Here is a 115,343-nt window from a genome sequence, read left to right as displayed (position 1 = left end):
ACAGTACAGAGGATACAGACAGCGCAGACGGAGAATTTTCCGATGGTTCCGAGGATGCACAAATGGCAGGAACAACTGTGATCGATACCAGCCAGCAGCTGACAGGAACCCATCATGCTGCCATCACCGTAAAGGATTATGGCGAGATCGATGTAGAGCTGGATGCAGACACTGCACCCATCACAGTCACAAATTTTGTAAAGCTGGTACAGGACAATTTTTATGACGGTCTGACCTTCCACCGGATCATTGACGGATTTATGATCCAGGGCGGAGATCCAAACGGAGACGGAACCGGCGGAGCAGAGGATACCATCAAGGGCGAATTTTCCAGCAATGGAGTGAAGAACGATATTTCTCATGTAAGAGGAACCATTTCCATGGCCCGCAGCACAGATCCGGACAGCGCAAGCTCTCAGTTCTTTATCGTACAGTCCGATTCCACACATCTGGATGGCGACTATGCTGCATTCGGACACGTGACCTCCGGGATGGACATTGTAGATCAGATCTGCAAGGATGCCAAGCCGACAGACGGCAACGGAACCATTGCAAAGGATCAGCAGCCGGTGATCGAGAGTATCCGTATGGTTGACTGACAGGAGGGAGAAGGATGCTGAAAGGGAAAACAGTGCTTCTTGGCATCACAGGAAGTATTGCTGCATACAAGATCGCATATTTGGCAAGTGCATTACATAAGCTTCATGCAGATGTCCATGTACTGATGACAGAGAATGCAACGAACTTTATCAATCCGATCACATTTGAAACACTGACCGGAAATAAATGCCTGGTGGATACCTTTGACCGGAACTTTCAGTTCCAGGTAGAGCACGTATCCATTGCCAAGAAGGCAGATGTTGTGATGATCGCACCGGCCAGTGCAAACGTGATCGGAAAGCTGGCCAACGGCCTTGCGGACGATATGCTCACCACTACGGTAATGGCCTGCAGGTGTCAGAAGATCCTTGCACCGGCCATGAATACCGCCATGTATGAGAATCCCGTGGTGCAGGACAATATCCGGAAGCTGCAAACCTACGGATATGAGGTGATCACACCGGCCAGTGGCTACCTGGCATGCGGGGATACCGGAGCCGGAAAAATGCCGGAGCCGGAAACCCTTCTGGAATATATCCTGAAGGAAGCCGCCTTCCAGAAAGACCTTGCCGGCAAAAAGCTCCTGGTAACGGCAGGACCTACCCAGGAGGCCATCGACCCGGTCCGCTGTCTCACCAACCATTCATCCGGAAAGATGGGATACGCCATTGCAAAAATGGCCATGCTCAGAGGAGCGGAGGTTACGCTGGTAAGCGGACCTACTGCCATTGAGCCGCCCCTTTTTGTGAAGGTCGTACCTGTGACATCCGCCAGAGATATGTTCGAGGCAGTCACCGGTTTAAGTGATGAACAGGATATCATCATCAAGGCTGCCGCAGTGGCAGACTACCGTCCGAAGCAGGTCAGCGAAGACAAGGTTAAGAAAAAAGACGATCAGGCTTCCATAGAGCTTGAGAGGACAGACGACATTCTGAAATATCTGGGCCAGCACAAAAAGCAGGGCCAGTTCCTCTGCGGATTTTCCATGGAGACCAGAGACATGCTCCGTAATTCCAGAGCCAAGCTTGAGAAGAAAAACCTGGATATGGTGGCAGCCAACAACCTGAAGGTAGAAGGCGCCGGATTCCAGGGAGATACCAATGTCCTGACTCTTATCACACAGGACGAAGAAGTGTCACTCCCGCTTATGAGCAAGGAGGATGCGGCGTTAAAGATCCTGGATAAGATCCTTCTGCTTACCACAAAGGCAGAAGCATAGCTACAGAACCGGTCAGATAGCCGGTTTTAACAACGAAAAGCGGAACAAAAAGATCACCGCTTTCCATCACCGTATTGTATCCGCAGAAAACGCCGGGAAATGCTGTATTTCCGGAAATATTCACAGAGCGGAACGGTAACAAGGAGGAGAAGAAATGAAAAACAACAGATTTACAACAGCGCAGCTTACGTTACTGGGCCTGATGGCAGCAATCCTTCTGCTGATGGCCTACACACCACTGGGATATCTGAACATCGGGCCACTGGCCATTTCCTTTAATGTGATCCCGGTAGCCATCAGTGCAGTCGTCCTCGGGCCCGTAGGAGGAGCCGTGGCAGGTGCGATCTTCGGCCTGACCAGCTTTCTCCAGTGCATAGGAGTAGGCGGCTCCAGTGCAATGGGAGTTGTGCTTTTCGGTATCAATCCGGTATTTGCCTTTATCCAGCGCTTCATCCCACGTCTTCTGGACGGTATCTGCCTCGGATATATTTTTAAAGGCATGCGAAAGGTCAGCAATACCTATGTGGCATGTGCAGTAACCGGATTCTTTTCCGCATTCCTGAATACCCTGTTCTTCATGGCAGCGCTTGTAGGACTGTTCGGAAATACCGATTATGTAAAAAATCTGATGGGCGGTCATAACATCATCATCGGCTGCTGTCTCATGGTAGGGATCAACGCAGTATGCGAAATGATTTCCTCCACAGTGATCACAGGAGCAGTGGGAGCTGCACTTTCCAAGGCACATCTGATCCCATCCGCACAGATCAGCCGTGAGAAGACAAAAGCATAAAGACAGGGAAAATAAAATTATGATATTAGCAATTGATATTGGAAATACCAACATAGTCGTGGGCTGCATCGATGATCAAAAAACATACTTCATCGAGAGACTTGCTACCGTAAGAACAAAAACAGAACTGGAATATGCCGTAGACCTGAAAACCTTACTGGAAATCTACCACATCAAAAAGGCAGACATAGAAGGCTGTATTATTTCATCTGTAGTCCCGCAGATCACCAACATTGCCAAGCTGGCAGCAGAAAAGATCCTCAAAAAAGAAGTCATGGTCCTGGGACCAGGAGTAAAAACAGGTCTGAACATCATGATGGACAACCCCGGACAGCTGGGCGCGGATCTTGTGGCAGACGCTGTGGCTGGATTAAATGAATATCCGGTTCCGTTTATTGTGATCGATATGGGAACTGCCACTACAGTTTCGGTTGTCAACAGCAAAAAGCAATACATTGGCGGAATGATCCTTCCTGGCATCGGAATATCCCTGGATGCACTGACAGCCAGAGCATCCCAGCTCAGCGGGATCAGCATCGATGCCCCGAAGCATGTGATCGGGCGCAATACCATCGAATGCATGAAAAGCGGCGTGCTCTACAGCAACGCAGCAGCCATCGACGGGATCATTGACCGGGTGGAAGAAGAGCTTGGTGAGAAAACAACCGTGATCGCAACAGGCGGTCTTGCAAAAAAGATCATTTCTCACTGTAAGAAAGAAATCATTCTGGATGAGGACCTTCTGCTCAAGGGACTCCTTGTGATCTACAAAAAAAATAAATGAAAACAATAAAAAAATCAGCTGCCGGTGCAGGAAACACGTACCGGACAGCTGATTTTTTTACTGTAGAAATGCTCTGCGGAAATCCTCAGGCACAGGTGCAAGGAAACACATAGGCTCCCCGGTGATGGGGTGAGCAAATTCCAGCTGGAAGGAATGCAGGGCCTGGCGTCCGATCCGGTCAAAAACCGGATGATACAGAAAATCCCCCGGCAGCGGACAGCCGATATACTTCATATGCACCCGGATCTGATGAGTCCGCCCCGTATCCAGATGCAGCTCCACAAGAGCATATCCGTTGCTGACAGCAAGACGCTCATAATGAGTCACGGCAGCCTCCCCACGCTCAAAATTAACCTCCCTTGTGATCACAGAAGCATCCATTCTGGCAACAGGAGCGGAGATCGTCCCCCTTTCCGGCGGGATCCCGTCAGTAAGTGCAAGATAGGTACGTCGGATCTGGCGCTGCTTCATCTGGGCGGAGAGAAGAGCCCCGCTCAGAGGATTCTTGGCCAGCACCAGCACCCCGGTGGTATCCCTGTCCAGCCGGTTGATGCAGCGGTAGACAAAAGCCTTCCCCTGCTGCTTATAATACCAGGCAACACCGTTGGCAAGAGTATTCTCATAGTTCCCCGCAGACGGATGCACAGGCATATCAGCAGGCTTGTTCAGCACAAGGATATCCTCATCCTCATACAGGATATCCAGAGACAGCGGCACCGGAATAATGGAAGACTCCGATCCGTCCCCGGCCTCCTCCGGAACAAGGATCCGAAGAACATCCCCCTCCCTCAGGACCGTTCTGCCAAAAGCCGGCTGTCCGTTCAGCAGGATCGCATGTTCTGCACGCTTCATAGTAGTCAATATATGTTTGGAAAAACCCTTCTTCCGAAGAAATCCAAGAACATTTTCCCCGGACTCCCCGGTTGAGATCGTATAGGTAATAATTCTCTCCATAGAAAAAAATCCTTTTCTGAAATTTAGCAGGCCAAAAGCCAGATCAGGCGGCCTGCGGGTATAGTATAGCATTTGGGGAGGAAAATGTCGATTAGGCATAAAAAAAGAGCTGGTACAAGAGGAAACATCCTTGGACAGCTCGTGGATTATGGGAAATGTGTCGCTTATTATCTTCATTAGTCACAGACCAAAAAAGATATATTTTACAGCCATATGTAAGGATACCATTGATATTTTCCTTTGTCAAGGCGTGCCAAAGATATGAAACATGCTAATAATGTCGTTTTTTAAGCATCATATGCAGTCATTTTCTATCAAAAAGTGAATAAACAGTCTGATAATCATCGAAATCTAACATTAGTGGTCACAAAAAGTGGTCACTTTTTTCTTGCGTAAATCCGCGTAAAATCAATACTTTTCAAGCTTTTTTCTTTTTTCTTTTCAATTATTAGTGGTCAAAATCGTGGTCAACTGTGCCGAAAAAAGCAGCATTTAACAGTGTTTCAAGCTCTTTTTCGCTAATGAAGATATTAAGCGATACCTGACAGCAGAAAGAGATGCCATGAAAACAGGATACAGTATCAAAACATGGAAAATGCGGCTCTTTTGTCCGGAAAAGCAGATGATCGAAACAACAGAAGCCCTGTATCGGGAAGCCGTAGCCTTTTACTATGAACTCCTGAAAGAAAGAGAAGAGCTCTGGGCCGAAAATCTGCTGACCATCCAGGGACATCTGGAAAAACTCACTGTTCCCGGAAGAGACGGAAGAGAACCAAAGTACATCCCGCCAGGCGGAAAGCTCCCCGTTTACTTTCGGAGATCTGCCATGAACAAAGCTGCAATGGCAGTAAAGACCGCAGCAAGCGCAGAAAGCTTCCCCGAAAAGATCGATGCTAACATCACCTTTTTCAAGGGAATGTACAGAGACCTGACAGACACCTCCGTAGTGCTGAAGCTCTGGAACGGAAAGAAATGGATCTGGGTACCCTGCGGACTTACAGGACGCCCTTTCCCCAAGGAAGCAGCGATCCTTTCACCGACACTGGTCCATGAGGAAAAATGGCTCATGTTCCATGTCCCTGTCAAGCAGGAAAACTCCGATGCCCGGACAGCAAAGGAACGAATGCAGGAAGGCGCCAGAGTATGCAGCGTCCGCTTTACCAATACGGACAGCTTTGCAGTATGCACAGTTCTGGATGAAGGATCCAGGCAGCTGGCTGTAAAAAACTGCAGAGGCGGAAATGCATACCGACATCATTGCAGAGCTTTGTTGAAAAAAGTAGAAGCATCCAGGGCATTTACCGATAAAGACAACGTCAGTCAGCCAAACAGGAAATATTACATGCATCTCAAGCACCTGAATGAACATTATGCACATCAGGTCAGCAAGGAGATCATAGATTTCTGCAAAGAAAAACACACCGGGATACTGGTACTGCCGGAGTATGATGAAGATTTTTCCAGGATATCCATGTACAGGAGTGGCAACTATTCGCCCCTTCACTTAAGTATCCGCATCCGGAATTATCTGAAATACAAAGCCTGGGCAGAAGGAATCCTGGTACTTGAGCTGCGCGCCGACGGAACAGAAAAGCAATGTTCCATCTGCGGAGCCACCGGAAAAAAACAGGGCAGCATATTCATCTGCCAGAACGGCCATCAGGTCAACCGCTTCCTGAACGGCGCCCGAAATCTGGGCCGCAAATGCCAGGAAAGCTTCCGGAAAAACAACAAACCAAGTTAATAAGCGGCAGGAATGCCTCTTATATATAAATGCTGAGCAATCAGCAAGAGAGGAAGCGCCAGTGACGCCTCCTTTCCGGTTGAATACCGCCAGGCGGCCCAACGCAGGCGTCGCCGAAGAACCACCGGTTTGGAGTGATCCGAAGGATGGGGGTGTATTCGAAGTTATAAGAATTAAGAGTAGTTAAAAATATATTTATGCGTATAACATACGGGTTTGTTGAACTTATATATCTAAAAAGCCTGCAAATGAGAGAGATATTTCTTATATAAATGCTGAGAAGAGAGTTATGAAAAAGAGGTAATACTAAAAAATCTCATTCCGATGTATACATAAATATTTTGAGGGATAAAGGAGCTAGAGAACATGAAAGTATGTTTAGTAGGTTCATCAGGTGGTCATTTAACCCATCTTTATATGTTAAAACCTTTTTGGAAAGATAAAGAGCATTTTTGGGTAACATTTGATAAAGAAGATGCGAGAAGCCTCTTAGAAGGAGAAAAAATGTATCCTTGCTATTATCCAACCAATCGTAGTCTAAGAGCACTTATTAAAAATACAAAAATTGCATGGAAAGTACTTCATAAAGAAAAACCAGATCTAATCATTTCGTGTGGCGCAGCTGTGGCTGTTCCGTTCTTTTATCTTGGAAAGAAGATGGGCGCAAAACTGGTTTACATTGAGGTGTTTGATCGTATTGACAAGCCGACAATGACCGGTAAGATGGTCTATCCCATTGTAGATAAGTTTATTGTGCAGTGGGAAGAACAGAAAAAGGTTTATCCGAAAGCAATTAACCTGGGCAGCATATTTTAGGTAGGGGACGAAAACGATGATTTTTGTGACGGTAGGAACGCATGAACAACCATTTAATCGGTTGCTCCAAAAAATAGACGAATTAAAAAAAGATGGAACGATTCAGGATGATGTGATTATTCAAACGGGATTTAGTACATACAGGCCTCAATATTGCCAGTGGAGTAAATTACTCCCCTATCAGCAGATGGTCAAAAATGTGGCAGATGCTCGTATTGTGATTACCCACGGAGGACCAGCGAGTTTTATTATGCCACTGCAGATTGGCAAGACGCCGATTGTCGTGCCACGGCAGCATCAGTTTAACGAGCATGTCAATGATCACCAAATGGAGTTTGCGCGAAATGTGTCAAAACGTATGGGTACGATTATTGATGTAGAAGATATTGAAACGCTAGGGGATATTATAACAAACTACGACAAGATTGTTGCTGGGATGGGTCATGGCATGATCAGCAATAACGCGAAGTTCAACGAGGAACTGGAAAAGCTGGTAGGTGAAATGTATGGAAGATGAGATGATAGCTAAAGTATTAGTAATAATGGCAACATATAATGGAGAAAAGTATTTACAGGAGCAACTAGATAGCATTTTACGACAGAAAAATATTCAAGTCGATATTCTTGTAAGGGATGATGGTTCGAACGATAAAACAAAAGAAATTCTTGAGTGCTATTCAAAAAACAATAAGTTGAATTGGTATACAGGAGAGCATTTAAATGTTCAAAAAGGTTATTTTGATTTGATGAAAAAATCTGCAAAATTAGAGTGGGATTATATTGCTTTTTCTGATCAAGATGATGTTTGGGATACGGATAAATTATATATTGCAGTGCAATCGTTGAAACCAGTAAATAGAGGAATTCCGGCATTATATTATTGTGGACAACGATTGGTTGATAGAAACTTAAATTTCTTATCAAATCATGAATTGAATGATAAAAGAACATTGATAACCAGATTTATTTTATCTGATTTTGCAGGATGTACAGGTGTTTTTAATAGAGAATTATTGAATGCAGTAATTCAGTATGAGCCACAGTATATGCTAATGCATGATACATGGATTCTTAAAGTGTGTCTTTGCTTGAAAGGAAAAGTATTTGTTGATACGAAACCGCATATGAGCTACCGACAGCATGGAGGAAATACAGTTGGTTTGGGAAGAAGTTTACCTGCGTATTTTAAACAGGTGAATCAATATTTGAACGAATACAATGTTGAAGCGCAGATGCAAGAACTTCTAAAAGGCTATGGAAATATAATGGTACCTGAATATGCGACATTGGCAAAGCAAGTATGTGGATACAAAAAATCATTCAAAGCTAAGAAAAGTTTGTTGAATAAGAAATATATAAATTTTTATAATAAAGGGTTGAATCTGACATACGATATCAAGGTTCTTCTTAATAAATTGTGAGGGAAATTATGTTGTTTAGTATTGTTGTACCAGTATATAACGTTGAAAAATATATTGAAGATTGCCTGGAATCGATAATTTATCAAATCGATAATGAAAAAAACTATGAAATAATTTTAGTGGATGATGGGTCTACAGATAGAAGCGGATTGATTTGTGATGAATATCAGAGAAGACATCCAAACTTTATAATGGTATATCACAACACAAATCATGGCCTTTTATGGACACGACGTTTTGGATTTAAGCAGGCGAAAGGTGATTATGTTATAAATTGTGATTCAGATGATTTGCTTGAGGATGAAGCACTTGTAAAGTTGAAGAAGATTGTAAAAAAATATAAATATCCTGATATCGTCATTTATAATCACAATATTTATGATGGAAAAAATAAAACAATTGCATTTAAAGATATTTTTACTAGTAATAAGGATTGTATTGTAGAGAAAAAAGACGTTTTAAAAGAATTTCTCTGCTACCATAGTATTGTGAGTGTGTGTGGAAAAATGATTAAACGAGACTGCATAGATGCGGAGAAAAAATATCAGCAATTTGGACGAATCAGCACAGGAGAAGATACATTGCAGTCAATTGAATTTTTTAGTAATGCAAAGACTTTTGTATATCTAAATGAGACTATCTATAATTATCGATGTGGATCAGGAATGACGGGTAAGTTTGATGAAAATTATTATTTTACATTTAAGAAAATCTTTGAAGAAATTGAAAAACAGAGTGAAAAGTGGGAAGTTCCAAACTTTGATGAATTGTTTGCTATAAAAGTATTGCAAACGGCTGGGCGGGCAATTACACAGTCGCGCTATAATCACTGGAAATTTATGAGAGAACATATAGAATACTTGGGAAAAATTCGTGAAGATAGGATGCTGCAGGAAAATACAAAGTATTTAGATAAAGTGAAAGATAAATTACAGAAGGATCACTATATCTTGTTGAAACTATTGAAATATAATTTGAATGTGATAATTGTTTTGCTTTTAAATATGAAAAATATGACGGATAAAAGTCGCCAATAGATACAGGAGTTTACAACATGGAAAAAATATTATCTTTAAGTATTGCTGCATATAATGCAGAAAAAGATATTGTAAATTGTTTGGATTCGTTAATTCGCTCCAATGTACTTGAAAAATTGGATATTATTGTGGTAAATGATGGTTCAAAAGATCATACGGCAGAGGTTGTCCAAAAATACGTTGAAAGATACAGAGATTCCATTCGATTGGTAAATAAAAAAAATGGAGGACATGGTTCAACAATCAATACTAGTATTAAATATGCTTGCGGAAAGTATTATAAAATTTTAGATGCTGATGATTGGGTAAATAGTGAAAATTTGAATAGACTTGTAGCATTTTTAGAGAAAACAGATACAGACATGGTATTAAATCCTTATGATGAGATTGAATATAATACCAGAACAAAAAAAAGGCAGATGAATCCTTGGGATAATGAGGTTAGTTATGAAGAAGTTCATGGATTGGAGGAATTGGACAAAGTTATATTATACATGCATTCGCTTACATTTCGTAGAGAAGTAATCCAGAAAATGGGGGCAATTATTGATGAAAATTGTTTTTATGTAGATATGGAATATTGTATATTTCCACTTTTGTATATAAATTCTTTTGCATGTTTAGATTATCCTGTTTATCAGTATTTACTTGGTTCTCAGACACAGAGTATGAATATGGAAAATATGATTAAACGCCGAGATCAGCATCTAAAAGTAACTAAACGACTGGTTTCATTTTATAAAAAACATGAGGATGATTTGAATATCAAGGTGAGAGAAATTGTTATATTGAGAATTAAATATGCGATTTATAATCAGTATGTAATTTATCTACATATGTCTCCTAAAGAAGCTATAAATGAAATTAAAAGATTTGATGAATGGTTAAAAAAACGGAATAAAGAGTTGTATAACGGACCTAAAGGCAAAATTATGGAATTTATTAAAATTAACAGAAAAACTGGCTATAGTTTATTTGTACCAACTACAATTTTGTTTAAGAAGATTGGAATGCTTAAGTAGTCGATTCTTTTTAATCAGAGTTATTGGAAAAAGGTAAATCAGAGTAGGATGATATGAAGAAATTAATAAAGATTAATAAAGAAACTTTATATTTAGTAGGATATTTTCTCATGGGATTATCAGCAGTGGTAATTGGAAATTCATATCTGTTTGGAGTTAATAGATTTCAAATATGTGAAGTGGTACAGTACTTATCGGCTACTATATTTTTATGGTCTTTCTGCATCGATAAATATAAAATCTTTGATTTTGTGAGTGTTTTTTTATTTGGAATTGTAATACTTATATCAGCAATTATCATGCACGATATTACTTTTGCATTATATGGAATATCAATTGTTACATCTCTTCATATTGATGTACGTAAAATTATAAAGAGTAGTGTAATAAATAATGCTATCTTTTTATGCATAGTTATTGTACCAGCTTTGTTGGGATTCATACCGGATGATATTTATTATCATGAAAATATGAAAGCACATTGTTTGGGATTTGCATATTATTCAAATGTTCCATGTGTTATTTTAATGGAAACTTTTGCAATTTATTGGCTTATTCGGTCTAAAAAGATGGAACGATTGTTCTTGATTTTAAGTTTACCTGTACATATCTTGGTATATAAAGTATGCACAGTACGTCTGGAATTCTATGTATATATTATTTTCATGTTGGCTGTTTTGATATTAGGCAGCATAAACGTGAATAAGCAGCATAAGTTTATGACCTGTATTGCTACGTTTATGTATCCACTTGCGGCAGTATCAGTAATTTTAGCATCTTTAAAATATAAGAGTTCTGCAATTATATTTGCGTTCAATGAAATGATTAATTCTAGGTTGAAATTTAATCTGCAAGGTTTTGAGCAATATGGAGTAAATTTGATAGGACAGAGAATAAAGTCTAACCAAGAATATATAGATCAAAATTTTGTTAATCATTATTTTTATATAGATTGTGGATATGTTTATATGCTCATAGGATATGGATTGATTTTATTTGCAATAATAATGTTTTTGTATACTTATCTTTCTCATTATGCTATGAAAACGAATAATATTAAATTAATTAGTTGGTGTTTTGCTATATGTGTTTTTTCAATAATTAATAATATTATGTTTAATACAGCATTGAATCCATTATTAATTTTAGGAATAAAATTATTGTTGTCCAATAAGACTTCGGATGGAAAAAGAAGATGGATGCCAAATAGAGTGGTTACAAAACGAAGACGGATCAAGATAAAACTTTGATAACACTGAGAATATTTAGAAATTAGTTTTTATAAAACACAGATTGAAAGCTAAACTTTAATCTTTAAGAAATTGAAATTTATGAAGGAATCATAATATATGGCAAATCATAAGAAAATGGTGCAAACCAGCATTAAAAAAAATTATATATATAATACGATATATCAAGTGCTCTCTTTAATCACTCCATTGATTACTGCACCATATATTTCCAGAGTATTAGGTTCAAACGGAGTTGGAATTTATAGTTACACAAATTCAATTGTGACGTATTTTACACTATTTGCAGCTTTAGGAACAGCTTCTTATGGACAGCGAGAAATAGCGATGCATCGTGATGATCCAGAAACATCTTCTAAGTTGTTTTGGGAAATTGAAATTCTTTCACTTACGACTACAGCAGTATCATTAATAGTTTGGATAGCATGGATTTTTATTTCAACACAGTATACAGCAATTTATAGTGTACTGACTTTATCTGTTTTGGCGGTTGCGTTTGATATATCCTGGTATTTTGGAGGATTTGAAAAATTTAAATATATTGTTATTCGAAATACTTTGGTGAAAATCACAGGAATTATATTACTGTTTCTTTTTGTAAAAAAAGAAACCGATATATTCTTGTATGTAGGCATTATGGCTGCTACAGGATTGATCGGTAATATTTCTATGTGGACTTATCTTCCTAAATTATTAGCGAAAGTAGAGTTTAAAACGCTTCATCCATTCAAAATCCATTTAAAGCAGACGTTCGCATACTTTATACCTACAGTTGCTACATCTGTTTATACTGTGTTAGATAAAACAATGATTGGCGCAATTACTAAGTCTGAAGAATTAAACGGTTATTATGAGCAGGCGACAAAAATTATCCGTATGATAGAGAGTCTGCTTTTTTCTTTGAATACTGTAATGGTTTCCAGACAATCGTATCTTTTTGCCGAAGGTCGGACAGAAGAAATTAAGGATAAAATTAATAAAAGCTTCGAGTTTATTTTTGCGCTTGCGGTTCCAATTATGTTTGGAATTTGGGGAGCTGCAAGGAATTTTGTTCCATGGTTTTTTGGAAATGGTTATGAACCGGTAGTTACGCTTCTGTATTTAATGAGTCCATTACCGTTGGTGATCTGTATTAGCAATATTATGGGGTCACAATATTTAACCCCTTCAGGTCAGCGTGCCAGAAGCTCCAAAGGAATTATTGCGGGAGCAGTAACCAATTTTTTGCTGAATCTGGCATTGATTTATAAATATGGTGCAAATGGTGCTACGCTTGCAAGTGTTGTGGCAGAGTGTGTCATCAGTGCTATTTATGTTCACATGAGCAAGGGATTTATAAATTGGAAAAAAATCTTGAATGTTCTTTGGAAGAAACTGCTTGCTGGTTTTGTGATGTTTTGGGCAGTATTGTTTATAGGTGGAAATTATCAGGGAAGTATAAGCATTTCTGTATGTCAGGTCATATTTGGCATGGCATTATATGGAATTATGTTAATTGTGTTAAAAGATAATGTTATTTATGATGCTTTGAAAATCATAAGAAGAAGGAAATAATACTTGAAGAATATTTTTACAGCATATTTTATGTCCGGAAGAGTGGAGGAATAAATACTAAAATGGTTGATTTAAATATAGAGTTGCCAGATGGATTTTTAGATGAGGAAGTCAGATGTGGATATACGGTAACATCAAAGATGAAAGAGGTCTGGGCAGTTGAATTAGATATTACTGCGAAAATCATAGAAGTCTGTGAAAAATATAATATAAAGATTTTTAGTGATGGTGGAACAACCCTTGGAGCTGTCCGGCACAAAGGATTTATCCCATGGGATGATGATATTGATTTTGAAATGGACCGTGAAAATTATAATAAACTGTGCGAGGTTGGAATGAAAGAATTTAAATATCCGTATTTTTTTCAGACCGAATATACAGATCCAGGTTCTTTGCGCGGACATGTTCAGATCAGAAGAACTGATACGGCAGCTATATTGGCAAATGATACTAGAAAAAATATAAAGTTTAATCAAGGTATATTTGTAGATATATTTCCATTTGATAATATCCCGGATGATGCAGAAGAAGAAAAAACACTTCGGAAAAAAGTTGCCATGCTGAAGGAAAAAGCTTATAAAACCAGCCTAGTCTGGAGTGATTTTGCATCATCAGATAATAAAATAAAACAGTTGATAAAGACATTATATTATCCACTTTATAAACTAAAAAGCAAGAGTTCTCTGTATTATTATAAAAAAATGGAAGAAGCGGCAGTAAGCTATGATTCAATAATCTGTGAAAAAAAATGTCCCTTATCATTATCTCCATTGAATACAAAGTTTTACAGATATAAAGAGGATTTTGATAAATGTGAAATGATGGATTTTGAATTCTTAAAAATACCAGTACCAGTTAATTATCATGCTATTTTATCGCGGACATATGGTGATTATATGAAATTTGTTATAGGTACTTCGCTACATGGAAACGTTTTCTTTGATACAGATAAATCATATACAGAATATACAAATAGATAGAAAGAGAAAAGGTGAGATAGTGAACAGATATTTGTTTGAAGTTTTATGTTTCATTGAGAAAAATGGGAAAAAGGAATATGGAATCAGAGAAATATCAGATGCGATTCAGATTTCGGGGAATACTGTATCTAAAAGTTTGCAAGAAGCTAAAATTTCTGGGTATATTGAGGGAAAACAGATGCTTTCTATAACTTCAAAAGGTATAGAAGCACTTGAACCCTATAGAGTTAAAAAGGCGGTGATTATGGCAGCGGGGTTTGGAGCAAGAATGATGCCTGCTACAGCTGACAGACCGAAGCCCATGGTAACGGTTAATGGCAAACGAATTATAGACACGTTGCTAGATGCACTGGTGAATGTTGGTATTAAAGATATTGTAATAATAAGGGGATATAAAAAGGAACGGTTTAATGAAATTCTTGAGAAATATCCATTTGTGCGTTTTATAGATAATGACCGGTATGATAAAGAAAATAATATATCTTCAGTGATCTTAGCTTCGAAAGAGATTAATAACGGTTATCTTTGTGAAGCGGATCTATATATTACAAATCCAGAGGTGATTAGAAAATATCAATATGTATCTAATATTTTAGGTTCCTATTCACTGGAGACAGATGATTGGTCATTCAGGATTAAAGATGGCTATATTTCGGAATATCAAAAGGGTAATACCTATTGCTATAATTATTACGGTATTTCCTACTGGACAAAGGAAGATTGTCAGAAATTGAGATCAGACTGGGCTGAAATATATAAGGACAATAAAGGTGTTTTCTGGGAGGAAGTTCCATTAATTCTCAAAAAAGAAAATTATAAAGTAGAGATAAGACAATGCAATAAACAGGATATTATGGAGATAGATAATTATTATGAACTTGCTCAATTGGATGAAACATATAGATAAGGATGATTGATATGAATATAACGATAGTAGGAGCAGGGAATATAGGGACTCAATTTGCTGCTCATTGTGCAGAAAATGGGCACAAGGTTGTAGTTTACGGCTCAAAACCGGAGAAAATAAACAAACTTTTAACAGTTGTAAATGAAGAGAATGAAATTATTCATCGTGGAATCATTGAGAAAGCAACAGATGATGAGAAGGAAGCATTTTCCAATGCTGATCTGATCTTTGTGACCATGCCTGCTACACTAATGCGGCTGAATGCACAGAAAATAGAGCCTTTTGTTAAACCAGGGCTGAAAATATGTATTGTTCCGGGCACTGGTGGTGGAGAGTGTGCATTTTATGGATGTATTAAAAAAGGTGCTACAGTTTTCGGGGTACAAAGAGTGCCAAGTGTTGCCCGCCTTATTGAATATGGAAATACTGTAAAGGCAATTGGATATAGAGATGAAATGTTTGTAGCTGCGATACCACATAAAGAGACGGGAGAATGCTGTAAGATAATTGAAAGTATTATTGGTGTTAAAACAACGCCACTTCCTAATTATTTAAATATTACACTTACTCCTTCGAACCCTATTCTTCATACCACGCGGCTCAGAAATTTGTACGGAGATTGGAAAGAAGGGGTTGTCTACAAAAAAGTTCCCCTTTTTTATGAAAACTGGAATAACGAAACGTCAGAGCTTCTTATCGCCTGTGATACAGAGGTTCAGCAATTATGCAAGACGTTGCCGTTTAACTTATCCTATGTAAAATCATTGTGTGTTCATTATGAAAGCCCGACTGCAGAAGCGATGACAAAGAAGATATCGGGAATTACCGGATTTAAGGGACTGACAAGTCCAACGAAAAAAGTAGAAGGGGGATATATCCCTGATTTTAATTCAAGATATTTTACCGCTGATTTTTCATACGGGCTGGTGATTTTAATACAGATCGCAGAGTATGTAAATATTGATGTGCCAAATATGAGGGAAACCCTTCAATGGTATCATGATCTTGTAGGTGAGAGAAAGGAATATAATTTCAAAGATTACGGGATTAATACATATCAAGATTTTGTGGATTTTTATTCACTCTAATAGTTATGAAAATGTAAATAAAAGAGATGTTACAGTTTCTTACCTTGTTGAGAATAGTATATAACTGAGGAAATAATTAAATTGGGTGAAGATATATTACTTCTTGATTTTGTAAACATATCATCAGCAAATTATTTCTTTTCTGACTTTTATGTAAGACTTAACGTAACAAGTGAAGGCGGTAACGAAAAACTATATTTGAGCAAAGAGCATAAAAGCGGCAGAGAAAATATATTCAAATCAGTTATGCGATGGATATTTTGCGAAATAACGCATGAGAGGAAGAAGAGTTAATGAAAAAAGATGAATTCAATATATTAAATAGTTTTTATAATGGTAACGTTGGACGAATTAATTGTTCTTCTGATTTAGATGTTAAAAAGTCATTACAAAAACAAGAGGTTTTCAATTATTTGATACAGGCGGGACTGATAGCGAAAAATGGATCTAAAATCACTGATACTGGGCTTGAAGCTTTGGAACCATACCGTGTAAATAATGCGGTGATTTTAGCAGCCGGGGCATCTACCCGCTTTATTCCTTTATCGTTGGAACAACCTAAGGGTTTATTTGAAGTAAAAGGAGAGAAGCTGATTGAAAGACAGATTCAGCAACTTCAGGATGCTGGAATAAAGAACATCACGATTGTGCTTGGATACAAAAAAGAAATGTTTTATTATTTGGAAGACAAATATGGAGTAAATTTTATAATTAATGAGTCTTTTAATATAAAGAATAACATAGAGAGTTTGTACCTGGCAAAAGAAAAACTAAGAAACACGTATATATGTGTAAGTGATAGCTATTTTGTTGAAAATCCTTTTAATCAATATGAGTATCAGACATTTAACGCAGGGATAAGTATTAAGAAAAAAACGAATGAGATGTATGTTGATACTGATGAAAATGGAAAAATCATTATGATGGAAAAGTACAGGGATTCAGGAAAAGTATTATTTGGACATTCGTTTTGGAATGAGGATTTCTCGAACGCTTTTATTAAACTTATGGAAGCAGACAGGACTGTCGGAAAGTATAATCAGAGCTTTTGGGAATGGATGGTTAAAGATAATCTGAATAATCTGCCATCATTCTATTTTAAAGAATATGAAGAAGGAAATATTTATGAATTTGACTATTTCGAGGATTTGCGAAGGTTTGACAGCCAGTATCAGGGACATACACATAGTGAAATTATCCACAATATTAAACTTATTTTCAGATGCGATGAAGAAGATATCGTAAATTTTCGTAATGTAAATGAGGGAATGACAAATACATCATTTATTTTTGAAATTAATGGTATGGATTACATATATCGTCATCCCGGGGATGGGACAGACAGCATTATTAGTCGTAAAAATGAAAAAAACTCTCTGATTAAAGCAAAAGAAATAGGGATTGATCCTACTTACATTTATGCTGACATTAATGAAGGATGGAAGATATCAGTATTCATATCAGAATTCAGAGAACCGGATTACAATTCATTTAAAGATTCAAAAAAAATTATAAGTGTACTCAGAAAACTTCATGGTTCGGGTATTAAAGTTGATTATGGGATGGACCCTTGGAAAGATTCTTTGAAGATTGAAAAACTACTTCGAAAAAAAGCTCCGGAATGTTTTGAAAAAAATGAGAAATTAAAAAGAAAGATTGAATTACTTTATAAAAAGACTGCTGGTGATGGGGTCGAAAAATGTTTTTGTCATGGTGATACCTATAAATCTAACTGGATGATCAAGCCAGACGGTAATGTAATACTTATTGACTGGGAATATTCAGGGTATTCTGATCCAGGAATTGATGTTGGATATTATATTGTTGATGCAATGTATGATTTCGATGAAGCAGAACGTTTTATAAAAGAATATTTACAAGATAGTTATACTGAGAAGAGATATTATCATTTTTGGGCATATACGGCTATTATTGCTTATTATTGGTACGTATGGGCATTGTATCGGGAATCCTGTGGAGCAGTTATGGGAGACGCTCTTATTAATTGGCGGGATATGGCAGAAAAGTATGCAGATCATATTTTAGACTGTGAAGGAGAATGATATATGAAGGAGAATAAACTGGTTCGAGTACTTGGATTAAAAGAATCTATCAGCATGACGATAGGAACTGTAGTAGGGGTAGGATTGTTTACCTGTGGCTCAGCACAAATTGGCTTAGTGGGATCGTGGATTATAGGATTTACATTTATAGCATTGCTGATTTCAATTTGGCCATGTCTTATTTATGGAGAGATGTCCGCTGCGTTGCCCTGTGCAGGAGGAACATATAATTACGCGAAACGAGGATTAAACAGGGTTTGGGCCAATATGGCAGGATGGCATTATATCATTTCAGTTGTAGCAATTGGTGCAGGAGAGACACTTGCATTTGCTAATTATTTTAAAATTCTATTGGAACAATTTAATCTTAACATTGCATGGCTGGATTCCCGTGTAATTGCAATTGCTCTTGTAGCTGTTTTTTTAATATTAAATTATCGAGGAATTGAACAATCCGGGAAGGCGCAGATAGCATTTATGTTTTTTTTCTGGGGCTGTTCTGTTTGTTGGTTTTTGTATATGATTCCCAAAATACATATAGAATATTTTGGCGGTATTGCAATGAATAGTCTACCACCTTTTAATGAGATGATGTATATTTTTGGACTTGTATGGTGGTGCTATACAGGATTTGAAACTTGCGTATCTATGGGAGCAGAGACGAAATATCCGCAGTATACGTTACCCAGAGCTCTTAAGATCTCTGTGTTTTTAGTATTTGCGTTAAATGCATTATTCCAGTGGTTTCTTGTTGGACTTGTTCCTAAGAAATTTTATGGTGTTTTGGCAGTGGCAGATGCGCCTTACGCTGAAGGATTAAAGGCTGTTGGACTAGTCGGATTTCCAATTATACTTTTATGTATTGGTATCGCATTTGGCGGAGATTTATCTACAATTAATCCAGGTATCGCGGCACCAGCTAGATATATTTATACAATGGCAGAAGATGGAGCCCTTCCGTCGTTTCTTAGCAAGATTCACCCTAAGTTTAAAACGCCGTATGTGGCTATAACAGGCGTTGGGCTTATTAACTTTATTTTGATCGCAACAGGATCTATAAATTATATTGCTTCTGTTTCATTGATTTCATTAGCTATATGTTATATGATTGGCTGTTTATCTTATATAGGACTTCGTAGAAGTTATCCGGATATGAAAAGGCCATATAAAGCTCCTTTAGGCGTATTAGGTTGTTTGGTTACTATTGTAATATATTGCTTTATGTTACTCTTTGCTGATAAAGTTGCCTTACTTACAGCAGGAATTATTACAATAGTATGTATTGTATTTTATTATGCATATACACATAATAAGGGACATCAGATGCTTTCAATTGAGGAAGAAATTGGTGATATTGAAGAACCAGATGTTTTAACTAAAGAAAAAATGGATAGAGAATATAATATTTGGAAAATTATTACTATAATAGTAACGATAGTTGCCTTGGGAATATATATTATTCCGATGTTGTTTTGATTATTGTGATTTTCTCCAAGTTCTGTCTTTTTTAATTAATATGATTCCAAATGCTATTTTTAAGAAACAACAAAATTTCAGGTATTGAGAATCAAAAATGATTATTATTACAGTTGTCAATGGTGAGATCGTGATGATTTTAGCTTTAAAATTACAAAATATGAGGAGTGAATGATAATGTATGATTATTTGGTAGTGGGTTCCGGCTTATACGGTGCGATTTTCGCTCACGAAGCAAAAAGATCAGGAAAGACAGTTCTTGTAGTGGACAAACGGCCTAATATTGCAGGAAATGTCTATACAGAAAAAATCGAGGGAATCAATGTACATAAATACGGTGCACATATTTTCCATACAAATAATAAAAAAGTATGGAATTATGTCACACAGTTTGCGGAGTTCAACCGTTTTACAAACAGTCCGGTTGCAAACTATAAAGGAGAGTTATACAGTCTTCCTTTTAATATGTATACATTTAATAAAATGTGGGGTGTGGTAACACCGGAGGAAGCTGTAGCGAAGATTGAAGAACAGCGGAAAGAAGCTGGGATTATAGAACCTGAGAATCTGGAGGAGCAGGCAATCTCTCTGGTTGGACGTGATATTTATAAAAAGCTGATTAAAGGCTATACAGAGAAACAGTGGGGCCGTGACTGCAAGGATCTTCCTTCTTTCATTATCAAGCGTCTTCCGGTGCGTCTGACTTTTGATAACAATTATTTTAATGCACTGTATCAGGGAATCCCGGTAGGCGGATATACAAAACTGGTAGCAAATCTTCTGGAAGGAATTGAAGTTCGCCTGAATACAGATTATCTGGAGAACAAAAAAGAGCTGGATGCCATTGCAGATAAGGTGGTTTATACGGGCCCTATTGATGCGTATTTTGGTTATACACTGGGTACTCTGGAATATCGTTCTGTCCGTTTTGAAATAGAGACTTTGGACAAGCCGAATTTCCAGGGAAATGCAGCTGTGAATTATACAGACCGTGAAACTCCGTGGACCAGGATCATCGAACATAAATGGTTTGAGTTTGGAAAGGATGAGGAGGGTAATGACCTTCCGAAGACTGTGATCAGCCGTGAGTTCAGTTCTGAGTGGAAGCCAGGAGATGAACCTTATTATCCTGTAAATGATGAGAAGAATAGTGCTCTTTATGGAAAATATAAGGAACTGACAGAAAAGGAAGAGAAGGTGATCTTTGGCGGCCGTCTGGGTGAGTATAAGTATTATGATATGGATCAAGTGATTGCGGCGGCATTGCATTGCTGTGACCAGGAATTACATTAATTGATATTCCGTAAGTGCCTCAAAACATGGCGTAGTGACCATCGGAGATTTTCCTGATATATTTTATTCGTAAAAAGTATATCGAAGGAGACTGCACATATGGCAAGAACAAATCAGGAAGCTGTTATAGCTTTTGGTGAAATCCTGTGTTCAACGAATACTGCTTATTCTCATAATGCGCAGAACAGGATTATGTCCACAAATAACCGTCTGATGATCTATTTTCAGAGTATGAAATTTTATATTCCAGAGGGTTTTCAGCCTGATACACTTCTGAAGCTTCTACAGACAATGAAAAAGCTATGATGAAGCGTATTGCGGAAGGGGTATCCCGCATATTCCTTGCTTGTGGCTTATCCAAATATTCGGATAATGTGGCAGAACAGATATGCGCAAATCTATCGATGGATTATGTGCAAGTATACGTAAGTGCCTCAAAAAATGATGTAGATATCATAACAGAAAATCTGTTATTTTACACTACGCCATGTTTTGAGGCATTTACGTATATTAGACGAGAGATTTAAATAACGGGAGGGATAAACCTATGTGTGGAATCGTTGGTTTTACAGGAAAGCGTCCGGCAGCACCGATCCTGCTGGACGGTCTGTCGAAACTGGAATATAGAGGATATGACTCAGCTGGACTGGCTGTCCGTGATGGAGAGGCGCTGGCAGAGGTCGTGAAGGCAAAGGGCCGTCTGACGAATCTGGTCGAGAAAACAGATGCGGGCAAAGCGTTAAAAGGAGCCTGTGGTATTGGACATACCCGCTGGGCTACCCATGGTGAGCCCAGCCAGATCAATGCACATCCTCATGTTTCTGGTAACTGCAGTAAATCAGGTTCCGGTGCTGTGGAGTCTGAGGTCGTTGGTGTGCATAACGGTATCATTGAGAATTACACAGAATTGAAAGAGAAGCTGCTGAAGCACGGTTATACTTTTTACAGTCAGACAGATACAGAGGTGGTTGTTAAGCTGGTTGATTACTATTATAAAAAGTACAGCCTTGGTCCTATCGATGCCATTGCGAAGACAATGGTCCGTGTCCGCGGTTCTTATGCTCTTGAGCTGATGTTCCGTGATTATCCGGGCGAGATTTGGGTGGCTCGTAAGGACAGTCCGATGATCATTGGTATTGCAGATGGCGAGACTTATGTGGCTTCTGATGTCCCGGCAATCCTGAAATATACGAGAAATGTATATTATATCGGGAATCTTGAGTTTGCAAAGCTGACACCGGGCGAGGCTCATTTTTATGATCTGAACGGTGACGAGATCGAGAAGCAGACTACAGAAATCAAGTGGGATGCTGAGGCTGCTGAAAAGGGCGGCTTTGAACATTTCATGATGAAAGAAATCCACGAGCAGCCGAAGGCTGTCCAGGATACCCTTAATTCCGTGATCAGGAATGGTGCTATTGATCTGTCCAACGTGGAGATCAATGAGGACGAGATTAAAAACTTTGAGCAGATTTATATTGTTGCCTGCGGTTCTGCATGGCATGTTGGTATGGCTGCTCAATATGTACTGGAGGATATGGCAGATATCCCGGTACGTGTGGAACTTGCGTCAGAGTTCCGCTATCGTAAAATGCCAGTTAATCAGAAAGCCCTGGTGATCGTTGTCAGCCAGTCTGGTGAAACAGCGGATACACTGGCAGCGTTGCGGCTTGCTAAGGAAAAGGGTATCGCCACGATGGCGATTGTCAATGTGGTTGGCAGCAGTATTGCCCGTGAAGCAGATAAGGTGTTCTACACACTTGCTGGTCCGGAGATCTCTGTTGCTACGACCAAGGCATACAGCGCACAGCTTGTGGCTATGTACTGTCTGGCTGTTCAGTTTGCAAAAGTCAGAGGAAAGATCACAGACGAGCAGTATGGCTACTATATTTCTGAGCTGCAGACTATTCCGGAGAAGATGCAGAAGGTCCTGGAAGATAAAGAACGTATCCAGTGGTTTGCTGCTAAGTATGCCAATGCCCATGATGTATTCTTTGTGGGCCGTGGTATTGACTATGCAGTTTGTCTGGAGGGCAGTTTGAAGTTGAAGGAAATCAGCTATATCCATTCTGAAGCATATGCAGCAGGTGAGCTGAAACATGGCACGATCAGTCTGATCGAGCAGGGAACGTTGGTCATTGGTGTATTGACTCAGAGCGGACTGTATGAGAAGACTGTAAGCAATATGTTAGAGTGCAAGAGCCGCGGATCCTACCTGATGGGGCTGACTACATATGGCAAATACGAGATCGAGGATCAGGTGAACTTCACTGTGTATGTGCCGAAGGTAGATGAGCATTTCGTGGGCAGCCTGGCAGTGATTCCTCTGCAGCTTCTGGGCTATTATGTTTCTGTTGCAAAGGGTCTGGATGTCGATAAGCCGAGAAATCTTGCAAAGAGTGTTACAGTGGAGTAAAAAATACGTGTATAAGGCTGGTTTATTTGCAGATTTGTGATATACTAAAATGCAAGTGAAAGGCTGAAATAAAAATAATGCCGTGTGTGATACATGTGCTCCTTCAGAGCTAAAGCACACACGGTATATTTTAAAAACCGCTATATAGTTTATAACGAAAATAAGACAAACTAAAAAGGAGCACACCAAAATGAACCTATCAAAAATACACCACATCGCCATCATCGTATCCAACTACGAATCCGCAAAGGATTTCTACGTAAACAAGCTTGGCTTCTCCGTCATCAGAGAAAACTACCGTCCGGAGCGTAAGGACTGGAAGCTGGATCTGCGTGTGGATGAGCACACGGAGCTGGAGATTTTTGCAGAACCAAATCCACCGAAACGGGTGAGCCGTCCGGAGGCTTGTGGTTTGCGTCATCTTGCTTTCTGTGTGGAGAGTGTGGAGCAGACGGTGAAAGAGCTGGCGGAGGTTGGGATTGAATGTGAGCCGATCCGTGTGGATGATTTTACCGGCAAGAAGATGACATTTTTTCATGACCCGGACGGACTGCCGCTGGAGCTGCATGAGTAAGGGGATTGGAACAAATGATATTTCGTAAGGCAGTAAAAGATGATTTTGACAACATAAAATCTCTGTACTGGGAGCTGATCGATCAGGAGCAGGGTGATCCATTGTTTCCACATTGGAAGAAGGGTAGCCATCCTTCTGATGAAATGCTGCATAACAGTATTGATAAGAAGGAACTGTATATTCTGACAGATGGCGGCGAGATGACTTTCAAAATGTATGAGCTGGTTTTGTAATCTATGGGTGAGAAAAGAGCGTATAAACCAAGAAGGCCCGGAGGTGGCCGCAGGAAATCTAAGCCGGAGTATGATGCCGGGAAGATCCTTAAGGAGTTGATGGATTCGTCTGTTGTGCTTTATGATGCCGGGATGTCTTTGCAGGCCATTGCAGATGAGCTGGGGCTGAACCCGATCAAGGTTCGGAAGCTGCTTATCACGGCCGGTGTGTATGCATCGGATGTGGCGGAGAAGGTGCAGGTGACCTTTGATGATTTCAGAAAAACACAGGATCATAAAGCTGCTGTCCTTTCAACTGCAAATGCTCTTGGCCTGTCCAGGTCCTCTGTTACTTCATATCTTCCGTACAAAAAGGGTGTGTATTTTCCATGCACAGCACCGGCAGATAAGATCAGTGTTGGAGCTGAGCGGCAGCGGAGGTACAGAGCGATGAAGCGGTGTAGGGATGAATGGGATGCCATTACTTAAAGGCGGCTTGTTATGTCGAATTTTTCTTCTTTATAATTTATCTGTATTGTGCTATATTAAAAACATCTGTAGAGGAACGAAAAAAGAAAGCGACAGTGTAGCAAGCTGGCGAAAGGAATGAATATAAAAAATGATAAATAAATTTTCCTGCCATAATTTTAGAAATATTCAGGCAGAGGATCTTGAGTTTGAGAAAATAAATATTCTGATCGGACCTAATAATTCGGGAAAGAGTAACTTCATAAAGGCATTAACTTTTTTTTCTGAAATGTTAAGAACTGGAAAAGAGGATAATTTGAAATCAGCTTTTTTAAATACAATTTCCAGAAATGGCTGGGATCATATGCGGAATAAGCAGGTTTCAGATTCAGAAGCAATTAACTTTTCCTGGGAGATTAATTTAAATGGCCAGCCGGTCAGATATCAGTTTTCTTTTAATGTGGGTGATTCCATTGAGAAATGCAACATTGTTTTGGAAGAATTGAATGCAGCGGAAAGAACTTCTAAATATACAGATGAGTTCAATTATTTCAGGTGTCATGATGATAAAATCGGAAAAGGGCGTTTTTCTACGGCTATCAGAAAAGGCCAAAAGAATCGAAGACTGGCATTTGATGTAGATAGTAAAGAGACGATCATCATGCAGTTTAAAGATATTCTGTTGAATAATAAGAGTATTTATGGAAGTGAGCTGGTAAGAGTTAATATTGCTCAGCTGTTATATGATCTGCAGAAATACTTTGATGGATTCAGCGTATATACAAGTGCTCAGTTTAATACCCGCAAGATGCGTGAGCCTGTAACCATCAAAAATCTGGATGATTTTCTGAATTATGATGCCGGTAATTTTACAAATGTGTTTAATCGTTATACTTCAGAGGATATGTTATGGAGAAGTTTGTTTGAAGACCGAATGAAAGAACTTATTCCGAATTTGAAAATGATCGATGCGGCAACAGCATATGATAAGTTGATTTTCAGAATGCTCTATAGCAGTGGTGAACAGTATGATCTGTCCGATGTTTCGGAAGGAACATTAAAGGGACTCATTCTTAATATGCTGATCAATATGCCGATGAACAGAGAACGAGCATTGCTTGCGATTGATGAACCGGAAACGAATTTACATCCTGCCTGGCAGAAGGTGGTTGGAAACTGGATTCAGACGGCGGGTACTTTTAAGCAGTGTTTTATAAGTACGCATTCACCGGATTTTTTGGATGTATTTACAGAAGAATTCATACATGGAAATGTTGCAGTATTTGTATTTCGTGATAAAGAAAAAATAAAAAAAATAACATATGCTGATATAGCGGAGGACCTTGGTGACTGGGAACTGGGAGATCTATACAGGACGAATGATCCGGCACTTGGAGGATGGCCATGGTAGATGTAATAGTGTGTTTTCTGACATGTGGATATACAGAAGCGGGAGCTATGCAGTTTTTTTTGAAAAAAATTAATGATAGATATGAATATAGACAGTGCCTTCCTAATAAGACCATAAAGAAAAAGGGAATGCCAAAGAAAATAGACGATAAAATGAGTGGACGGACAGGTGAGGCATTGCTGGAAAAGGTTTATGAGCTTATAGAAAAACACAGAGATGAGTATTCTCAATGCAGAGCAATTTTGGTGGAAGATGATCTTGATGGTAGATTTGCCGGATATTCGCAGAAAGAGGTTGGAGAATATAACCGGAAGATCATAGAGAAGATTCAAGATAAACTGGGGAAGAAATTGCCTGTTTTTGTGTTGTATGCTTCACCGGAGGCGGAGAGCTGGTTTATTGCCGACTGGGAGAACGGATATAAATATTTGTATTGCGATAGAGGTATCGTAGATGATGTAGAAAATGATGCCAGACAGTTTTTTGTATATCATCTGAAAGAATATATAGATAATGAGATTCTAAAGGAATATAAAGATAACATTGAAGAGTATGGCTATTTTGATGGTAAATATATCAAAATCAGTGATGAAATCATTGATGCAGTTCAGAGTGGTGTAAAAGAAAAAATCGGACAGCTTCCCAGAGCAAATAAAAATTATGTGGATCAGATCCGGAATTCAAGAAAGCTTTATTATTCCAAGAAACTTCATGGTCAGCGGATGCTGAAAAATATTCATCCGGATATTGTTGCTGACAAATGCAAACGCTTTTTCGGTGATACATATAAAGATTTATCCGAATTCTAAGAAGTCTGGATGCTACATAAAAAACACAAAATACAAAGACTGCCGCAGGTTTCACGCCTGCGGCATTTTGCAGTTTGTACAAAAAACACAGAAAATATATTGGAAAAAGAGCGGGAAAAGGGTATAATGTCAGAGAAAGTGTGATTGATAAAATACAGACGTTTTTTTCTGCTTTGTCAGGTCATAAATAAGTGAGGCGGAGGATGTAACAATGGAACAGCAGCATATGTTTACCAACCGGATGATCCGTAATCTTCTGGTGCCGGTAGTGCTGGAACAGATTTTGAATTCGATAATGGGAACCGCAGATACCATGATGGTCAGCAATGTGGGATCTGCGGCTCTTTCTGCGGTATCGCTGGTGGATTCCATCAATGTGCTTCTAATCCAGGCTTTTTCGGCGCTGGCAGCGGGAGGCGCCATTGTCTGCGCCCAGTATATCGGACAGAGGAATTACGAGAAGGCGAATATGTCTGCCAGGCAGGTGCTTTTTATCATCACAGCGATCTCCGTAGTGGTATCTGCAGTCTGTCTAATCTTTCAGAAGCCGCTTTTGAGGCTGATCTTTGGTGCGGTGGATGCGGATGTTATGCGTGCATCGGAAACCTATTTCTTTTTCACGGCACTGTCATTCCCCTTTATTGCGGCTTATGATTCTGCGGCTTCGATCTTTCGTGCCCAGGAGAATACCAAGGGGCCTATGACCATCTCCATGATCTCCAATATCATGAACATTGGCGGAAATGCGGTTCTGATCTGGGTTTTCCACCTTGGTGTTGCAGGAGCGGCGATCTCCACACTGGTTTCCCGTATTTTTTGTGCAGTGGTTGTTCTCTGGCAGCTGCGTAAGGATCGTCAGCCTGTCGTTGTGAGGGATTACCTAAAGATCCGTCCGGACTGGAGCATGATCGGACGTATCCTGGGACTTGGGATCCCTTCGGGAATTGAGAACAGTATGTTTCAGCTTGGAAAGCTTGCCATCCAGTCTACGGTTTCCACACTGGGAACAGCAGCCATCGCAGCGCAGGCAATGACCAATATCCTTGAGAATCTGAATGGTATCGCGGCCATCGGAGTAGGTGTGGGCCTGATGACCATCGTAGGCCAGTGTCTTGGTGCCGGCCGCAAGGATGAGGCGGTCTATTACATAAAAAAACTCTGCGTCATTGCAGAGGCAGTTATTATCGTAAGCTGTCTGATCGTGTATATTTTGGTCAGACCGGTGACGATCCTTGGCGGAATGGAGAGTACCAGTGCGGAAATGTGCATCCACATGATCACATGGATCACCATCATAAAGCCTGTGGTATGGACAATGGCGTTCGTGCCGGGGTATGGTCTTCGTGCAGCCGGTGATGTGAAGTTTTCCATGATCACCTCCTGCTGTACCATGTGGGCATGCAGGTTCTGTCTCTGTGTTTTCCTGATCCGTGTCTTGGGCTTCGGGCCTATGGGTGTCTGGATCGGAATGTTTGCAGACTGGACTGTTCGTGGGATCATTTTTACTTGGCGTTTCCACAGCCGCAAATGGCTGGAGCACAAGGTAATCTGAAAAGGAGGGTATCGTATATATGAAGAATGGACTGGAAGACCAGTATGTCATAAAAAACAACAAGCGCCTCCGTTATGGCTACACAACAGGCTCCTGTGCAGCCGGGGCAGCCAGGGGTGCAGTACGGATGCTGCTTTCGGGAGAGACTCTTTCCGAGGTAGAGCTTGATACCCCAAAGGGGATCACCCTCACGTTACAGCTTCACGATATTACCCGGGGCGAAACTTATGTCTCCTGCGCGGTACAGAAGGATGCAGGGGATGATCCGGATACCACCAACGGGATCCTGGTCTATGTAAAAGCGGAGAAGTTTTCTATCTCAGCGGCAGAACAGACCGGGCAGCAGCAGAAAGTAGAGAAATCCCGGCCTCAGATCATCCTGGACGGAGGGATCGGGGTAGGTCGTGTCACCAAACCGGGACTTTCCCAGAACGTGGGGGAAGCGGCCATCAATCCGGTTCCCAGAGCCATGATCCTGCGGGAAGCCGAAGAGGCGGCCCAGGAATATGACTACGAGGGCGGTCTGAAGCTTACCGTATCCGTCCCTCAGGGGGAGGAGATCGCGAAGAAAACCTTTAATCCCCGTCTTGGCATTCTTGGCGGGATCTCCATACTTGGAACCAGCGGGATCGTGGAGCCCATGAGTGAGAAGGCTCTGATCGAAAGCATTCATGTGGAGATGAAGCAGCATTTCTGCCAGGGAGAAAACTATATCCTGGTGACACCGGGGAATTACGGTGCGGATTATCTCAGGGAGCATATGTCCATTCCCTTTGAGAACAATATCAAGTGCAGCAATTATGTAGGAGAGACCATTGACATGGCTATTGATATGGGCGTAAAGGGCATTCTTTTTGTGGCTCATATCGGTAAGTTTGTAAAGGTTGCCGCCGGGATCATGAATACCCATTCCCACTGTGCTGACGGAAGGATGGAGGTTCTCTGTGCAAGTGCCATCCGTGCAGGGGGCTCTCTGGAATGTGCCAGAGAGATCCTGGAGGCGGGGACTACGGATGAGGCGCTGGCTGTTCTTGACAGCTATGGTATCCTGAAAGAGACTATGGCTGTGGTCATGGAGAAGATCCAGTTTTATCTGGACCACAGATCCTATGAGCAGATCCTTCTGGGTGCTGTGGTGTTTTCCAATGTATACGGACTGCTGGGGCAGACCCGGGATGCAGAGGAGCTGATCCATAAGATACAGGAGCAGGCAGTCGGGGTGGATGATATTTCATGCGTGAAACCCTGATCCGGATGGAGATTTTTGATCCGGGGACAAAATTTGATATAAATAACAGACAGGCTTTATCCTGTCTGGAAAATATAGTTAGGAGGAAAGAAATATGGCAGGTAAATTATATGGTGTAGGTGTAGGACCGGGAGATCCGGAGCTTCTTACCTTAAAAGCACTTCGTCTTGTAAAGGAGGCAGAGGTGATCGCACTTCCGGGACAGGTTCCGGAGGATACGGTAGCGTTTAAGATCGTGGAGGGGGCTTATCCGGAGCTTGGAAAGAAGGAGCTTCTTGCAGTTCCTTTTCCGATGTCCAAGGATCCTGAGGTGCTGAAAAGCTATCACGATGCAGGAGCAGATAAAGTCAAGGCTGTCCTGGACCAGGGGAAAGACGTGGTATTTCTCACACTGGGAGATCCTACCGTGTATTCCACATATCTCTATATCCATCACAGACTTGTGGCTCAGGGCTATGAGACGGAGATTGTCTGTGGCATCACATCCTTCTGTGCAGTTTCCGCCCGTCTGAACACCGGACTTGTGGAGAAGGCAGAGCCTCTTCACGTGATCCCGGCTTCCTATCAGATCGAGGATGCGTTGAAGCTTTCCGGTACCAAGGTCCTTATGAAGGCCGGAAAGAAAATGAAGGATGTGAAGGCGGAGCTTCTTTCCCAGGGGGCAGAGGCCATGATGATCGAAAACTGCGGAATGCCGGATGAAAAGATCTACCGGACCGTGGAGGAGATCCCTGAGGATGCAGGATATTATTCCCTGATCATTATCAAAGAAAACAAAGACAGAAGAGAGGAATAGATTATGGTACATTTTGTAGGAGCAGGTCCGGGAGCACCGGATCTTATCACAGTAAGAGGTAAACAGTATCTGGAAGAGGCAGATGTGATCATCTATGCGGGATCTCTTGTAAATCCCCAGCTTCTGGAGTATTCCAAGGATGTGTGCACCATCCATAACAGTGCAAAGATGACCCTTGAGGAAGTGATCTCTGTTATGGAGAGAGCAGAGGCTGAAGGTAAGATGACCGTTCGTCTCCACACCGGCGATCCATGTATCTATGGTGCGATCCGTGAGCAGATGGATATCCTGGATGAAAAGGGAATCCCCTATGATTCCTGCCCGGGTGTCAGTGCCTTCTGCGGAGCTGCATCTGCACTGAACCTGGAGTATACACTTCCGGATATTTCCCAGAGTGTGATCATCACAAGAATGGAAGGAAGGACACCGGTGCCGGCAAAAGAGAGCATTCAGTCCTTTGCCGCTCATAATGCCACTATGGTTATTTTCCTCAGTACAGGTATGCTGGAGGAGCTGAGCCGCAGACTGGTGGAGGGCGGATACCGTGAGGATACACCGGCTGCCATCGTCTACAAGGCAACCTGGCCCGATGAGAAGAAGTTTATCTGTACAGTGGGTACTCTGGCGCAGACAGCAAAAGAGAACAAGATCACAAAAACAGCGCTTATGCTGGTAGGTGATGCGGTCAATGCTGCAAGCTATGACAGATCCAAGCTGTATGATCCGGGCTTTACCACAGAGTTCCGTGAGGCTACGAAATAAAATATGAACATTTCCATCATTTGCTTCAGTATGACAGGGCTGGAGACAGGGGAAAGGCTTCAGAGGGCTCTGGAAAAAGAGGGTGAGAGTGTCACCCTTGCAAAAAAGAGCCGGTACCTTCCGGATCCGATCTCTGTTTCCACCTCCCAGTGGGCAGGGGAACAGTTCCGGGCAGGAAAAGAGGGTGTGATCTTTATTGGCGCCTGCGGGATCGCAGTGCGCAGTATCGCACCTTACATTGCCGGAAAAAAGACGGATCCGGCTGTGCTGGTGATCGATGAATGCGGAAAATTTGTCATTGCTCTTCTTTCCGGACATCTGGGCGGAGCCAATGAGCTGGCTCTTCGCTGTGCCGGATATCTTAAGGCGGTGCCGGTTGTGACAACAGCCACAGATCTTCACAGCCGTTTTGCAGTGGATGTTTTTGCAAAAAAGAATGGCTGTGCTATTTTTCATATGAAGGCTGCAAAGGAGGCTTCTGCGGCCCTTCTTGCTGGAGAGAGCGTTGGCTTTTACAGTGAGTTTCCATGGGACGGAGAGCTGCCGGAGGGTCTGGTGCTTTGCGGAAAAGACGGAAGGCCCTCAGCTGCAGCGGATCCGGGGAATGGTGAGAAAGCCGGTGAGGCACCGGAAACAGGTATTGCGGTGACGATCCACAGAGGCTGCCTGCCCTTTAAAAATACAGTCCATGTGGTGCCGCCCGCTGCAGTTCTGGGAATGGGCTGCCGCAGGGGAAAGGATGCAGCCTCCATCCGGAAGGCGGCAGAGGAATGTCTGAGAGAATCGGATGTTTACAGAGAAGCGTTGAGCGCTATTGCCAGTATCGATCTGAAGAAGGAAGAGGTGGGACTTCTTTCTCTGGCAGAAGCCTGGCAGCTTCCGTTTCTGACCTTTACAGAGGAAGAGCTGAAGGCAGTGCAGGGGGAATTTACCCCGTCACAATTTGTAAAAAAGATAACAGGTGTAGAGAATGTCTGTGAGAGAAGCGCGGTTCTGGGTTGCGGACAGGGTACACTGATCAGAAAAAAAACAGGCCGGGACGGTGTGACCACCGCCCTTGCAGCCGGAAATCGGAGGATACGTTTTGAGTAAGATTTATGTTGTAGGAATTGGCCCGGGTGCGTATGACCAGATGACTGGAAGAGCAATCCGTGCATTAAATGAAAGTGATGTGATCATCGGTTACACGGTGTATGTGGATCTTGTAAAGGAGTATTTTGCAGGCAAAGAGTTCATGACCACACCGATGAAAAAAGAGGTAGACCGCTGTGTACTTGCTTTTGACGAGGCAAAAAAAGGAAAAACCGTTTCCATGATCTGCAGTGGTGACGCCGGTGTCTATGGTATGGCAGGTCTGATGTATGAGGTGGGAGAAAACTATCCGGATGTGGAGCTGACCATTATCCCGGGTGTGACAGCAGCCACAGGCGGCGCCGCAGTGCTGGGTGCACCGCTGATCCATGACTTCTGCCTGATCAGCTTAAGTGATCTTCTGACTCCGTGGGAGAAGATCGAGGCAAGGCTTCTGGCAGCAGCACAGGCGGATTTTGTGGTATGCCTTTACAATCCGTCCAGCAGAAAACGTAAGGATTATCTTCAGAAGGCCTGTGATCTGATGATGAAATACAAGTCTCCGGATACTGTCTGCGGCACGGTTGCCCAGATCGCACGTGACGGCGAGACTGCACAGGTTATGACACTGAAGGAGCTCCGTGATACAGAAGTGGATATGTTTACTACCGTATTTGTGGGAAATTCACAGACTAAGAATGTAAACGGCAAGATGGTAACACCAAGGGGATATAAGAATGTATAAAGCCATTGTTTTTGCAGGGACCACCGAGGGCTATGCGCTCTGTGAGTTCCTTGCGGAAAATCATGTTCCGGTCTATGCCTGTGCAGCCACGGAATATGGCGGCTCCCTTCTGAAGGAAAATGAATTTCTCCATGTCAGCGCCGGAAGGCTGAAAACCGAAGATATGGAGGAGCTTTTCCGGAGGGAAGCGCCGGAGATCGTTCTGGACGCCACTCATCCCTATGCAGCAGAGGTGACAAAAAATATCCGTACTGCCTGTGAGAACGGAAGCATCCGCTATCAGCGTGTCCTTCGCCCGGAGGGGGAGAAGAACAGGGAAGCCATCTATGTGGAAAGCACGGAGAAGGCGGCAGAGCTTCTTTCCGGTACAGAGGGGAACATTTTTCTTACCACAGGAAGCAAGGAGCTGTCTAAATTTACAGTGATCCCGGATTACCAGGAGAGGCTTTTTGCCCGGGTGCTGTCCATCCCTTCCGTGATCAGCTCCTGCGCGGAGCTGGGGATCGAGGGAAAGCATCTCATCGGTATGCAGGGGCCATTTTCTACAGAGATCAACGAAGCCATGCTTCGACAGTTTCAGTGCAGCTATCTGGTCACCAAGGATACCGGTCTGGCAGGTGGATTCCCGGAAAAGATGGAGGCCTGTCAGCGCTGCGGCGTCACACCTGTGATCATCGGAAGACCTTTGCAGGAGGAGGGGCTGTCCCTGCCGGAAGCAAGGGTATTTCTGGCAAAGCTGTTCGGCCTTACCCTGTCACAGAGGGTTTCTCTTGTAGGCATCGGCATGGGTGCGGAAAAAACACTGACCCTGGAAGGAAAGAAGGCCTTTGATGAGGCGGAGCTTCTGATCGGTGCAAAGCGTATGACAGATGCCGTACAGAGGCCGGGGCAGATGGTTCTCCATGAGTACCGCAGTGATAAGATCGTGGAGTATATCAAGACACATCCACAGTACCGTACCGTTGCCATTGCCCTTTCCGGCGATGTGGGCTTCTACAGCGGTGCAAGGAAGCTGATGGATCTTCTGGATGGCGATGTCCAGGTGATCTGCGGTATTTCTTCCGTTGTTTATTTTATGGCGAAGATCGGTCTTTCCTGGGATGATGCCAGAATCGTCAGCGCTCATGGAAGAGACTGCAATCTGATTGCCCTGATCCGGCATAACCCCAAGGTTTTTTCCATTCTGGGAACAGAGGATGGGGTAGCTCGTCTGGCTTCTCGTCTGGTTGCGTATGGAATGGGTGATGTGACCCTTTATGTGGGCGAAAATCTTTCCTACGAAAATGAAAAGATCTTTCATGCCAGTGCGGCAGAGCTTACAGAATACCGGGGAGATGCGTTAAGCGTGGTAACTGCGTGCAATGAAAAGGCAGTACCTTTGCCCGCAGTTCACGGGATCTGTGATGAGGAATTTCTCCGTGGGAAGGCGCCTATGACAAAGGAAGAGGTGCGTACGGTTTCTCTGTCCAAGCTTCGTCTTCAGGAAAATTCTGTCTGCTATGATGTGGGAGCGGGCACAGGCTCGGTTTCTGTTGAGATGGCGCTTCGTGCCTGGAAGGGGCAGGTCTATGCCATCGAGAAAAAGGAGGATGCCCTTGCTCTTCTGAAGGAGAACAGGCGGAAATTTGCCACAGACAATCTGGAGATCGTGCTGGGTACTGCACCGGAAGCGATGGTGGAACTGCCTGTTCCGACACATGCCTTTATCGGCGGGTCTTCCGGAAATATGAATGAGATCATCCGGCTTCTTCTGGACAAAAATCCGGGAGTACGGATCGTGATCAACTGCATCACCCTGGAGACTGTGACGGAAGCCATGAATGCCATACGAGATTTCAGCCTGACGGATGTGGATATCGTACAGCTGTCTGCGGCAAGATCCAAATCTATCGGAAGGTATCATATGATGATGGGTGAGAATCCGATCTATATCATTTCCTGCAGCGGAAGAGGGGAGGAGATTTAGGTGAAGATCCCGAGAATACTTCTTGCGGCAGGTGCCAGCGGAAGCGGAAAAACCCTGATCACCTGCGGGCTGCTTCAGGCGCTGGTGAACCGTGGCCTTAAGGTGGCTTCTTTTAAATGCGGCCCGGATTACATAGATCCTATGTTCCACAGCCGTGTGATCGGTACAAGATCCCGAAACCTGGATACGTTTTTTACAGATGGAGACAGAACCCGGTATCTTCTGGCAAAGAACGCATCGGACTGTGAGATCGCAGTGATGGAGGGAGTCATGGGGTATTATGATGGTGTAGGAGGGATCACCTCCAGAGCCAGCGCCTATGATCTGGCCTCCACCACAGATACACCGGCGATCCTGATCGTAAACAGCCGTGGCATGAGTGTTTCCCTGGCTGCCTATGTAAAGGGCTTTCTGGAATACAAAAAGGATAGTCATATCTGCGGCGTGATCTTTAACCAGATGTCTCCCATGCTGTATCCCAGGATGAAGAAGCTTCTGGAAGAGGAGCTTTCCGTAAAGGTGCTGGGATATGTTCCGAAGGTGGAGGACTGTGTGATCGAAAGCCGTCATCTGGGGCTGGTGCTTCCGGAGGAGATCCCGGAGCTGAAAAGCCGTCTGCAGAAGCTTTCCGAGGTACTGGAGAAAACCCTGGATATCGATGGGATCCTGGAGCTTGCAGGGGAAGCACCGGAGCTTGCGGCACCAGAGACGGAAATGCTGATACAGAAGGATACTGCCTTCGGATACCATACAGAGGAAAAGGTGCGGATCGGTGTGGCGGATGATGAAGCCTTCTGCTTTTTCTATGCGGATAATTTAAATCTTCTGGAGCAGATGGGAGCGGAGCTGGTACGTTTTTCCCCCATTCATGACAGAGAGCTTCCGGAGGATCTGGACGGGCTTCTTTTAAGCGGCGGTTACCCGGAATTAAACGGGGAGGCGCTGGAAGAAAATCAGGAAATGTGCACCCGGATCCGGGAAGTTATCCTGGACGGAATGCCTTGTCTGGCAGAATGTGGCGGATTCATGTATCTTCATCAGGAGATGGAGGATATGGAAGGAAAGCAGCGCAGAGTCTGCGGGGTGATCCCTGGAAGGGCTTACCGGACACCGAAGCTGAACCGGTTCGGCTATATCACCCTTACGGAAAAACAGGATACCGGACTTGGTGAGATCCCGGCTCATGAATTCCATTACTTTGATTCCACAGATTGCGGAGAGGATTTTCATGCGGCAAAGCCGGCATCTAAAAGAGGATGGGATTGTATCCATGACCGGGGCAGGCTGATGGCAGGATTTCCGCATCTTTATTATTACGGAAATCCCAGGGTTCCGGCACGCTTTCTGAAGAACGCACTGGAATATAAGAAGGAACGGAGGCAGAAAAAAGATGCTGAAATATAGTCTTCCTGCACTGGTCATAGGATTTGTGCTGGATCTTCTGATCGGAGATCCCAGATGGCTTTATCATCCGATCTGTGTCATCGGCAATCTGATCTCAGTGCTGGAAAAGGTGATCCGGAAGATTTTTCCGAAAAATCACGGCGGTGAGCTGACAGGAGGCTTTCTGATCGTAGTGCTTGTCTGTCTGTTCAGCGGCGGGGTGCCGCTTCTGGTGCTTTATTATCTTTACCGGTATCTGCCGGTGGCCGGATTTGTGCTGGAGGTTTTCTGGTGCTATCAGCTTCTTGCCACCCGTTCCCTGAAAGATGAGAGTATGAAGGTTTATGACCGGCTGAAAAACGGAACTCTGGACGAGGCACGCTATGCGGTGTCCATGATCGTAGGCCGTGATACCAGAGAGCTTACGGAAACTGGCGTGACAAAGGCTGCTGTGGAAACCGTTGCGGAAAATGCATCCGACGGCGTGATCGCCCCCATGCTTTATATGGCTATCGGCGGGGTGCCGCTGATGTTTTTGTACAAGGGTATCAATACCATGGATTCCATGCTTGGATATAAAAATGACAAATATCTTTATTTCGGCCGTATTGCGGCAAAGCTGGATGATGTGGCCAATTATATCCCTGCCAGGATTTCTGGATGGCTGATGGTGGCAGGAACTGTTTTTACAGGAATGGATACAAAAAATGCGGCAAAGATCTACAAACGTGACCGGAGAAATCATGCAAGCCCCAACTCTGCTCAGACAGAGGCTGCTATGGCCGGAGCGCTGGATGTACAGCTTGCGGGAAATGCATATTATTTCGGGAAATTATATGAAAAACCCACGATCGGGGATCCGATCCGCCCTGTGGAGCCGGAGGATATCAAAAGAGCTAACCGGCTGATGTATGCGGCATCCATACTGGGAGTGGTTGTATTTGGACTGCTCAGTGCGGGGATCCGGTTCGGGTTATTAAGGTAACAATAAATACAGACAGGAGAATGACCAATGACAAAACACATACATGGAGGAGACGTATATAAACATAAAGACTGCCTGGATTTTTCGGCAAATCTGAATCCTTTGGGAACACCGGAAAGTGTGAAGCAGGCCATTATCCACAGTCTGGATCATATTGCACAGTATCCCCAGGTGGGATGCGGCGTTCTCAGGGAAAGGATCGCAGAATCGGAAGGGGTAAAAGCGGAAGAGGTAATATGCGGTAACGGAGCGGCAGAAGTGATCTTTACGCTTTGTCATGCAGTAAAGCCAAAGCGGGCTCTGATCCCGGCGCCTACTTTTGCGGAATACGGACAGGCTCTGGCCAGCACTGGCTGTGAGCTGGAATATTACATGCTGACGGAAAATGACGGTTTTGTGCTCAGTGAAGCATATCTGGATATCCTCCATAAGGGACTGGATATGGCTTTCTTATGTAACCCCAACAATCCTACCGGCATGCTGATCCCCCATAGGCTTCTGAAAAGGATCCTGGAAAAATGCAGAAAGCTGGATATCCTGCTGGTGGTAGATGAATGTTTCCTTGATTTTGTAAAGGAACCGGAAGAGTATTCTCTGAAGCATTCTCTTTCCGGGTTCAATAATCTTTTTATCCTGAAGGCATTTACAAAAAGATATGCCATGGCCGGTGTGCGGCTGGGCTATGGCCTCTGTTCTGACAGAAAGCTGATGGAAAGGATGGAGCTCTGCGTTCAGCCATGGAATGTTTCCACCATGGCCCAGGCAGCCGGGCTCCAGGCACTTACAGAGACGGAATATGTAGAGGAGGGAAGACAGCTTGTTTTTCGGGAGGCACAGTGGCTGAAGGATGAGCTGGTCCGCATTGGGTATAAAGTATTTCCGTCGGAAGCAAATTATATTTTCTTTAAAGGACCGGAGGAGCTCTTTGACTTCTGTCTGCGCAAGCGGATCCTGATCCGTGACTGCAGCAATTATCCGGGTCTTACAAAGGGGTATTACCGGATCGCGGTAAAGCGCCATGAAGAAAATGTAAAACTGATCGAAGTACTTGAGGGAGGTATATTATGGCAAAAGCAATAATGGTACAGGGCACCATGTCCAATGCCGGAAAAAGCCTGCTGGCTGCGGGACTTTGCAGGATCTTTAAGCAGGATGGATATCGTGTGGCTCCTTTTAAATCACAAAATATGGCACTGAATTCCTTTATCACAGAGGATGGTCTTGAGATGGGACGGGCTCAGGTCATGCAGGCAGAGGCAGCCGGGATCCGGCCGTCTGTCCTGATGAATCCGATTCTTCTGAAGCCTACCAATGATGTAGGCTCCCAGGTGATCGTAAACGGAGAGGTTCTTGGAACCATGAGTGCCAGGGATTATTTCAAATATAAGAAGACCCTGGTCCCGGATGTGATGAAGGCGTACAACGCTCTTGCAGCGGAAAACGATATCATTGTCATCGAAGGTGCGGGAAGTCCTGCCGAGATCAATCTCAAGGATGAGGATATTGTAAATATGGGTATGGCAAAGATGGCCAAGGCACCGGTCCTTCTTGTGGGAGATATTGACCGTGGAGGTGTTTTTGCACAGCTGATCGGTACGGTGGAGCTTCTGGAGGACGATGAGAAGGCTATGGTAAAGGGGCTGATCATCAACAAATTCCGCGGAGATAAGACTATTCTGGACCCTGGTGTTGTCATGCTTGAGGAAAGAAGCGGGATCCCGGTGGTGGGTGTGGCGCCTTATCTGGATATCCAGGTGGAGGATGAGGACAGCCTGACGGAGCGTTTTGACCGGAAGCAGGAAGCCGGTGTCATTGATATCGCAGTGGTCCGTACACCAAGGATCTCCAACTTTACGGATTTTAATCCTTTTGAGAGCATTCCCGGAGTTTCTCTCCGCTATGTAAAACACCCGAGAGATCTTCACTCTCCGGACATGATCATCCTTCCTGGAACCAAGAACACCATGGGTGATCTGATCTGGATGCGGGAAAGCGGAATGGAGGCAGCGGTTCTTAAGGAAGCCTCCAGAGGCAAGCTGATCTTTGGTGTCTGCGGCGGCTATCAGATGCTGGGCGAGACCTTAAGCGATCCTCATGGCGTTGAAAATGGCGGTTCCATGAAAGGAATGGGACTTCTTCCTATGGAAACGGTATTTGCCGAAAAGAAAACCAGGACCAGGGTGCAGGGGCATTTCGGTCAGCTGTCCGGTGTGTTTGCTCCTCTTTCCGGTGCGGAGATCGAGGGCTACGAGATCCATATGGGCGAAAGTATCCTGAAGGACAATGCAGGAACAGCCACGAAGATCACAGACAGCGTCAGCGGTAAGAAAAAAGAAGAGGGTGCTTTTGCGGGAAATGTGTGCGGAACCTATATTCACGGCGTTTTCGATAAGGAAGCATCTGCAGAGGCGATCATCCGCGTGATCGGCGAGAAAAAAGGTATTGATGTGGAAAATATGACAGGCGTGGATTTTGCGGCATTTAAGGAACAGCAGTATGATATCCTGGCTGCAGAGCTGCGGAAGCATCTGGATATGAAAAAAATCTATGAGATACTGGAAAACGGGATTACGGAGGAAGAATAGAAATGAAAGTTGAGCTTGAAAATGTAAAACCCATGGAGATCGAAAAAAGAAGCTTTGAGATCATCACAGAAGAGCTGGGGGATACTCCCCTGATCCCGGGAACAGAGCTGATCGTAAAACGCTGCATCCACACAAGCGCAGATTTTGATTATGCAAAAAATCTCTGCTTCTCGGAGGGGGCAGTGGAGATGGCCATGGACGCCATCCGCAACGGTGCCTGTATCGTCACAGATACCCAGATGGCAAAGGCTGGGATCAACAAGCGTGCACTTGCCCGCTACGGCGGTGAGGCTTATTGCTTCATGTCCGATGAGGATGTGGCTGCCCTTGCAAAAAAGAACGGGACTACCAGAGCCACAGCCAGCATGGACAAGGCAGCAGAGATGGATAAAAAGCTGATCTTTGCCATTGGAAACGCACCTACCGCACTGGTACGTCTTTATGAGCTTATTGAGAACGGAAAGCTTTCTCCTGAGCTGATCATCGGTGTGCCGGTAGGCTTTGTGAATGTTGTGCAGTCCAAGGAGCTGATCATGCACGCAGATGTGCCTTATATTGTGGCAAAAGGACGCAAGGGTGGAAGCAACATCGCTGCGTGCATTGTAAATGCCCTGCTCTACATGATCGATAACCGGAGAGATTAGGAGCCGGTAACCTCCTTCAGAAGCTGACAGGCAGGCAGAAAATCCTTGGATGGAATGGAGGAGCAGGAGAGGACCAGGGTGACCTCGGCTCCGTTTTCTCTGAGAACCTCCAGTCCCAGACCACGGTTCCGGGCTCTGTCTGTCAGTTCACTGCCTGTGAGAGAACAGGGAAGAGTAAGGGCAAGGCTGGTTCCTGCGGCTCCTGTTTGGATCTGGCAGTCCTGGCCGAAGGTCTCCCGGACAGCCTGGGAAAGGGCCTTCAGTTTCTGGGAATAAAGGCGGCGGAGCTTTCTTGTCTGGGAAGCCAGATGCCCGTCGCGGATAAACTGGCAGAGCGCAATCTGTTCTGCCTTGGAAGCAGTCTGATTATAAAAGGCTGCTTTTTTTGTATATTTTTCCCGGAGAGAGCGCGGCAGTACCATGAAGCTGACACGGATGGAGGGCAGCAGCAGCCTGGAAAAGGAACCGATATAGACAACGTTTTCACCACCTGCAAGACCGAAAAGTGAAGGCGTCGGCTTCTGAAAATAAACAAATTCGTTTTCGAAATCATCCTCAATGATCAGATGGTCATCGATCTCCGCATGACGGATCAGCTCCAGGCGTCGTTTTACCGGCATGATCTCGCCCCATTTCGTCATGTGAGCAGGAGAAACATAGATCACATCGCAGCTTTTGTCCCGGTAATGGACATCAAAGCCGTAATCCTGAAAGATGGTGCTGCATGCGGTGAAGGCCGGTGTGGGGAACGAAACGGTTTTCCGTTCATGGATCAGAGGGCAGAGGATCTGGAGAAGGGGCTGGAGACCGGCCCCTACTACAATGTCATCCGGGGAGCAGATCACATTTCTGCGTTCCCGGATATAGTCTGCGAGAACCTCCCGGAAATCGCTTTCGCCCTGGGGTTCGCCATAAGAAAGCATACGGTCGCCCTGGCGGAGGGCACTTTTGATGTAACGCTGCCACAGATCAAAACGGAAGCTTTCCCGGTCAACACCGGAAGAGGCAAAATCATAAAGGCAGGGCGTGATGTCCTTATCCTGTTTTTCGGGGGTAAGCAGATGCTGCTTGGAAGCAATGCCGGTGACATAATAGCCGCTCTGTGCTCTGGCGATGATATAGCCGTCTGCTGCCAGCAGAAGATAGGCATTTTCGATGGTGGTACGGCTCAGCTTCAGCTCCTGGGCGCATTTGCGGAGGGAGGGCATTTTGCTTCCGGGAAGGAGACGGCCTTCCAGGATCAGCTTCCGGTAATAGTGATAAACCTCCAGATAAAGGTGTTCTTTTTTGTGTTCTGCAGATATATTTAACATAAGTATGATGATTTCCTTCCAAAAATGATTGCGTAAACCTGACAGTTCATTCTATAATATTACAGAAAAAAACTCAAGACTGGAGAATTACCATGAAAAAAATAGCAGTGATCAATGATCTTTCCGGGCTGGGGAAATGTTCACTGACAGCAGCGATCCCGGTGATCTCGGTGATGGGAGTCCAGGCGTGTCCACTTCCCACCGCTGTTTTAAGCAACCAGACCGGTTATGAAAGTTATTTCTGTGAGGATTTCACAGAGCATATGGAACCATATATGGAGCAGTGGAAAAAAAGAGGATTTTTCCCGGATGGGATCTATACAGGATTTCTTTCTGATGATAAGCAGGCAGACAGGATCCTGAAATTTATGGACGCGTTTGCAGGAAAGGATACTCTGATCCTTACAGATCCGGTGATGGGGGATGACGGCGCGGTTTATCCGATCTATACAGAAGAGCTCCGCAGCCGGTTCTGCGAACTGACACGCCGTTCCTATGTGATCACACCGAACCTTACGGAAGCCCTCCTTCTTCTCTACGGAAAAGAAAAAATGGAGGAGATCTGGAAGGAACTGCAAAAGGCATCAGAGGCCCGGCGGATGGAAGAGATCCGGGAGATCGGGTGCGGACTTGCCCGGAAATTTTCACTTCCTGCCGTTGTGATCACCGGAGTGGATCACAGGGAGGAGGGGCAGCCTCTGAAAATGGGGAATCTTGTCCTGGAAAACGGAAACAGCTCCTGGGTATTTGCAGAGAAATCCGGCGGAAGCTATTCCGGGACAGGAGATCTTTTTGCATCCGTGCTCAGTGCAGGGCTGGTAAAAAGATATTCCATGAAAACCTGTGCAGAGCTGGCCGTGGACTTTATCTCGGCATCGATCCGGGATGCGGTGGAGGAAGGAACAGACCGTAACGATGGTGTATGCTTTGAACAGCATCTCGGCATGCTGCTTCCATAAAAACATAAGGGGATAAAAAAGAGCTGACCGTCAGGCCAGCTCTTCCCATTTTTCATAAAGCTCTTCCAGTTCTTCAGCGATGGCTGCTTTTTCGCGGCTCAGCTTTGTACATTCCGCTACATTGGTGCAGACATCCGGAAGGACCATGGTTTCGTCGATCTCGCTGTCTCTTGTTTCCAGCTCTTCGATACGGGCTTCGACTTTTTTCAGCTCGGCTTCCCGTTTTCGTTTCTTTGCCTGTTCTTCCTTCATCTGCTGCCAGGAAAGCTTGTTCTCGGAAACCGTTTTTTCTTCGGCAGGTGCCTCCGGAGAAGTGCTTCCCGGTGCATAGGTACTGGTCAGCTCCTCCTTCTTTTCCAGATAGTAATCATAATCACCGATGTAATTTACCACTGCCTGGTTTGTCAGCTCCATGATCCTGGTCGCAGTCTGATTGATAAAGTAACGGTCATGGGATACATAAAGGACTGTACCAGTGTAGCTGACCAGTGCTTCCTCCAGGATCTCCTTGGAGGCAATATCCAGATGGTTGGTAGGCTCGTCAAGGATCAGGAAGTTGGCTTCGGAAAGCATCAGCTTTGCAAGGGAAACACGGCCTCTTTCTCCACCGGAAAGTGCGGAGATCTCCTTGAAAACATCATCTCCGGTAAAGAGAAATGCGGCAAGCATATTTCGGATCTCGGTCTCTGTGAGAGTCGGATAAGTATCGGAGATCTCCTGGAAAATCGTCTTGTCCATATGCAGAACATGATGTTCCTGGTCGTAATAACCGATCTGCACCTTGGAACCAAGGGAAAATTTGCCGGCATCTGCCTCAATAAGACCGTTGATGATCTTCAGCATGGTGGTCTTTCCGGTTCCGTTGTTTCCGATCAGTGCCACACGCTCGCCGCGTTTGATATCAAAGGAGATATCGGAGAACAGGGTCTGTCCCGGAAAGGCCTTGGAAAGCGCTTCCACGTGGAGCACATCGTTTCCGCTTAACACCCGTGGTTCCAGCGAGATACGCATCCGGTCCTGGAGCTCAAGAGGCTTTTCAATCCTCTGTACACGGTCCAGCATTTTTTCACGGCTTTCCGCACGCTTGATGGATTTTTCACGGTTAAAGGATTTCAGCTTGGCGATAACGGCTTCCTGATGCTTGATATCCCGCTGCTGATTTAAGTATGCCTTGTACTGTGCGTCACGAAGCTGAGCCTTCTTGAGAGCATAGGCAGAATAGTTGCCGCTGTATACGCGGGTCTGTCCGGCTTCAATCTCAATGACCTTGGTGACCACCTTATCCAGAAAATAACGGTCATGGGAGACGATAAAAACAGCTCCCGGATAATTCAGAAGATAAGTTTCCAGCCAGGAGATGCTTTCCATATCCAGGTGATTGGTTGGCTCATCCAGAAGCAGGATATCCGGCTTGGAAAGAAGCATCTTGCCCAGCGCCACGCGGGTTTTCTGACCGCCGGAAAGAGTTTCGATCTGCTTGTCATAATCTTCCTCTGTGAAGCCGAGACCCTTTAAGACACCGGTCAGCTCACTTTTGTAAGCGTATCCGTTCTCCAGCTCAAACTGATGGGTCAGGCGGGTATAGGTTTCCATCAGACGGTTCAGCTCATCACCGGTCACCGTGTTCATTTCCTGTTCCATATTGCGGATACGGCGTTCCATATCGATGATGTGCTGCTTTGTGGTAAGAAGCTCCTCGTAGATGGTATGATGTCCGTGGATATCCTGGTACTGGGCAAGATAGCCGATATTTTTATCCCGGGCAAGCACCACGGTACCGGAATCAGCAGAAAGCTCCTGCATGATGATCCGCAGCAGTGTGGTCTTTCCTGCACCGTTGCAGCCGATCAGAGCAGCCTTTTCACGGTCTTCAATGTGAAAGGATGCATCATTTAAAATTACTTTTTCGCCAAAGGCCTTGCATATATTCTGACATGATAAAATCATAAAAACTGTCCTCCTGTATAAAGAATCACCCCTGTTTATGCCTGAACAGGGAAAAATCCTCCACCTATTATAACGGAAACTGCCGGGATTTCAAAGAAAAAATCAATTATTAGAAAAATTATAAAGAAATTTGTACAGAATAGACAACTTTAATTGACAGGAAAATGTCAATTCGTTATAATTAACCTAGTGTAAGGTAAGGAGGAAAACTATCGTGGAGACAAAACAAATCTCGAAAGCGGTGATTAAGCGTCTGCCACGCTATTACCGCTACTTAGGAGAGCTGATGGAAGACAATGTAGAACGTATTTCTTCCAATGAGTTAAGTAAGAAGATGCATACCACAGCTTCTCAGATCCGTCAGGATCTTAATAATTTCGGCGGTTTTGGGCAGCAGGGGTATGGCTATAATGTACATTATCTTTATACAGAGATTGGTAAGATCCTGGGACTGGATACCGTTCATCCGATGATCATTCTGGGTGCTGGTAATCTGGGACAGGCACTTGCCAATTATGTGGATTTTGAGAAGCGTGGCTTCAGGCTGGTTGGTATCTTTGACGTAAATCCTGTGCTTGAGGGCATCGCAGTCCGTGGACTTGAGATCCAGATGCTCAGTGAGCTTCCGTTTTTCCTGAGAGAGAATAACGTGGAGATCGCGATTCTGACACTTCCCAAGAATAAAGCCAAGGAAATGGCAGATATCCTGGTGGAGAACGGGATCAAGGCAATCTGGAATTTTGCACATCTCGATCTTGAGACACCGGATGATGTGATCGTAGAGAACGTTCATCTTTCCGAGAGTCTGATGACACTGTCTTATAATCTCAGTAAATACAGGCAGGAACATGTGGATAAGTAAGAATTGTTAAGCTGCCGGAAACGGCAGCTTTCTCTATGACAGAGGGGAGGCAGAAGACAGAATGAAGAAGCTTGTTACCTGCAAAGAAATGAAGGATCTGGACTCCACAACGATCCGTGAGATCGGAGTTCCCTCCGAGGTTCTGATGGAGCGGGCGGCACTGAAGGTGGTAGAGGAAACAGAAAAGTATCTCCAGAAGGACGAAAGGATCCTGGTAGTCTGCGGAAGCGGAAACAATGGCGGTGACGGTATCGCTGTTGCCAGATTGTTCCATCTGAAGGGGATCCGGGTAGAGTTTTATATGGTCGGAAACAAAGATAAAATGACCAGAGAGACAGCTCTTCAGTATAAGATCGCTTCCGGTTATCGTGTCCCGGAGGTGAATAACCCGCAGTGGAGTGAATATACTACTATAGTAGATGCCGTGTTTGGGGTAGGCCTGACGCGTCCGATCGAGGGGCATTATGCTGATATCATCCATGAGATGAACAGTGCGAGGGCCAAAAAGATCGCAGTTGACATCCCGTCAGGAGTGAACGGAGATACTGGCCTGGAAATGGGAATTGCCTTCAGCGCCGATCTGACTGTCACATTTGCCTACCGGAAAAGAGGTCTTTGCTTTTATCCGGGAAGACTGTATGCAGGAAGGATCGTTACCGCCGATATCGGGATCTATGAGCAGGAAGCTGTGACTGCATCTGCCGCCTGTCTGGAAAATAAAGATCTGAAGCTGTTTCCGGAACGTGATCCCGGCGGAAACAAGGGTACCTTCGGAAAAGTGCTCTTTGTGACCGGAAGTGAGGGAATGTGCGGAGCCGCTTATTTAAGCGCCAGTGCAGCACTTCGTGCCGGTGCGGGAATGGTAAAGATCCAGACTGTGGAAGCCAACAGGATCCCACTGCAGATACTCCTTCCGGAGGCTATGGTCTGCAGCCGCTTTGATCAGGAATCCAATGAACAGCTTCTATCCTGGTGTGATGTGATCGTGATCGGACCGGGACTTGGAACATCAGTGGCTAGCCGTGAGAGAGAACAGTGGTTTCTCACGGCGGCTGCCCGGGAGAAAAAGCCGCTGATCCTGGATGCGGACGGCCTGAACCTTCTGGCTGCACATCCACAGTGGTATCAGTATCTGGGAGAGCATGTAGTCCTGACACCGCATATCGGAGAAATGAGCCGGCTCAGTGGCAGAACGATCCAGGAGATCCAGCATGAGATCGCAGATACTGCACTGAAATGTGCTGCGGAAACAGGCTCTGTGTGCGTATTGAAGGATGCATGTACGGTGATCGCAGATGAAAAAGGCCAGATGTATCTGAATCTTTCCGGTAATTCCGGAATGGCAACTGCAGGAAGCGGAGATGTGCTTTCCGGGATCCTGGCAGCAGTGTTATGTATGTATCTGAAAACGGAGGAACAGCCTCCCATGGTTTTAAAGGCCGCGTTAGGTGTTTATCTTCACGGACTTTGCGGTGATCTTGCAGCCGCTGAAAAAGGAAAGCGCAGTATGCTGGCAGGAGATATCATAGAATATCTGCCCAAGGCATTAGCTATAGGTGAAGAGGAGTCGGGATTATGAAAAAATACGAGAGAGTAAAAGCACTGGTATCACTGGATGCCATTGCCCACAATTTTGAGGAAATGCATAAAAATGTCAAAGAAGGGACAAAGATCATCGCTGTGATCAAGGCAGACGGTTATGGTCATGGTGCCAGAGCTATTGCCCGTCTGATCCAGGACTATGACTATATCTGGGGATTTGCAACAGCTACTGCAGAGGAGGCACTGGAGCTTCGGCATGCAGGGATCACCAAGCCTGTCCTGATTCTTGGCCTTGTATTTGAGGAATATTATGAAGAGCTTGCAGCCAATGATATCCGGATCACCATATCGGATCTTAATACAGCAGCAGAATATGCAAAAGCAGGTGCACGCATTGGAAAAAATGTACATATTCATCTGGCTCTGGATACGGGAATGACAAGGATCGGATATGCGGATATTCCGGAAAATGCGATAAAGATCGAAAAAATCTCAAAAATCCCGAATCTGGTGATCGAGGGAATGTTTACCCATTTTGCCAGGGCGGATGAGACCGACCGTTCTCCTGCACTGGTGCAGCTGGACCGTTATCTCCGTTTTGCAGAGCTTCTGGAAAAAAGAGGTGTTCATATTCCGGTACGTCACTGCTCCAACAGTGCAGGTATCATCCGTGTTCCGGAAGCAAATCTCAATGTCGTTCGTGCCGGTATCACCATTTACGGTATTTATCCGTCAGAGGAGGTAGAACGTGATATTGTGAAGCTGACACCTGCAATGGAGCTGAAAAGTCATGTATCCTATGTGAAAAATGTGGAACGTGGAACAGCGGTAAGCTATGGAGGAACGTTTGTTACAGAACGCTTTACCAGAATGGCAACGATCCCCGTAGGTTATGCAGATGGCTATCCGAGACAGCTTTCCAATAAGGGCTGGGTCCTGATCCGGGGCAAAAAAGCTCCGATCCTCGGACGGGTCTGCATGGATCAGTTTATGGTTGATGTCACAGATATCCCGGAGGTGAAGGCCGGGGACGAGGTCACCCTGATGGGAAGAGATGGAGAGGAATTTATCAGTGTGGAGACACTGGGAGATCTTTCCGGAAGATTTTCTTATGAATTTGTCTGTGGGATCAGTAAACGTGTTCCGCGGGTTTATATCAAAGACGGTAAGGAATGCGGAGAAGAGGAGAGCTTTTTCCAGTAGATCCGTAAATACCCGGATCCGGAAAACGCCGGGTCAGACATAAGGCCGGTAAAAAAGTACCACGCATGGTATACACAAAGAAATTGTGGAAATACTTATCTGTAAAAAGGAATACGGCTTGCAAATAAGCCGGACCAGAATCGGAGTGTGAATTGTGTGGTTATAAAAAGAGGGGATATTTTTTACGCGGACTTAAGACCTGTAGTGGGCAGTGAACAGGGCGGCATCCGTCCGGTGCTGATCATCCAGAACGATGTGGGCAACCGTCACAGCCCTACAGTGATCTGTGCGGCAATTACATCAAAAATGAATAAGGCAAAGCTGCCGACACATATTGAGATCGATGCATCCGCCTACGGGATCGAAAAGGATTCCGTGATCCTTCTGGAACAGCTCCGCACCATCGACAAGCGGCGTCTGAAGGATAAGGTGTGTCATCTGGACAGTGCTATGCTTGATAAGGTGAATCATGCGCTTGAGATCAGTCTGGAATTGACTTTTTAGGGGAACATGAGGAATTTTGACCGGTTTGTTTTCTGATTCTTGACGAAATCTTTCATAAGTGCTATATTAAACCGAGTTGCAATTATGTAAAACGGTACCCAAAATGAGCAGGGCACGAAAGAAAATATACGGTAACAAGGAGAGGAAGATACCATGTCAGGACATTCAAAATTTGCCAACATCAAACATAAGAAAGAGAAAAATGATGCCAAGAAGGGTAAGATCTTCACAGTCATCGGCCGTGAGATCGTTATGGCAGTAAAGGCCGGCGGCCCGGATCCTGCAAACAACAGCAAGCTTCGTGATGTCATCGCAAAAGCAAAAGCAAACAACATGCCGAACGATACGATCGATCGTGGAATCAAGAAGGCAGCAGGTGCGGATTCTGCAGACAGCTACGAGAAGGCTGTATATGAGGGATATGGCCCGAACGGTGTTGCTATTATCGTAGAGACTCTTACAGATAACAAGAACCGTACTGCAGGTAATGTACGTAACGCGTTTACCAAGGGTAACGGAAGCATCGGAACACAGGGATGCGTATCCTTTATGTTCGACCAGAAGGGCCAGATCATCATCGACAAGGAAGAGCTTGAGGATGAGTGCGGCGAGATGGATGCGGACGAGCTGATGATGACAGCTCTGGATGCAGGTGCTGAGGACTTCAACGAGGAAGAGGACAGCTTTGAGATCATCACAGCACCGGACGATTTCAGTGCTGTACGTGAGGCTCTTGAGAAAGCCGGAATCCCGCTTGTAGAAGCACAGATCGCCATGATCCCGCAGACCTATGTGGAGCTGACGGATGATCAGGCTATCAAAGATCTTCACAGAACACTGGATCTTCTTGATGATGACGACGACGTTACTGACGTATGGACAAACTGGGATGAATGATCTCTGAATAGAAAGTAATATTTTGCATATAATACCTCCAGAATTTCAGATTCCGGAGGTATTTTTTTATGGAAAAACAGAGCGAAGAGGGAAAACAGAAGGAACTGGACCGGGAAGCGAGCCAGAACGAACAGATCCGGGAAACAGGGCAGGCAGTGCTCGATGGAAATTCCCGGAAGCATAAAGTGGAACTTCTGACGGTGATCGGGGAAATCGAAGGTCATGAATCCGCGCCGTCTCACAGCAAAACAACCAAGTATGAGCATGTACTGCCAAAGCTGGCTCTCATTGAGGACGATGAGGAGATCGAGGGACTTCTGATCCTTTTAAATACGGTAGGAGGAGATGTGGAGGCAGGGCTTGCTATTGCGGAGATGATCGCGTCTCTGAGTATCCCTACGGTTTCCCTGGTGCTGGGCGGGGGACATTCCATAGGTGTACCCATGGCGGTATCAGCAGATTATTCCTTTATCGTGCCAAGTGCTACCATGGTGGTCCATCCGGTACGCCAGAACGGAATGTTCATCGGTGTAGCGCAGTCCTACCGCAATATGGAAAAGATCCAGGACCGGATCATTGCCTTTGTATCCGGACATTCACATATCACGGCAGAACGGATGGAGGAGCTGATGCTGGATACCTCCCAGCTTGTAAAAGATGTGGGGACTATGCTGGAGGGTGAGGAAGCGGTAAAGGAAGGACTCATCGATGAAGTAGGAGGGATCCGGGAGGCACTGGACCGATTGTATACCCTTATCGAAAGGAAAAAAACACAGAAATAACCAGTTTTGTATGTGGCTTTTGATGATACTAGTTGTATAAGACTAACATGGTTGCGCTGTGCTGTGGTAAAGAATTTTGACAGAAATTGTAAATCTACTCTTGTCATATGCTGATTTTTAGCGTATTATTAATAAAGGTTTATAATTTGCGCGAGGAGGAAGACCATGTATAAGGTTTTAAAAGCTGAAACGCTGGCAGCTAAGATCCATCTTATGGTTGTGCATGCACCACGTGTGGCAAGCCACTGTCTGCCAGGACAATTTATCATTGTGAAACTTGACGAAAAGGGAGAAAGGATCCCTCTTACCATCTGCGATTACGATCGCGAGGCCGGTACAGTTACCATCGTATTCCAGGAGATCGGAGCATCTACCATTAAGATGTCCGCACTGAAGGCGGGAGATTCATTCCGTGATTTCGTAGGACCTCTGGGATGTCCGTCTGAGTTCGTCCATGAGGATATCGAAGAACTTAAGAAGAAAAAAATGGTATTCGTAGCCGGTGGTGTCGGTACCGCACCTGTTTATCCGCAGGTTAAATGGCTCCATGAGCACGGCATCACAGCGGATGTTATCCTTGGTTCCAAGACTAAGGATATGGTTATCCTTGAGAAAGAGCTTGGCGCTGTTTCCAATCTTTATGTTACAACAGATGACGGTTCCTATGGCCGTTCCGGTATGGTAACAAAGACTCTTGAGGATCTTGTGACAAACGAGGGCAAGCATTATGACGTCTGTGTAGCGATCGGACCGATGATCATGATGAAATTTGTCTGTCTTCTTACCAAGAAGCTTGGTATCCACACAATTGTCAGCATGAACCCGATCATGGTTGACGGAACCGGTATGTGCGGCGCTTGTCGTCTCCAGGTCGGTGATGAGATCAAATTTGCCTGCGTAGACGGACCGGAGTTCGACGGACATCTCGTTGATTTCGATCAGGCTATGAAGAGAAGCCAGATGTATAAGACCCAGGAGGGCCGTGCATTACTGAAGCTTCAGGAAGGCGATACCCACCACGGTGGATGCGGACATTGCGGAGGTGACAACTAATGGCAGATGCAAAAATGTTAAAAAAAGTTCCTGTAAGAGAGCAGGATCCGAAGGTACGTGCGACAAACTTCGAGGAAGTATGTCTTGGATATAATCAGGAAGAAGCAATGGAAGAGGCACAGAGATGTCTTGGCTGTAAGAAACCGAAATGTGTAGAGGGATGTCCGGTATCCATCAATATTCCGGGATTTATCGAGCACATCAAAGAAGGCAACATGGAAGAGGCTTACAAGGTGATCGGTTTATCTTCCGCACTTCCGGCTATCTGTGGTCGTGTATGTCCGCAGGAATCCCAGTGTGAGGGACAGTGTATCCGCGGTAAGAAGGGCGAGGCTGTTTCTATCGGTAAGCTGGAGAGATTTGTTGCAGACTATGCTCTGGAGCATGATATCAAACCTGCAGGAGCAGAGGTTAAGAACGGACATAAGGTTGCAGTGATCGGTTCCGGTCCATCCGGACTTACCTGTGCAGGTGACCTTGCAAAGGCAGGATACGATGTAACTGTATTCGAGGCTCTTCATGAGCTTGGCGGTGTTCTTGTTTACGGTATTCCGGAGTTCCGTCTTCCGAAGCAGAAGGTTGTTAAGAAAGAGATCGAGAAGGTCAAAGAGCTTGGCGTTAAATTCGAGACAAACGTTGTCATCGGTAAATCCACTACCATCGATCAGCTGATCGAGGATGAGGGATTTGAGGCTGTATTCATCGGTTCCGGTGCAGGACTTCCGATGTTCATGGGGATCCCGGGTGAGAATGCAAGCGGTGTATTCTCTGCAAACGAGTACCTGACAAGAAGCAACCTCATGAAAGCATTCGATGATTCCTATGATACACCGATCGCAGCAGGCAAAAAGGTTGCAGTTGTCGGCGGTGGTAACGTTGCCATGGATGCTGCAAGAACAGCGCTGAGACTTGGCGCTGAGGTACATATCGTATACAGAAGAAGTGAGGCAGAGCTTCCTGCACGAGCAGAGGAAGTTCATCACGCTAAGGAAGAGGGCATCATCTTTGATCTTCTTACAAATCCGAAGGAGATCCTCGTTGATGAGAACGGCCACGTAAACGGTATGAAGGTTGTCAAGATGGAGCTTGGTGAGCCGGATGCATCCGGAAGAAGACGTCCGGTAGAGATTCCTGGTTCCGAGTATGATATGGATGTAGATACTGTCATCATGTCTCTTGGTACTTCACCGAACCCGCTGATCTCTTCCACAACCAAGGGCCTTGACATCAATAAGAGAAGATGTATCGTTGCCGAGGAAGAAACCGGTAAGACATCCAAGGACGGCGTATATGCCGGTGGTGATGCCGTTACAGGTGCAGCTACCGTAATCCTTGCCATGGGTGCAGGTAAAGCTGGTGCAAAAGGTATCGACGAATATCTGAAAAATAAATAAGCAGAAAGTCTGTTTATAAACAGATCCTCCGACTGTGTTTTCTGATGCAGCCGGAGGATTTTTTTTCTTGCAGATCAAAAAAGAACATTTGTTTGAAACTTTTGCCAAGTGAAGATTGTAAGTTTTACTCAGTTATGCTATAATGTGTTGGAAAAAATTTAAGAAAAGGAAATATCATTATGTCAGTGATACATGCGATTATATTGGGAATCATTCAGGGAATCACCGAATTTCTGCCGGTGAGCAGCTTCGGACATCTCTGTGGAGTGCAGGATCTTTTGGGCGGTACCAGAGGCTCCGGTGTGCTTTTTGAAGTGATGCTCCATCTGGGAACTATGATAGCTCTGATCCTTGTTTTTCTGAAGGACATCAAGAAGATCGGGATCGAGCTGATCGGAATGATACTGGATTTGATCGGAAATGCCAATATTTTTCTCTATAACCGTAGGACTGGGAAAGAGCTTACCTACGCAAAGATCATAAGCGGAACTTACCGGAAGCTTACTGCCCTGATCATGGTATCCACCATTCCTACAGTCCTGATTGGATATCAGTGCAAACGACTTGTTGTGCGAAGCGCATCCTCACACATGTTTTCCGGGATCGGAATCCTTCTTACAGGTGTGATCCTCCTTGTTGTGGACTACAGTAATGTCAATGGCAGCAAGGGAACAAAAGAAACCAGCTTCGGAGATGCTATGTGGATGGGTATCTGCCAGGGTCTTTCTGTGTTTCCGGGCCTTTCCAGGCTTGGACTTACCATGAGCGCAGGACTTTTCTGCGGCCTCGGACGGAAGTTTGCAGTGAAATATTCGCTGCTGATGAGCATTCCGGCTGTGGTGGGAGCTTTTTTTGTGGAGATGGGAGAGTTCACTTCTGTTCATATGACTGTTGGCCAGGGATTTACTTATGTTCTTGGAATGATCGTGGCCGGGATCACAGGCTATCTGGTGATCCGTTTTATGCTTAAGCTTTCGAATCAGGTCAGACTGCGTTATTTTGCATTTTATTCTTTTGCAGCCGGAATCCTTATTCTGGCAGCGAATTATATTTGATATCAACTGGGAGGAGTCTGACAATGGCAGCTTCAAAAACGACAAAAAAAAGAAAAAGAAAACCTGCGGCGAAGCAGCAGCCTGTCGGTAACCGCTTTCAGACAGAGATCCTGATCCTTGTGATGTTTGCGGCCTGCCTGATCCTGATGATCAGTGCATTTGGTATGGGAGGGATCGTAGGAAATGCCATCAGTGCCGTATGCTTTGGCATCATGGGACTTTGTGCATATATTTTCCCAATCCTGCTTTTTGCCGGAGTTACGTTCCTGATCGTGAACAATACCAACCGCCTTGCCTACAAAAAGGTACTGGCGGGCGTGGTATTTTTTGTGTTCCTCTGCGGCTTTCTTCAGCTGATCACAGAGGGCTATACGCCAAGTACCACGTTTTCGGATTATTATTCACTGAGTTCGGAATACCGTACCGGCGGTGGAGTATTCGGTGGTGCAGTATGTATTTCCACAGCATCCGCTTTTGGCGTTGTGGGCGGAACTGTGATCATCGTTCTGGTGCTTCTTGTGTCTCTCATCATCATAACACAGAGATCCTTCTTCGGATTTATGAATAAGATCCTGGACTTTTTTACAGATGCAGCAAGAGAGGGCAGAGAAGCTTATCTTGAGGGACAGCCGGACAGAGAAAAGCAGAAGGAGCTTCGCAGAAAGATCCGTGCGGAAAAAAGAGCGGAGAAGATCCGCCGGCTGGAAGAAGAACTGGAGGAAGAAGAACTTGCCCTTACAGAGAAAGATCCGGAAAATATCTCAAAAAAACAAAAGAAAAAAACAAGAAGATCGCAGAAAGAAAGACAGGCTGCGGTGAAGGCGAACCGGGAAGGAGAATTTAATCTTCCTTCTTTCCTTGATGAACAAAAGGCTGTACTTCCGGCAGATACAGATCTGACAGAAGAGGATCCAGGGCTTGATGAGAAACCGGAGGAGCATGCTCAGCCGCTGGAATTCCAGATCCACCGTTCACAGTCCCAGCCGGCCCGGGAAGAGTCGGAGGAGCCGGATTTCGAAAGAGAAATGCAGGAAGCCGAAGAGGAGGATGCTTATGCCGGCTATGAGGATGTAGATATTCCCGAGATGCAGCAGATCCTGCCGGCAAAGACAGCTGCAGCAGCAAAAGCTTCCCGGGAAACAGGAAAGGCAGCCGTTCCCGCTGAGATAAAGGAGGATCCTCAGCCGGAAGCTGAACAGAAGGCATCCCATCAGCCCTCCAGAAACCCGAAGTCATCTCAGACAGAGATCGAGCATGGGATCAGAAATATCCAGCATGAGATCAGCCAGGGGGAAGCTCCGGAGAAGAAACCATATCAGTATCCGCCGCTGAAGCTTCTGAAGCGCGGAGATGGCAGATCTCAGGGAGATTCCGATGCACATCTGCGCAAAACAGCGCAGAAGCTTCAGGAAACCCTGCATAATTTCGGCGTCAATGTAACCGTTACCAATGTGAGCTGCGGACCTACCGTTACCCGCTATGAGCTGCAGCCGGAAATGGGTGTGAAGGTCAGCAAGATCGTTGGTCTTTCCGATGATATCAAGCTGAATCTTGCTACACCGGATATCCGCATCGAAGCACCGATACCGGGAAAGGCAGCCGTGGGGATCGAGGTTCCGAACAAGGAGAATAGCCCGGTCATGCTGAGGGATCTTCTTCAGTCAGAGGAGTTTAAAAATGCGAAATCCAAGCTGTCCTTTGCAGCAGGTAAGGATATTGCCGGAAAACCGGTAGTGGCAGATATTGCCAAGATGCCGCATCTTCTTATCGCCGGAGCAACCGGCTCCGGAAAATCCGTCTGCATCAATACGCTGATCATTAGCATCCTTTATAAGGCTACACCGGATGAGGTGCGTCTGATCATGATCGATCCGAAGGTGGTGGAGCTCAGTGTATATAACGGGATCCCGCACCTGTTCATTCCGGTGGTCACAGATCCGAAGAAAGCGGCCGGTGCGCTGAACTGGGCTGTTTCCGAGATGACCAGCCGTTACAATGCCTTTGCGGAATATGGGGTACGTAATCTTGGAGAATATAACAAAAAGGTTGCCAATATGCGGGTCCCGGAGGGAGAAAAGGCACCTGAGAAGATGCCGCAGATCGTGATCATCGTGGACGAGCTTGCGGATCTTATGATGGTTGCGCCGGGAGAAGTTGAGGATGCGATCTGCCGTCTGGCCCAGCTGGCACGTGCAGCAGGTATCCATCTGATCATTGCTACCCAGAGGCCATCGGTCAATGTCATCACAGGTCTGATCAAGGCCAATATGCCGTCCAGGATCGCATTTTCCGTATCTTCCGGTGTGGATTCCAGGACGATCCTGGATATGAACGGTGCCGAGAAGCTTCTTGGCAAGGGCGATATGCTGTTTTATCCGCAGGGGTATCAGAAGCCGGCCAGACTGCAGGGTGCTTTTGTTTCCGATGAGGAGGTCAGTGCAGTCGTAGAATATGTTTCTGACAAAAATCAGGGTGCTGTTTATGATACCTCCATCGAGAAGCAGGTCAATACAGCCGGTGTCCCGGGAGGAGCCGGCGGCGGTGACAGAGATGTCTATTTTACAGAAGCCGGTAAATTTATCATTGAGAAGGAAAAGGCCTCCATCGGTATGCTCCAGCGTATGTTCAAGATCGGATTTAACCGTGCGGCAAGGATCATGGATCAGCTTTGTGACGCAGGAGTGGTAGGTCCGGAGGAAGGAACCAAGCCAAGGAAGGTTTTGATGTCAGCAGAAGAATTTGAGAATTATCTGGAGGAGAACGGCGGATGAAAATAAGTATCCTGACAGTAGGGAAGATCAAGGAAAAATATCTGCGGGATGCCATTGCGGAGTATTCCAAGCGCCTCGGGCGTTATTGCAAGCTGGAGATCATAGAAGTGTCCGACGAAAAAACACCGGATAATGCCAGCGAAACAGTAGAAGATGCCATTCGGAACAAGGAAGGGGAGCGTCTTCTTAAATATATCCGGGATGATGCGTTTGTGATTACTCTGGAGATCGGAGGCGAACAGCTGACCTCTGAGAACTTCGCACGGAAGATCAACGAGCTGGGAATACGTGGGACCAGCCATATCCAGTTTGTGATCGGCGGCTCTATCGGTCTTGGAAAAGAAGTACTGAAGAGATCAGACTATGCTTTAAGCTTTTCGAAGATGACATTTCCTCATCAGCTGATGCGTGTGATCCTTCTGGAACAGATCTACCGCAGCTATCGTATCATCAGCGGAGAGCCCTATCATAAATAATATCATACTACATATCTGCAAATATCTTGACAATTTTCGGATATGTAGTATGATAAAAAAAGAGTAGCACTCGAAGCTCAAGAGTGCTAATAATCACAGAAAGAAGGAAATGAATATGGCATTAAAACCAGTTGCAGACAGAGTTATCGTAAAATATTTTGAGACAGAAGACAAAACCGCATCCGGCATCGTACTTCCGGACAGCTCCAAGGAGAAAACCCAGCAGGCAGAGGTTATCGCAGTAGGTGGCGGTAAGGTCGTAGACGGTAAAGAAGTACCGGTACAGGTAAAGCCGGGCGACCGTGTGATCTACGGAAAATACACAGGAACCGAGATCAAATATGAGGGTGAGAAATATCTGGTGATCAACGCAGATGATATCATTGCCATCGTAAAAGACTGATGAAGAATTTTTATCGTAATTTTCTGAAATTATGCTCCATGCTGGTGCTGCAGAATGTAGTGACCTTAAGTGTCAATCTTGCTGACAACATTATGCCTGGAGCCTTCAGCGAAACTGCATTATCCGGTGTGACCACCGTAAACCAGGTACAGTTCGTCTTTCAGCAGCTGCTTATGGCGTTGGGAGACGGACTTGTCATATTCGGAAGTCAGTACTGGGGAAAGAGACAGAGCCGGTAAGGAAGATCGGTGCCTGGGCCATGCGCACAGGCTTTTTTATTGCCCTTATGCTGTTTATCCTGGCCAGCCTTTTTCCAACACAGCTGCTGGGGCTTTTTACAACAGACCAGACGATTATCGAAGCCGGTCTTTCCTATCTGGCGATCATCCGGTTTACTTACTTTTTCTTTGCAGTGACGCAGATCCTGCTTGCTACACTGCGCTGTGTGGAAATTGCAGGGGTTGCCTTCGGGCTTTCGGTAATGACTTAAGTGTAGTAATGGTAGGAATGTCCTATCAGATGCCGACAAATGGTGGTATCATCCGGGGAAGCGGAAGCATCGCTTATTCCATGAAGGTGGACCTGATCAGTACCTGGGGGATCGTGATCCCTCTGTCCATGTTTATGGCATTTGTGGTCAATGCATCCCCGGCAATGGTGGTATGCTGCCTGAATGCAGATCAGATCTTTAAATGCGTGCCTGCATTTTTGAAGTGCAATTACGGACACTGGATCAAAAATATGACGAATTAAGGAAATATATATAGATCAGAGGCAAGATACAGAAAATTTATCTTGACGCCTGTGTGATCTGTATGTAGAATAAATACAAGCTTTAACGAAATGCAGTAAAAAAATCTCTGAAGAGCCAGGGACAGCTTGACAAAGGTAATATGGTATAGTATTATCTTGCCCATATCATATTAAACTGGTGGGAAAAGAGGTATACTCACTGAAACACAGGAGGAACAGGAAATGAGAAAAAAAGTACTGGCAGCGCTTCTGGCAGCTGCAGTGGCAGGAACAACTGTTATGTCAGGAATGACTGTTTTTGCAGCAGAAACAGAAGGAACCAAGGCGGAAGGCGGAAATATTACCATTGCAGAAACAGCAGATCCGCAGAACATCAATCCGCTTTATGTTGTGGATCAGACAAGCTTCGATATGATGCAGGCACTGTACAGCCCGTTTTTTGAGATCGTGAACGGAGAGATGTATTATGAAAACGGACTTTGCGAAAGTGTAACAGCCAATGATGATGCCAGCGAATTCACACTGAAGCTCAAAGACGGACTGAAATGGCATGACGGTCAGCCGATCACAGCCGATGATGTGGTATTCACCATGCAGGTGCTGGTAGATGAGAAGCAGAATGTTCCGTATTCTTCTTACGGATACGTTAATGACAAGGCAGTAGAGGCAGAGAAGGTTGATGACCTTACAGTCAAGATTTCCCTTGGATCATCTTCCGCAGGATTTCTTGGCGGACTGAGCCAGGTTTACTGTATTCCGAAGCATATTTATGACGGCGTGGAGAATATCGGAGAAAGTGATCTCAACAATGAACCGGTGGGAAGTGGTCCTTTTAAGTTCGAGGAATACAAATCCGGAGAGTATTATAAAGTAACAAAATTCGATGACTATTTTGATGATGTAAATCTGGATTCCATCACCTTCAAGATCGTAAAGGATTCCAGCTCCGCCAATGCGGCACTTGCAAGCGGAGATCTGGATGCACGTCTGATCAGCGCAGATGATTACGATACCGTCAGTGCTTACGATAACGTAAACATCAATACCTATAATTCCGGACGTGTCAACGCCATGTTCATGAATGAGCTGAACGAAGATCTTCAGGATGTAAAGGTACGTCAGGCGATCGCATACGCATTGAATAAAGAGGAGTTCTGTCAGTTTGCTTTCCTTTCCGAGGATTATGCAGAGCCTGCAGATTCTATTTTTACACCGGATACACTCTACTATACAAAACCGGACAATACCTACGACAATGATCCGGCTAAAGCACAGGAGCTCCTTTCCGAAGCAGGAAAGACAAGTCTTTCTCTGAATCTGATGTATATCTCCACAGATAAGACAATGGAGAGTGAGGCTCTGTATGTACAGTCTGCCCTTGCCAATGTAGGAATCACCATCAATCTTCTTCCTACAGATGAGTCTACCTTCAAGAATAAGACAAAGGATACGGAGTGCACAGATTATGATCTGGTACTGAGCTTCTACACTCTGGGAGAAGAGCCGAGCCTTTATGCAGACATGAGTTCTTCCGTCAGCCGTTCCAACTATTCCAGGATCAAGGATACAGATCTGGATGCATTGTGGGAAGAGGGCAACAGCACTGCAGATGAGACAAAACGTGGCGAGATTTATAAGGAGATCCAGAATACGATCAATGATAACATGTATATCTATCCGATCGCTTATTCCAATGGTTTCTATGCGGTAAGTAAAGATTTCGGAGGCTTTGATGAATGTCTGTTAAAAACTATTTATTATGATTATTCCAAGATCTACACATTGGAGAAATAAATAATTTTATAGCGGATGAATACCGGAAACAGAAAGAGGCTGACGCGTTTTTTGCGCCAGCCGATTTCCTGTTTTCGGGGAAAATAAAGGAGGTACATTTTGAAGAAGATCGTAAACCGTCTGATACAGTGTATTCTGACACTGTTTATTGTCTCTGTTCTCTGCTTTGCACTGACAAAAGCAGCGCCCGGAGATCCTGTCCTGACTTATGTGGAACCAAATATGAGTGAAGAATATATCCAGAACCTGAGAGAAAGCCTGGGACTTACAAAGCCTGTCTATGAGCAGTACTTTCTGTGGCTGGGAAGGATCCTTCACGGGAATTTCGGAAATTCCCTGATGAATAACCGACCGGTCCTGACACAGATGCTGGAGAGGCTTCCCGCAACCGTGATCCTAATGGGAACCAGCATGCTGCTTGGTTTTCTCATTGCCATTGTACTGGGCCTGTATTCCGGAAAGAATAAAAATGGTGTTCTGGATAAGATCACCAGCATGTTCTGTTATGTAGGTATCTCCATTCCTACGTTCTGGTTCGGTATCATGCTGATCTATCTCTTCAGTGTGCATCTCCATATCCTGCCAAGTATCGGTATGCATTCAGACGGCAACCGTTCCTTAGGAGATCTGATCCTGCATATGGTCATGCCCTGCGCAGTTCTGACCTTTGCAAATGCGTCACAGTACATCCGGTATTTAAGAAGCAGTACCATTACGGAAATGTCCTCCGATTATGTTATGGTGCAGAAGGCTTATGGAATGAAAGAGTCTGGAATCCTTTTCCGGCATGTACTGAAAAATGCCATGCTTCCTATGATCACAGTTCTCGGAATGAGCCTGCAGTCTCTGGTTTCCGGTGCCATTATCACCGAGCAGGTTTTTGCATGGCCGGGAATCGGTCAGCTGGCAGTGACCGCTGTTATGCAGTATGATTATCCCCTGATCATGGGAATCACCATGTTTACCGCGCTTCTCGTGGTGCTCGGAAATCTTCTGGCAGATATCCTGTATGCTGTCTTTGATCCGAGGATCCGCAAAGCAGGATGTTAGGAGGTAAAGGAACATGAGAGAAAATATCTGGAAAAATATCAAACTTGGTTTTAAGACAAATAAACTTGCAGTGGCAGGTGCAGCAGCGATCATCCTGCTGGCACTGATCTCCATTTTTGCCTTTTTGTATCCGGTAGATCCCAATGCCATCAGCGCCACAGAGCGACTGAATGCTCCATCCATGGCACACCTTTTCGGTACGGATGATATGGGACGGGATTATCTGGCTCGCTGTATTTACGGAGGAAGAGCATCCCTTCTGGTGGGCTTCCTTTCCATGGTGCTTTCGACAGCCCTTGGTGTGATCATCGGTTCCATCAGCGGTTTTGTGGGAGGAACGGTGGATGCGGTGCTGATGCGTCTGGTGGATGCACTGATGAGCCTTCCGACATTCCTGATCATGATCGTTATGAATGCCTTCCTGAAACCGGGACTTCAGAACATTGTCCTGATCATCGGCTTTCTGACCTGGATGAACATTGCCAGGATCGTCCGTGGCGAGACCATTTCCCTGAACGAGAGAGAGTATGTCATCTATGCAAAGATCTCCGGACAGAAGAAATTCTCCACCATTGTACATCATATCCTGCCTAACATCATGCCTACCATTATCGTGGCTGCAACCATGAACATTGCCAATGCCATCCTGATGGAATCTGCACTGAGCTTTTTCGGCCTGGGTATCCAGCCGCCTACGGCTTCCTGGGGAAGTATGCTGAGCAATGCACAGCGCTATATCCAGCAGGCACCGTATCTGGCTATTTTCCCCGGAATCCTGATCCTGATCACGGTCGTCAGCTTCAATTATCTGGGAGAAGTATTAAGAAAAGTATTCGAGCCCAAGTAAGGAGGACATTTACATATGGAAAAATTACTGGAAGTAAAAGATCTGAAGGTGTCTTTCTTTACAGACCTTGGAGAGACACAGGCAGTAAAAGGTGCAGGCTTTGCCATCGGTGAGGGGGATTTTTTCGGGATCGTAGGAGAGTCCGGAAGCGGAAAAAGCGTGACCACCAAATCCATTCTCCGTCTCGGACCATCCAACTGTAAGATCATGGGTGGTGAGATCCTGTTCCGGGGAGAAGATATCCTGAAGAAAAATGAAGCAGAGCTCCGTGAGATTCGCGGTGGTGAGATCGCCATGATCTTTCAGGATTCTCTTTCCGCACTGAATCCGGTTTACACTGTTGGCAATAAGATGGTAGAGCTGATCCGGCGCCATACCAATATGAACAAAAAAGAAGCAAAGGCCCGGGTGCTGGAGCTTCTCACAGCCGTTGGCATCACAGACCCGGAAAAGGCTATGAACAGCTATCCCCACGAGCTTTCCGGCGGTATGCGCCAGCGTGTGATGATCGCCATGGCCATGAGCAGTGACCCGAAGATCCTGATCGCAGATGAGCCCACCACAGCCCTGGACGTTACGATCCAGGCGCAGATCCTTCATCTGCTTCTGGAACTTCAGAAAAAAAACAATATGAGCATCATCCTGATCACCCATGATCTGGGCGTTGTAGCGCAGACCTGTAAACGGGTAGCTGTCATGTGTGGTGGCTACGTGGTGGAAGAAGGAACTGTAGAAGAAATCTTTCTTCATCCGGGACATCCCTATACACAGGCACTGATCGCAAGCATGCCGCGGGTGGGAGGTACCTTTGAACAGTTTCTGGAGAGAGATCTTTCGGACGGAAACGGTGATCTGTGTCCCTTCCTGAATCGTTGTAAATATGCGGACAAAACCTGTGAAGCCTGTCTTCCGAAATATTATGAGGCTTCAGAGGGACACAGGATATTCTGTCACAGAAGGGAGGAGAAGAGATGAGCAAGCCCTTAATTGAAGTAAAAGATCTGAAAGTATATTTTAAACAGAAATCTCCGAAGCTTCTGTCCTTTAAGCCGGGCATACTGAAGGCTGTGGATCAGGTAAGCTTTTCGATTGAAAAGGGGAAAACTTTCGGTCTGGTAGGAGAATCCGGAAGCGGAAAATCTACCATCGGAAAGGCAATCCTACGTTATCATAAACCCACAGGCGGTGAGATTTTTTATGAAGGAACAGAGATCGGAGCCATGGGGGAAAAAGAACTGCTTCCATACCGCAAAAAAATGCAGTCCGTTTTTCAGGATCCCTATTCCTCTCTGGACCCAAGCCATACAGTGCAGGATATCATCTGTGAGCCTATGGCGATCCATAAAATGTACACTCCAAAGGAACGTAAGGAGCGTGCAAAAGAACTGATCCGCGTGGTTGGCCTCAAAGAACAGGATCTTCTGAAGTATCCTCATGAGTTCTCCGGCGGACAGCGTCAGAGGATTTCCATTGCAAGAGCACTTTCCGTACAGCCGGAATTTGTAGTCTGCGATGAGCCCATTTCTGCGCTGGATGTTTCCCTGCAGGCCCAGATCGTCCAGATGCTTCAGGATCTTCAGGAAAAATACGGGCTGACCTATCTGTTCATCAGCCATCAGCTGCAGGTGGTCCAGAAGATCTGTGATGAGATCGGGGTGCTTTATCTTGGAAATCTCATGGAGATCGCAGATGCAGATAAGCTCTATTCCAATCCGCTGCATCCTTATACAAAAATGCTGATCTCCTCGATTCCGATTCCGGACCCGAGAGTCAAAACTCTGGATCAGATCGTTACGGATACCGGAGTACAGTCCAGATCTATCGGGGGCTGTCGCTTCCATAACCGCTGTCCGTGGTGTGAGGAACGCTGCAGACAGGAAACCCCGGCACTTCGTCAGGTGGAGCCGGGACATATGGTAGCATGTCATAAATATCAGGAAAAGAAATAATCATAAAATACGGGAAGGTAAATAAAAAAGTGGACAAAAATATATATAAAAACTATCTGGCGATCCTCCGTGAGGAGATGATCCCGGCTATGGGATGTACAGAACCGATCGCTCTGGCCTATGGTGCGGCAAGAGCAAGAGAGATCCTTGGGAAAGAGCCGGAGCGTATCGTAGCAAAATGTTCCGGAAATATCATCAAAAATGTGCGTTGTGTGATCATTCCCAATTCAGGAGGCTTAAAGGGGATTCCTGCAGGTGTGATCCTTGGGGCGGTGGCAGGAGATGCCTCACTGAATATGGAAGTTCTTTCCAAAGTCGATGAAAAGGGCAGGGCACGCTGCCGGGAACTTCTGGAGGCAGATATCTGTAAGGTGGAGCTTCTGGACACGCCGGTAGTCCTTCACATTATCATCGAAATGTATGCCGGTGAAGATGCCGTCATCCTGGAGATCAAATACGACCATATCAACGTGACTAGGATCAGCAAAAACGGAGAGATCCTCCTTGATGCAGATAAAGCAGTGGAAGAAAAGGAAGAGACGGACCGTGGCCTGTTAAATCTGGAGGATATTCGGGAATTTGCAGACACCGTAGAGCTTTCCGATGTAAAGGAGCTTCTGGATGCGCAGATCAGAAGCAATATGGCCATTGCTCATGAGGGAATGACCGGAAAATACGGCCTGGGTATCGGGCGCGTGATCCGTGAAAATTATTCTCACGATATGCTCACCAGAATGAGAAGTCTTACTGCAGCGGCTTCTGAGGCACGTATGGGTGGCTGTGATATGCCGGTTGTCATCAATTCCGGAAGCGGAAATCAGGGAATTGCATGCTCTGTTCCGCTGATCGTCTATGCAAGAGAGATGGAGCTGCCGGATTACAGCCTCTACAGGGCTCTGGTGTTTTCCAATCTCCTCACAGTTTATCAGAAGCAATATATAGGGAAGCTGTCTGCCTTCTGCGGTGCGGTATCGGCCTCCTGTGCAGCCGGAGCTGCCATTACCTATATGGTAGGCGGAGATATTTCCCTGATCAAAAAAACGATCGAGAATACCCTCGCCAATATTCCGGGAATCATCTGTGATGGGGCCAAGATCTCCTGTGCTGCCAAGATCGCAGCCTGTCTTGACGCAGCCTTTCTGGCGCATCATCTTGCCATGAACGGGCAGTCTTATGCACCTTATACAGGAATTCTCCAGGAAGAAACCGCAGAGACCATCAGCTGTGTGGGACAGATCGGAAAAGACGGTATGAAGGAAACAGACAGAGAGATCCTCAAGATCATGCTGGAGCATTGATCCGCATCGGAGACGGCACAGATTAAACAGAAAAGGTTGGATTTATGGACAACGAATTAAGAATTGCAATACTGATCGATGCAGATAATGTATCAGACAAATACATCAAGATCATCGTGGATGAAGTGGCAAACATCGGCATAGCCACCTACAAACGGATCTATGGAGACTGGACCAGTGCACGGCTTTCCTCCTGGAAAAAGGTTCTTCTGGAGGATTCCATCATTCCTATCCAGCAGTACAGCTATACCACCGGAAAAAACGCCACCGATTCGGCGATGATCATTGATGCTATGGATATTCTGTATTCCGGAAATGTGGATGGATATTGTATTGTTTCTTCGGACAGTGATTTCACCCGTCTGGCAGCAAGGCTCCGGGAATCCGGAATGCTGGTCCTGGGTATGGGAGAGGAGAAGACGCCGAAGCCGTTTATTTCCGCATGTAACCAGTTTAAATATCTGGATCTTCTCTATCGCAACCAACAGGAGGAAGAGAAGAAGGAAGATCTGGCTACTGCAGCAGAAGCTAAAAAATCCGGAAACAGCAGTAAACAGAGCAGCTCCGGCTCTAGGAAGAACAAAGATCTCAAGCGGGTGCGCAAGGCCATTAATGCCATCATCGAGAAATTTTCTGACGAAGAGGGATGGCTTTCCTCCGGACAGCTGGGCGACCAGCTTGGGAAACGACTTCCGGATTTTGATGTGCGTAATTACGGATATTCCAAGCTGACCCCCTTTATCAAATCTCTGGGAAATTATGAGACAGGCAGGATCCCCACAGGAAGCGGAGGGAGAAAGCAGATCTATTTCCGGATGAAGGAGGATAAACAATGAAGAATTATCTGGCACCTATGGAGGGCGTAACCAACTGGGTTTACCGGAATGCATATCATGACTGTTTTTATCCCATGGATAAATACTTTACGCCCTTCATCACTGCTAAGCCCAATAAACGTCTCAGCAGCAAGGAGATCAAAGAGGTATCACCGGAAACCAACGGAGATCTTCCGGTGATCCCCCAGATCCTGACCAACAATGCGGAGGATTTTGTGAAAACAGCGCATATCTTCCGGGATGAATACGGACACAGGGAAGTGAATCTCAATCTGGGATGCCCCTCGGGAACTGTCACAGCCAAGGGAAAGGGTGCCGGTTTCCTGGGCGAGCCGGATAAGCTGGAACGTTTTCTGGATGAGATCTTCGAAAAGACCGGGATGGAGATCTCCATAAAAACGAGAGTGGGAACGGATTATGAGGAAGACTGGGAACGGCTTCTTGAGATCTACGGCAGATATCCGCTGAAGGAGCTGATCATCCATCCACGCCTTCTGAAGGATCATTATAAGGGGGTTCCCAGATATGGACTGTATGAGGAGGCAAGGGAAAAGCTGAAGGTTCCCCTGGGATATAACGGGGATATTTTTTCAGTGGAGGCTTATCAGGAAATCCGGGAGAAATTTCCGGATGCAGACAGCGTCATGTACGGAAGAGGCCTGATCGCAAGGCCCTATCTTCTGGATGCCATTATGCAAAAAGAAGACGGAGAGGATCACCGGGAAGAATACCGAAAAAAGCTGCGGCAGTTCCATGACCGTCTTTACCGGGATTATCAGGAATATCTTTCGGGAGAACGAAATGTACTTTTCCGCATGAAGGAATTGTGGAGTTATATGGCACCGGGCTTTACCAATTATGCCAGATATCTGAAAAAGATCAAAAAATCCCAGCATTTTGGTGACTATGAGGCAGCAGTTATGAGCCTTTTTGGAGAACAGGAGATCTTAAAGGTATGAACAGTATAAAAGAAAAATTTGATGAGTTTATTTCCCAGTATCCCATTTTTGAGTATCGTGTGCTGGATACCGGGGATATTAAAGTACAGTCACGTGTGCGTACGATCTGTAAACAGGAATGTGAACGTTATGGGAGCACATGGGCCTGTCCTCCGGCAGTGGGAGAGCTGTCAGAATGCGAAAAGAAGATCCGGAGCTATCCGAAAGCAGTTTTCTTTTCCAGCGTTGCGGAGGTATCGGATATCATGAACATGAAGGAGATGCTTTCCACAAGAATGGAACACGAAGCGCTTACAGAGAAGGTACGTGATTTTCTGGAGGGAGAGGGCTATGAGACCTTTACGCTTTCCACGGAATCCTGTGACTTCTGTGAACGCTGTGCCTATCTGGACGGAAAACCATGCCGTTTTCCGGAGCATATGCATCCATGTCTGGAAAGCTATGGCGTGGTAGTCAGTGAGATCGTAGAAAAGGAAGCTATGGAATATAATCTGGGTGGAAATACCATCCTCTGGTTTTCCATGGTGCTGATCCGCAGATAAAAGACAAAAAGCAGATACAGCGAAAGATACATAAGAAGAAATCCTCCGGCATAAATTAATGATAAAAGCCGGAGGATTTTTTTAATGAGAAAAATGTCAGCTTTTCTGGAGTTTCCCGGGGAACCGGCATTTCGGGAGGTGCAGGTGATACTTACGGGAAAACGCCGGGCAGTGATCGAAAATTACCGGAATATCCAGAGCTATACAAGGGAGGAGATCCTGATACTGACACCTTCCGGCAGACTTGTGATCCGTGGGAAAAACCTTGTGATCCCCTGCTACACAACCCTTGAACTATGTATCCGCGGGCAGATCGAAAGCATTACGCTGGAGGAGGGAAATAAGTAATGGTCCCAGGTTTTGTGCGGGTTTCTGTTAAGGGACAGCAGTGTCAGCGGTTCGTGAACCTTTGCAGAGGCAGGGAAATGGATCTGAAAAGGATCATCCGCACCGGTGAGACGGAGCTTCAGCTCACCATGAAGGTAGCGGATTTTCTGCAGCTCTCGCCACTGCGGAGAAAAACAGGGGTACATATCCACATCCTGAAAAAAAGAGGACCTTTGTTTTTTCTGCTTTTCTGTAAAAGAAGAAAAATGATCCCCGCAGGGTTTCTGGCAGTTTGCTGCCTCCTTTTTTTTCTGTCAGGCAGAGTGTGGAACGTTGAAATTCGGGGAAATATTTTAAATCCCACACCCCAGCTGATGAGCTTTCTGAAAGAGCAGGGGGTCTGTTTCGGAGTATCCAGAAAAAAGATCAGCTGCAGTGCACTTGCAGCTTCCCTGCGAAGAGAATTTCCGGAGATCACCTGGGTGTCTGCCGGATTTTCGGGAACGGGCCTGCGTTTTGAGATCCGGGAGGGAACTGCCGGAGAAAAAGCAGAGCCGGAAGAAAAATCCTGCAGTCTTTTTTCAACTCTGGACGGTGTGATCGATTCCATGGTCACACGGCAGGGAACTCCTCTTGTCAGGGCCGGGGATGAAATAAAAAAAGGCCAGGAACTGGTTTCCGGGATCGTGGACATCACCGATGACAGCCAGGAGGTCATCCGCTATGCATATGTTCAGGCAGATGCGGATATTTACATCCGACATACCATTGCCTATTACGATACCTTTCCGTTGGACATAGAGAAAAAGGTATGGTCCGATAAAAAGAAAACAAGGCTTTTTTTTCAGCTGGGAAACTGGTTTCTGGACTTTTCCTCTCCTCTGAAACAAAATGAGGAACGCCTCGTCAGCCGGGAACCTCTTTTCAGTATCGGGATTTTTCGTTCTCCTGTTACCCTGTGGATCGCTGCGATTGGAAAGTACGAAGTACAGAAAGAGCAGCTGACAGAGGATGTCGCAAAAAAACAGGCCATACAAAGGCTTTATGCCTATGAAGAAAAATTAATAGAAAAAGGGGTTCAAATATCTGAAAATAATGTTAAAATAGAAATAAATCACCAGGACTGCGTCAGCAGAGGCACTCTTACCGTCATTGAACGGACCGGAAGAGAAGCCCCCACAGAAAAAAAGACGCAGCCAAAAGAAAGGACACCAGAGGATGGCTAGCAGCATTATCGAATTATATGTGGATGTGCCGGCAGACCGCCAGGCGAATATTTTCGGACAGTTTGACGAGCATCTGAAGCTGATCGAACGTACTCTGAACGTAACAATGATCTTCCGTGACGGTTCTCTTAAGATCCTGGGAAGCCAGGAGGGAGCCACACAGGCCAGGGCGATCGTGGAGGAACTGAATACACTTGCGGGCAGAGGCAATACCATCACACAGCAGAATGTGAATTACGCACTTTCCCTTGCCATGGAGAAGATCGGCTCCGTGATGGAGGAGATCGACAAGGATTTTATCTGTAATACCATACAGGGCAGACCCATCAAGCCCAAGACTCTCGGACAGAAGGACTATGTGGAACAGATCCGTAAGAAGATGATCGTGTTCGGCGTGGGACCTGCCGGAACCGGCAAAACCTATCTTGCCATGGCTATGGCAGTAACTGCTTTTCGCAATGAGGAGGTTTCCAGGATCATTCTTACCAGACCGGCCATTGAGGCAGGCGAGAAGCTGGGATTCCTTCCTGGCGATCTCCAGAGCAAGGTCGATCCCTATCTGCGTCCTCTTTATGATGCATTGTATCAGATCATGGGCGCAGACAGCTTTGCCAAAAACATGGAGAAGGGGCTCATCGAGGTTGCCCCTCTTGCCTATATGAGAGGACGTACACTGGATAATGCCTTCATCATCCTGGATGAGGCGCAGAATACCACACCTGCCCAGATGAAGATGTTCCTGACCAGGATCGGCTTCGGTTCCAAGGTGATCATCACAGGAGATGCATCCCAGAAGGACCTTCCCAGGGATGCCACGTCTGGTCTGGATGTAGCGATGAAGGTGCTGAAGAAGATCGATGACATCGGATTCTGTCAGCTGACCAGCAAGGATGTTGTACGTCATCCACTTGTACAGCAGATCGTACAGGCCTATGACGATTATGAAAAAAAACAGAAGCCTGCCAAATCCAGGAAGGATGACAGGTATGCTGTAAAAAATAAGGAGTACAGAAGATGACCATAAATATCGAATATGAGACAGATCAGGAGCTGGGCATTGACTATGCTGCCCTTGCATCCCAGGTTGCGGACAAGGTTCTTGAAATGGAAAAATGTCCCTATGACGGACAGGTCAATCTTGTCCTGACAGACAACGAGGAGATCAAGAGGGTAAATACGGAATTCCGGAATATCCAGGCTCCTACGGATGTGCTGTCATTTCCTATGATCCCCTTTGAGACACCGGCGGATTATTCCGTTGTGGAAGAGGATGAGTCCTATTTTGATCTGGACAGTGATGAACTCCTTCTTGGAGATATCATGATCTCCGTGCCTAAGGTTTTTGCCCAGGCAGAGGAATACGGACATAGTGTGACAAGGGAATTCTGTTTCCTGGTGGCACACAGTATGCTGCATCTTCTGGGCTATGATCATATGACAGAGGATGAGGCAAAGGTCATGGAAGCCAAGCAGGCAGCGGCACTGAAGGCGCTGGGGATCAACCGCTAGCTCCGGAATGACTGCGGGCTGTCCCACGGAAAAGCTAAGCGGAAAACTCTTCCGCTTTAAGAAAAGGAGGTAATATATGAGAATGAAAAAGACAGGTATCCTGGCAGGTATCACAGCTGCATGCATCTGCATTGCCCAGACTGTTCCCGCTTTTGGAGCAGGGCAGGATCTGGTAGGCTTTGTCCCCAATGAGGAAAAGCAGGAAGAAACTCAGGTAAAGAGCTATCTTACCGGCGAAAATGTTCCGGAGAGCATTGGACGGAGAAGACCGGTTGCCGTGATGATGGGCAACAACAGTGTCGGAGCTCCCCAGAGTGGTATCGGACATGCCGGTGTTGTCTACGAAGCGCCGGTGGAAGGTAATATTACCCGTCTTATGGGCATTCTCGAAGATTACGATGAGCTGGAACGGATCGGTTCCGTTCGCAGCTGCCGTGACTATTATCTCTTTTATGCCAACGAATTTAATGCGATCTATGCCCACTACGGACAGGCTGCCTATGCACTGCCTTATCTGGAGCAGCATGTGATCGATAACCTCAACGGGATCCAGATCGGCAAGCTGGCTTTTTTCCGCACAACAGACAGGAAGGCACCTCACAATGCCTACACAGATGCCAGTCACCTTCAGGCAGGCATAGATGCCATGGGATACAGCCAGGAATATAAAGAAGAATATACCGGACATTATCTTTTTGCAGAAGATGGTACAGAGACTGTACCGGATGGGATCATAGCCAGCCTTGTGAAGCTGGATAATTTTACTGACAATCATCCGTGGTATGAATACGATGAAGAGACAAAGGAATATAAGAGATTCCAGTTTGGCAAGGAACATGTGGATCAGTTGGATAATGAACCGCTTACCTGCGACAATATCATCCTTCAGTATTCATCCTGCCCGGCCTACGATGGAAACGGCTATCTGAATATTGATGCCATTTCCGGCGGAGAGGGCAAGTTTATTACCAGAGGCAAAGCTATTGATATCCGCTGGGAGAAGGATTCTCCATGGGGGATCACGCATTATTACGACGGAAATGAACAGGAGATCCGCCTGAATCCGGGTACTACCTGGGTGGAGATCGTACAAAATGACAGGATTGATTCCGTTACTTATCAGTAAGACTAATATACAGGTATCAGGAGAAACAAAAAACATGAACGCAAATTACAGGGAACGACTGAAAGACAAGAAACGCATCGTTATCAAGATCGGATCATCATCACTGATCCACGCAGAAACAGGAAGACTGGATTTCCGTAAGCTGGAGATCCTGGCCAGAGAGCTCAGCGACCTTCACAATCAGGGGAAAGACGTAGTGCTGGTATCCTCCGGAGCCATTGCGGTAGGTGCAGCTGCACTGGGTATGAAGGGAAAGCCGGCAGAGCTTGAGAAAAAGCAGGCCTGTGCAGCTGTGGGACAGGCCAGGCTGATGACCATTTATCAGAAGCTTTTCGGGGAATACAATCAGATGGTGGCACAGATCCTGATGACCAAGAATACCATGGTCAACAATACCAATCGCAGGAATGCCCAGAATACCTTCCAGCAGCTTCTGGCAGAAAAGGTGATCCCCATTGTAAATGAGAACGACTCGGTATCCTCCTATGAATTCCAGAACCTGGTAAAATTCGGAGACAACGATACCCTTTCCTCTGTGGTTGCTGCACTGATCGATGCGGATCTTCTGATCCTCATGTCCGATATTGACGGTCTTTTTACAGACGATCCCAATTCCAATCCGGATGCACAGTTTATCGACATTGTAGAAAACATGGATGACAATATGCGTAAGCTTGGCAAATCCTCCACAGGAAGCAATGTAGGCACCGGTGGAATGGCAACCAAGCTTACCGCTGCGATCATCGCAACTGCGGCAGGAGCGGATATGGTCATTGCTAACGGAAACGACTTCCACAACATCCACAGGATCGTGGAAGGCAGGAGCTGCGGAACATTATTTGTAGGAAACAAGAAGGAAGAATTCTTCCTCATTGATTATATCGAAAAACTGCTTTAAGGAGAATGACATTATGATGGACAATATCAAGATCGACAGGATCAACGCACTGGCACATAAACAGAAAAGTGTAGGTCTTACCGAGGAAGAAAAGGTGGAACAGGCGAAGCTTCGGAGAGAATATCTGGATGCAGTGAAAGGAAATCTCCGTGCGCGTCTGAATAATATCGATATCAAAGAAAAGGATGGCAGCATCACCAATCTTGGAGAAAAATATGGAAGAAAAAAAGGAAATTAGAAAAAAGATCTTCAAAGCTAGAAAAGAACATACCGATGCCTGGATCCGGGAAAACAGTCTCCGGATCACAGAGGCCCTGACACAGCTTCCGGAATACCGGAATGCAGAACGGATCATGGCATATGCAGATTATAACCATGAAGTGATCACACGCTATATCATCGAGCAAGCCTGGAAAGACGGCAAGGAAGTGGCAGTGCCAAAGGTTTTCGGAAAGGATATGGTATTTTACAGACTGACCGATTTCAGTCAGCTGGAATCCGGCTACTTCGGGATCCCTGAGCCAAAGGAAGACGGAGAAACGGTTTCCTGGGAAGAAGCCATGATGGTCATGCCCGGGGTGGCTTTTGACATAAATTGCAACCGGGTAGGCTATGGCGGCGGTTTTTATGACCGTTTTCTGGAAAAACATCCGGAGGTCTGCCGCGTTGCAGTAGGATTTTCCTTCCAGATCCTTCCGGAGGTTCCCACAGAGCCTACGGATATCCGTCCGCAGGTCATTGTGACGGAAGAGAATATATACCGCGATACACAATAAGATATTGCTGTAAAGACAGAAAGAAAGGCAGGAATATTTGGAAATGAATGAAATGCTTGAAAAACTGGGACAGAATGCGAAAGATGCGGAGACAGTCCTTCGAAATCTTTCCACAAATGACAAAAATAAAACCCTGGAAGCTGTGGCAAAGGCTCTTGTCACTCATACCGATGAGATCCTGAAGGCCAATGCCCTGGATGTGGAAAACGGTAAAATGAATCAGATGCCGGAAGGACTGATCGACCGTCTGATGCTGACACCGGAGAGGATCGAAGGAATGGCAGACGGACTTCGTCAGCTTACCGGTCTTGAAGATCCCATCGGGGAAGTTACCGGTATGAAAAAACGTCCCAACGGACTTCTGATCGGACAGAAACGTGTTCCCTTAGGTGTGATCGGCATCATTTACGAAGCGCGTCCCAATGTTACCTCAGATGCATTCGGTCTCTGCTTCAAAACCGGAAATGTCGTGATCCTGAAGGGTGGAAGCGACGCAATTCATTCCAATACTGCCATTGTCAACTGTATCCGTGAGGCATTGAAGGCCTGCGGCATTATCGAGGATGCTATCCAGCTGATCCAGGATACCTCCAGAGAAACGGCTGCGGAATTTATGAAGCTGAACCGGTATGTGGATGTACTGATCCCACGTGGCGGAAGAGGACTGATCAAAGCAGTGGTAAACCAGAGTACGATCCCTGTCATCGAGACCGGAACCGGAAACTGTCATATCTATGTGGACGAGACTGCAGATCTTCAGATGGCAGCGGATATTGTGATCAATGCAAAGACCCAGCGTGTGGGCGTATGCAATGCATGCGAATCCCTTCTTGTAAACCGTAAGGTGAAGGACGATTTTCTGCCGGTGCTGGCCGGACGCCTTAAGGAGAAGCATGTGGAGGTCCGTGCAGATGAAGCAGCAAAGGCTCTGATGCCGGGAGCAGTTCCTGCAACAGAAGAGGACTGGGGAACGGAATATCTTGACTATATCCTTTCTGTAAAGGTAGTGGATTCCGTGGAGGAAGCCATTGCACATATCAATAAATATAATACAAAGCATTCGGAGGCTATCATTACCAATGATTACACCCATGCCCAGAAATTCCTGGATGAGGTAGATGCAGCGGCAGTTTATGTGAACGCTTCTACCAGATTCACCGATGGAAATGAGTTTGGATTCGGTGCGGAGATCGGGATCAGCACCCAGAAGCTCCATGCAAGAGGCCCAATGGGACTCATTGCACTGACCACCACCAAGTATATCATTTATGGTAATGGACAGGTACGTCCGTAAGACAGATACAGTAAAGCGGATTCTTTGGTCCGCTTTACTTTTTTGAAGCGTTGTGCTATACTTTTTTGTAATTGGATTTAAACAGACTAACTCATAACAGGAGGACTTATAAATGAAAAAAAAGCAGCTTTTTGCAGTCCTGCTTGCAGGTTCCATGACTGTTGGAATGGCACCTGCCGCAGCGTTTGCCGCTGAAGATACCGGAGCGGTAACAGAGGCAGAAGCATCGACTGCAGACGAGAATACAGAAACCCCAGATGACGGAGCGGCTGTGGATGACCAGTCACAGAGTGAAGCCGACGCCCAGGCAGCAGCTCAGGCCCAGGCGGAAGCAGAAGCTCAGGCAGCAGCTCAGGCCCAGGCGGAAGCAGAAGCTCAGGCAGCAGCTCAGGCCCAGGCGGAAGCAGAGGCTCAGGCAGCAGCTCAGGCTCAGGCAGAAGAGGCGCAGCAGGAGCAGACGGAAACATCTGCAGAGTCAGCAAATGTCGTTGTAAAAACAGCAGAAGATCTTAAGAATGCGATTAATGGGGCTCCGGATTTTACAGGTTCTATTGATGATACGAAAGAGAATCTTTATGATTCTTCCTATAAGATCCTGCTCAGTGAATCTTTTGCTCTTACAGAGCCGATTACGGTTCCTGAGAATAAGAATATTGCAATTTTTAGTGTGCAGGGAAGTGAAACCACAATCAGCCGTGGAACAGTAACTGGTGATATGTTTAAAGTAAGTCCTGGTAGTATTTTGTCCATGACTAAGAATGATGGAGATGGCACTACAACAATTGGTAAACTGCTTATCGATGGAGCCAAAGCGGATGGAACACAGGCAGAAGGTTCTATTATTTCTGTAGATGCAAATGCAAAATTTGTAATGACTACAGGTGTTACTCTTGCTAATAATTCATCCACATCAGCCGGTGCAGCAATAAAGAACAGTGGTAAGCTTATCATTACAGGTGGCGAGATCAAAGATAATGTATCTACAGGCGGAGCTGTTTACAGCACAGGTACGATTTCCCTGGAACAGGGAACGAATGCTGCAGCAGACGAACCGAAAATCATCGAGAACTATACAAATACAAATGCAGAGAAGAGCGTAAAATCCAATATCGTATTAGGACATCAGGATCAGAATGCTGGAAGCATCATCATTGCCGGTGCATTTGAGAATTCGAACCTTGGATATTCCGTAGAGAATCCGGCAGTTGACTATACAGTTTTCCAGAAACCTGAATCTTTAGATGCAACTGCATTTGCAAAAGCAGTTAATGCGATGAGCTATGAAGGCGACCAGAGTTATGCAGTAGATACCACCTCAGGCAAGCTTGTTTCCAAGATACCGGTTGTTAGGGTTACAGCTCAGGAGAGCGAGAAAGAGAATACAGTTTCTGTAAAGATCGAATCTGATAAGGCCGGTACATATTTCTATAAATATGTTAAGAAAGATGCAGATGCTCCTAAATTTGATAAATCCGCTGTTACACCTGGCGTTGAAATTGAAGCAAACCAGGAAACTTCTTTTGATATTTCAGGCATTACAGATAAGTCCATTGATCTCTATGTCTGGGTAGAGACAAAAGACGGATTTGTAGGTGCAGCTGAGAAACAGACTGTTAATGTAAAACAGGCAGGCGATCAGAAACCGGCAGCGCCAAAGGTTGAAAAAATCAGTGCAGAAAGTAAAACTGCAACAACTGCAGAAGTAGTTCTCCAGTCCGATAAGAGTGGTACATGCTATTATAAATGGGTGGCAAAGGGAGCGGATAAACCTTCCATTAGCACCAAGAGCAGCAAGGTTGCTATCACCGCAAATGAAAAATGCAAGATTGATCTGAAAAACCTGAAAGGTGATGCGATTGATCTCTATGTGCAGGTAGTAGCGAAAGATGGATCAAAGACAGCAGTGACCAAGATTGCAACTGTTACTTTGAAAAAAGAAACAGCTAAAACACCTGCGAAGATTTCCAACGTAAGTTATAAATGGAAAGGTCATACATCTGCTACTGTAACTATGCGTTCTGATAAAGCAGGTGTGTACTATTATGAATGTGTAAAACGTGGTTCTAAAGCTCCGACAGTTGATAAAATGAGCAAGGGGAAAAATGTTTCTGAAAATAAGGATTTCACGATCAGTTTGAAAGATTTGGATGCAAACAATGCAATTGATGTTTATGTGAGCATTAAAGGAACTGATGGAACTGTAAGTACACCAAAGAAGATTGCATTGGATGAAGCTAAGCGTCCGGCAAATGTCAGATGGGTTGGCTTTTCATGGATTAACCATACATCTGCGAATGTTATTCTTATTTCGAATAAGAGCGGTACCTGTTATTATAAATGGGTTTCTCGTAACAGTAATGGTACGTCCGCCACTCCGAAAGATCTTACATCTACCGGAAAACAGACAACGTTTACTGCTGATAAGAAATTTAATATCGGTCTTGAGGATTTAGACTCTGACAATCCAATTGATCTTTATATCCAGATCAAAGATAAGAATGGTGTTTTGACGAATCCATTGAAAATAGCATTTAAAGAAGATTCCAGACCGAAAGTTGCAGATCCAACTCCGACTAACACACCGAATGCATACATCCCGGAACCAAAAGACAGCGAGGTATTCGGTTTGGAAGAGCCAATTCAATTTTATCCAAATGTGGCCCATGAATTCCAGGTAATTGGAGCTGGAACAACCAATGAAAGTCCGAATGAAGGTGATGTGAAATGGGTTCCTCTTTATTGGAGTACGTCGTCAAACCCTAGTAAGAAGAATCAGTATGATTCATGGAAAATCGTTTCAAAAAACGGAATTGATAAAGAAGCCACATATAACATATATATTTTCTTTAAAAAGTACATCTACACCGGTGGTCAGTGGTTTGAAACAGACACCATTGAATCTGCAGTATGGCAGTTCAGATCTGCAAAACTGACACCTACCGGAACTCCGGGAGCAGATGGTTCATATGGCGGCGGTCAGACAGGCTCTGATCCGAACGCAACCATAACAGGAGAGGCATCCGCAACATCCTCCAATGGAGGCAACGGAACCAGATCTAAGAATGCAGTATCAACAGCCGATAACTCACCGATCGGAACCATGTCTGCACTGGCAGTGGCATCCCTTCTTGCAGGTGGATATGTGATCGTGAGAAGAAGAAAAAAGGACATCTAAACGCACAATAGCCAAAATAGCATAACAAATAAAAAAATCACCGGTTTTCCGAAAGAACAGGAAAGCCGGTGATTTTTTTGTAAGGATAAATTTACAGATTTTTTTTCTTATAGATAAACCAGGAAGCTGCAATGCTGAATGCAATTAGATAGACTGTCAGGATCAGGACACTGAGGTAATTGACTCCACCGCCGGAAGCAATGGTACGGATCAGATGACTGGTCTGTGACAGTGGAAGAGCAGCTACAAAATTCCCAAGAAAGCCCGGGATCTTCTCTGTAGAGAAGAAGGTGTTGCACAAAAAAGCCATTGGCATAATGATATAATTGGAAAAACGAGGTACATCCGCATGGTTTTTGGCAAGGAAAGAAACCACAACACCGATGGCTGAAAATACAGCACCGTTGAGGAACATCACCAGCAATGACCATCCGTTGAACACAAGACCGGTTCCGATCGGCATAGTTAGAAGAAGGATGATCCCTCCTGCATAAAGCCCGCGGAGACTGCCTCCGATGATCTGTCCGGCAATAAACTGCCACAGTGGTGTCGGAGATATCATAACCTGGTCAAAGGCTTTCTCATAAAGACGCTGCACATTCAGATTCTGTGCAATAGCATTAAAGCTTCCGTTCATTGTAGTCAGTGAAACCACACCCGGGATCAGGAAATTCAGATAAGGCTCTCCGTGTGAGGAGGTCTGGATCCCCATTCCAAAAACGATCAGATACATCAGCGGCGCGATCATGGCCGCCAGCGTGATCTTATAGAAATCCCTTCGGAACTCCACCCATTTTTCCCATAAAATAGTAAGTATTCCCATGATAATTCATCGTCCATTCTGTTAAATTATAAGATAACTGTGGCTGACGCCGGCTTATCGCTGCATCAGATGCCTGCCTGCGCGCTCCACAAAAACATCCTCCAGAGTTGTCTCACGAAGGGTGCACTGTCCATCCAGAGAGGACAGAAAAGAGATGGCCTCTTCCCGACTGTGGAAGTAGTGGCTTTTTGCCCCTTCCGGTGTTTCCTGATCTACGGTGTATTTGCCCAGGCCGTCGATCAGGCCCGATGGAGTATTGATCTCCTCCAGCTTTCCGTGATCCATAAGTGCTACCCGGTTGCAGAGAGACTGTGCCTCTTCCATATAGTGGGTTGTCAGAAGAATGGTCAGATTTTTTCCGTTCAGCTGACGGAGAAGATTCCACATCTGTCGTCTGGATAGCGCGTCCATGCCTGCAGTGGGCTCGTCCAGAAGAAGGATCTCCGGACTTGTGAGAAGTGCCCGGCATACCATAAGCTTTCGTTTCATACCACCGGAAAGCTTCCTTACAGTCCGCTTGCGGAAGGGAAGAAGTCCACAGAAATCCAGAAGCTCTTCAGTTTTCCGTTTGATCTCTTTTCGTGGCATGAAATAAAGACGGCCCTGATATTCCATGATCTCGTCCATGTTCATATCCTGGCGCATGGAATATTCCTGCGTGATCACGCTGATCTTGCGCTTCAGATCCGGTCGGTTGCGTCCAAGTGTCTGCCCATCAATGAGGATTTCGCCCTCTGTGGGCAGAAGCAGAGTGGAAAGCAGACTGATCGTGGTGGTCTTTCCGGCACCGTTGGGTCCCAGCAGACCGAAAAATTCGCCGGTTTCTATGCGAAGATCCAGAGAATCCACAGCAGTAAAACTGTCGAATTTTTTTGTGAGATTTTTTGTTTCGATCATCTCTGTTCATTTCCTTTCGTTTGTATGCAAATTTCACTCTATTATACTGGAAAAGAAGAGACATTTCAACAATTCTGAGATGTTCTTTACAGAAAAGGGGCATTGTGCTATAGTGATACGAAGAAAAAACAAAAAACGGAGAGAAAACCATGAAACACAGGATGAGAACAATAATGCTGCTTCTTCTGACTATGCTGCTGCTATGCCCGATACAGGTTCTGGCTGCAGGTGGAGAGAACGCAGTGAAGACAGATCTGGAGGACGGAGAATATTCCATACAGGTGGAGCTGGAAGGCGGAAGCGGAAAGGCCAGTGTTTCTTCCCCCACATTGATGCTGGTAAAGGATGGGAAGATGTATGCACGGCTCCAGTGGAGCAGCTCCAACTATGATTATATGATCGTAGATGGGGAAAAATATCTCAACGAGAGCGAGGAAGGCAGAAATTCTGTTTTTACTGTCCCGGTAACTGCCCTGGATGATAAGATGGAAGTGATCGCAGATACACTGGCCATGGGCGCCCCGCATGAGATCGATTATACGCTGACCTTTTATGAGGCTTCCATTGGCTCCAAGGGCCAGCTTCCTCAGGAGGCAGCGAAAAGAGTGGTTGCAGTTGCGCTGGTGATCATCATCGGCGGCGGTATCCTAAATTATTTTGTAAACAAAAGGAATCGGTGTTAAACCGGTTCTTTTTTTATGCCCTTTCGCATAATATACATAATAATGAACATGTATAAAGACGGAAGGAAGGGAACATCATGGATACAGTACAGGATAAAACCTACGAAGCAATTTATTATTCACTGTGGGAGGCAGCCAGGCGTTACAGCAGCTTTACGCAGTTTCGGGTGATCGGAAAAAGCCACGATGACCGGATGATCCCTATGCTGGAGATCGGACAGGGAGATGCCTGTATTTTCTGTGTGGCCGGTTTTTCCGGAACGGATGGACAGATGACGGACAGGCTTACCAGGATGGCACTGGAGCTTTGCAGAATATATGAATGCAACTGGACCGTGGACGAGCTTTATGAGGTAAAAAAGCTCCTGGATCAGACCAGGCTTTGTATCATACCGGTGGTCAATCCGGATGGATATGAGATCTGCCGGAAGGGCTACAATACTGTGCGAAATCCCATTTTCCGTCAGATGCTGAAAATGCAGGATGTTCCCTGCGATGAATTCGAGGGGAATGCAAGAGGAATGGATACTGCAAGGAATTTTCCCACCACCTTTTGCAGCAGAAAAAAGATTCATCAGCAGCCTGCCAGTGAAAATGAGACACGTGCACTGATCCGGATCTTTCAGGAATACGGAGGACGTGGCCTGCTGGTTTTCTGCGGATATGGAAAAAAGGTGGTTTATTATCGGCGGGATCAGAATTTTTCCACTGGTCAGAGATGCTACCGTCTTGCACGCCACCTGAAAAAATGTACCAGGGGAAAGCTGGAGCAGCTTGCAATAGAACGAGAAGCGCAGAACGGGCGAAGGAGCACAGGCAGGCCGGAACAGTATTACGGAGAAATGATCCGCCAGCCGGCTTTCCGGATCGAATTGCCGGTAAATTCCGGAAATAAAGAAGAGGAAGAACGGGAAATCCGTGATCTGATGCTGCTTCCATTGGAATATATTTACTCTCTGGTACAGCTGTAAAAAAATCTGGCGTTGCACGGATGCAGGGTCTGTCAGCTTATGAAAAATAGGGTGACAGACATACCCGCTGAGAAACCAGTGTCGAATCCTGTCGGACGAATTTGATTGACTTCCGGATCTGCGGACCCTATAATAACATCATCTGAAACAAATCTTTTTTAACAAATGTCGCAGGAATCCTTCACCTCTGTAAGTAATGAGAGGAACTGCACATCTGAGCATATCTGCTCGAATAATTTCCATTCAGTATTTTTGCTGTATTATTATTTTGATCATGCTTGTCCTCACTTCAAAATCTGTGAGTTTAAGTGATGGGAGCATGTTGCGAATTGCCATATTAACTGCTATACAGGGAGGACTTTTTTATGGCTCAATTTATGTGGGGCAGGTCTCCGCCGGAATTTTCCTGATATCCGAACACTGTTTCTTTCCCTGCAGAGGGAAGTGATCATCAAATATCGTATGTAGAACAGAATACAGGAATGAAAATATTTTTTCGATGTATCGGCAACACAGTTCTGGGACTGATGCTGGTGATGGCATTGGTGCTTCTTATTCCTGGACTTTTCGGGATCCGGCCCTATGTGGTCTATTCCGGATCCATGGAACCTGAGATCCCAACCGGAGCTGTGGTTTTTACAAAGGAAGGAGAGTTTTCTCCGAAAAAGGGAGATATCATTACTTTTCATAACGGAGATACCGTTGTCACCCATAGAGTGGTTAAAAAAGAAAAGGATATCTTTATCACAAAAGGTGACGCCAACAAGACAGAAGATCCTGTTCCCGCAGAGGCGTCACAGATCATCGGGCGGGTAGTCTTTCACCTGCCTTATCTGGGCTACGTGATCCATTTTCTGAAAGCCCGGATCCCTTTTGCCGCAGTTTGCATAGCGGCATGTCTGTCAGTACTCTTTGATCTGGCATATACCCCAAAAAAGAAAAAAATACAGGGAGGAATTTAATCATGATGAAAAACAGAAAACTGGTAAAAGGAATCGCACTTGCTGCTGTGATCACTGCACTGGCAGCCGGAGGAACAGCTGCATATCTCACGGATTTTGAAACGGCAACCAACAGCTTTACCGTAGGAAAAGTGGATATCGACCTGGATGAGCCTAACTGGAAACCGGAGGACAATACAGATCTGGTTCCTACTCAGGTGATCCGGAAGGACCCCTATGTAGCAAATAAAGGAGTAAATGAAGCATTTGTCTATCTGGAAGTTTCTGTTCCGGTCCGAAATGTGATCACGGTAGCCAAGGATGGTACCAGGAATGCGCTTGCAAAAACAGAGCTGTTCAGCTTCACCAAAAACAAGGACTGGACACAGCTGGAGCGGACCGAAGTGGGGCAGAATATGGTCTACACCTATGCATATAACCACATCCTGAAGCCGGGAACAAAGACAACAACTCTTTTTGATACAGTAACCTTTGCCAATATCATCGAAGGTCAGCTGGATACACAGCAGATTGATATGCCGGTACGGGCTTATGCGATCCAGGCTACCAATACCGGGGATGACAAGACTACGGTTCTGGAGCAGGCAACTGCTGCTTACCAGAAATATGTAAATCAGAATAAAGGACAGGCCGGTGGTGTCACGAAATGAATAAATTAAAAAGACCCGTTTTCCTTCTCCTGACAACAGGGCTCCTGTGCGCAACAGGGACTGCGGCGTATTTTTCAGATTTTGAAAAAAAGATAAATTCTGCTGCAGTAGGGTATGTGACAACGGAGATCGAGGAAGATTTTCCGGATCCTACACCTACGCCTATGGAGAATGGTCCATCCTACAGAAAAGAGATCCGGATCGGAAATTTTTCCGGCAGTGTGAAAGGGTTCCAGGCAGACTGCTATGTGAGGATGTCCCTTTCCTACTCCAATGACGATATCGGCAGAGGCGTGAAATTAACAGGTCTGGATACGGCAAACTGGGTGTATAACAGTCAGGACGGCTATTATTACTACCGGAAAAAAATATCCGAGGGTGAAAAAACAACTCCTCTGTGTACCGGATTTCAGATCGATCCCCAAAAGATCGATGATACTTACAGGGACAGCATTAAGGATTTTGAGATCAATGTTTATGAGGAAGCTGTACAGGCAGAAGGATTTTCAGATTATGAAAGTGCGTGGAGGTATTTTTCAGATCCGGTTTCTGCTCAGGCAGAAAGGAGGGGGAATGCTTGAAAAAACACCTTAAAGCCCTGCTGGCAGGTGCTGCTGTGGCAGGCAGTATCCTGGCGTGCACGGCTGCTTATGCCAGATTTTCAGATTCCGTGACAGTGACCAATCACATATCAGTGGGAGATATCAATATTTCTCTTCGGGAACTGGAAAAAAAGGACGGCCGAGAAATGAAATATCAGGATCGCCGGATCGTTCTTCCGGGAGATGAGATATCCAAGATCCCCAGGATCACCAATCACTCAGAGCCATGCTGGGTAAGGGTGAAGATCTCTTATACAGATGATCTGGAAGGGTTGGATGGTCTGGATGACAGGAATCTTACAGGAATGTCACCGAGATGGATCCGGAAGGGAGAGTATTTTTATTATACCAGGAAGCTGGAACAGGGAGACAGCGTGGATATTTTTACCGGTGTGACTGTACCATCCCAATGGGATGAATCCTACCAGGATAAGAAGCTGGGGATCACCATCGTGGCGGATGCTGTCCAGGCGGCAAATTTTGCACCGGATTTCCGTGCCATGTCACCCTGGGGAAATCAGAAGATCTTAAGATGTATCCACGATACCGATGGTCTTGTGGTTCAGAAAAAAAGTCCGGTGGATCTGAAGGTGGAGTTTGAAGGAAATGCGCACAAACTGATCGCGGCTCCGGAAGACTTTTTTTCCGGATTTTCCACGGCAATGCCGGGAGATGTTTTTCATGATTCTGTAGAGATCCGTAATACAACGGAGCATGTAGCAGAGATCTTCTTCCGCACATCACCGGAATGTAAATCGGTAAAGGATCAGGAATTTCTGAAAAAGCTGAAGCTGGTGATCACCATGAATGATAAAAAGCTGTATTCCGGGGATCTTCTGGCTGCATCTCTCAATAAGGCCGTGTCCCTGGGGGAATTTTCCAGCGGAGAAAAAGGAAACATGAGATTTGAGGTTACGGTTCCGGCAGAGTTGGATAATTTATATGCTCTTCGAGCTGCAGATGTGAAATGGATCTTTTCTGTGGAGGAGGATCAGGAGACGGCAGATACCAGCCCTGTTCCACGCCGGAATGGCAGGAAAGAAGCCACAGAAAGAGCTTCCGGAAATAACAGTTCTTCGGTAAGGACAACACCAGTGAAGACCGGAGATGAATCTCCTGTGATCCTGTTTACACTGATGGCTGGTATGGCGCTGCTTACCTGCAGTCTGACGCTATGGAAAGGAGGACGAAAAAATTGAAAAGAAGAATGATCGGTGCATGGATGGCATTGATGATCACAGCTTCTTCTCTTGTGGTTTCGGCCAGTCCTGCAGCAGATATGAGTTCGGTATCAGCAGATCCGCAGCAGGAACAGACAGAACCGGAGGAAGAAGAGGAGGCCCCGGATATTCCGGTAACAGATCAGCCTGGGGAGGCTGAGATGCCGGTTCCGACAGCCTTGCCTGAATCGGAAACGGTGGAGGAAGCTTTTGAAGAAGGTAAAGATACTACTGAAAATGCGGACAGTGATGAGCTGATCGAACCGGAAGAAGAACCGGAAGCTGTTTCAAAAGAAGGAGAAAATATAGCTCTGACAGAGATACCGGAGCAGACAGAGGATCCGGGATTTACTGTATTCACGGAAGAAAACGCGGAAATCCTTACAGGAGAAAGTGAAGAGGATCAGGAACTGATCCAGGATATCGAAAACGGAGAGATCATTGCTCTTTCTGCAGCACTTCCCGGGGAGTTCCGGGAAGCTGGCAGTGCGGAAGTAATCTCAGAAGGAGAGGATGCTATCGCAGCTACAGCACTTTCCCCGTCCCAGTATTATCTGGACAGCTGGACCAGGGTTTACTGCGATGAGATCTGGACAGCTGCCAATGATTTTCTTGGTTCCGGAAATAAAACCCGTATGGGATGTACGTATCGTTCTGTACATTATATTGATGATACAGGAGAGGAAAAGGTTTCACCTCTGTATTGCCTGAAAGCAACTCAGGATGGACTGGACAGTATGACGCTGAAGAATGAGGCAGTAAAAGCACTGACTAATTCTGTGATCCAGAAGCTTTTGTACTTTGGTTACGGAGGACCGGGGGATCTGGGAACCGGATACGACCCCTCCTGCAGTCACATAGACTGGTCAAAATGGCAGAACCGTTATGTATTTACGCATATTGCGCTGTCAAAGGTATACTTTAATGACTGTGGATATGCCACAGCAGCAGAAGTAGAACATACAGGGATAAACCGTCTGATCGATAAGATCCAGACATTGACGATCCCTGCAAGAAACAAGGCAGCCGTTTATGTTTCTGAAGACGGTTCCTGGGCAGCAGCATCCGGAAAGACGATCCCGTTAAGTGTATTCCGAAGCAGACCTGCAGGTTTTCCCTTTGTTCCGGACAGTATGAAAGACGGATTTCAGATGAGTACTCTTATGAAAGTAACAGATGGAGCAAAAGCAGAAAACGGGATCACCATAACAAGAGGAGCCGCAGAAAAATGGCAGCTGGCCTACTGGACGAGCGCAGCGGATTATAATTCACACAAAACTAATCCCAAAATGATGTCGGGGACAAGCCTGAGCCTTAAGGATGGGGCATATTTTTTTCTGATCTTTCCGTTAAATGCATCTGCAACAAAGAAGTTTTCCTGCAAAATGCTGCTTCAGCCGGTTTCCTATATCCTGGTTGACGGAAGTGCCCAGGCGGGAAAAGATGGAGTACAGGATTTTGGCGCTTACGTATACCAGGGAACAAGAGGAAGCCTTTCGTTTTCAGTAAAGCCATCGGTTTACGGCAATGCAAAGCTGGTCAAGAAGGAACCCAACACGGGAAAACTGATCCAGGGAGCGCAGTACGGACTGTTTGCAGCAGAAGCTCTGACCTCCGGATACCGGACTATGTACAGTAAGGATCAGAAGGTTTCAACCGGAACAACAAACGCCGGTGGAGAGATCCTTTTTTCAAAACTAGTTCCCGGAAAATATTATGTGAAAGAAACGAAAACTGCTGCCGGATACAAGCTGAACACCGTTATCAAAAATCTTACAGTAACCGGTGGAAAGACAACAACCGTTAACGTAACGGATATCATGGATATCAGCGGAACAGTATCCATCAGAAAGAAAGACGGAAATACCGGTGATCCACTGGCAGGAGCTGAATTTACCCTGTATCAGTGGAGTAAAAAAAGCAAAAGCTATGTAACCTTAAAAAAACTGACTTATGATGGACAGAAACGTACCTATAACTCCGGAAAATTTAATTATACCGAAGACAATCAGGGAAAATTCCGTGTGCGTGAGACAAAAGCTCCTCCCAATTACACCGGAAACTGGCAGAAGAATTTTACGCTGGAAAAGCCGGGAGAAAAGCAGGAATTCCTGTTTGAAGCAGTGAACTACCAGAACGAAAAACGAAGGATAGAGGTTCGTAAGATCGATGCGAAGACCGGTGAGGTCCTGAAGGGTGCGGAATTTACACTTTATGAATACAGTGCAGCAAAAAAAGCCTATAAAGAAAAAGGAACTCTTCTGGATTATGACATCTCCAGTGAACTTTATGTAAGTGGTGAACTTTTGAAGACTTCGGATAATGAGGGAAAATATAAGATCGCGGAAACAAAGACTCCGCCCGGATATACAGGAAGCTGGGAAGAAGAGGTGAATATCACAGACAAGGATGCACGCCTTTCCTTTGAAGTTGTCAATGAAAAGGAAAAGGAATATAAAGGGGTGATCCGTCTGAGAAAAACAGACATCTATACCGGGGAAGTTCTGGAAGATGCTGAATTTACCGTGCTTCAGTGGAATAGAGGGAAGCAGACTTACCAGAATACTCTGGGCGGGCAGAGCATCCTGAAGTTTGACGGAGAAACCGGATGGTACTCTACGGAAGAGCTGGTGCTCACAGATGACAATCAGGGAAGGTTCAAAGTAGTGGAAACAAAAAATCCGGAAAACTATACTGGCAAATACGAAAAGGAGGTAATCTTCCAGAAAAAAGAAAATACAGATACGGATACTGTGGATCTGAAAGCAGAGAATACTCCGGTAACACTTCCGCTGGGAAATATCACCATCATAAAAAAGATCAAAGAGGAGGATATTACCTGGGCTCATGGAAATCCAACCTTTTCCTTTGTGGCAGAAGGTACGGATCTATCCGGAAATCCTCACAGATATGAGGATTATGTGACCTTTACCAGAGGAAGCTATGAAACCGATAAAAATGGCTATGCAACATTATCGGTCACTCTCAGGAATATCCCGCTGGGGCAGTATACGGTCTGGGAAAAACCGGTACTACGCTACTATCTGAAAGATGTACGGGCAAATACAGAGAATGTCCGCATCATAAAAGGCGCTGCACCTGCATATGGTACAGATCCCCGGAAGATTGCTTCCGGTACGGCTGCTCTGACAATGCAAAACAAAAATGCATCGCTGACTTTTGTAAATGAGAAATCCAGATATGATCGATATTCCCACAATGACAGCATAAAAAATACCATACCAGTATCATTTTCATGAAAAAAGACAGTAGGGCAGGAGTAATCCTGCCCTCCGCAGCGTATTTTATATAGTAAAAAACAAACTGTAAAAAGAAATAAAAGAACTACATATATACCCAAAGATATGGTATACTTTTTTACAAATACTGTGAACTCAAGAACTCTCTGGGAGGTCGATGATGAAAACAGACGAAAAAAATCCCGTTTTTGATATTCGGGATACATTGGAAAAATACGCTTGCATTTATCGAAATACTACACTGAAGCTTTTTCAGTACTGTCAGGAGACGGATATATATGAACGTTTGGATGAATACCTGAGACCTGTAAAAAATATTACGGATTTTAAGACCAGTGGACAGAAATACAGCAATGTTTATAAAGACGACTGGAAGTACCTGACGGATTTTCTGACATCCCGGGAAGGCGGGACGATAGAAGTGCGGTGTATCAATAAAGACGGTAATGCGAGTCTTCTGACAGTACGGGGATTTATAGCACAGGATAAAAATACCGGATATCATTATTTCATAGGAAGCTCCAGAGATATCACCAGGGAGAAGCTGCAGGAAGAATTTCTTGAGGAACGTGCCCAGAAAGATCCTCTGACCGGAGTGTATAACCGCTTTTTCGGAAAAGAACTGATCGATGAATACCTTGCATCCAGAAATCCCTATGCAGGATGCGGGATGATGGTGCTTGATGTAGATTATTTTAAAAATGTAAATGATACTTACGGACATATGTTCGGTGATGAAGTCCTGAAACGTTTTGCGGAGCTGTTTGTGGCTTTGTTCGACATTAATGATGTGATCATGCGTCTGGGTGGCGATGAATTTGTGATCCTTTTGAAGGATATCAGCCATGCAGCGATCATGAAAAAGGCAGGAAAACTGATACGGGAAGTGCAGAAACTTAAATTTTCGGGAACCACGTATCTGGCAACCTGCAGTGTGGGGATCTGCTTTCTTCCGGAAAATGTTTCCGGATATACATATCAGCAGCTCTTTGAAAATGCAGACTGGGCACTTTACCAGGCAAAGAAAAATGGAAAAAACCGCTATGCTTTCTGTGATAATCTGAGACGTTTTGAGGATAAGACAGAGGAAAAGCAGGAATTATACGAGGGTGTTGAGATAGATGCCAGATATCTTCATAATGATATTGTTTCTACTGCATTTGAAATATTTGAAAAAATGAGTAGCTTTCAGGCAGCGATTGAACTTCTGATGAAAGTGATCGGTCTGAAATTCCGGCTTAACCGGATCACAGTCCTGCATACCAAGGTGGCAGAGCAGAAAATAAACAGGGTTTTTCAATGGGTTTCGGAAGAAGAATACAGGCTTTTGATAGATGAGATACATTTCTCAAAAAGTGATTTTATCACATTGTTTCGCCACAATGATGAATATGGTACTGTGGTGATTCAGGAGAATGATCTGGCTGAATATTCGGAACAGGGAAGAAAGAATGTGTTACAGTGCGGAGCAAAAACCGTAGTCTGTGCTGCCATGTACTGTGAGGGAAGCTATACAGGGGCCATTGCATACGTGACCTGCCAGGAAAAAAGGCTCTGGTCCAGAGAAGATCGTAAGCTGCTGGGAGAAGTGACCAAGATCATTTCCGCGCATTATGCCAAGAACCAAGCATTTAACAGTGCTTATCGTAGCATTGCTGCAGAATCCGGACGGGACCAGCTTACCGGATTGTCTTCTTTTTCAAGATTTCGCGAAAATGTGGAGAAAATGCTGATCGGAGGTTACGGGCCGGGACATGCAGTGATATATACCGATTTTGAAAAATTTAAACGTATTAATGCAAAATACGGATATCGTGTGGGAGATCAGATCCTGCGGCAGTTTTCCGAGTATGTGATAAGCGTTCTAAAAACAGATATGGATGTATATTTTACTAGGGCGATTTCTGATCATTTTATCCTTTTCACTCCATGTGATATGGATGTTGATCCGGAAACATCTGTTTTAAAGACCAATCAGGAGTTCTTACGGCAGATGAAAGAGAAATATCCGGATATGGAGCTCTGTGTCCGCACTGGGATCTATCTGATCACCAGAGAATGTAACAATGCATCTGAGGCGATCGATGCAGCGAATTATGCAAGAAAATATGCTGCTGGAAATTGTGAAACAGGTGTTAAGCTGTATGACGAAGAACTGAAAAAGCAAAGCGATGCAGAGTGAAAGATACAGGAATACGGACCGGAATCTATGCTTTTTCAGAATTTCAGGAATAATCTTTCAGGAAAGCTTTTACAATAGAACAGAGATGTTTGCGGCAGGAGTGAGCTTATGAACAGAAGTGTTCCGGAAAGTCTTTTGATCTGTATTTTAGTCTTATGCCTGGCTCTGACACCCATTAGTGTCAGGGGAGAAACGGAAGATAGTGGAAAAGCACAGCAGCTGATCGAAGCGCCGGGTGCAGTCCTTATGGAAAAAGAAACCGGTACCGTGATCTATTCCAGGGATCCTGACACCCGAAGAAGCCCGGCCAGTATTACAAAGATCATGACATTGATCCTGATCTTTGATGCTATCCGTGAGGGAACCCTGCATCTGGAGGATAGCATTACCACCAGTGCTTATGCCAGATCCATGGGAGGGTCTCAGGTATTTCTGGAAGAAGGAGAAAAGCAGACTGCAGAAACCATGATCAAATGTATTGTGATCGCTTCCGGAAATGATGCCAGCGTAGCTATGGCGGAGCATGTTGCGGGAACAGAACAAGCCTTTGTGGAGAGGATGAACGAGAGGGCGAAGGATCTTGGAATGAAAAATACCCATTTTGTGGATTGCTGCGGGCTGACGGAATCACAGGAGCATTATACAACTCCCTATGACATTGCACTTATGAGCAGGGAGCTCATCAGCAGATATCCGGAAGTTCTTACATATTCATCTGTCTGGATGGAGGATATCACACACGTTACCAGAAAAGGATCCTCGAAATTTACACTGACCAACACAAATAAACTGCTGCGCAGCTATGAGGGGTGTATGGGACTTAAAACGGGCAGCACCAGTATTGCAAAATACTGTCTCAGTGCTGTGGCAGAACGAAACGGGATCACACTGATCGCCTCAGTGATGGCCGCACCGGACCCGAAAACAAGATTCCGGGATGCAGCAGCTCTTTTAAATTACGGCTTTTCTAAATGCACATTGTATCTGGATGATGCTCTGGAGCCACTGAAACCTCTGAAGCTCCGCAAAGGAGTCAAAGAGCAGGTTTCGCTTGTATATAGAGGGAAATTCCGATATATCAGCACAGATGGAACGAAACCTGACAATGTTAAGAAAAAGTTGATCCTCCCCAAAGAACAAAGTGCGCCGGTGAAAAAAGGGCAGAAAGCAGGGGCACAGGAATACTATCAGGATGGGAAAAAGATCGGTAGTCTGGATATCCTGTACGGGGAAACAATAAAAAAGGCCGGATACCATGACTGGCTGGAAAGAACCTGTCAGGCATTTCTTTTGTGATGCCTGCAACATATTTTGACAAAAAGGGCAGACTGGATGTATAATACAACGGATTGAAGAAATAACAGAACAGGGAAGGGATTTTGGATGAAAGAGATCAGAACAGAAGATGCAGTGGGACACATTCTGTGCCATGATATCACGCAGATCATAAAAGATGAGAAAAAAGGCGTTCTTTTCAAAAAGGGGCATGTAGTGAAAGAAGAAGATATACCACTGCTGCTCTCTGTAGGAAAAGAACACCTTTTTGTGTGGGAGAAAAACCCGGGGATTCTTCACGAAAATGAAGCTGCAGAGATCCTTTACAAAATCTGTGCCGGAAACTCTTCCAAAGTACATGGAACTGAGATCAAAGAAGGTAAGATCGAGGTGGTATCAAAGATCGATGGTATTCTGAAAATACGTCGTGATGCACTTGTGGCTGTGAATTCTCTGGGAGAAATGATGATTGCTTCCAGACATGGCGATTTTCCGATAAAAAAAGGTGATAAGGTTGCAGGAACCAGGATCATTCCGCTTGTGATCGAGAAAGAGAAAATGGATGCAGCAGAGAAGGCAGCAGGAAATCTTCCGATCTTTGACATTCTCCCTTACCAGCAGAAAAAAGTAGGGATCGTCACAACCGGAAGTGAGATCAAAAAAGGACTGATCCAGGATACCTTCACACCGGTACTCCGGGAAAAGCTTTCCGGGTTTCCGACAGAAGTGACAGGCCAGGTGATGCCGGGAGATGATAAGGAAGAGATCACAAAGGCAATTCTTTCTTTCGCAGATGCAGGAGCAGATCTGATCATCTGTACCGGCGGAATGAGTGTGGATCCCGATGATCGTACTCCGGGCGGGATCCGGGATACCGGAGCAAAGATCGTAACCTATGGAGCACCTGTACTTCCGGGAGCTATGCTGCTTGTGGCATATCTTGAGAGGAACGGAAGATCCATACCGGTACTTGGACTTCCGGGCTGCGTCATGTACGCAAAAAGAACAGTATTTGATCTGATCCTGCCCAGAGTGATGGCAGATGATGAGATCAAGGCAGAGGAGATTGCCGCGCTGGGAGAAGGCGGACTATGTCTGAACTGTCCGGTTTGTACTTTCCCGAACTGCGGATTTGGAAAATAATATGAAAAAATTCAGAATCAAACAATATGAGATCCATACGGACAAGATCCATGCTCCACAGGGCGTGCGGATGATCCTTCTTGCGGATCTTCACGGGATATCCTACGGAAAAGACAATATACGGCTGACAGAGACGATCCGAAAACTTGCCCCGGACGTGATCCTTTCTGCCGGCGACATGGCTGTACGTACAGAAACGGATACTCTGGTAACTGCATGTAAGCTGCTGACAGAGCTTGCCAGGGATTTTCCCGTGTATTATGCACTTGGTAATCATGAATATAAAATGTGCCTTTCCGAAGAATATCGGCCATATTATGCGAAATATGAAAAGGCACTGAAAAAAGCTGGTGTGCATATTTTAAGGAACGGACATGAAGCTATGGTCCTGAAGGGAGAGCGCTTCTGTTTCTGGGGCCTGGAGCTTCCCATCGAATATTATCACAAGCCGAGATCACCGAAGCTGAAAAAAGAAGTGATGGAAGAACTGATCGGTAAACCTGAAGATAAAGGGATGCAGATCCTGCTGGCACATAATCCAAAATACGGAAAAACCTATTTTGAATGGGGCGCGGATCTGATCCTGTCTGGACACTATCACGGAGGCGTTGTCCGCCTCAGTGAACATTACGGTCTTTCATCTCCTCAATATTTGTTTCTTCCGCCGTTTTGCTGTGGAGACTTTCACAAAGGGGATCAGCATATGATCGTCAGTGCTGGACTTGGAGAACATACCATCCCCCTTCGGATCCATAATCCAAGGGAACTGCTGGCGATCGATATAAAACCTTCCGAAAAAATGAAATGAGGAAACCCTATGGCATTATCTGTTAAGCTGAATGTATTTGAAGGCCCTCTGGATCTTCTGCTTCACCTGATCGACAAAAACAAGATCGATATCTATGATATTCCCATTGTGGAGATCACAGATCAGTATATGGAATATCTGCATTCCATGGAAAAAGAGGATCTGGGAATCATGAGCGAATTTCTTGTCATGGCAGCCACTCTTCTGGATATCAAATGTAAAATGCTTCTTCCGAAAGAAGTGAATGAGGAAGGAGAAGAGGAGGACCCCAGAGCAGAGCTTGTGCAGAAGCTGCTGGAATATAAAATGTACAAATATATGTCCTATGAATTACGGGACAGGCTTGGAGATGCGGCAGGGGTTTATTACCGAAAACAGGATCTTCCGGAAGAAGTGCTACAGTATACTCCACCGTCTGATCCCCAGGAACTTCTCCGGGGTCTGACACTGGAGCGGATGAGTGCGATCTATCAGGCTTTGATCCGCAGACAGGAAAATAAGATCGATCCGATCCGAAGTAAATTCGGAAGGATCGAAAAAGAGGAAATATCACTTTCCGATAAATTGCTGGAAATGAAGGAATATGCAAAAGCTCACCGGAAATTCAGCTTTCGCAGGCTGATGGAAAACCAGCATTCCAAAATACAGCTGATCGTGACATTTCTGGCAATTCTGGAATTGATGAAAATGGGACATGTTCATGCAGAACAGGAAGATCTTTTTGATGATATTCATGTGGAAGTTATCACGGATCCGGACACATGGAAGAATCTGACAGAGTTCGCAGATGAATAATATAGTAGGAATGAGGACAATAAGTGGAAATCAAACGAATTGAAGGAGAAATCGAAGCCATCCTGTTTGCAATGGGAGAAGCAGTGGAATTACCCCGTATTGCCAGAGCGATCCGTCAGGATCCGACAACAACGGAAAATATCATCCGAAATATGATGATCCGTTATCAGGAAGAAGAGCGGGGGATCCAGATCATAGAGCTCGAAAACTCCTTTCAGCTTTGTACAAAAAAAGAATACTATGATTCTCTTATCCGGATCGCAGCGCAGCCAAAGAAACCCACGCTGACAGACGTTATGCTTGAAACCCTTTCGATCATTGCCTACAAACAGCCCGTTACAAAAGCAGAGATCGAAAAGATCCGAGGGGTAAAATGTGATCATGCCATCAATAAACTGATGGATTATGATCTGGTGAGAGAACTTGGACGTCTGGATGCTCCGGGTCGCCCAATCCTCCTGGGAACCACCGAAGAATTTCTGCGCTGCTTTGGTGTCCAGGGGCTGGAGGACCTTCCGGAAATGGATCCGGTCCAGCTGGAGGATTTCAAGGCGGAAGCAGAGGAAGAGATCCAGCTGAAGCTGGACGTATAACAAATAACACGGACAGATGCCGGTTTACGGGACCTGTCGGACAGATCAGAAAACAGAAGAGGAGTGACGAAAATGCCCACAACATACGCACATGATCTTTTTGGAAAAAGGGTTTACCGGAAACTTTCCGCAAAATTACAGCATCTGATCCGAAGCAACGGAAATCTGTACCGGATCGGACAGCATGGTCCGGATATCCTGTTTTATTATTTTATATCCAAAAATCCGGTGACACAGTACGGAGTGCAGATGCATGGACGGAAAGCAAGAGAATTCTTTGAAAAGGGCATGGCGAAGGTCCGGGAGGAAAAAAATCCTGCACTGATGGCTTACCTGCTGGGGTTCGGATGTCATTATATCCTGGATTCTACCTGTCATCCTTACGTCAATCAGGTAGCTGCCGAGGGGAAAGTCTCACATACGCTCTTTGAGAAGGAATTTGATCGTATGCTGATGTATGAAACCGGCAAAGATCCATTGCGTTTTTATCCGTCTCATGGGATCCGTGCCAGTTTTCTCAGTGCATGGACGATTCACCAGGTATTGCCGGCGATCCGTACCTGGAACATTTATCTGTCATTGAAAATGATGAAGATATTCACCTGTATTTTGGTATGTGATGATGGAGGAAGGAAGAGACGCCTTTCGGAACATGCCCTTTCCCCCGCAGGAAAAAAGAGATCTGCGTTTATTACCGAATTTTTTATGAGCCCGGAGCCGGAGATCGACTGTAAGGAGGAGCTTCTTAAGCTGGACAGTCTGATGGAAGAGGCACTTGCCAAGGCACCGGATATGCTGGAAGAGCTTGCTGCACTGGCAGTCAGGCCAGGGCATCTTTCTGACAGATGGGACCTGACCTTTAACGGATGATCGATCCCGGCAGACAACAGATACAAGTGATATCCGGATGCTATCCCCGCATAAAATTAAATATAACAGTTACTGTAAACAGTTATATGAACAGTGTACGGGGTGATGCATTATGAGCAAACGGTGTACGGCCGCTGTCGTGCTGATGACAGCGGTCCTTATTATTTGTCAGATCTTTCCGGTAAAGGCGGCAGATGACGAAAATCTATATGCACTTTCTGCAGTTCTCATGGATGGGGAGACCGGCCGTGTGCTGTACGGAAAAGAAGCATACAAAGGACGGCCGAATGCCAGCACCACAAAGGTAATGACCTGTATTCTTGCTCTGGAGCTGGCAAAGGGAGATGATTACGTACAGGTTTCCGGGAATGCGGCATCTCAGCCACAGACACGTCTTGGCATGCGGGAGGGACAGCAGTTTTATTTGGAGGATCTTCTCTATTCCCTGATGCTGAAAAGCCATAATGATTCCGCAGTGGCCATCGCGGAACATATCGGCGGCTCCGTAGAAGGTTTTGCAGAGAAGATGAATGAAAAAGCAAAAGAGCTGGGATGTAAGGACACACATTTTGTTACACCCAATGGTCTGGATGGAGAAGATGAAGGCGGTATCCATCATACAACAGCCCGGGATCTTGCCTTGATCATGGCGTATGCAATAAAAAATGCAACATTTGTCCATATTACCCAGACTAGAGATTATACTTTCACGGATATCTCAGGAAAAAAGCATTATTCGGTACATAATACCAATGCTTTCCTGGATATGGAAACAGGAGTGATCTCCGGAAAAACAGGATTTACAGGAAATGCCGGATATTGTTATGTCTGCGCAGTCCGACAGGACGAGCGATTATTTATCGTGGCTCTTCTGGGATGCGGATGGCCCGGAAATAAAAATTATAAATGGAGCGATACTAAGAAGCTTCTTTCCTATGGCAGGGAAAATTATCAGTATGTGATGCTGCCGGAGCTTCCGCAGCTGCCGGATATCCCGGTAACAGAAGCAGCACCGGGAAAAGAAGATCCATATCCGCAAAAGTCCGATCGTTCCGGATATCCTCCCAAACAGGTCATGCTGAAAATACACGCAGTACTTTCTGAAAAAGATCGTGAGAAAAGATATCTTTTGAAAAAAACAGAAACGATCACATGGGAAACGGAGCTTCCGGATAAGCTCCCGGCACCAATACAGAAAAACCAGAAGATCGGTACACTCCATGCAAAGCTCAACGGAAAAGAACTCCTTTCCTGCCTTGTAACCGCCGATGACAAAATCGACAGAATTACCTATAAATGGTATGTGGATAAAGTATTTAAGGATTATTTCCATTAATTTAGCGACCCCTGGCATAAGTCAGGGGTTAATTTTTTAACGTTCGTGACGAAAAGTATTGAATTTTCTGCAAAAAAAAGGTACAATTATACTCGGCTGAATTTTTGGTTATATTAATAAAAAAATGGAGGGCATAGTATAATGAGTAATGCGACACAAAGCGTAGCGGCTGCAAGGATTAATTCCCTGCTTGACGCCAACAGTTTTGTTGAGATCGGACAGGCTGTTACAGCCAGAGCTACAGATTTCAACATGACTGAAAAAAAAGCACCTTCAGACGGTGTGATCACCGGATATGGTGTGATTGACGGCAGTCTGGTGTATGTATACAGCCAGGATGCATCTGTACTGAACGGAACAGTTGGTGAGATGCATGCCAAAAAGATCGCCAAAATTTATGATCTCGCTCTGAAAGTTGGAGCACCTGTTATCGGTCTTGTAGACTGTGCGGGACTTCGTCTTCAGGAGGCTACCGATGCACTTGAGGCATTTGGTGAGATCTATCTGAAACAGACACTGGCATCCGGTGTTATTCCACAGATCACTGCTGTTTTCGGAACATGCGGCGGTGGAATGGCAGTTGTACCGGCTCTTACAGACTTTACATTTGTAGAGGAGAAGAAGGGCAGACTGTTTGTAAATACTCCAAATGCACTGGAAGGAAACAGAGTGGAAAAATGCGATTCAGCTTCCGCACAGTTCCAGAGTGAGGAGACAGGACTTGTTGACGGCATCGGAACAGAAGAGGAGATCCTTGGACAGATCCGTACACTGGTCAGCATGCTTCCGGAGAACAATGAAGACAATGACAGCTTCAAGGAATGCACAGATGACCTGAACAGAGTATGTGATGATATCGCAGGCTGCACAGGCGACACAGTTATTGCGCTTTCAAGAATCGCTGATGACGGTGAGTTCTTCGAGACAAAGGCAGCTTACGGCCAGGATGTCGTAACAGGCTTCCTTCGTCTGAACGGAGCTACCGTTGGCGCTGTTGCAAACAGAAGCGAATCTTACGATGCTGATGGCAATAAGACAGAGATTTCCGACGGAACTCTTTCTGCAAGAGGTGCAAGAAAAGCAGCAGACTTCGTAAAATTCTGTGATGCTTTTGAGATTCCGGTACTTACTCTTACTAATGTAACAGGATTTAAAGCTACACTCTGCAATGAGAAGATGATGGCTAAATCCGTTGGTGAGATGGTACATGCTTTTGCATCTGCGACTGTACCGAAGGTAAATGTTGTAATTGGTAAAGCATACGGAACTGCATACGTTGCCATGAACAGCAAATCTGTCGGAGCAGATATGGTTTATGCATGGGATACAGCTGAAATCGGTATGATGGATGCTTCCCTTGCAGCAAAGATCATGTATGAGGGAGCTGACGCTTCTACACTGAATGAGAAGGCAGCTGAGTACAAAGAACTCCAGAACGGTATCGCATCTGCAGCAGCAAGAGGATATGTGGATACTGTGATCAAAGCAGAAGATACAAGAAAATATGTAATCGGTGCTTTTGAGATGCTGTTCACAAAAAGGGAAGACCGTCCATCCAAAAAGCATGGAACAGTCTAAGTGAGGTGAGCGTATGAGACAGTTTTATAAAAAGATCTCTTCTGTCTGCATGGCACTTCTTTGCGTAGCTGCACTTCTGATTGGATGCACAGCTACTGCATGGGCTGCTGATGAGATTGATGATTCTGTAAAGAGTCAGCTTGTCACAACAACCAAGGGCCTGACGGATGCGATCATCGCAATGTCCGAGGATGATATCCAGGGATATCTGGAATCAGAGGATGCTTTCACACAGAGTGCTGCAAGTGCATGGGATGGCTCCAGAGAAGAGCTTGGTGAGAAAAAAGGTGATATTGATGAGAAAGATATCACAGTGGAGTATTCCGATGATCAGTATACCGTTGTTGTTCCGGTATCCTTCGAGAAAAACAAAGCGAATTTCACTTATGTATTTGATAAATCAGGAACCCCGACTTCTCTTACAGTTGATGTGAATTATACACTGGCACAGAACATGGAGAAGGCAGCGATGAATACAGTGATGGGTCTCGGAACAGTATTTGTGATCCTGGTATTCCTGATCTTCGTGATCTCTCTTTTCAAATATATTCCCGGACTTGTGGAAGGAAAGAAAAAAGAGAGCAAACCGGCTCCGGCAGCCGCAGCACCGGCTCCGGTTGCAGCACCAGTTGCTGAGCCTGCTGTTGAGGATGTGACAGATGATGGTGAGCTTATTGCCGTGATCGCCGCAGCGATCGCTGCTTCTGAAGGCAAAACAAGCACAGACGGATTCGTAGTACGTTCCATCCGCAAAGTCAACCGCAGAAAAAGATAATCATTATTTAGGAGGATTTTAAAATGAAGAGTTATACAATTACTGTTAACGGAACAGCATATGAAGTTACTGTAGAAGAGAACGGAAACGCAGCAGCTCCAGTTGCAGCAGCACCAAAAGCAGCAGCTCCGGCTCCTAAGGCAGCTCCGGCAGCAGCTCCTAAGGCAGCAGCTCCGGCAGCAGGCGCAGGTTCTGTTAAAGTTTCCGCAGCCGTTCCTGGAAAAGTTGTAAAAATCGTTGCATCTGTTGGACAGAGCGTAAAAGCTGGTGACAGCGTAGTGATCGTTGAGTCCATGAAGATGGAGATCCCGGTTGTTGCTCCTCAGGACGGAACAATCGCCAGCATCGATGTTGCAGAGGGTGCTGCCGTTGAAAATGGAGATACTCTTGCAACAATGAACTAAACAGGAGGTAGACAAATGTCTTATGTAACAAATACCCTGTCAAACCTGATCCATCAGACAGCATTTTTCAACCTTACCTGGGGAAACTACCTGATGATCGCAGTGGCATGTGTGTTCTTATATCTTGCCATTAAACATGGTTTTGAGCCGCTGCTGTTGGTTCCGATCGCTTTTGGTATGCTTCTGGTAAATATTTATCCGGACATTATGCTGAGCATTGAGGATTCATCCAATGGCGTTGGCGGACTTCTTCATTATTTTTACTTAATGGATGAGTGGAGTATTCTTCCTTCACTGATCTTCCTGGGTGTCGGTGCGATGACAGACTTCGGTCCGCTGATCGCAAACCCGATCAGCTTCCTGATGGGAGCAGCTGCACAGCTTGGTATTTACCTTGCATACTTCCTTGCAATTTTCCTTGGATTTAATGGTAAAGCAGCAGCAGCGATCTCTATCATTGGTGGTGCTGACGGCCCGACTTCCATTTTCCTTGCAGGTAAGCTTGGACAGTCTTCTCTTATGGGACCGATCGCAGTGGCAGCATATTCCTATATGTCCCTGGTACCGATCATCCAGCCTCCGATCATGAAGGCTTTCACAACAGAGAAAGAGCGTAAGATCAAAATGGCGCAGCTCCGTCCTGTTACAAAACTTGAGAAGATCCTTTTCCCGATCGTTATCACAATCGTTGTTTGCCTGATCCTTCCGACAACAGCTCCCCTTGTTGGTATGCTGATGCTCGGAAACCTGTTCCGTGAGTCCGGAGTTGTTAAACAGCTTTCTGAAACAGCTTCCAACGCTCTTATGTACATCGTAGTAATCCTTCTCGGAACATCTGTAGGTGCTTCCACAAGTGCTGAGGCGTTCTTGAACGTAGATACACTGAAGATCGTAGTTCTTGGTCTTGTTGCCTTTGCCTGCGGTACTTTTGGCGGTGTTATGCTTGGTAAGCTTCTCTGCAAGGTTACTCACGGAAAGATCAATCCTCTGATCGGATCAGCCGGTGTTTCTGCCGTTCCTATGGCAGCCCGTGTATCCCAGAAGGTTGGTGCTGAGGCAGATCCTACAAACTTCCTGCTGATGCATGCGATGGGACCGAACGTTGCTGGTGTTATCGGTACAGCGGTTGCTGCCGGTACATTCATGGCGATTTTTGGTGTCTAACCCATTGTCTTATAAAAATTTGTAAGGAGAATAATTATGGCAGAAATAGAGAAAAAACCTGTGAAAGTTGTGGAAACGATCCTGCGTGACGCTCATCAGTCCCTGATCGCTACACGTATGAGCACAGAGCAGATGCTTCCGATCATTGAGAAGCTTGACAAAGTCGGCTACTATGCAGTAGAGTGCTGGGGCGGTGCTACTTTCGATGCTTCCTTACGTTTCCTGAAAGAGGATCCGTGGGAAAGACTTCGTAAACTTCGTGACGGTTTCAAAAACACAAAGCTTCAGATGCTGTTCCGTGGACAGAACATCCTTGGATATCGTCCATATGCAGATGATGTAGTAGAGTATTTTGTACAGAAATCCGCAGCTAACGGTATCGATATCATCCGTATCTTTGACTGTATGAATGACCTTCGTAACCTTCAGACAGCTGTAAAAGCAGCAAACAAGGAGAAAGCACATGCACAGGTTGCAATGGCTTACACACTTGGTGATGCTTACACACTTGATTACTGGACAGATCTTGCAAAACGTATCGAAGATATGGGTGCAGATTCCATCTGTATCAAAGATATGGCAGGACTTCTTGTTCCGTACAAAGCTACAGAGCTTGTTCAGGCTCTCAAAGAGACTGTTAAGATCCCGATCGATCTTCATTCTCACTATACATCCGGTGTTGCTTCCATGACATATATGAAGGCAGTAGAGGCAGGTGTTGATATCATCGACACAGCAATGTCTCCGTTTGCTCTTGGAACATCCCAGCCTGCAACAGAGGTTATGGTTGAGACCTTCAAGGGAACACCATATGATACAGGATTTGATCAGCAGCTTCTCGCTGAGATCGCTGACTACTTCCGTCCGATGCGTGATGAGGCTCTTGATACAGGTCTTCTCAATCCGAAGAACCTTGGTGTAAACATCAAGACTCTTCTGTATCAGGTACCTGGCGGAATGCTTTCCAACCTGACATCACAGCTGAAAGAGCAGCATGCCGAGGATAAATTCTACGAAGTACTTGAGGAAGTTCCGCGTGTACGTAAAGACCTTGGTGAGCCACCGCTTGTTACACCGTCCTCTCAGATCGTTGGTACACAGGCTGTATTTAACGTGATCATGGGCGAGCGTTACAAGGTTGTCACAAAAGAGACAAAAGACGTGTTAAGTGGTAAGTATGGCGCAACAGCCAGACCGTTCAATCCGGAAGTACAGAAAAAATGTATCGGAGATATTGAACCGATCACATGCCGTCCGGCAGATCTTCTGGAGGATGAGCTTGATAAGCTTGAGAGCGAGATGGCACAGTACAAGGAGCAGGATGAGGATGTTCTCACATATGCACTGTTCCCGCAGGTTGCCATGGACTTCTTTAAATATCGCCAGGCTCAGAAGACAAAAGTTGATGAGACTGTAGCAGATACCAAGAACGGCGCATACCCGGTATAAAGCACACATAGAAATGCAGATGCATTTCAAAACAGGAAAAGGAGCTTGCTGTATGCAGGCTCCTTTGTGCATAAAAAAGATAAAAAAGGCAGGATAACAGGTAATGTCCAAAGTTGCGATCATAGGCGGCGGTGCCGCCGGAATGCTCTGCGGTGTATATACTGCGCGCAGAGGACACCAGGTTCACATACTGGAAAAAAATGAGAAACTCGGAAAAAAGCTTTTCATCACCGGAAAGGGACGGTGCAACGTCACCAATGATTCAGATACCGAAGAACTTTTTCCGGCAGTGATGTCAAACCGCAAATTTCTTTACAGTGCTTTCTACACCTATGGAAGCAGAGATGTGATGGAATTTTTTGAGGAGGCAGGAGTGCCGCTGAAAACAGAGCGTGGAAACCGGGTTTTTCCGGTATCGGATCATTCATCAGATATTATCCGTGCGCTTGAGCGGGAACTGAAAAAAGCCGGAGCGCAGATCCATCTTCATACAGAGGTAACGGAAGTTTGTACACAGGATGAAAAAGTTACCGGTGTATTACTTTCGGACGGTACCTTTTTTGAAGCAGATACTGTGGTAGTTGCCACAGGAGGGCTTTCCTACCCGTCCACAGGTTCCACAGGAGATGGATATCGTTTTGCTGCTGAGACGGGACATAAAGTTGTTTCCCAGTCACCATCACTGGTACCACTGGTGGCAAAAGAAGATTATGTCTCCAAACTTCAGGGCCTTTCCCTTCGGAATGTGGAGCTTACAGTAAAATCCGGCAAAAAAGTTCTCTATAAAGATTTCGGCGAGATGATGTTTACTCATTTCGGAGTGACAGGACCGCTGATCCTTTCCGCCAGTGCCCAGATCGGCAAAAAGCTGGAAAAGGAGCCTTTGGAGGCTTTCCTGGATCTGAAACCGGCGCTTGATGCAGAACAGCTTGATGCCCGGATCCTGCGTGAATTTGATGCAAATCATAACAAGCAGTTTAAAAATGTGATCGGTGTTCTTTTTCCGTCTTCTCTGACTCCGATCATGATCGAAATTGGCGGTATCCCCGGGGAAAAACCGGTACATGAGATCTCCAGGGAAGAGCGTCAGGCTTTTGGCCGTCTGATCAAGGCTTTTCCGTTTACGATCACGGGAATGGGAGAGTTTAAGGAAGCGATCATCACAAGAGGCGGTGTGTCAGTAAAAGAGATACAGCCATCCACAATGGAATCCAAAAAAATAAAAAATCTGTATTTTACAGGTGAAGTACTGGATCTGGATGCAGTGACCGGTGGCTATAATCTTCAGATCGCATGGTCTACAGCGTATGCGGCAGCTCAGGCGATCGAATAACAGAAAAGAGGAAGGAGCAACGATTATGGGTATTAATATTGCAATTGACGGACCGGCAGGTGCAGGAAAAAGCACAATTGCAAAAAAAGTGGCAAAGGAGCTGTCCTTTATTTATGTAGATACAGGGGCAATGTATCGTGCCATGGCACTTTATCTTCTGGAAAAAGGGATAAGCGGTGACGAAAAAATCTCTGAAGCCTGTCACGATGCGGATATCTCTATCCGTTATGAGAACGGTGAGCAGCAGGTGATCCTTAACGGAAAGAATGTAACTGCGTTCCTCCGTAAGGAAGATGTAGGAAATATGGCATCTGTAAGCTCTGCAAATCCGGAGGTGCGTGCACATCTTCTGAAGCTGCAGCGCAATCTTGCAGCCGAGAATAATGTAGTTATGGACGGAAGAGATATCGGAACCACCATTCTTCCCAATGCGGAAGTGAAGATCTTTCTGACTGCAAGTGCAAAGACCCGTGCTAGCAGACGATACCTGGAGCTTACAGAGAAGGGTGAAGCCTGCGATATGGATGAGATCCTGAAAGATATCGTTGACAGAGATGAGAGAGATATGAACCGCGCGGTTTCTCCGCTTAAAAAAGCAGAGGATGCTGTTCTTGTTGATTCATCTGAGATGGGAATTGACGAAGTGGTTGAGAGTATCCTTTCCGTATACAGAAAAAGGGTGAATGGATGAACGTAAAAGTTGCAGAAACTGCCGGCTTCTGTTTCGGCGTACAAAGAGCAGTTGACCGTGTTTATGAGCTGATCGGTTCCGATGCAGCACCGATTTATACACTGGGCCCGATCATCCATAATGAGGAGGTTGTCTCAGATCTCGAAAAAAAAGGTGTGGCTGTGATCTGTGAGAAGGATCTTGGCAGCCTGAAGGGCGGCACTGTTGTGATCCGTTCCCATGGAGTAGGCCGCAGGGTTTATAACACGATCAAAAAATATGGTCTCGGATATGTAGATGTTACCTGTCCTTTTGTGCTGAAGATCCACAAGATCGTTGAGAGAGAAAGCTCCAGAGGTGCCCATATTGTGATCATCGGTGATCCGGGCCATCCGGAAGTACAGGGGATCTGCGGATGGTGTCAGGGACCATATACAGTGATCAAAAATGCTGAGGATGCTGAGAAATTCAATATTTCTCCGGAAAAAGAAGTATGTGTAGTGTCCCAGACGACATTTAATTACAACAAATTTCAAGAATTAGTTGAAATTCTCCGCAAAAAGAGTTATGATAATAATGTTTTAAATATTTTAAATATTTTAAACACTATTTGTAATGCTACCGAAGAACGGCAGAAAGAAGCTAAAGCGATAGCCGGAGAGGTAGACACTATGCTGGTCGTAGGTGGCCGACATAGCTCCAATACTCAAAAGCTGTTTGAAATATGTAAAAAGGAATGTGGAAATACTTACTATATACAAACACCTGTAGACTTGGATTCTGAAATGTTCCAATGCAGTAGTTGTGTAGGTATTACAGCAGGGGCTTCCACCCCAAAGAAAATTATTGAGGAGGTTCAAGAACATGTCAGAGTTAAGTTTTGAACAGATGCTGGAAGATTCCGTAAAAACAATCAGAAATGGAGAGATCGTACAGGGTACCGTCATCGATGTTAAAGATGATGAGATCATCCTGAATATCGGCTATAAAGCAGACGGTATCATCACAAAGAACGAGTACACAAACGATTCAAGCGTTGTGCTTACAGACGTTGTTAAACCTGGCGATACCATGGAAGCAAAGGTTCTCAAAGTAAACGACGGAGAGGGACAGGTTACACTTACCTACAAACGTCTTGCTGCAGAGAAAGGCAACAAACGTCTTGAGGAGGCATTCGAGAACCAGGAGGTTCTGAAGGCTCCTGTAACACAGGTACTTGACGGTGGTCTTTGTGTCAATGTTGAGGAAGCAAGAGTATTCATTCCTGCAAGCCTTGTATCTGACACATATGAGAAAGATCTTTCCAAATATGCAGATCAGGAGATCGAGTTCGTTATCACAGAGTTCAACCCAAGAAGACGCCGTATCATCGGTAACCGCAAACAGCTTCTTCTTGCTGAGAAAGCTGAGAAACAGAAAGAGCTTCTTGCTAAGATCAACGTAGGCGATAAAGTTGAGGGTGTTGTTAAGAATGTTACAGATTTCGGTGCATTCATTGACCTCGGCGGAGCAGACGGACTTCTTCACATCTCTGAGATGTCCTGGGGCAGAGTAGAGAATCCGAAGAAGGTATTCAACGTAGGTGATAAAGTTACAGTTCTTATCAAAGATATCAACGGAGACAAGATCGCACTTTCCCTTAAATTCCCGGAGGAGAACCCATGGCTTACAGCTGCTGAGGACTTCGCAGTAGGAAACGTAGTAAAGGGCAAAGTTGCACGTATGACAGATTTCGGTGCATTTGTTGAGCTTGCACCTGGAGTAGATGCTCTTCTTCATGTATCTCAGATCTCCAGAGAGCACGTTGCGAAACCATCTGATGTACTTTCCATCGGTCAGGAGATCGAGGCTAAGGTTGTTGATTTCAATGGCGAAGACAGAAAGATCAGCCTCAGCATGAAAGCACTCGAGGATAATTCTGCAGAGCAGACAGAGGAGTAATTTCTCAGAAGCTGTACAGCAGATGAATATTTTGAATTTCAGAGGCCGTCACATTTATTGTGACGGCCTCTTTTAATTGGAATTTCGTAACAGAGATATTATTTAAGAACAGAAAGATAATATGGCAGGCAGTGTTTCAGATAGGTTTTCTGTTTTAAAGGATCATGCAGAAAAGCTTCTGTTACAGGAAACCAGGTATAACAGTTGTCCCTTTTGGCAGGCCTTCGGAGCTTTTTATCCATGCAGGCACTTAAGGTTTTTGGTATTGCAGTGTCTTCGGAAGGGATGTAATCGTAATCTTTATAATTGGAATAATATTGCTTTAAACGTCCATTTTGAAGCTTCACAAGAAGACGGACACGGTTATTCTGTCCGATTATGTAGAATTCTTCACTATGATTTGAAAATTCAACAGGCAGATCGTAATTAGTTTTAATGGTAAAGGCCAATTGATCGTCTTGAATTTCACAATTTAGTGCTTCGTAATCTTCATTGAAAAGAGCAAGATAGGACAGCATGGAGAAAATTTTTCCAAGTCCCAGAAGATCTTCCCGGTTATGTCCCATAACGATCTCTGCCGCTTCCGGTTTCTTTCCGGAAGCGAATTGTTTGTAAAGACGGATGCAGGCACCTCCATCATAGTAGTTCCGTTCAGTAATACCGAGAAATGATTCCATGGAAGGCTGATTCATCCGTGAAAGCTTCAGAAGTCCCTTGAGCGGCTTTAGTTCCCGGTAAAGATCCAGAGATGGCAGCTCCGTAAAAGGGGAAGAGAGTCCGTGGATCTGATATCGTGCATCCAGATAAGGCTGGTCAAAGCTGTCACCGTTATATTGGATCGTACATGAAAAATCCTGAAGGAATTCAGAAAATGTTTTCAGAAGTTCAGGTTCTTCCTCTTCGTTTTCAATCATCCACTGGTACATCTGCCAGTTGTTTCCTTCGTAGGCTACAGCACCGATCAGATACAGAAAAGTGGAATTTCGTGATAGTCCTGTAGTTTCAATATCATAGAAAAGCGGTACAAAACGCTCTGAAAATCCATGATTTTTAGTCAATTTTTTAACAGTCTCAAAGTCTGGAAACCCTTGTAAAATCGGCATTTTTTTAACGATCATGTTAATTTTCTCCTTTATGGATTGTATCTGATTATACACAAAAAAATTGCTTTTCAATAGTGCAATTTAAAGTGAAATGAGTTATAGTTATTAGTAGAGTTGATGATAAAAAACAGGAAATGGTACTGGATTTATGTGGGGATTGACAGTGAAAAAATGACTATTATCGCTTCATAAATTGGTTATTCATTTACAGCTTTTTTATGAGCTGGTGAATATCTTCTACCGAAGTATATCACAGGATCGTGTCTGGATTCAACCTTTCATACATATCCTGCTCAAAGCAGAAGCTACTTTGTTACTGTTCGCTGGTAATGTTTCGCGAAATGATTTATGGGAGCGAAATAGATCTTGTTTGTCTTGGATGAAATAAGAAAAGGAAAATCAGAAACACAGAATCAACTTAAAAAAAGAGTATATGCGCAACGCAGAAATACCATGTACATGTACTTGCAAAAATAAAGGAGGAGATGAGATCTATGGCATTTTTAACCTTCAGGGGTGGTATCCATCCTTATGACGGCAAAGATTTGTCAAAAAACTGTCCTGTCGAGAAGTATCTGCCGAAGGGAGATCTGGCAATTCTTGTTTCTCAGCACATCGGAGCTCCGGCCAAGCCGATCGTAAAAAAAGGTGATCATGTGCTTGCAGGACAGAAAATCGCAGAAGCAGGAGGATTTGTTTCCGCACCGATACACTCGTCTGTATCAGGAACCGTAAAGGGAATCGAGAAACGTCTGACCGCAGTAGGCGCCATGGGTGATGCGATCATCATTGAGAATGACGGTCTGTACGAATCTGTGGAATATGCACCTGCAAAGCTTTCGGATCTTTCCAAGGAGGATATCCTGAAAAGGATTCAGGAAGGCGGAGTTGTTGGTCAGGGTGGTGCAGGTTTCCCGACACATGTAAAGCTTTCACCAAAGGAACCTGACAAGATCGATCATATCCTGGTCAACGGTGCGGAATGTGAGCCTTATATCACCAGTGACTACCGAAGGATGATGGAAGAACCGGAAAGTATTGTTGGTGGTCTGGAAGTAATCCTGAAAGCTTTCCCGAAGGCAGTGGGATGTATCTGTATCGAGGACAACAAACCGGATTGTATTGCCAGGATGAAAGAAGCCATCAAAGGCAAAGAGCGTATGGAAGTAAAAGAGCTTAAGACCAAATACCCTCAGGGTGGTGAGCGTACACTGATCTATGCGGTAACAGGCAGAGAGATCAATTCCACCATGCTTCCGGCAGACGTAGGATGCGTGGTTGATAACGTAGAGACCGTTACTTCTGTTTATAAGGCAGTGATCCTTGGACAGCCGGTCATCAGCCGTAATGTAACGGTTACCGGAGACGGTATCCGTACACCGAAGAACTTTTCCGTTCTTACAGGCACAGATCTGTCTGAACTGGTAGATGCTGCAGGCGGACTGAAGGAAAAGATCGCAAAAGCAATCTCCGGCGGACCGATGATGGGATTTGCGCTGTATGATCTTCATATTCCATGTACGAAGACAACTTCTTCCCTGCTTTTCCTGGAGCGTGACGCAGTTTCCGAGGCGAAGCAGATCCAGACTGCATGTATCAATTGCGGACGTTGTGTAAGCGTCTGTCCGGGCCATGTGGTTCCGGCCCGCCTTGCAACTCTTGCAGAACACGGTGATATGGCAGGCTTCGAAAAAATGGATGGTATGGAATGCTGCGAGTGCGGCTGCTGCAGTTACATCTGTCCGGCCAAACGACCTCTGACTCAGAGTATTAAATCTATGAGAAAAATGGTTCTTGCAGAGCGCAAGAAAAAGAAATAGGGGGAGGAATAACAATGGAACAAATGTATAACGTATCATCTAATCCCCATATCAGGGATAAAATGACCACCAGCCGTATTATGCAGCTGGTAGTGATCGCACTTCTGCCGACAACACTTTTCGGTATCTGGAACTTTGGAGTGCATGCACTCCTTGTAGTGCTGGCGACGGTTGCATCCAGTGTGTTTTTTGAATGGCTGTATGACCGACTGATGCATAAAAAGAATACAACTACTGATTTCAGTGCAGTTGTAACAGGACTTCTGCTTGCACTGAACATGCCGCCCCAGATCCCGATCTGGATGCCGATCCTTGGCAGTGCTTTTGCAATCATTGTTGTAAAACAGCTGTTCGGTGGACTTGGACAGAACTTTATGAACCCGGCTCTTGCAGGAAGATGTTTCCTTATGATCTCTTTTGCCGGAAAAATGACTAACTTTGCAGTTTCCAAAAGCTCCCATGCTGTTGTAGATGCGGTTACACAGGCAACACCTCTGGCAGCGCTTAAAAGCCAGGGATTCATTGAGGGGACTTCTATTCCTGTAAAGAATCTGTTCCTTGGTAATATCCAGGGTACCATCGGTGAGACTTCTGCCCTGGCGATCCTCATCGGTGCAGTGATCCTTCTCGCATTTAAGATCATCGATCTGAAGGTACCTCTTACATATATTGGAAGTTTTGCAGTATTTGTCATTTTCTATATGTTGGGAACAGGAAAAGGCTTTGATGTAAACTATCTTTTCAGCCATATCTTTGGAGGAGGTCTGATGCTTGGAGCCTGGTTTATGGCAACCGATTATGTGACAACGCCGATCACTCCGAAAGGTCAGCTGGTATATGGCTGCTGCCTCGGTATCGTGACAGCGGTATTTCGTCTCTTTGGTGGTTCCGCAGAGGGTGTTTCCTATGCGATCATTTTCTGCAATCTTCTGGTTCCGCTTATTGAAAAAGTAACAAAACCGGTTGCTTTTGGAAAAGGAGGCAAGAAATAATGGGTAAGATTATCAGAAATACATTGATCCTTACGATCATTACAGTAGTTGCCGGCCTTGGCCTTGGACTGGTTTACGAAGTTACCAAAGAACCCATTGCAAGAACCGAGGAACAGGCAAAAAAAGAAGCCTGGCAGACTGTATTCAGTGATGTAAGCCTGGAAGATTTTAAAGCTGTAGATGTAGACAAGGAAGCAGCAGATAAAACAGTTGCAGATCTTGGAATCAAAGCAACCGTAGATGAAGTCTGTGAAGCAGCAGATGAAGGCTATGTGGTAACTGTAACCGATAAAGAGGGTTACGGCGGTGATATCCAGATCACAGTTGGTGTAACAAAAGACGGTACCGTCAGCGGCGTTTCCATTCTTTCCATCAGTGAGACTGCCGGACTTGGAATGCGTGCTACAGAAGCGAAGTTCCAGGAACAGTATGTTGGAAAGAATACCGACAAATTCTATGTATCCAAGGACGGCGGCGAAGGTGAGCCTATTGATGCTATCAGTGGTGCGACCATCACATCCAGAGCTTTTACCGGTGCAGTCAATACAGCTATCGGCTATTGCAAAAACGCATTTTAGGAGGGTAGTTGAATATGAATAATTGTGGTGAAAGATTAAAAAACGGCATTATAACCGAAAATCCGATTTTCGTCCTGATGCTTGGTATGTGTCCTACCCTTGCGGTAACGACTTCTGCGATCAATGGTATTGGTATGGGACTTTCCACAACCGTAGTTCTGGTTATGTCAAACATGCTCATCTCCATGCTGCGTAAGGTTATTCCAGACTCCGTCAGAATGCCGGCCTTTATCGTAGTTGTAGCATCTTTTGTAACTATCGTACAGTTTCTGATGGAAGGCTTTACTCCTTCTCTTTATGAGTCACTTGGAATTTACATTCCACTGATCGTTGTTAACTGTATCATTCTGGGACGTGCAGAGAGTTATGCTTCCAAGAACCCTGTCCTTCCGTCTATCTTTGACGGACTTGGAATGGGTCTTGGCTTCACAGTGGGCCTGGTTGCCATTGGTCTTGTAAGAGAGATCCTTGGTTCCGGAAAGGCTTTCGGAGCACAGATCATTCCGGTTGCTGATGCAGCTACCGGTGCTGCCGGCTATACCCCGATCACTATCTTTATCCTTGCACCTGGAGCATTTCTGGTTCTTGCCGGACTTGCAGCGATCCAGAACAAAGTAAAGATCAACATGGCAAAGAAGGGCAAAGATGTTTCCAAGATCCAGTCCGGCTGTGGCTCCAATTGTGCGACCTGCGGCGGATGTCCTTCCGACAAAGAATAAAAAGGGGGAATAGAAAATGGCAAGCTTGATGTTGATTGCAATTGGTTCTGCGCTTTGCAGTAACGTTGTATTGAGTCAGTTCCTGGGAATCTGTTCTTTCCTTGGAGTTTCCAAGAAAACAGAAACCGCAGCCGGCATGGGTGGTGCAGTTGTGTTTGTTATTACTATTGCATCTTTTGTTGCAGGACTGCTTTATAAATTCATCCTGGTACCGACCCATTTTGAGTATCTGAAAACGATCGTATTTATCCTGGTTATCGCGGCACTGGTACAGATTGTAGAAATGTTTCTCAAGAAATTTGTACCATCCCTTTACAAGGCACTTGGTGTATACCTTCCTCTGATCACAACAAACTGTGCAGTTCTTGGTGTAGCACTGAACAATGTTAAATATGAATACAGCATTCTTGAAAGTGTTGTCAACGGATTTGCCACAGGTGTAGGTTACCTGATCGCAATTGTATTACTTGCGGGAATCCGTGAAAAAATGGAATACAACGATATTCCGGAATCCTTCCAGGGTATGCCGATCGTTCTGCTTACGGCAGCACTGATGGCTATTGCATTCTTTGGATTCTCCGGAATCGTATAGGAGGAAGAAGAGCATGAGTATAACAGGAATTATTATGGCTGCAGTCATTGTCGGCGGTACTGGTTTATTCATTGGTATCTTCCTCGGACTTGCAGACAAGAAATTAACCGTTAAGGTAGATGAAAAGGAAGAAGCCATTCTCGGCGTTCTTCCAGGAAATAACTGTGGTGGTTGTGGATATCCGGGATGTTCCGGACTCGCTGCCGCAATTGCAAAGGGAGAAGCTCCTGTAGATCAGTGTCCGGTTGGCGGTGCTCCTGTTGCAGCCAAGATTGGCGCGATCATGGGACAGGAAGTAAAAGAAACCGCACGTCAGGTTGCTTTTGTAAAATGTGCGGGAACCTGTGATAAGACGACTGTGAAATATGAGTACACAGGTGTGGAAGACTGCGAGATGATGGCTTTCATCCCTGGCAGCGGTGCAAAAAACTGTACATTTGGATGTATGGGCTTCGGAAGCTGTGTAAAGGCATGTCCATTTGATGCGATCCATATAGTGAATGGTATTGCGGTCGTAGATCAGGAAGCATGTAAAGCCTGTGGCAAATGTGTTGCCAAATGTCCGCGTCACCTGATCGAGCTGGTACCATATGACAAACAGACACGTGTAGCCTGCAGCTCCCACGCAAAAGGTAAGGCAGTTACAGTTGCCTGCGAGCTTGGCTGTATCGGCTGTAAAAAATGTGAGAAGAATTGTCCGTCCGAGGCGATCACAGTTACCGATTTCTGTGCACACATCGATTACGATAAGTGTACAGGCTGCGGTAAATGTAAGGAAGTTTGCCCAAGACATGTGATTCTGTAAAACAAAAAGGACTGCCTGTCACAGAAGTTTTCCGAGTGACGTGGCAGTTCTTTTTTGGAATAAAGCATGTTGTGCCCGATAATGCATAAATAAATACGTACAAGCTTTTGGTTATATTTCGATGAAAAATTGCAGTTTCCGGTTAAAAATATTTGACCGGTGAATTTCAAGGGGCTATAATAGGATATAAATATTCAGTATACTTCAAGGAGAACGAAATTCATGAGTAAGATTATTTTAACTGGCGACCGTCCGACGGGGCGCCTTCATGTAGGTCATTATGTTGGATCTCTGGCAGAGCGTGTGAAGCTGCAGAATTCCGGCTTATATGATGAGATTTATATTATGATCGCAGATGCCCAGGCACTTACAGATAATGCAGAGCATCCGGAGAAAGTACGTCATAACATTCTTCAGGTTGCTCTGGACTATCTGGCATGCGGGCTTGATCCGGAGAAATCCAATATTTTTATTCAGTCCATGGTTCCGGAGCTGACAGAACTTACCTTTTATTATATGAATCTGGTTACGGTAGCACGAGTACAGCGTAATCCTACCGTTAAATCCGAGATTAAGATGCGTAATTTTGAAGCCAGCATCCCAGTAGGCTTTTTCTGCTATCCGATCAGTCAGGCTGCGGATATTACTGCTTTCCGCGCAACACATGTACCGGTAGGTGAAGATCAGCTTCCGATGCTTGAGCAGTGCAAGGAGATCGTCCATAAATTCAATACCGTTTATGGTGACACACTGACAGATCCGGAAATTGTTCTTTCTTCCAATAAAGCATGCTTACGTCTTCCGGGAATTGACGGAAAGGCTAAGATGAGTAAGTCTCTCGGAAACTGCATCTATCTGTCTGATGAAGAAGATGTTGTGAAGAAAAAGATCATGTCCATGTTTACAGATCCGAATCATCTTCGTGTTCAGGATCCTGGTCGTGTAGAGGGAAATCCGGTATTTATCTATCTGGATGCCTTCAGCCGCCCGGAACATTTTGCTGAATTTCTGCCAGAGTATCAGAATCTGGATGAACTTAAGGCTCACTATCAGAGAGGTGGCCTTGGTGATGTGAAAGTCAAGAAGTTCCTGAATAATGTTATGCAGGCAGAGCTTGGACCGATCCGTGAAAGAAGGAAAATGTGGGAGCAGCGAACCGAAGATGTGTTCGATATCCTGAAAGCCGGTACAGAGGTTGCCAGAGAAAAAGCTGCCGCAACGCTTCATGATGTCCGTTCTTCTATGCGGATCAATTATTTTGAGGATCAGGATTTCCTTAATCAGTGATAGAAAACAACGAGAGGAATCACAGGCTTGTATACAGGATCAACCCGGAGATTGTATTCCGGGTTGATTTTTTTTGAAAATTATGTTACTATTGCGTTCATATGGGAAACAGATGTTCAGCTGTTTCAGGGAAGGAGCCTTGAGATTTGATTTCTTTTGTAAAAGGTACTGTAGCAGATATCGGTGAAAATTGTCTGGTTGTGGAAAATGGCGGAATTGGTTATGAGATTTATATGACAGGACAGGATCTTGGGAAAGCACGGATAGGCGATGAAAAGAAGATCCATACCTTTCTCTATGTGCGGGAGGATATTCTACAGCTATATGGTTTTTTTTCGAAGGATGATCTTGGCATGTTCAAGCTTCTGATCGGTGTCAACGGAGTCGGACCTAAAGGCGCTCTGGGGATCCTTTCCGGGATCAGTGCAGACGAGCTTCGTTTTGCAGTGCTTTCCGATGATGTAAAAACAATCTCCAAGGCCCCTGGAATCGGGAAAAAGACAGCCCAGAAAATGATCCTGGAGCTGAAAGACAAGCTGAAGTTGGAAGATGCTTTTGAGATGAAACTGGCGCATCAGCAGGAAGAAGCAGCTGAGGGAGCATCTGATCTGAGGGATAGTCGTCAGGAAGCGGTGGAGGCGCTTGCCGCATTAGGATACAGTTCTGCAGATGCCCTTCGTGCAGTACGAAAGGTACCGGAAGATGTGCCGGCAGATGATGTAGAAGCAATTCTTCGGGCTGCACTGAAAAATTTTTAACAAATGTAGCAAGAATTCTCCCACCTCTTCAGGTGGTGAGATGAATTGCACATCTGAGCATATCTGCTTAAAAAAATCTCTATAGTATAAAAGAAACACTTGTTCTCCTTTCCCTGATGTAGTATACTGAAAAAGAACAATTAGTTCATAAATACA

111 protein-coding genes (1 of these 111 running past the window's edge) are annotated in these 115,343 nt (G+C 45.1%); 105 read left to right on the top strand and 6 right to left on the bottom strand.

Annotated elements, in window-relative coordinates; genetic code table 11:
* From DW694_RS12485 to DW694_RS12470, 4 genes are all read left to right on the top strand, one after another.
* Positions 1-599 carry the 3' portion of a peptidylprolyl isomerase gene (locus DW694_RS12485; protein ID WP_015524778.1) on the top strand. It extends 301 nt beyond the left edge of the window, so 599 of the gene's 900 nt are visible here — the last part of the coding sequence; its start codon lies off the left edge, out of view; the stop codon is at positions 597-599.
* Positions 600-613: 14 nt separating this feature from the next.
* Positions 614-1,819, top strand: coding sequence for a bifunctional phosphopantothenoylcysteine decarboxylase/phosphopantothenate--cysteine ligase CoaBC (coaBC, locus tag DW694_RS12480; RefSeq protein WP_021651707.1), 1,206 nt, complete (start codon positions 614-616; stop codon positions 1,817-1,819).
* 154 nt (positions 1,820-1,973) lie between these two features.
* Positions 1,974-2,612, top strand: coding sequence for an ECF transporter S component (locus DW694_RS12475; protein ID WP_059085617.1), 639 nt, complete (start codon positions 1,974-1,976; stop codon positions 2,610-2,612).
* Positions 2,613-2,631: 19 nt separating this feature from the next.
* Positions 2,632-3,396 carry a type III pantothenate kinase gene (locus tag DW694_RS12470; protein ID WP_021651710.1) on the top strand — a complete coding sequence of 255 codons (765 nt, stop codon included), beginning with the start codon at positions 2,632-2,634 and terminating at the stop codon, positions 3,394-3,396.
* Between the two features lie 57 nt (positions 3,397-3,453).
* Here the strand turns inward: DW694_RS12470 and DW694_RS12465 are convergent, their stop codons facing one another.
* Positions 3,454-4,350, bottom strand: a complete 897-nt coding sequence (locus tag DW694_RS12465) for an RluA family pseudouridine synthase (RefSeq protein WP_118753114.1) — start codon at positions 4,348-4,350, stop codon at positions 3,454-3,456.
* Between the two features lie 562 nt (positions 4,351-4,912).
* Between DW694_RS12465 and DW694_RS12460 the strand changes: the two genes are divergently transcribed.
* From DW694_RS12460 to DW694_RS12295, 34 genes are all read left to right on the top strand, one after another.
* Positions 4,913-6,094, top strand: a complete 1,182-nt coding sequence (locus DW694_RS12460; protein ID WP_118753113.1) for a zinc ribbon domain-containing protein — start codon at positions 4,913-4,915, stop codon at positions 6,092-6,094.
* Between the two features lie 366 nt (positions 6,095-6,460).
* Positions 6,461-6,910 carry a PssD/Cps14F family polysaccharide biosynthesis glycosyltransferase gene (pssD, locus tag DW694_RS12455; protein ID WP_118753112.1) on the top strand — a complete coding sequence of 150 codons (450 nt, stop codon included), beginning with the start codon at positions 6,461-6,463 and terminating at the stop codon, positions 6,908-6,910.
* Between the two features lie 16 nt (positions 6,911-6,926).
* Positions 6,927-7,427 carry a glycosyltransferase gene (locus DW694_RS12450; protein ID WP_118753111.1) on the top strand — a complete coding sequence of 167 codons (501 nt, stop codon included), beginning with the start codon at positions 6,927-6,929 and terminating at the stop codon, positions 7,425-7,427.
* Complete coding sequence (locus tag DW694_RS12445; RefSeq protein WP_180214125.1) at positions 7,417-8,331, top strand: glycosyltransferase; 915 nt, start codon at positions 7,417-7,419, stop codon at positions 8,329-8,331. Before DW694_RS12450 ends, DW694_RS12445 begins: the two co-directional genes overlap by 11 nt.
* 8 nt (positions 8,332-8,339) lie before the next feature.
* Positions 8,340-9,368 (top strand): glycosyltransferase family 2 protein, encoded by a 1,029-nt coding sequence (locus DW694_RS12440; RefSeq protein ID WP_118753110.1) that lies wholly within the window; start codon positions 8,340-8,342, stop codon positions 9,366-9,368.
* A gap of 17 nt (positions 9,369-9,385) precedes the next feature.
* Positions 9,386-10,390, top strand: coding sequence for a glycosyltransferase family 2 protein (locus DW694_RS12435; protein WP_118753109.1), 1,005 nt, complete (start codon positions 9,386-9,388; stop codon positions 10,388-10,390).
* Between the two features lie 53 nt (positions 10,391-10,443).
* The gene (locus DW694_RS12430) at positions 10,444-11,640 is read left to right on the top strand and encodes a hypothetical protein (protein WP_118753108.1); all 1,197 of its coding nucleotides are present in this window, start codon (positions 10,444-10,446) and stop codon (positions 11,638-11,640) included.
* Positions 11,641-11,739: 99 nt separating this feature from the next.
* The gene (locus DW694_RS12425; protein ID WP_237971258.1) at positions 11,740-13,194 is read left to right on the top strand and encodes a flippase; all 1,455 of its coding nucleotides are present in this window, start codon (positions 11,740-11,742) and stop codon (positions 13,192-13,194) included.
* Positions 13,195-13,256: 62 nt separating this feature from the next.
* Positions 13,257-14,174, top strand: coding sequence for a LicD family protein (locus DW694_RS12420; protein ID WP_118753107.1), 918 nt, complete (start codon positions 13,257-13,259; stop codon positions 14,172-14,174).
* Positions 14,134-15,081 (top strand): sugar phosphate nucleotidyltransferase, encoded by a 948-nt coding sequence (locus tag DW694_RS12415; RefSeq protein ID WP_173741301.1) that lies wholly within the window; start codon positions 14,134-14,136, stop codon positions 15,079-15,081. The genes DW694_RS12420 and DW694_RS12415 overlap by 41 nt, the downstream gene beginning before the upstream one ends.
* 11 nt (positions 15,082-15,092) lie before the next feature.
* Positions 15,093-16,169 carry an NAD/NADP-dependent octopine/nopaline dehydrogenase family protein gene (locus DW694_RS12410; RefSeq protein WP_173741300.1) on the top strand — a complete coding sequence of 359 codons (1,077 nt, stop codon included), beginning with the start codon at positions 15,093-15,095 and terminating at the stop codon, positions 16,167-16,169.
* 81 nt (positions 16,170-16,250) lie between these two features.
* Positions 16,251-16,463 carry a hypothetical protein gene (locus DW694_RS12405; RefSeq protein ID WP_118753104.1) on the top strand — a complete coding sequence of 71 codons (213 nt, stop codon included), beginning with the start codon at positions 16,251-16,253 and terminating at the stop codon, positions 16,461-16,463.
* Entirely contained in the window at positions 16,463-18,232 is a 1,770-nt protein-coding gene (locus DW694_RS12400; RefSeq protein ID WP_118753103.1) for a phosphotransferase, read from the top strand. Before DW694_RS12405 ends, DW694_RS12400 begins: the two co-directional genes overlap by 1 nt.
* Before the next feature lie 3 nt (positions 18,233-18,235).
* On the top strand, positions 18,236-19,708 hold the full coding sequence (locus DW694_RS12395) for an APC family permease (protein ID WP_118753102.1): 1,473 nt from the start codon (positions 18,236-18,238) through the stop codon (positions 19,706-19,708).
* 177 nt (positions 19,709-19,885) lie between these two features.
* The gene (gene glf / locus DW694_RS12390; RefSeq protein ID WP_330490048.1) at positions 19,886-21,001 is read left to right on the top strand and encodes a UDP-galactopyranose mutase; all 1,116 of its coding nucleotides are present in this window, start codon (positions 19,886-19,888) and stop codon (positions 20,999-21,001) included.
* A gap of 99 nt (positions 21,002-21,100) precedes the next feature.
* Positions 21,101-21,307, top strand: coding sequence for a hypothetical protein (locus DW694_RS12385; RefSeq protein ID WP_118753101.1), 207 nt, complete (start codon positions 21,101-21,103; stop codon positions 21,305-21,307).
* 241 nt (positions 21,308-21,548) lie between these two features.
* Positions 21,549-23,417, top strand: a complete 1,869-nt coding sequence (gene glmS / locus DW694_RS12380; RefSeq protein WP_118623856.1) for a glutamine--fructose-6-phosphate transaminase (isomerizing) — start codon at positions 21,549-21,551, stop codon at positions 23,415-23,417.
* A gap of 190 nt (positions 23,418-23,607) precedes the next feature.
* Positions 23,608-23,991, top strand: a complete 384-nt coding sequence (locus tag DW694_RS12375; RefSeq protein ID WP_114002406.1) for a VOC family protein — start codon at positions 23,608-23,610, stop codon at positions 23,989-23,991.
* A 14-nt stretch (positions 23,992-24,005) separates the two neighbouring features.
* Entirely contained in the window at positions 24,006-24,224 is a 219-nt protein-coding gene (locus DW694_RS12370) for a hypothetical protein (RefSeq protein ID WP_118753100.1), read from the top strand.
* Between the two features lie 3 nt (positions 24,225-24,227).
* On the top strand, positions 24,228-24,692 hold the full coding sequence (locus DW694_RS12365; RefSeq protein ID WP_118753099.1) for a hypothetical protein: 465 nt from the start codon (positions 24,228-24,230) through the stop codon (positions 24,690-24,692).
* Between the two features lie 130 nt (positions 24,693-24,822).
* On the top strand, positions 24,823-26,082 hold the full coding sequence (locus DW694_RS12360) for an ATP-binding protein (RefSeq protein ID WP_118753098.1): 1,260 nt from the start codon (positions 24,823-24,825) through the stop codon (positions 26,080-26,082).
* Positions 26,076-26,891, top strand: a complete 816-nt coding sequence (locus tag DW694_RS12355) for a hypothetical protein (protein WP_118753097.1) — start codon at positions 26,076-26,078, stop codon at positions 26,889-26,891. Before DW694_RS12360 ends, DW694_RS12355 begins: the two co-directional genes overlap by 7 nt.
* A 211-nt stretch (positions 26,892-27,102) precedes the next feature.
* Positions 27,103-28,443 (top strand): MATE family efflux transporter, encoded by a 1,341-nt coding sequence (locus DW694_RS12350; RefSeq protein WP_118753096.1) that lies wholly within the window; start codon positions 27,103-27,105, stop codon positions 28,441-28,443.
* A gap of 19 nt (positions 28,444-28,462) precedes the next feature.
* The gene (cbiD, locus tag DW694_RS12345; protein WP_118753095.1) at positions 28,463-29,692 is read left to right on the top strand and encodes a cobalt-precorrin-5B (C(1))-methyltransferase CbiD; all 1,230 of its coding nucleotides are present in this window, start codon (positions 28,463-28,465) and stop codon (positions 29,690-29,692) included.
* 94 nt (positions 29,693-29,786) lie between these two features.
* On the top strand, positions 29,787-30,488 hold the full coding sequence (cobI, locus tag DW694_RS12340; RefSeq protein ID WP_015524809.1) for a precorrin-2 C(20)-methyltransferase: 702 nt from the start codon (positions 29,787-29,789) through the stop codon (positions 30,486-30,488).
* Positions 30,489-30,491: 3 nt separating this feature from the next.
* Entirely contained in the window at positions 30,492-31,250 is a 759-nt protein-coding gene (gene cobM, locus DW694_RS12335; protein WP_015524810.1) for a precorrin-4 C(11)-methyltransferase, read from the top strand.
* A 3-nt stretch (positions 31,251-31,253) separates the two neighbouring features.
* Entirely contained in the window at positions 31,254-32,342 is a 1,089-nt protein-coding gene (locus DW694_RS12330; protein ID WP_118753094.1) for a cobalamin biosynthesis protein, read from the top strand.
* Positions 32,335-33,066: a precorrin-3B C(17)-methyltransferase gene (gene cobJ / locus DW694_RS12325; protein WP_021650567.1), complete on the top strand. Its 732-nt coding sequence runs from the start codon at positions 32,335-32,337 to the stop codon at positions 33,064-33,066. Before DW694_RS12330 ends, cobJ begins: the two co-directional genes overlap by 8 nt.
* Positions 33,059-35,032 carry a precorrin-6A reductase gene (gene cobK, locus DW694_RS12320; protein WP_118753093.1) on the top strand — a complete coding sequence of 658 codons (1,974 nt, stop codon included), beginning with the start codon at positions 33,059-33,061 and terminating at the stop codon, positions 35,030-35,032. The genes cobJ and cobK overlap by 8 nt, the downstream gene beginning before the upstream one ends.
* Positions 35,033-36,436 carry a cobyrinate a,c-diamide synthase gene (locus DW694_RS12315; RefSeq protein ID WP_118753092.1) on the top strand — a complete coding sequence of 468 codons (1,404 nt, stop codon included), beginning with the start codon at positions 35,033-35,035 and terminating at the stop codon, positions 36,434-36,436.
* A complete protein-coding gene (gene cbiB, locus DW694_RS12310) occupies positions 36,423-37,400 on the top strand; it encodes an adenosylcobinamide-phosphate synthase CbiB (RefSeq protein WP_118753091.1) in 978 nt (325 codons plus the stop codon). The genes DW694_RS12315 and cbiB overlap by 14 nt, the downstream gene beginning before the upstream one ends.
* A gap of 27 nt (positions 37,401-37,427) precedes the next feature.
* The gene (gene cobD, locus DW694_RS12305) at positions 37,428-38,480 is read left to right on the top strand and encodes a threonine-phosphate decarboxylase CobD (protein ID WP_015524815.1); all 1,053 of its coding nucleotides are present in this window, start codon (positions 37,428-37,430) and stop codon (positions 38,478-38,480) included.
* Complete coding sequence (locus DW694_RS12300) at positions 38,465-39,985, top strand: cobyric acid synthase (protein WP_021650563.1); 1,521 nt, start codon at positions 38,465-38,467, stop codon at positions 39,983-39,985. Before cobD ends, DW694_RS12300 begins: the two co-directional genes overlap by 16 nt.
* 2 nt (positions 39,986-39,987) lie before the next feature.
* Positions 39,988-40,629: a precorrin-8X methylmutase gene (locus tag DW694_RS12295; protein ID WP_015524817.1), complete on the top strand. Its 642-nt coding sequence runs from the start codon at positions 39,988-39,990 to the stop codon at positions 40,627-40,629.
* On the opposite strand, the gene DW694_RS12290 is transcribed toward DW694_RS12295, so the two are convergent.
* A complete protein-coding gene (locus DW694_RS12290) occupies positions 40,626-41,942 on the bottom strand; it encodes a PLP-dependent aminotransferase family protein (RefSeq protein ID WP_118753090.1) in 1,317 nt (438 codons plus the stop codon). The genes DW694_RS12295 and DW694_RS12290 overlap by 4 nt on opposite strands.
* A gap of 92 nt (positions 41,943-42,034) precedes the next feature.
* On the opposite strand from DW694_RS12290, the gene DW694_RS12285 reads away from it, so the two are divergent.
* Complete coding sequence (locus DW694_RS12285; protein ID WP_015524819.1) at positions 42,035-42,901, top strand: pyridoxamine kinase; 867 nt, start codon at positions 42,035-42,037, stop codon at positions 42,899-42,901.
* 30 nt (positions 42,902-42,931) lie between these two features.
* On the opposite strand, the gene DW694_RS12280 is transcribed toward DW694_RS12285, so the two are convergent.
* Positions 42,932-44,848, bottom strand: coding sequence for an ABC-F family ATP-binding cassette domain-containing protein (locus tag DW694_RS12280; RefSeq protein WP_118753089.1), 1,917 nt, complete (start codon positions 44,846-44,848; stop codon positions 42,932-42,934).
* A gap of 214 nt (positions 44,849-45,062) precedes the next feature.
* Between DW694_RS12280 and DW694_RS12275 the strand changes: the two genes are divergently transcribed.
* From DW694_RS12275 to DW694_RS16970, 34 genes are all read left to right on the top strand, one after another.
* Positions 45,063-45,710 carry a redox-sensing transcriptional repressor Rex gene (locus DW694_RS12275; protein ID WP_021650558.1) on the top strand — a complete coding sequence of 216 codons (648 nt, stop codon included), beginning with the start codon at positions 45,063-45,065 and terminating at the stop codon, positions 45,708-45,710.
* 61 nt (positions 45,711-45,771) lie between these two features.
* Positions 45,772-47,289 (top strand): NAD(P)H-hydrate dehydratase, encoded by a 1,518-nt coding sequence (locus DW694_RS12270; protein WP_114002417.1) that lies wholly within the window; start codon positions 45,772-45,774, stop codon positions 47,287-47,289.
* A complete protein-coding gene (gene alr, locus DW694_RS12265; RefSeq protein WP_110102265.1) occupies positions 47,286-48,455 on the top strand; it encodes an alanine racemase in 1,170 nt (389 codons plus the stop codon). Before DW694_RS12270 ends, alr begins: the two co-directional genes overlap by 4 nt.
* 156 nt (positions 48,456-48,611) lie before the next feature.
* Positions 48,612-48,959 carry a type II toxin-antitoxin system PemK/MazF family toxin gene (locus tag DW694_RS12260; protein WP_021650556.1) on the top strand — a complete coding sequence of 116 codons (348 nt, stop codon included), beginning with the start codon at positions 48,612-48,614 and terminating at the stop codon, positions 48,957-48,959.
* Between the two features lie 153 nt (positions 48,960-49,112).
* On the top strand, positions 49,113-49,856 hold the full coding sequence (locus tag DW694_RS12255; RefSeq protein WP_015524823.1) for a YebC/PmpR family DNA-binding transcriptional regulator: 744 nt from the start codon (positions 49,113-49,115) through the stop codon (positions 49,854-49,856).
* A 68-nt stretch (positions 49,857-49,924) separates the two neighbouring features.
* Positions 49,925-50,638, top strand: a complete 714-nt coding sequence (locus tag DW694_RS12250; protein ID WP_022426789.1) for an ATP-dependent Clp protease proteolytic subunit — start codon at positions 49,925-49,927, stop codon at positions 50,636-50,638.
* A gap of 165 nt (positions 50,639-50,803) precedes the next feature.
* The gene (locus tag DW694_RS12245) at positions 50,804-51,691 is read left to right on the top strand and encodes a sulfide/dihydroorotate dehydrogenase-like FAD/NAD-binding protein (protein ID WP_015524825.1); all 888 of its coding nucleotides are present in this window, start codon (positions 50,804-50,806) and stop codon (positions 51,689-51,691) included.
* Positions 51,691-53,085, top strand: a complete 1,395-nt coding sequence (gltA, locus tag DW694_RS12240) for an NADPH-dependent glutamate synthase (protein ID WP_021650554.1) — start codon at positions 51,691-51,693, stop codon at positions 53,083-53,085. The genes DW694_RS12245 and gltA overlap by 1 nt, the downstream gene beginning before the upstream one ends.
* A 179-nt stretch (positions 53,086-53,264) precedes the next feature.
* Positions 53,265-54,140 carry an undecaprenyl-diphosphate phosphatase gene (locus tag DW694_RS12235; protein ID WP_015524826.1) on the top strand — a complete coding sequence of 292 codons (876 nt, stop codon included), beginning with the start codon at positions 53,265-53,267 and terminating at the stop codon, positions 54,138-54,140.
* A gap of 23 nt (positions 54,141-54,163) precedes the next feature.
* Complete coding sequence (locus DW694_RS12230; protein WP_021650553.1) at positions 54,164-56,911, top strand: DNA translocase FtsK; 2,748 nt, start codon at positions 54,164-54,166, stop codon at positions 56,909-56,911.
* Positions 56,908-57,387 carry a 23S rRNA (pseudouridine(1915)-N(3))-methyltransferase RlmH gene (gene rlmH, locus DW694_RS12225; RefSeq protein WP_021650552.1) on the top strand — a complete coding sequence of 160 codons (480 nt, stop codon included), beginning with the start codon at positions 56,908-56,910 and terminating at the stop codon, positions 57,385-57,387. The genes DW694_RS12230 and rlmH overlap by 4 nt, the downstream gene beginning before the upstream one ends.
* A 115-nt stretch (positions 57,388-57,502) precedes the next feature.
* On the top strand, positions 57,503-57,790 hold the full coding sequence (groES, locus tag DW694_RS12220; protein ID WP_044960825.1) for a co-chaperone GroES: 288 nt from the start codon (positions 57,503-57,505) through the stop codon (positions 57,788-57,790).
* Positions 57,790-58,029 carry an MATE family efflux transporter gene (locus DW694_RS17490; RefSeq protein ID WP_330643928.1) on the top strand — a complete coding sequence of 80 codons (240 nt, stop codon included), beginning with the start codon at positions 57,790-57,792 and terminating at the stop codon, positions 58,027-58,029. Before groES ends, DW694_RS17490 begins: the two co-directional genes overlap by 1 nt.
* 20 nt (positions 58,030-58,049) lie before the next feature.
* Positions 58,050-58,280 carry an MATE family efflux transporter gene (locus DW694_RS17485; protein WP_353615818.1) on the top strand — a complete coding sequence of 77 codons (231 nt, stop codon included), beginning with the start codon at positions 58,050-58,052 and terminating at the stop codon, positions 58,278-58,280.
* A gap of 29 nt (positions 58,281-58,309) precedes the next feature.
* Positions 58,310-58,543, top strand: coding sequence for a hypothetical protein (locus DW694_RS17480; protein WP_330698508.1), 234 nt, complete (start codon positions 58,310-58,312; stop codon positions 58,541-58,543).
* A 222-nt stretch (positions 58,544-58,765) separates the two neighbouring features.
* On the top strand, positions 58,766-60,337 hold the full coding sequence (locus DW694_RS12210; protein ID WP_118753088.1) for an ABC transporter substrate-binding protein: 1,572 nt from the start codon (positions 58,766-58,768) through the stop codon (positions 60,335-60,337).
* 99 nt (positions 60,338-60,436) lie between these two features.
* Complete coding sequence (locus tag DW694_RS12205) at positions 60,437-61,387, top strand: ABC transporter permease (protein WP_021650547.1); 951 nt, start codon at positions 60,437-60,439, stop codon at positions 61,385-61,387.
* A 13-nt stretch (positions 61,388-61,400) separates the two neighbouring features.
* Positions 61,401-62,234 carry an ABC transporter permease gene (locus DW694_RS12200; protein ID WP_015524834.1) on the top strand — a complete coding sequence of 278 codons (834 nt, stop codon included), beginning with the start codon at positions 61,401-61,403 and terminating at the stop codon, positions 62,232-62,234.
* Positions 62,235-62,249: 15 nt separating this feature from the next.
* Entirely contained in the window at positions 62,250-63,209 is a 960-nt protein-coding gene (locus DW694_RS12195; RefSeq protein ID WP_022426783.1) for an ABC transporter ATP-binding protein, read from the top strand.
* Entirely contained in the window at positions 63,206-64,183 is a 978-nt protein-coding gene (locus DW694_RS12190; RefSeq protein ID WP_118753087.1) for an ABC transporter ATP-binding protein, read from the top strand. The genes DW694_RS12195 and DW694_RS12190 overlap by 4 nt, the downstream gene beginning before the upstream one ends.
* A 29-nt stretch (positions 64,184-64,212) precedes the next feature.
* Complete coding sequence (locus DW694_RS12185) at positions 64,213-65,481, top strand: L-serine ammonia-lyase, iron-sulfur-dependent, subunit alpha (RefSeq protein WP_353615817.1); 1,269 nt, start codon at positions 64,213-64,215, stop codon at positions 65,479-65,481.
* Between the two features lie 44 nt (positions 65,482-65,525).
* Positions 65,526-66,317, top strand: a complete 792-nt coding sequence (locus DW694_RS12180; RefSeq protein ID WP_022426781.1) for an NYN domain-containing protein — start codon at positions 65,526-65,528, stop codon at positions 66,315-66,317.
* Positions 66,314-67,276, top strand: a complete 963-nt coding sequence (locus tag DW694_RS12175; RefSeq protein ID WP_021650541.1) for a tRNA-dihydrouridine synthase family protein — start codon at positions 66,314-66,316, stop codon at positions 67,274-67,276. The genes DW694_RS12180 and DW694_RS12175 overlap by 4 nt, the downstream gene beginning before the upstream one ends.
* Entirely contained in the window at positions 67,273-67,818 is a 546-nt protein-coding gene (locus DW694_RS12170) for a DUF2284 domain-containing protein (protein ID WP_015524841.1), read from the top strand. Before DW694_RS12175 ends, DW694_RS12170 begins: the two co-directional genes overlap by 4 nt.
* Positions 67,819-67,902: 84 nt before the next feature.
* Positions 67,903-68,166 (top strand): YabP/YqfC family sporulation protein, encoded by a 264-nt coding sequence (locus tag DW694_RS12165; protein ID WP_118608829.1) that lies wholly within the window; start codon positions 67,903-67,905, stop codon positions 68,164-68,166.
* On the top strand, positions 68,166-69,371 hold the full coding sequence (locus DW694_RS12160) for a sporulation protein YqfD (protein WP_118608830.1): 1,206 nt from the start codon (positions 68,166-68,168) through the stop codon (positions 69,369-69,371). The genes DW694_RS12165 and DW694_RS12160 overlap by 1 nt, the downstream gene beginning before the upstream one ends.
* On the top strand, positions 69,364-70,389 hold the full coding sequence (locus DW694_RS12155) for a PhoH family protein (protein ID WP_022426778.1): 1,026 nt from the start codon (positions 69,364-69,366) through the stop codon (positions 70,387-70,389). The genes DW694_RS12160 and DW694_RS12155 overlap by 8 nt, the downstream gene beginning before the upstream one ends.
* Complete coding sequence (gene ybeY, locus DW694_RS12150; RefSeq protein WP_118608831.1) at positions 70,386-70,880, top strand: rRNA maturation RNase YbeY; 495 nt, start codon at positions 70,386-70,388, stop codon at positions 70,878-70,880. The genes DW694_RS12155 and ybeY overlap by 4 nt, the downstream gene beginning before the upstream one ends.
* Before the next feature lie 76 nt (positions 70,881-70,956).
* The gene (locus tag DW694_RS12145) at positions 70,957-72,006 is read left to right on the top strand and encodes a DUF3048 domain-containing protein (RefSeq protein ID WP_278654469.1); all 1,050 of its coding nucleotides are present in this window, start codon (positions 70,957-70,959) and stop codon (positions 72,004-72,006) included.
* A 34-nt stretch (positions 72,007-72,040) separates the two neighbouring features.
* The gene (gene proB, locus DW694_RS12140) at positions 72,041-72,904 is read left to right on the top strand and encodes a glutamate 5-kinase (protein WP_044960851.1); all 864 of its coding nucleotides are present in this window, start codon (positions 72,041-72,043) and stop codon (positions 72,902-72,904) included.
* A gap of 16 nt (positions 72,905-72,920) precedes the next feature.
* On the top strand, positions 72,921-73,142 hold the full coding sequence (locus DW694_RS12135; protein WP_118608849.1) for a DUF896 domain-containing protein: 222 nt from the start codon (positions 72,921-72,923) through the stop codon (positions 73,140-73,142).
* The gene (locus DW694_RS12130; RefSeq protein WP_114002427.1) at positions 73,120-73,680 is read left to right on the top strand and encodes a 5-formyltetrahydrofolate cyclo-ligase; all 561 of its coding nucleotides are present in this window, start codon (positions 73,120-73,122) and stop codon (positions 73,678-73,680) included. The genes DW694_RS12135 and DW694_RS12130 overlap by 23 nt, the downstream gene beginning before the upstream one ends.
* Before the next feature lie 43 nt (positions 73,681-73,723).
* Positions 73,724-74,974 carry a glutamate-5-semialdehyde dehydrogenase gene (locus DW694_RS12125; RefSeq protein ID WP_118608832.1) on the top strand — a complete coding sequence of 417 codons (1,251 nt, stop codon included), beginning with the start codon at positions 73,724-73,726 and terminating at the stop codon, positions 74,972-74,974.
* Positions 74,975-75,086: 112 nt separating this feature from the next.
* Positions 75,087-78,149, top strand: a complete 3,063-nt coding sequence (locus tag DW694_RS16970; RefSeq protein ID WP_182431223.1) for a hypothetical protein — start codon at positions 75,087-75,089, stop codon at positions 78,147-78,149.
* 91 nt (positions 78,150-78,240) lie between these two features.
* On the opposite strand, the gene DW694_RS12115 is transcribed toward DW694_RS16970, so the two are convergent.
* Together DW694_RS12115 and DW694_RS12110 are read right to left on the bottom strand one after the other, a co-directional pair.
* Positions 78,241-78,972: an ABC transporter permease gene (locus DW694_RS12115; RefSeq protein WP_021650531.1), complete on the bottom strand. Its 732-nt coding sequence runs from the start codon at positions 78,970-78,972 to the stop codon at positions 78,241-78,243.
* 54 nt (positions 78,973-79,026) lie between these two features.
* Positions 79,027-79,869, bottom strand: coding sequence for an ABC transporter ATP-binding protein (locus DW694_RS12110; RefSeq protein WP_021650530.1), 843 nt, complete (start codon positions 79,867-79,869; stop codon positions 79,027-79,029).
* 149 nt (positions 79,870-80,018) lie between these two features.
* Between DW694_RS12110 and DW694_RS12105 the strand changes: the two genes are divergently transcribed.
* The 24 genes from DW694_RS12105 to rpsA all read left to right on the top strand — a co-directional run bounded on the left by DW694_RS12105 (position 80,019) and on the right by rpsA (position 106,533).
* Positions 80,019-80,552, top strand: a complete 534-nt coding sequence (locus DW694_RS12105) for an iron transport-associated domain protein (protein ID WP_021650529.1) — start codon at positions 80,019-80,021, stop codon at positions 80,550-80,552.
* A gap of 77 nt (positions 80,553-80,629) precedes the next feature.
* Positions 80,630-81,523, top strand: a complete 894-nt coding sequence (locus DW694_RS12100) for a M14 family zinc carboxypeptidase (RefSeq protein WP_015524854.1) — start codon at positions 80,630-80,632, stop codon at positions 81,521-81,523.
* Positions 81,524-82,005: 482 nt separating this feature from the next.
* Complete coding sequence (locus DW694_RS12095) at positions 82,006-82,485, top strand: signal peptidase I (protein WP_021650528.1); 480 nt, start codon at positions 82,006-82,008, stop codon at positions 82,483-82,485.
* Positions 82,486-82,487: 2 nt separating this feature from the next.
* Positions 82,488-83,135, top strand: coding sequence for a TasA family protein (locus tag DW694_RS12090; RefSeq protein WP_015524856.1), 648 nt, complete (start codon positions 82,488-82,490; stop codon positions 83,133-83,135).
* Complete coding sequence (locus tag DW694_RS12085) at positions 83,132-83,716, top strand: hypothetical protein (protein ID WP_021650527.1); 585 nt, start codon at positions 83,132-83,134, stop codon at positions 83,714-83,716. The genes DW694_RS12090 and DW694_RS12085 overlap by 4 nt, the downstream gene beginning before the upstream one ends.
* The gene (locus DW694_RS12080; RefSeq protein WP_118608833.1) at positions 83,713-84,936 is read left to right on the top strand and encodes a hypothetical protein; all 1,224 of its coding nucleotides are present in this window, start codon (positions 83,713-83,715) and stop codon (positions 84,934-84,936) included. Before DW694_RS12085 ends, DW694_RS12080 begins: the two co-directional genes overlap by 4 nt.
* The gene (locus DW694_RS12075) at positions 84,933-88,217 is read left to right on the top strand and encodes a SpaA isopeptide-forming pilin-related protein (protein WP_118753086.1); all 3,285 of its coding nucleotides are present in this window, start codon (positions 84,933-84,935) and stop codon (positions 88,215-88,217) included. The genes DW694_RS12080 and DW694_RS12075 overlap by 4 nt, the downstream gene beginning before the upstream one ends.
* Positions 88,218-88,377: 160 nt before the next feature.
* Complete coding sequence (locus tag DW694_RS12070; RefSeq protein ID WP_173741286.1) at positions 88,378-90,399, top strand: diguanylate cyclase; 2,022 nt, start codon at positions 88,378-88,380, stop codon at positions 90,397-90,399.
* A 108-nt stretch (positions 90,400-90,507) separates the two neighbouring features.
* A complete protein-coding gene (locus tag DW694_RS12065) occupies positions 90,508-91,695 on the top strand; it encodes a D-alanyl-D-alanine carboxypeptidase family protein (protein WP_118753084.1) in 1,188 nt (395 codons plus the stop codon).
* A gap of 87 nt (positions 91,696-91,782) precedes the next feature.
* A complete protein-coding gene (locus tag DW694_RS12060) occupies positions 91,783-92,817 on the top strand; it encodes a molybdopterin-binding protein (RefSeq protein WP_118753083.1) in 1,035 nt (344 codons plus the stop codon).
* 1 nt (position 92,818) lies between these two features.
* Complete coding sequence (locus DW694_RS12055; protein WP_118753082.1) at positions 92,819-93,625, top strand: metallophosphoesterase; 807 nt, start codon at positions 92,819-92,821, stop codon at positions 93,623-93,625.
* A gap of 9 nt (positions 93,626-93,634) precedes the next feature.
* Entirely contained in the window at positions 93,635-94,420 is a 786-nt protein-coding gene (locus DW694_RS12050; RefSeq protein WP_015524863.1) for a segregation/condensation protein A, read from the top strand.
* Positions 94,421-94,443: 23 nt separating this feature from the next.
* Positions 94,444-95,013 (top strand): SMC-Scp complex subunit ScpB, encoded by a 570-nt coding sequence (gene scpB / locus DW694_RS12045; protein WP_022426764.1) that lies wholly within the window; start codon positions 94,444-94,446, stop codon positions 95,011-95,013.
* 72 nt (positions 95,014-95,085) lie between these two features.
* The gene (locus tag DW694_RS12040) at positions 95,086-95,883 is read left to right on the top strand and encodes a zinc dependent phospholipase C family protein (RefSeq protein WP_114002439.1); all 798 of its coding nucleotides are present in this window, start codon (positions 95,086-95,088) and stop codon (positions 95,881-95,883) included.
* Positions 95,884-95,995: 112 nt separating this feature from the next.
* Positions 95,996-97,219, top strand: coding sequence for a D-alanyl-D-alanine carboxypeptidase family protein (locus DW694_RS12035; protein ID WP_118753081.1), 1,224 nt, complete (start codon positions 95,996-95,998; stop codon positions 97,217-97,219).
* 141 nt (positions 97,220-97,360) lie between these two features.
* A complete protein-coding gene (locus DW694_RS12030; protein ID WP_118753080.1) occupies positions 97,361-98,797 on the top strand; it encodes a carboxyl transferase domain-containing protein in 1,437 nt (478 codons plus the stop codon).
* A gap of 13 nt (positions 98,798-98,810) precedes the next feature.
* Entirely contained in the window at positions 98,811-99,572 is a 762-nt protein-coding gene (locus DW694_RS12025) for an OadG family transporter subunit (RefSeq protein ID WP_021650514.1), read from the top strand.
* A 23-nt stretch (positions 99,573-99,595) separates the two neighbouring features.
* Positions 99,596-99,976 carry a biotin/lipoyl-containing protein gene (locus tag DW694_RS12020; RefSeq protein WP_015524870.1) on the top strand — a complete coding sequence of 127 codons (381 nt, stop codon included), beginning with the start codon at positions 99,596-99,598 and terminating at the stop codon, positions 99,974-99,976.
* Between the two features lie 15 nt (positions 99,977-99,991).
* Positions 99,992-101,140 (top strand): sodium ion-translocating decarboxylase subunit beta, encoded by a 1,149-nt coding sequence (locus tag DW694_RS12015; protein ID WP_015524871.1) that lies wholly within the window; start codon positions 99,992-99,994, stop codon positions 101,138-101,140.
* Between the two features lie 36 nt (positions 101,141-101,176).
* The gene (locus DW694_RS12010) at positions 101,177-102,589 is read left to right on the top strand and encodes an oxaloacetate decarboxylase subunit alpha (RefSeq protein ID WP_015524872.1); all 1,413 of its coding nucleotides are present in this window, start codon (positions 101,177-101,179) and stop codon (positions 102,587-102,589) included.
* A 103-nt stretch (positions 102,590-102,692) separates the two neighbouring features.
* The gene (locus DW694_RS12005; protein ID WP_118753079.1) at positions 102,693-103,922 is read left to right on the top strand and encodes an NAD(P)/FAD-dependent oxidoreductase; all 1,230 of its coding nucleotides are present in this window, start codon (positions 102,693-102,695) and stop codon (positions 103,920-103,922) included.
* Between the two features lie 25 nt (positions 103,923-103,947).
* Positions 103,948-104,613, top strand: coding sequence for a (d)CMP kinase (gene cmk / locus DW694_RS12000; RefSeq protein WP_118753078.1), 666 nt, complete (start codon positions 103,948-103,950; stop codon positions 104,611-104,613).
* Positions 104,610-105,476: a 4-hydroxy-3-methylbut-2-enyl diphosphate reductase gene (gene ispH / locus DW694_RS11995; RefSeq protein WP_118753077.1), complete on the top strand. Its 867-nt coding sequence runs from the start codon at positions 104,610-104,612 to the stop codon at positions 105,474-105,476. The genes cmk and ispH overlap by 4 nt, the downstream gene beginning before the upstream one ends.
* Positions 105,457-106,533, top strand: a complete 1,077-nt coding sequence (rpsA, locus tag DW694_RS11990) for a 30S ribosomal protein S1 (protein ID WP_015524876.1) — start codon at positions 105,457-105,459, stop codon at positions 106,531-106,533. Before ispH ends, rpsA begins: the two co-directional genes overlap by 20 nt.
* 98 nt (positions 106,534-106,631) lie before the next feature.
* Here the strand turns inward: rpsA and DW694_RS11985 are convergent, their stop codons facing one another.
* Complete coding sequence (locus DW694_RS11985) at positions 106,632-107,651, bottom strand: ribonuclease H-like domain-containing protein (RefSeq protein ID WP_110102317.1); 1,020 nt, start codon at positions 107,649-107,651, stop codon at positions 106,632-106,634.
* A 479-nt stretch (positions 107,652-108,130) separates the two neighbouring features.
* Between DW694_RS11985 and rsxC the strand changes: the two genes are divergently transcribed.
* From rsxC to ruvA, 8 genes are all read left to right on the top strand, one after another.
* Entirely contained in the window at positions 108,131-109,456 is a 1,326-nt protein-coding gene (gene rsxC / locus DW694_RS11980) for an electron transport complex subunit RsxC (protein ID WP_021650509.1), read from the top strand.
* Between the two features lie 14 nt (positions 109,457-109,470).
* Complete coding sequence (locus tag DW694_RS11975; protein WP_021650508.1) at positions 109,471-110,448, top strand: RnfABCDGE type electron transport complex subunit D; 978 nt, start codon at positions 109,471-109,473, stop codon at positions 110,446-110,448.
* Positions 110,448-111,026: an RnfABCDGE type electron transport complex subunit G gene (locus tag DW694_RS11970; RefSeq protein ID WP_015524882.1), complete on the top strand. Its 579-nt coding sequence runs from the start codon at positions 110,448-110,450 to the stop codon at positions 111,024-111,026. Before DW694_RS11975 ends, DW694_RS11970 begins: the two co-directional genes overlap by 1 nt.
* A 14-nt stretch (positions 111,027-111,040) precedes the next feature.
* Positions 111,041-111,745: an electron transport complex subunit E gene (locus DW694_RS11965; protein ID WP_015524883.1), complete on the top strand. Its 705-nt coding sequence runs from the start codon at positions 111,041-111,043 to the stop codon at positions 111,743-111,745.
* A gap of 16 nt (positions 111,746-111,761) precedes the next feature.
* Entirely contained in the window at positions 111,762-112,337 is a 576-nt protein-coding gene (locus DW694_RS11960) for an RnfABCDGE type electron transport complex subunit A (protein ID WP_015524884.1), read from the top strand.
* Between the two features lie 13 nt (positions 112,338-112,350).
* A complete protein-coding gene (locus DW694_RS11955; protein WP_110102321.1) occupies positions 112,351-113,142 on the top strand; it encodes an RnfABCDGE type electron transport complex subunit B in 792 nt (263 codons plus the stop codon).
* 222 nt (positions 113,143-113,364) lie between these two features.
* Positions 113,365-114,429, top strand: coding sequence for a tryptophan--tRNA ligase (gene trpS / locus DW694_RS11950; protein ID WP_015524886.1), 1,065 nt, complete (start codon positions 113,365-113,367; stop codon positions 114,427-114,429).
* A 146-nt stretch (positions 114,430-114,575) separates the two neighbouring features.
* Positions 114,576-115,187 (top strand): Holliday junction branch migration protein RuvA, encoded by a 612-nt coding sequence (ruvA, locus tag DW694_RS11945; protein WP_110102322.1) that lies wholly within the window; start codon positions 114,576-114,578, stop codon positions 115,185-115,187.
* Positions 115,188-115,343: the final 156 nt, after the last annotated feature.

Source organism: Ruminococcus sp. AM26-12LB (genome assembly GCF_003480785.1).
GTDB lineage: Bacteria > Bacillota > Clostridia > Lachnospirales > Lachnospiraceae > Blautia_A > Blautia_A fusiformis.
Note: the sequence above shows the minus strand (reverse complement) of the source record. Positions and strands in the feature narration are given on the sequence as shown.

Bases quoted from the DNA above. Each gene is read 5' to 3' on its own strand.
- coaBC (WP_021651707.1), top strand. From the start codon at position 614: ATGCTGAAAGGGAAAACAGTGCTTCTTGGCATCACAGGAAGTATTGCT.
- DW694_RS12475 (WP_059085617.1), top strand. From the start codon at position 1,974: ATGAAAAACAACAGATTTACAACAGCGCAGCTTACGTTACTGGGCCTG.
- DW694_RS12470 (WP_021651710.1), top strand. From the start codon at position 2,632: ATGATATTAGCAATTGATATTGGAAATACCAACATAGTCGTGGGCTGC.
- DW694_RS12465 (WP_118753114.1), bottom strand. From the start codon at position 4,350: ATGGAGAGAATTATTACCTATACGATCTCAACCGGGGAGTCCGGGGAA.
- DW694_RS12460 (WP_118753113.1), top strand. From the start codon at position 4,913: ATGAAAACAGGATACAGTATCAAAACATGGAAAATGCGGCTCTTTTGT.
- pssD (WP_118753112.1), top strand. From the start codon at position 6,461: ATGAAAGTATGTTTAGTAGGTTCATCAGGTGGTCATTTAACCCATCTT.
- DW694_RS12450 (WP_118753111.1), top strand. From the start codon at position 6,927: ATGATTTTTGTGACGGTAGGAACGCATGAACAACCATTTAATCGGTTG.
- DW694_RS12445 (WP_180214125.1), top strand. From the start codon at position 7,417: ATGGAAGATGAGATGATAGCTAAAGTATTAGTAATAATGGCAACATAT.
- DW694_RS12440 (WP_118753110.1), top strand. From the start codon at position 8,340: ATGTTGTTTAGTATTGTTGTACCAGTATATAACGTTGAAAAATATATT.
- DW694_RS12435 (WP_118753109.1), top strand. From the start codon at position 9,386: ATGGAAAAAATATTATCTTTAAGTATTGCTGCATATAATGCAGAAAAA.
- DW694_RS12430 (WP_118753108.1), top strand. From the start codon at position 10,444: ATGAAGAAATTAATAAAGATTAATAAAGAAACTTTATATTTAGTAGGA.
- DW694_RS12425 (WP_237971258.1), top strand. From the start codon at position 11,740: ATGGCAAATCATAAGAAAATGGTGCAAACCAGCATTAAAAAAAATTAT.
- DW694_RS12420 (WP_118753107.1), top strand. From the start codon at position 13,257: ATGGTTGATTTAAATATAGAGTTGCCAGATGGATTTTTAGATGAGGAA.
- DW694_RS12410 (WP_173741300.1), top strand. From the start codon at position 15,093: ATGAATATAACGATAGTAGGAGCAGGGAATATAGGGACTCAATTTGCT.
- DW694_RS12400 (WP_118753103.1), top strand. From the start codon at position 16,463: ATGAAAAAAGATGAATTCAATATATTAAATAGTTTTTATAATGGTAAC.
- DW694_RS12395 (WP_118753102.1), top strand. From the start codon at position 18,236: ATGAAGGAGAATAAACTGGTTCGAGTACTTGGATTAAAAGAATCTATC.
- glf (WP_330490048.1), top strand. From the start codon at position 19,886: ATGTATGATTATTTGGTAGTGGGTTCCGGCTTATACGGTGCGATTTTC.
- DW694_RS12385 (WP_118753101.1), top strand. From the start codon at position 21,101: ATGGCAAGAACAAATCAGGAAGCTGTTATAGCTTTTGGTGAAATCCTG.
- glmS (WP_118623856.1), top strand. From the start codon at position 21,549: ATGTGTGGAATCGTTGGTTTTACAGGAAAGCGTCCGGCAGCACCGATC.
- DW694_RS12375 (WP_114002406.1), top strand. From the start codon at position 23,608: ATGAACCTATCAAAAATACACCACATCGCCATCATCGTATCCAACTAC.
- DW694_RS12370 (WP_118753100.1), top strand. From the start codon at position 24,006: ATGATATTTCGTAAGGCAGTAAAAGATGATTTTGACAACATAAAATCT.
- DW694_RS12365 (WP_118753099.1), top strand. From the start codon at position 24,228: ATGGGTGAGAAAAGAGCGTATAAACCAAGAAGGCCCGGAGGTGGCCGC.
- DW694_RS12360 (WP_118753098.1), top strand. From the start codon at position 24,823: ATGATAAATAAATTTTCCTGCCATAATTTTAGAAATATTCAGGCAGAG.
- DW694_RS12355 (WP_118753097.1), top strand. From the start codon at position 26,076: ATGGTAGATGTAATAGTGTGTTTTCTGACATGTGGATATACAGAAGCG.
- DW694_RS12350 (WP_118753096.1), top strand. From the start codon at position 27,103: ATGGAACAGCAGCATATGTTTACCAACCGGATGATCCGTAATCTTCTG.
- cbiD (WP_118753095.1), top strand. From the start codon at position 28,463: ATGAAGAATGGACTGGAAGACCAGTATGTCATAAAAAACAACAAGCGC.
- cobI (WP_015524809.1), top strand. From the start codon at position 29,787: ATGGCAGGTAAATTATATGGTGTAGGTGTAGGACCGGGAGATCCGGAG.
- cobM (WP_015524810.1), top strand. From the start codon at position 30,492: ATGGTACATTTTGTAGGAGCAGGTCCGGGAGCACCGGATCTTATCACA.
- DW694_RS12330 (WP_118753094.1), top strand. From the start codon at position 31,254: ATGAACATTTCCATCATTTGCTTCAGTATGACAGGGCTGGAGACAGGG.
- cobK (WP_118753093.1), top strand. From the start codon at position 33,059: ATGTATAAAGCCATTGTTTTTGCAGGGACCACCGAGGGCTATGCGCTC.
- cbiB (WP_118753091.1), top strand. From the start codon at position 36,423: ATGCTGAAATATAGTCTTCCTGCACTGGTCATAGGATTTGTGCTGGAT.
- cobD (WP_015524815.1), top strand. From the start codon at position 37,428: ATGACAAAACACATACATGGAGGAGACGTATATAAACATAAAGACTGC.
- DW694_RS12300 (WP_021650563.1), top strand. From the start codon at position 38,465: ATGGCAAAAGCAATAATGGTACAGGGCACCATGTCCAATGCCGGAAAA.
- DW694_RS12295 (WP_015524817.1), top strand. From the start codon at position 39,988: ATGAAAGTTGAGCTTGAAAATGTAAAACCCATGGAGATCGAAAAAAGA.
- DW694_RS12290 (WP_118753090.1), bottom strand. From the start codon at position 41,942: ATGTTAAATATATCTGCAGAACACAAAAAAGAACACCTTTATCTGGAG.
- DW694_RS12285 (WP_015524819.1), top strand. From the start codon at position 42,035: ATGAAAAAAATAGCAGTGATCAATGATCTTTCCGGGCTGGGGAAATGT.
- DW694_RS12280 (WP_118753089.1), bottom strand. From the start codon at position 44,848: ATGATTTTATCATGTCAGAATATATGCAAGGCCTTTGGCGAAAAAGTA.
- DW694_RS12270 (WP_114002417.1), top strand. From the start codon at position 45,772: ATGAAGAAGCTTGTTACCTGCAAAGAAATGAAGGATCTGGACTCCACA.
- alr (WP_110102265.1), top strand. From the start codon at position 47,286: ATGAAAAAATACGAGAGAGTAAAAGCACTGGTATCACTGGATGCCATT.
- DW694_RS12255 (WP_015524823.1), top strand. From the start codon at position 49,113: ATGTCAGGACATTCAAAATTTGCCAACATCAAACATAAGAAAGAGAAA.
- DW694_RS12250 (WP_022426789.1), top strand. From the start codon at position 49,925: ATGGAAAAACAGAGCGAAGAGGGAAAACAGAAGGAACTGGACCGGGAA.
- DW694_RS12245 (WP_015524825.1), top strand. From the start codon at position 50,804: ATGTATAAGGTTTTAAAAGCTGAAACGCTGGCAGCTAAGATCCATCTT.
- gltA (WP_021650554.1), top strand. From the start codon at position 51,691: ATGGCAGATGCAAAAATGTTAAAAAAAGTTCCTGTAAGAGAGCAGGAT.
- DW694_RS12235 (WP_015524826.1), top strand. From the start codon at position 53,265: ATGTCAGTGATACATGCGATTATATTGGGAATCATTCAGGGAATCACC.
- DW694_RS12230 (WP_021650553.1), top strand. From the start codon at position 54,164: ATGGCAGCTTCAAAAACGACAAAAAAAAGAAAAAGAAAACCTGCGGCG.
- rlmH (WP_021650552.1), top strand. From the start codon at position 56,908: ATGAAAATAAGTATCCTGACAGTAGGGAAGATCAAGGAAAAATATCTG.
- groES (WP_044960825.1), top strand. From the start codon at position 57,503: ATGGCATTAAAACCAGTTGCAGACAGAGTTATCGTAAAATATTTTGAG.
- DW694_RS17490 (WP_330643928.1), top strand. From the start codon at position 57,790: ATGAAGAATTTTTATCGTAATTTTCTGAAATTATGCTCCATGCTGGTG.
- DW694_RS17485 (WP_353615818.1), top strand. From the start codon at position 58,050: ATGCGCACAGGCTTTTTTATTGCCCTTATGCTGTTTATCCTGGCCAGC.
- DW694_RS17480 (WP_330698508.1), top strand. From the start codon at position 58,310: ATGCCGACAAATGGTGGTATCATCCGGGGAAGCGGAAGCATCGCTTAT.
- DW694_RS12210 (WP_118753088.1), top strand. From the start codon at position 58,766: ATGAGAAAAAAAGTACTGGCAGCGCTTCTGGCAGCTGCAGTGGCAGGA.
- DW694_RS12200 (WP_015524834.1), top strand. From the start codon at position 61,401: ATGAGAGAAAATATCTGGAAAAATATCAAACTTGGTTTTAAGACAAAT.
- DW694_RS12195 (WP_022426783.1), top strand. From the start codon at position 62,250: ATGGAAAAATTACTGGAAGTAAAAGATCTGAAGGTGTCTTTCTTTACA.
- DW694_RS12190 (WP_118753087.1), top strand. From the start codon at position 63,206: ATGAGCAAGCCCTTAATTGAAGTAAAAGATCTGAAAGTATATTTTAAA.
- DW694_RS12180 (WP_022426781.1), top strand. From the start codon at position 65,526: ATGGACAACGAATTAAGAATTGCAATACTGATCGATGCAGATAATGTA.
- DW694_RS12175 (WP_021650541.1), top strand. From the start codon at position 66,314: ATGAAGAATTATCTGGCACCTATGGAGGGCGTAACCAACTGGGTTTAC.
- DW694_RS12170 (WP_015524841.1), top strand. From the start codon at position 67,273: ATGAACAGTATAAAAGAAAAATTTGATGAGTTTATTTCCCAGTATCCC.
- DW694_RS12165 (WP_118608829.1), top strand. From the start codon at position 67,903: ATGAGAAAAATGTCAGCTTTTCTGGAGTTTCCCGGGGAACCGGCATTT.
- DW694_RS12160 (WP_118608830.1), top strand. From the start codon at position 68,166: ATGGTCCCAGGTTTTGTGCGGGTTTCTGTTAAGGGACAGCAGTGTCAG.
- DW694_RS12155 (WP_022426778.1), top strand. From the start codon at position 69,364: ATGGCTAGCAGCATTATCGAATTATATGTGGATGTGCCGGCAGACCGC.
- ybeY (WP_118608831.1), top strand. From the start codon at position 70,386: ATGACCATAAATATCGAATATGAGACAGATCAGGAGCTGGGCATTGAC.
- DW694_RS12145 (WP_278654469.1), top strand. From the start codon at position 70,957: ATGAGAATGAAAAAGACAGGTATCCTGGCAGGTATCACAGCTGCATGC.
- proB (WP_044960851.1), top strand. From the start codon at position 72,041: ATGAACGCAAATTACAGGGAACGACTGAAAGACAAGAAACGCATCGTT.
- DW694_RS12135 (WP_118608849.1), top strand. From the start codon at position 72,921: ATGGACAATATCAAGATCGACAGGATCAACGCACTGGCACATAAACAG.
- DW694_RS12130 (WP_114002427.1), top strand. From the start codon at position 73,120: ATGGAAGAAAAAAAGGAAATTAGAAAAAAGATCTTCAAAGCTAGAAAA.
- DW694_RS12125 (WP_118608832.1), top strand. From the start codon at position 73,724: ATGAATGAAATGCTTGAAAAACTGGGACAGAATGCGAAAGATGCGGAG.
- DW694_RS16970 (WP_182431223.1), top strand. From the start codon at position 75,087: ATGAAAAAAAAGCAGCTTTTTGCAGTCCTGCTTGCAGGTTCCATGACT.
- DW694_RS12115 (WP_021650531.1), bottom strand. From the start codon at position 78,972: ATGGGAATACTTACTATTTTATGGGAAAAATGGGTGGAGTTCCGAAGG.
- DW694_RS12110 (WP_021650530.1), bottom strand. From the start codon at position 79,869: ATGATCGAAACAAAAAATCTCACAAAAAAATTCGACAGTTTTACTGCT.
- DW694_RS12105 (WP_021650529.1), top strand. From the start codon at position 80,019: ATGAAACACAGGATGAGAACAATAATGCTGCTTCTTCTGACTATGCTG.
- DW694_RS12100 (WP_015524854.1), top strand. From the start codon at position 80,630: ATGGATACAGTACAGGATAAAACCTACGAAGCAATTTATTATTCACTG.
- DW694_RS12095 (WP_021650528.1), top strand. From the start codon at position 82,006: ATGAAAATATTTTTTCGATGTATCGGCAACACAGTTCTGGGACTGATG.
- DW694_RS12090 (WP_015524856.1), top strand. From the start codon at position 82,488: ATGATGAAAAACAGAAAACTGGTAAAAGGAATCGCACTTGCTGCTGTG.
- DW694_RS12085 (WP_021650527.1), top strand. From the start codon at position 83,132: ATGAATAAATTAAAAAGACCCGTTTTCCTTCTCCTGACAACAGGGCTC.
- DW694_RS12070 (WP_173741286.1), top strand. From the start codon at position 88,378: ATGAAAACAGACGAAAAAAATCCCGTTTTTGATATTCGGGATACATTG.
- DW694_RS12065 (WP_118753084.1), top strand. From the start codon at position 90,508: ATGAACAGAAGTGTTCCGGAAAGTCTTTTGATCTGTATTTTAGTCTTA.
- DW694_RS12060 (WP_118753083.1), top strand. From the start codon at position 91,783: ATGAAAGAGATCAGAACAGAAGATGCAGTGGGACACATTCTGTGCCAT.
- DW694_RS12055 (WP_118753082.1), top strand. From the start codon at position 92,819: ATGAAAAAATTCAGAATCAAACAATATGAGATCCATACGGACAAGATC.
- DW694_RS12050 (WP_015524863.1), top strand. From the start codon at position 93,635: ATGGCATTATCTGTTAAGCTGAATGTATTTGAAGGCCCTCTGGATCTT.
- DW694_RS12040 (WP_114002439.1), top strand. From the start codon at position 95,086: ATGCCCACAACATACGCACATGATCTTTTTGGAAAAAGGGTTTACCGG.
- DW694_RS12035 (WP_118753081.1), top strand. From the start codon at position 95,996: ATGAGCAAACGGTGTACGGCCGCTGTCGTGCTGATGACAGCGGTCCTT.
- DW694_RS12030 (WP_118753080.1), top strand. From the start codon at position 97,361: ATGAGTAATGCGACACAAAGCGTAGCGGCTGCAAGGATTAATTCCCTG.
- DW694_RS12025 (WP_021650514.1), top strand. From the start codon at position 98,811: ATGAGACAGTTTTATAAAAAGATCTCTTCTGTCTGCATGGCACTTCTT.
- DW694_RS12020 (WP_015524870.1), top strand. From the start codon at position 99,596: ATGAAGAGTTATACAATTACTGTTAACGGAACAGCATATGAAGTTACT.
- DW694_RS12015 (WP_015524871.1), top strand. From the start codon at position 99,992: ATGTCTTATGTAACAAATACCCTGTCAAACCTGATCCATCAGACAGCA.
- DW694_RS12010 (WP_015524872.1), top strand. From the start codon at position 101,177: ATGGCAGAAATAGAGAAAAAACCTGTGAAAGTTGTGGAAACGATCCTG.
- DW694_RS12005 (WP_118753079.1), top strand. From the start codon at position 102,693: ATGTCCAAAGTTGCGATCATAGGCGGCGGTGCCGCCGGAATGCTCTGC.
- cmk (WP_118753078.1), top strand. From the start codon at position 103,948: ATGGGTATTAATATTGCAATTGACGGACCGGCAGGTGCAGGAAAAAGC.
- ispH (WP_118753077.1), top strand. From the start codon at position 104,610: ATGAACGTAAAAGTTGCAGAAACTGCCGGCTTCTGTTTCGGCGTACAA.
- rpsA (WP_015524876.1), top strand. From the start codon at position 105,457: ATGTCAGAGTTAAGTTTTGAACAGATGCTGGAAGATTCCGTAAAAACA.
- DW694_RS11985 (WP_110102317.1), bottom strand. From the start codon at position 107,651: ATGATCGTTAAAAAAATGCCGATTTTACAAGGGTTTCCAGACTTTGAG.
- rsxC (WP_021650509.1), top strand. From the start codon at position 108,131: ATGGCATTTTTAACCTTCAGGGGTGGTATCCATCCTTATGACGGCAAA.
- DW694_RS11975 (WP_021650508.1), top strand. From the start codon at position 109,471: ATGGAACAAATGTATAACGTATCATCTAATCCCCATATCAGGGATAAA.
- DW694_RS11970 (WP_015524882.1), top strand. From the start codon at position 110,448: ATGGGTAAGATTATCAGAAATACATTGATCCTTACGATCATTACAGTA.
- DW694_RS11965 (WP_015524883.1), top strand. From the start codon at position 111,041: ATGAATAATTGTGGTGAAAGATTAAAAAACGGCATTATAACCGAAAAT.
- DW694_RS11960 (WP_015524884.1), top strand. From the start codon at position 111,762: ATGGCAAGCTTGATGTTGATTGCAATTGGTTCTGCGCTTTGCAGTAAC.
- DW694_RS11955 (WP_110102321.1), top strand. From the start codon at position 112,351: ATGAGTATAACAGGAATTATTATGGCTGCAGTCATTGTCGGCGGTACT.
- trpS (WP_015524886.1), top strand. From the start codon at position 113,365: ATGAGTAAGATTATTTTAACTGGCGACCGTCCGACGGGGCGCCTTCAT.